This is a genomic window from Mycobacterium sp. ITM-2016-00317 (assembly GCF_002968295.1).
In the GTDB taxonomy this organism is placed as follows: domain Bacteria; phylum Actinomycetota; class Actinomycetes; order Mycobacteriales; family Mycobacteriaceae; genus Mycobacterium.
In genome coordinates, this window is sequence record NZ_CP134399.1 from 743,408 (window position 1) to 854,450 (window position 111,043).

Annotated in this window: 119 protein-coding genes, 1 tRNA gene, 6 pseudogenes and 1 riboswitch (2 of these 127 cut by a window edge); of the genes and pseudogenes, 88 read left to right on the plus strand and 38 right to left on the minus strand. The window is 69.3% G+C overall.

Annotation, left to right across the window (positions count from 1 at the left end):
- Both C6A87_RS03565 and C6A87_RS03570 read left to right on the plus strand, forming a co-directional pair.
- A protein-coding gene (locus C6A87_RS03565; RefSeq protein WP_311116008.1) for a UDP-N-acetylmuramate dehydrogenase crosses the window boundary here: on the plus strand, positions 1-176 show its 3' portion. It extends 874 nt beyond the left edge of the window; only the last 176 of its 1,050 coding nucleotides appear in the window; its start codon lies off the left edge, out of view; the stop codon is at positions 174-176.
- A 15-nt stretch (positions 177-191) separates the two neighbouring features.
- A complete protein-coding gene (locus C6A87_RS03570) occupies positions 192-1,487 on the plus strand; it encodes an Ig-like domain-containing protein (RefSeq protein ID WP_311116009.1) in 1,296 nt (431 codons plus the stop codon).
- A 1-nt stretch (position 1,488) separates the two neighbouring features.
- Here C6A87_RS03570 and C6A87_RS03575 read toward each other — a convergent pair whose 3' ends face one another.
- Positions 1,489-2,247 carry an SDR family oxidoreductase gene (locus C6A87_RS03575; protein WP_311116010.1) on the minus strand — a complete coding sequence of 253 codons (759 nt, stop codon included), beginning with the start codon at positions 2,245-2,247 and terminating at the stop codon, positions 1,489-1,491.
- Between the two features lie 225 nt (positions 2,248-2,472).
- Between C6A87_RS03575 and C6A87_RS03580 the strand changes: the two are divergent.
- From C6A87_RS03580 to C6A87_RS03605, 6 genes and pseudogenes are all read left to right on the plus strand, one after another.
- Positions 2,473-3,797: pseudogene (locus C6A87_RS03580) on the plus strand (ROK family protein).
- Between the two features lie 36 nt (positions 3,798-3,833).
- Complete coding sequence (mshA, locus tag C6A87_RS03585) at positions 3,834-5,156, plus strand: D-inositol-3-phosphate glycosyltransferase (RefSeq protein ID WP_311116011.1); 1,323 nt, start codon at positions 3,834-3,836, stop codon at positions 5,154-5,156.
- A complete protein-coding gene (locus tag C6A87_RS03590; RefSeq protein WP_311116012.1) occupies positions 5,153-5,692 on the plus strand; it encodes a YbjN domain-containing protein in 540 nt (179 codons plus the stop codon). The genes mshA and C6A87_RS03590 overlap by 4 nt, the downstream gene beginning before the upstream one ends.
- Before the next feature lie 24 nt (positions 5,693-5,716).
- Complete coding sequence (locus C6A87_RS03595) at positions 5,717-6,469, plus strand: phosphoglyceromutase (RefSeq protein ID WP_311116013.1); 753 nt, start codon at positions 5,717-5,719, stop codon at positions 6,467-6,469.
- Between the two features lie 139 nt (positions 6,470-6,608).
- Complete coding sequence (locus C6A87_RS03600; RefSeq protein ID WP_311116014.1) at positions 6,609-7,802, plus strand: ATP-binding protein; 1,194 nt, start codon at positions 6,609-6,611, stop codon at positions 7,800-7,802.
- A gap of 7 nt (positions 7,803-7,809) precedes the next feature.
- Positions 7,810-8,499 (plus strand): response regulator transcription factor, encoded by a 690-nt coding sequence (locus C6A87_RS03605; RefSeq protein ID WP_311116015.1) that lies wholly within the window; start codon positions 7,810-7,812, stop codon positions 8,497-8,499.
- Here the strand turns inward: C6A87_RS03605 and C6A87_RS03610 are convergent.
- The gene (locus C6A87_RS03610; RefSeq protein ID WP_311116016.1) at positions 8,481-9,320 is read right to left on the minus strand and encodes a hypothetical protein; all 840 of its coding nucleotides are present in this window, start codon (positions 9,318-9,320) and stop codon (positions 8,481-8,483) included. The genes C6A87_RS03605 and C6A87_RS03610 overlap by 19 nt on opposite strands.
- Positions 9,321-9,332: 12 nt before the next feature.
- Here C6A87_RS03610 and C6A87_RS03615 point away from each other — a divergent pair.
- The 9 genes and pseudogenes from C6A87_RS03615 to C6A87_RS03655 all read left to right on the plus strand — a co-directional run bounded on the left by C6A87_RS03615 (position 9,333) and on the right by C6A87_RS03655 (position 17,078).
- A pseudogene (locus C6A87_RS03615) lies at positions 9,333-10,365 on the plus strand (hypothetical protein).
- Between the two features lie 27 nt (positions 10,366-10,392).
- Entirely contained in the window at positions 10,393-11,559 is a 1,167-nt protein-coding gene (locus C6A87_RS03620) for a hypothetical protein (RefSeq protein WP_311116017.1), read from the plus strand.
- A 15-nt stretch (positions 11,560-11,574) separates the two neighbouring features.
- Complete coding sequence (locus C6A87_RS03625; RefSeq protein WP_311116018.1) at positions 11,575-12,420, plus strand: sugar phosphate isomerase/epimerase; 846 nt, start codon at positions 11,575-11,577, stop codon at positions 12,418-12,420.
- Positions 12,421-12,440: 20 nt separating this feature from the next.
- On the plus strand, positions 12,441-13,253 hold the full coding sequence (locus C6A87_RS03630; protein WP_311116019.1) for a thioesterase family protein: 813 nt from the start codon (positions 12,441-12,443) through the stop codon (positions 13,251-13,253).
- Positions 13,254-13,298: 45 nt separating this feature from the next.
- On the plus strand, positions 13,299-14,171 hold the full coding sequence (gene proC / locus C6A87_RS03635; RefSeq protein ID WP_311116020.1) for a pyrroline-5-carboxylate reductase: 873 nt from the start codon (positions 13,299-13,301) through the stop codon (positions 14,169-14,171).
- A gap of 140 nt (positions 14,172-14,311) precedes the next feature.
- Complete coding sequence (locus C6A87_RS03640) at positions 14,312-14,584, plus strand: helix-turn-helix domain-containing protein (RefSeq protein WP_311116021.1); 273 nt, start codon at positions 14,312-14,314, stop codon at positions 14,582-14,584.
- A 131-nt stretch (positions 14,585-14,715) separates the two neighbouring features.
- Positions 14,716-14,817 (plus strand): 30S ribosomal protein bS22, encoded by a 102-nt coding sequence (locus C6A87_RS03645; RefSeq protein ID WP_003402602.1) that lies wholly within the window; start codon positions 14,716-14,718, stop codon positions 14,815-14,817.
- A gap of 31 nt (positions 14,818-14,848) precedes the next feature.
- Positions 14,849-15,956: pseudogene (locus tag C6A87_RS03650) on the plus strand (SDR family oxidoreductase).
- 51 nt (positions 15,957-16,007) lie between these two features.
- Positions 16,008-17,078 (plus strand): lysophospholipid acyltransferase family protein, encoded by a 1,071-nt coding sequence (locus C6A87_RS03655; RefSeq protein WP_311116022.1) that lies wholly within the window; start codon positions 16,008-16,010, stop codon positions 17,076-17,078.
- A gap of 12 nt (positions 17,079-17,090) precedes the next feature.
- Here the strand turns inward: C6A87_RS03655 and C6A87_RS03660 are convergent, their stop codons facing one another.
- Both C6A87_RS03660 and C6A87_RS03665 read right to left on the minus strand, forming a co-directional pair.
- Complete coding sequence (locus C6A87_RS03660; protein ID WP_311116023.1) at positions 17,091-17,615, minus strand: MaoC family dehydratase N-terminal domain-containing protein; 525 nt, start codon at positions 17,613-17,615, stop codon at positions 17,091-17,093.
- A 107-nt stretch (positions 17,616-17,722) separates the two neighbouring features.
- Positions 17,723-18,628, minus strand: coding sequence for an HAD-IB family hydrolase (locus C6A87_RS03665; protein WP_311116024.1), 906 nt, complete (start codon positions 18,626-18,628; stop codon positions 17,723-17,725).
- A gap of 39 nt (positions 18,629-18,667) precedes the next feature.
- Between C6A87_RS03665 and C6A87_RS03670 the strand changes: the two genes are divergently transcribed.
- The 14 genes and pseudogenes from C6A87_RS03670 to C6A87_RS03735 all read left to right on the plus strand — a co-directional run bounded on the left by C6A87_RS03670 (position 18,668) and on the right by C6A87_RS03735 (position 29,607).
- The gene (locus tag C6A87_RS03670; RefSeq protein ID WP_311116025.1) at positions 18,668-18,922 is read left to right on the plus strand and encodes a glutaredoxin family protein; all 255 of its coding nucleotides are present in this window, start codon (positions 18,668-18,670) and stop codon (positions 18,920-18,922) included.
- Positions 18,923-19,000: 78 nt separating this feature from the next.
- Positions 19,001-20,371 (plus strand): glutamyl-tRNA reductase, encoded by a 1,371-nt coding sequence (locus C6A87_RS03675; RefSeq protein WP_311116026.1) that lies wholly within the window; start codon positions 19,001-19,003, stop codon positions 20,369-20,371.
- Between the two features lie 25 nt (positions 20,372-20,396).
- A complete protein-coding gene (hemC, locus tag C6A87_RS03680; protein WP_311116027.1) occupies positions 20,397-21,335 on the plus strand; it encodes a hydroxymethylbilane synthase in 939 nt (312 codons plus the stop codon).
- Positions 21,332-23,044, plus strand: coding sequence for a bifunctional uroporphyrinogen-III C-methyltransferase/uroporphyrinogen-III synthase (locus tag C6A87_RS03685; RefSeq protein ID WP_311116028.1), 1,713 nt, complete (start codon positions 21,332-21,334; stop codon positions 23,042-23,044). Before hemC ends, C6A87_RS03685 begins: the two co-directional genes overlap by 4 nt.
- Positions 23,045-23,124: 80 nt before the next feature.
- Positions 23,125-24,104: pseudogene (gene hemB, locus C6A87_RS03690) on the plus strand (porphobilinogen synthase).
- Positions 24,101-24,526: a hypothetical protein gene (locus C6A87_RS03695; protein WP_311116029.1), complete on the plus strand. Its 426-nt coding sequence runs from the start codon at positions 24,101-24,103 to the stop codon at positions 24,524-24,526. The pseudogene hemB and the gene C6A87_RS03695 overlap by 4 nt, the downstream one beginning before the upstream one ends.
- Positions 24,527-24,533: 7 nt before the next feature.
- The gene (locus C6A87_RS03700) at positions 24,534-24,980 is read left to right on the plus strand and encodes a hypothetical protein (protein ID WP_311116030.1); all 447 of its coding nucleotides are present in this window, start codon (positions 24,534-24,536) and stop codon (positions 24,978-24,980) included.
- The gene (locus C6A87_RS03705) at positions 24,977-25,489 is read left to right on the plus strand and encodes a DUF3093 domain-containing protein (RefSeq protein WP_311116031.1); all 513 of its coding nucleotides are present in this window, start codon (positions 24,977-24,979) and stop codon (positions 25,487-25,489) included. Before C6A87_RS03700 ends, C6A87_RS03705 begins: the two co-directional genes overlap by 4 nt.
- Positions 25,486-25,743: a hypothetical protein gene (locus C6A87_RS03710; protein ID WP_311116032.1), complete on the plus strand. Its 258-nt coding sequence runs from the start codon at positions 25,486-25,488 to the stop codon at positions 25,741-25,743. The genes C6A87_RS03705 and C6A87_RS03710 overlap by 4 nt, the downstream gene beginning before the upstream one ends.
- A 127-nt stretch (positions 25,744-25,870) precedes the next feature.
- A complete protein-coding gene (locus C6A87_RS03715) occupies positions 25,871-26,755 on the plus strand; it encodes an oxygenase MpaB family protein (RefSeq protein WP_311116033.1) in 885 nt (294 codons plus the stop codon).
- A complete protein-coding gene (locus C6A87_RS03720; protein WP_311116034.1) occupies positions 26,742-27,335 on the plus strand; it encodes a TetR/AcrR family transcriptional regulator in 594 nt (197 codons plus the stop codon). The genes C6A87_RS03715 and C6A87_RS03720 overlap by 14 nt, the downstream gene beginning before the upstream one ends.
- A 43-nt stretch (positions 27,336-27,378) precedes the next feature.
- Positions 27,379-27,714, plus strand: coding sequence for a hypothetical protein (locus tag C6A87_RS03725; RefSeq protein WP_311116035.1), 336 nt, complete (start codon positions 27,379-27,381; stop codon positions 27,712-27,714).
- Between the two features lie 38 nt (positions 27,715-27,752).
- The gene (locus C6A87_RS03730) at positions 27,753-28,259 is read left to right on the plus strand and encodes a pyridoxamine 5'-phosphate oxidase family protein (RefSeq protein WP_396836988.1); all 507 of its coding nucleotides are present in this window, start codon (positions 27,753-27,755) and stop codon (positions 28,257-28,259) included.
- Positions 28,243-29,607: a cytochrome P450 gene (locus tag C6A87_RS03735; RefSeq protein WP_311116036.1), complete on the plus strand. Its 1,365-nt coding sequence runs from the start codon at positions 28,243-28,245 to the stop codon at positions 29,605-29,607. The genes C6A87_RS03730 and C6A87_RS03735 overlap by 17 nt, the downstream gene beginning before the upstream one ends.
- Before the next feature lie 409 nt (positions 29,608-30,016).
- Here the strand turns inward: C6A87_RS03735 and C6A87_RS03740 are convergent, their stop codons facing one another.
- A complete protein-coding gene (locus C6A87_RS03740; RefSeq protein ID WP_311116037.1) occupies positions 30,017-30,397 on the minus strand; it encodes a nitroreductase family deazaflavin-dependent oxidoreductase in 381 nt (126 codons plus the stop codon).
- A gap of 194 nt (positions 30,398-30,591) precedes the next feature.
- Between C6A87_RS03740 and C6A87_RS03745 the strand changes: the two genes are divergently transcribed.
- The 9 genes from C6A87_RS03745 (at position 30,592) to C6A87_RS03785 (ending at position 40,620) form a co-directional block, all read left to right on the plus strand.
- Positions 30,592-32,031, plus strand: coding sequence for a cytosine permease (locus C6A87_RS03745; RefSeq protein WP_311116038.1), 1,440 nt, complete (start codon positions 30,592-30,594; stop codon positions 32,029-32,031).
- Positions 32,028-33,557: an amidohydrolase gene (locus C6A87_RS03750; protein ID WP_311116039.1), complete on the plus strand. Its 1,530-nt coding sequence runs from the start codon at positions 32,028-32,030 to the stop codon at positions 33,555-33,557. The genes C6A87_RS03745 and C6A87_RS03750 overlap by 4 nt, the downstream gene beginning before the upstream one ends.
- A gap of 54 nt (positions 33,558-33,611) precedes the next feature.
- Entirely contained in the window at positions 33,612-34,910 is a 1,299-nt protein-coding gene (hemL, locus tag C6A87_RS03755) for a glutamate-1-semialdehyde 2,1-aminomutase (RefSeq protein ID WP_311116040.1), read from the plus strand.
- Complete coding sequence (locus C6A87_RS03760; RefSeq protein WP_311116041.1) at positions 34,907-35,518, plus strand: histidine phosphatase family protein; 612 nt, start codon at positions 34,907-34,909, stop codon at positions 35,516-35,518. The genes hemL and C6A87_RS03760 overlap by 4 nt, the downstream gene beginning before the upstream one ends.
- Positions 35,515-36,117 carry a TlpA disulfide reductase family protein gene (locus C6A87_RS03765; protein WP_311116042.1) on the plus strand — a complete coding sequence of 201 codons (603 nt, stop codon included), beginning with the start codon at positions 35,515-35,517 and terminating at the stop codon, positions 36,115-36,117. Before C6A87_RS03760 ends, C6A87_RS03765 begins: the two co-directional genes overlap by 4 nt.
- A complete protein-coding gene (locus tag C6A87_RS03770; RefSeq protein ID WP_311116043.1) occupies positions 36,114-36,905 on the plus strand; it encodes a cytochrome c biogenesis CcdA family protein in 792 nt (263 codons plus the stop codon). Before C6A87_RS03765 ends, C6A87_RS03770 begins: the two co-directional genes overlap by 4 nt.
- Entirely contained in the window at positions 36,905-38,524 is a 1,620-nt protein-coding gene (locus C6A87_RS03775; protein ID WP_311116044.1) for a cytochrome c biogenesis protein ResB, read from the plus strand. The genes C6A87_RS03770 and C6A87_RS03775 overlap by 1 nt, the downstream gene beginning before the upstream one ends.
- Positions 38,521-39,519 (plus strand): c-type cytochrome biogenesis protein CcsB, encoded by a 999-nt coding sequence (ccsB, locus tag C6A87_RS03780; protein WP_311116045.1) that lies wholly within the window; start codon positions 38,521-38,523, stop codon positions 39,517-39,519. Before C6A87_RS03775 ends, ccsB begins: the two co-directional genes overlap by 4 nt.
- A 72-nt stretch (positions 39,520-39,591) precedes the next feature.
- Complete coding sequence (locus C6A87_RS03785; RefSeq protein WP_311116046.1) at positions 39,592-40,620, plus strand: MinD/ParA family protein; 1,029 nt, start codon at positions 39,592-39,594, stop codon at positions 40,618-40,620.
- 24 nt (positions 40,621-40,644) lie between these two features.
- Here the strand turns inward: C6A87_RS03785 and C6A87_RS03790 are convergent, their stop codons facing one another.
- Positions 40,645-40,824 (minus strand): hypothetical protein, encoded by a 180-nt coding sequence (locus C6A87_RS03790; RefSeq protein WP_311116047.1) that lies wholly within the window; start codon positions 40,822-40,824, stop codon positions 40,645-40,647.
- Between the two features lie 49 nt (positions 40,825-40,873).
- Here C6A87_RS03790 and C6A87_RS03795 point away from each other — a divergent pair, with 49 nt between their 5' ends.
- Positions 40,874-41,212, plus strand: a complete 339-nt coding sequence (locus C6A87_RS03795; protein ID WP_311116048.1) for a DUF4229 domain-containing protein — start codon at positions 40,874-40,876, stop codon at positions 41,210-41,212.
- A 76-nt stretch (positions 41,213-41,288) separates the two neighbouring features.
- On the plus strand, positions 41,289-41,702 hold the full coding sequence (locus C6A87_RS03800) for a nuclear transport factor 2 family protein (protein WP_396836990.1): 414 nt from the start codon (positions 41,289-41,291) through the stop codon (positions 41,700-41,702).
- Between the two features lie 5 nt (positions 41,703-41,707).
- On the opposite strand, the gene C6A87_RS03805 is transcribed toward C6A87_RS03800, so the two are convergent.
- From C6A87_RS03805 to C6A87_RS03835, 7 genes are all read right to left on the minus strand, one after another.
- Positions 41,708-42,424 (minus strand): hypothetical protein, encoded by a 717-nt coding sequence (locus tag C6A87_RS03805; protein ID WP_311116049.1) that lies wholly within the window; start codon positions 42,422-42,424, stop codon positions 41,708-41,710.
- Positions 42,421-43,341, minus strand: coding sequence for a VWA domain-containing protein (locus C6A87_RS03810; RefSeq protein WP_311116050.1), 921 nt, complete (start codon positions 43,339-43,341; stop codon positions 42,421-42,423). Before C6A87_RS03810 ends, C6A87_RS03805 begins: the two co-directional genes overlap by 4 nt.
- Positions 43,338-44,297 (minus strand): hypothetical protein, encoded by a 960-nt coding sequence (locus C6A87_RS03815; protein WP_311116051.1) that lies wholly within the window; start codon positions 44,295-44,297, stop codon positions 43,338-43,340. The genes C6A87_RS03810 and C6A87_RS03815 overlap by 4 nt, the downstream gene beginning before the upstream one ends.
- Entirely contained in the window at positions 44,288-44,761 is a 474-nt protein-coding gene (locus C6A87_RS03820) for a hypothetical protein (protein WP_311116052.1), read from the minus strand. The genes C6A87_RS03815 and C6A87_RS03820 overlap by 10 nt, the downstream gene beginning before the upstream one ends.
- Entirely contained in the window at positions 44,751-45,611 is an 861-nt protein-coding gene (locus tag C6A87_RS03825; RefSeq protein WP_311116053.1) for a DUF58 domain-containing protein, read from the minus strand. Before C6A87_RS03825 ends, C6A87_RS03820 begins: the two co-directional genes overlap by 11 nt.
- Before the next feature lie 11 nt (positions 45,612-45,622).
- On the minus strand, positions 45,623-46,627 hold the full coding sequence (locus tag C6A87_RS03830) for an AAA family ATPase (protein WP_311116054.1): 1,005 nt from the start codon (positions 46,625-46,627) through the stop codon (positions 45,623-45,625).
- Positions 46,628-46,696: 69 nt separating this feature from the next.
- Entirely contained in the window at positions 46,697-47,566 is an 870-nt protein-coding gene (locus C6A87_RS03835) for a 1,4-dihydroxy-2-naphthoate polyprenyltransferase (protein ID WP_311116055.1), read from the minus strand.
- A gap of 42 nt (positions 47,567-47,608) precedes the next feature.
- On the opposite strand from C6A87_RS03835, the gene C6A87_RS03840 reads away from it, so the two are divergent.
- From C6A87_RS03840 to C6A87_RS03850, 3 genes are read left to right on the plus strand one after another with little or no spacing between them, the layout of a single operon-like run.
- Positions 47,609-47,824: a hypothetical protein gene (locus tag C6A87_RS03840; RefSeq protein WP_311116056.1), complete on the plus strand. Its 216-nt coding sequence runs from the start codon at positions 47,609-47,611 to the stop codon at positions 47,822-47,824.
- 3 nt (positions 47,825-47,827) lie between these two features.
- Positions 47,828-48,604, plus strand: coding sequence for an S-methyl-5'-thioadenosine phosphorylase (locus C6A87_RS03845; protein WP_311116057.1), 777 nt, complete (start codon positions 47,828-47,830; stop codon positions 48,602-48,604).
- 54 nt (positions 48,605-48,658) lie between these two features.
- A complete protein-coding gene (locus tag C6A87_RS03850) occupies positions 48,659-49,792 on the plus strand; it encodes a nitronate monooxygenase (protein WP_311116058.1) in 1,134 nt (377 codons plus the stop codon).
- Positions 49,793-49,861: 69 nt separating this feature from the next.
- On the opposite strand, the gene C6A87_RS03855 is transcribed toward C6A87_RS03850, so the two are convergent.
- The 5 genes from C6A87_RS03855 to C6A87_RS03875 form a co-directional block, all read right to left on the minus strand.
- Positions 49,862-50,860 (minus strand): sensor histidine kinase, encoded by a 999-nt coding sequence (locus C6A87_RS03855; protein ID WP_396837064.1) that lies wholly within the window; start codon positions 50,858-50,860, stop codon positions 49,862-49,864.
- 10 nt (positions 50,861-50,870) lie between these two features.
- Positions 50,871-51,554, minus strand: a complete 684-nt coding sequence (locus C6A87_RS03860) for a response regulator transcription factor (protein WP_311116060.1) — start codon at positions 51,552-51,554, stop codon at positions 50,871-50,873.
- A gap of 80 nt (positions 51,555-51,634) precedes the next feature.
- A complete protein-coding gene (locus C6A87_RS03865) occupies positions 51,635-52,261 on the minus strand; it encodes a pyridoxamine 5'-phosphate oxidase family protein (protein ID WP_311116061.1) in 627 nt (208 codons plus the stop codon).
- A 16-nt stretch (positions 52,262-52,277) separates the two neighbouring features.
- Complete coding sequence (gene menE, locus C6A87_RS03870) at positions 52,278-53,357, minus strand: o-succinylbenzoate--CoA ligase (RefSeq protein WP_311117809.1); 1,080 nt, start codon at positions 53,355-53,357, stop codon at positions 52,278-52,280.
- A gap of 44 nt (positions 53,358-53,401) precedes the next feature.
- The gene (locus C6A87_RS03875) at positions 53,402-53,713 is read right to left on the minus strand and encodes a DUF3349 domain-containing protein (RefSeq protein WP_311116062.1); all 312 of its coding nucleotides are present in this window, start codon (positions 53,711-53,713) and stop codon (positions 53,402-53,404) included.
- A 225-nt stretch (positions 53,714-53,938) separates the two neighbouring features.
- On the opposite strand from C6A87_RS03875, the gene C6A87_RS03880 reads away from it, so the two are divergent.
- The 3 genes from C6A87_RS03880 to C6A87_RS03890 are packed head-to-tail and all read left to right on the plus strand — an operon-like array spanning position 53,939 to position 55,799.
- Positions 53,939-55,204, plus strand: coding sequence for an inorganic phosphate transporter (locus C6A87_RS03880; RefSeq protein WP_311116063.1), 1,266 nt, complete (start codon positions 53,939-53,941; stop codon positions 55,202-55,204).
- Positions 55,201-55,488, plus strand: coding sequence for a hypothetical protein (locus tag C6A87_RS03885; RefSeq protein ID WP_311116064.1), 288 nt, complete (start codon positions 55,201-55,203; stop codon positions 55,486-55,488). Before C6A87_RS03880 ends, C6A87_RS03885 begins: the two co-directional genes overlap by 4 nt.
- Before the next feature lie 11 nt (positions 55,489-55,499).
- On the plus strand, positions 55,500-55,799 hold the full coding sequence (locus C6A87_RS03890; RefSeq protein ID WP_311116065.1) for a DUF3349 domain-containing protein: 300 nt from the start codon (positions 55,500-55,502) through the stop codon (positions 55,797-55,799).
- Between the two features lie 8 nt (positions 55,800-55,807).
- On the opposite strand, the gene C6A87_RS03895 is transcribed toward C6A87_RS03890, so the two are convergent.
- From C6A87_RS03895 to C6A87_RS03910, 4 genes are all read right to left on the minus strand, one after another.
- Complete coding sequence (locus tag C6A87_RS03895; RefSeq protein ID WP_311116066.1) at positions 55,808-56,194, minus strand: VOC family protein; 387 nt, start codon at positions 56,192-56,194, stop codon at positions 55,808-55,810.
- A gap of 21 nt (positions 56,195-56,215) precedes the next feature.
- On the minus strand, positions 56,216-57,760 hold the full coding sequence (locus C6A87_RS03900) for a long-chain-fatty-acid--CoA ligase (RefSeq protein ID WP_311116067.1): 1,545 nt from the start codon (positions 57,758-57,760) through the stop codon (positions 56,216-56,218).
- Positions 57,761-57,765: 5 nt separating this feature from the next.
- Positions 57,766-58,596: an SDR family oxidoreductase gene (locus C6A87_RS03905; RefSeq protein WP_396837065.1), complete on the minus strand. Its 831-nt coding sequence runs from the start codon at positions 58,594-58,596 to the stop codon at positions 57,766-57,768.
- A 143-nt stretch (positions 58,597-58,739) separates the two neighbouring features.
- The gene (locus C6A87_RS03910) at positions 58,740-59,726 is read right to left on the minus strand and encodes an SDR family NAD(P)-dependent oxidoreductase (protein WP_311116069.1); all 987 of its coding nucleotides are present in this window, start codon (positions 59,724-59,726) and stop codon (positions 58,740-58,742) included.
- 74 nt (positions 59,727-59,800) lie between these two features.
- Between C6A87_RS03910 and C6A87_RS03915 the strand changes: the two genes are divergently transcribed.
- Positions 59,801-60,769: an AraC family transcriptional regulator gene (locus C6A87_RS03915; protein ID WP_311116070.1), complete on the plus strand. Its 969-nt coding sequence runs from the start codon at positions 59,801-59,803 to the stop codon at positions 60,767-60,769.
- Here C6A87_RS03915 and C6A87_RS03920 read toward each other — a convergent pair.
- The 5 genes from C6A87_RS03920 to C6A87_RS03940 form a co-directional block, all read right to left on the minus strand.
- Complete coding sequence (locus C6A87_RS03920; RefSeq protein WP_311116071.1) at positions 60,766-61,689, minus strand: 1,4-dihydroxy-2-naphthoyl-CoA synthase; 924 nt, start codon at positions 61,687-61,689, stop codon at positions 60,766-60,768. The genes C6A87_RS03915 and C6A87_RS03920 overlap by 4 nt on opposite strands.
- A gap of 4 nt (positions 61,690-61,693) precedes the next feature.
- Complete coding sequence (locus C6A87_RS03925) at positions 61,694-62,143, minus strand: nitroreductase family deazaflavin-dependent oxidoreductase (protein WP_311116072.1); 450 nt, start codon at positions 62,141-62,143, stop codon at positions 61,694-61,696.
- Positions 62,144-62,153: 10 nt separating this feature from the next.
- A complete protein-coding gene (locus tag C6A87_RS03930; RefSeq protein WP_311116073.1) occupies positions 62,154-62,840 on the minus strand; it encodes an HAD-IA family hydrolase in 687 nt (228 codons plus the stop codon).
- Between the two features lie 177 nt (positions 62,841-63,017).
- Positions 63,018-64,268: a hypothetical protein gene (locus C6A87_RS03935; RefSeq protein ID WP_311116074.1), complete on the minus strand. Its 1,251-nt coding sequence runs from the start codon at positions 64,266-64,268 to the stop codon at positions 63,018-63,020.
- A 20-nt stretch (positions 64,269-64,288) separates the two neighbouring features.
- Positions 64,289-65,512, minus strand: coding sequence for an MFS transporter (locus C6A87_RS03940; protein WP_311116075.1), 1,224 nt, complete (start codon positions 65,510-65,512; stop codon positions 64,289-64,291).
- A 48-nt stretch (positions 65,513-65,560) separates the two neighbouring features.
- Here C6A87_RS03940 and C6A87_RS03945 point away from each other — a divergent pair.
- Positions 65,561-66,237: pseudogene (locus C6A87_RS03945) on the plus strand (FadR/GntR family transcriptional regulator).
- Between the two features lie 86 nt (positions 66,238-66,323).
- Here C6A87_RS03945 and fadD8 read toward each other — a convergent pair.
- Together fadD8 and C6A87_RS03955 are read right to left on the minus strand one after the other, a co-directional pair.
- Entirely contained in the window at positions 66,324-67,931 is a 1,608-nt protein-coding gene (fadD8, locus tag C6A87_RS03950) for a fatty-acid--CoA ligase FadD8 (protein ID WP_311116076.1), read from the minus strand.
- Positions 67,932-68,028: 97 nt separating this feature from the next.
- The gene (locus tag C6A87_RS03955; RefSeq protein WP_311116077.1) at positions 68,029-68,934 is read right to left on the minus strand and encodes an oxygenase MpaB family protein; all 906 of its coding nucleotides are present in this window, start codon (positions 68,932-68,934) and stop codon (positions 68,029-68,031) included.
- A 172-nt stretch (positions 68,935-69,106) separates the two neighbouring features.
- Here C6A87_RS03955 and C6A87_RS03960 point away from each other — a divergent pair, with 172 nt between their 5' ends.
- The 22 genes and pseudogenes from C6A87_RS03960 (at position 69,107) to C6A87_RS04065 (ending at position 90,048) form a co-directional block, all read left to right on the plus strand.
- Positions 69,107-69,751: a TetR/AcrR family transcriptional regulator gene (locus C6A87_RS03960; RefSeq protein WP_311116078.1), complete on the plus strand. Its 645-nt coding sequence runs from the start codon at positions 69,107-69,109 to the stop codon at positions 69,749-69,751.
- Positions 69,752-69,997: 246 nt separating this feature from the next.
- A complete protein-coding gene (locus tag C6A87_RS03965) occupies positions 69,998-70,843 on the plus strand; it encodes an ABC transporter permease (RefSeq protein ID WP_311116079.1) in 846 nt (281 codons plus the stop codon).
- Between the two features lie 2 nt (positions 70,844-70,845).
- A complete protein-coding gene (locus C6A87_RS03970) occupies positions 70,846-71,703 on the plus strand; it encodes an MlaE family ABC transporter permease (RefSeq protein ID WP_396836992.1) in 858 nt (285 codons plus the stop codon).
- Positions 71,704-73,272, plus strand: coding sequence for an MCE family protein (locus C6A87_RS03975; protein WP_311116080.1), 1,569 nt, complete (start codon positions 71,704-71,706; stop codon positions 73,270-73,272).
- A complete protein-coding gene (locus C6A87_RS03980) occupies positions 73,269-74,324 on the plus strand; it encodes an MlaD family protein (RefSeq protein WP_311116081.1) in 1,056 nt (351 codons plus the stop codon). The genes C6A87_RS03975 and C6A87_RS03980 overlap by 4 nt, the downstream gene beginning before the upstream one ends.
- Positions 74,317-75,372: an MlaD family protein gene (locus C6A87_RS03985; RefSeq protein WP_311116082.1), complete on the plus strand. Its 1,056-nt coding sequence runs from the start codon at positions 74,317-74,319 to the stop codon at positions 75,370-75,372. Before C6A87_RS03980 ends, C6A87_RS03985 begins: the two co-directional genes overlap by 8 nt.
- Positions 75,369-76,487 (plus strand): MCE family protein, encoded by a 1,119-nt coding sequence (locus tag C6A87_RS03990; protein WP_311116083.1) that lies wholly within the window; start codon positions 75,369-75,371, stop codon positions 76,485-76,487. Before C6A87_RS03985 ends, C6A87_RS03990 begins: the two co-directional genes overlap by 4 nt.
- Complete coding sequence (locus C6A87_RS03995) at positions 76,487-77,848, plus strand: MlaD family protein (protein ID WP_311116084.1); 1,362 nt, start codon at positions 76,487-76,489, stop codon at positions 77,846-77,848. The genes C6A87_RS03990 and C6A87_RS03995 overlap by 1 nt, the downstream gene beginning before the upstream one ends.
- The gene (locus C6A87_RS04000) at positions 77,845-79,095 is read left to right on the plus strand and encodes an MlaD family protein (RefSeq protein WP_311116085.1); all 1,251 of its coding nucleotides are present in this window, start codon (positions 77,845-77,847) and stop codon (positions 79,093-79,095) included. The genes C6A87_RS03995 and C6A87_RS04000 overlap by 4 nt, the downstream gene beginning before the upstream one ends.
- Positions 79,096-79,121: 26 nt before the next feature.
- Positions 79,122-79,787 carry a DUF3329 domain-containing protein gene (locus C6A87_RS04005; RefSeq protein WP_311116086.1) on the plus strand — a complete coding sequence of 222 codons (666 nt, stop codon included), beginning with the start codon at positions 79,122-79,124 and terminating at the stop codon, positions 79,785-79,787.
- Entirely contained in the window at positions 79,787-80,593 is an 807-nt protein-coding gene (locus C6A87_RS04010) for a mannan-binding family protein (RefSeq protein WP_311116087.1), read from the plus strand. Before C6A87_RS04005 ends, C6A87_RS04010 begins: the two co-directional genes overlap by 1 nt.
- A gap of 2 nt (positions 80,594-80,595) precedes the next feature.
- Positions 80,596-81,192 (plus strand): hypothetical protein, encoded by a 597-nt coding sequence (locus tag C6A87_RS04015; protein ID WP_311116088.1) that lies wholly within the window; start codon positions 80,596-80,598, stop codon positions 81,190-81,192.
- A 79-nt stretch (positions 81,193-81,271) separates the two neighbouring features.
- On the plus strand, positions 81,272-82,294 hold the full coding sequence (locus C6A87_RS04020) for an oxygenase MpaB family protein (protein WP_311116089.1): 1,023 nt from the start codon (positions 81,272-81,274) through the stop codon (positions 82,292-82,294).
- A complete protein-coding gene (locus C6A87_RS04025; RefSeq protein ID WP_003932654.1) occupies positions 82,240-82,833 on the plus strand; it encodes a TetR/AcrR family transcriptional regulator in 594 nt (197 codons plus the stop codon). Before C6A87_RS04020 ends, C6A87_RS04025 begins: the two co-directional genes overlap by 55 nt.
- A 45-nt stretch (positions 82,834-82,878) precedes the next feature.
- On the plus strand, positions 82,879-84,441 hold the full coding sequence (locus C6A87_RS04030) for a long-chain-fatty-acid--CoA ligase (RefSeq protein WP_311116090.1): 1,563 nt from the start codon (positions 82,879-82,881) through the stop codon (positions 84,439-84,441).
- 53 nt (positions 84,442-84,494) lie between these two features.
- Positions 84,495-84,560, plus strand: a riboswitch (guanidine-III (ykkC-III) riboswitch).
- A 12-nt stretch (positions 84,561-84,572) separates the two neighbouring features.
- On the plus strand, positions 84,573-84,887 hold the full coding sequence (locus C6A87_RS04035; protein ID WP_311116091.1) for an SMR family transporter: 315 nt from the start codon (positions 84,573-84,575) through the stop codon (positions 84,885-84,887).
- Between the two features lies 1 nt (position 84,888).
- Positions 84,889-85,266, plus strand: coding sequence for a multidrug efflux SMR transporter (locus C6A87_RS04040; protein ID WP_311116092.1), 378 nt, complete (start codon positions 84,889-84,891; stop codon positions 85,264-85,266).
- Positions 85,267-85,280: 14 nt separating this feature from the next.
- A complete protein-coding gene (locus tag C6A87_RS04045; protein ID WP_311116093.1) occupies positions 85,281-86,237 on the plus strand; it encodes an o-succinylbenzoate synthase in 957 nt (318 codons plus the stop codon).
- 81 nt (positions 86,238-86,318) lie between these two features.
- A pseudogene (locus tag C6A87_RS04050) lies at positions 86,319-87,070 on the plus strand (DJ-1/PfpI family protein).
- 10 nt (positions 87,071-87,080) lie between these two features.
- Positions 87,081-87,863 (plus strand): alpha/beta hydrolase, encoded by a 783-nt coding sequence (locus C6A87_RS04055; protein WP_311116094.1) that lies wholly within the window; start codon positions 87,081-87,083, stop codon positions 87,861-87,863.
- A gap of 2 nt (positions 87,864-87,865) precedes the next feature.
- A complete protein-coding gene (gene menD / locus C6A87_RS04060; RefSeq protein WP_311116095.1) occupies positions 87,866-89,503 on the plus strand; it encodes a 2-succinyl-5-enolpyruvyl-6-hydroxy-3-cyclohexene-1-carboxylic-acid synthase in 1,638 nt (545 codons plus the stop codon).
- Positions 89,500-90,048, plus strand: coding sequence for a DUF3592 domain-containing protein (locus tag C6A87_RS04065; RefSeq protein ID WP_311116096.1), 549 nt, complete (start codon positions 89,500-89,502; stop codon positions 90,046-90,048). The genes menD and C6A87_RS04065 overlap by 4 nt, the downstream gene beginning before the upstream one ends.
- On the opposite strand, the gene C6A87_RS04070 is transcribed toward C6A87_RS04065, so the two are convergent.
- Positions 90,009-90,695: a thioredoxin domain-containing protein gene (locus C6A87_RS04070; RefSeq protein ID WP_311116097.1), complete on the minus strand. Its 687-nt coding sequence runs from the start codon at positions 90,693-90,695 to the stop codon at positions 90,009-90,011. The two genes, C6A87_RS04065 and C6A87_RS04070, sit on opposite strands and share 40 nt — an antisense overlap.
- A gap of 117 nt (positions 90,696-90,812) precedes the next feature.
- Between C6A87_RS04070 and C6A87_RS04075 the strand changes: the two genes are divergently transcribed.
- Entirely contained in the window at positions 90,813-91,940 is a 1,128-nt protein-coding gene (locus C6A87_RS04075; RefSeq protein ID WP_311116098.1) for a glycosyltransferase family 1 protein, read from the plus strand.
- 7 nt (positions 91,941-91,947) lie between these two features.
- Here the strand turns inward: C6A87_RS04075 and C6A87_RS04080 are convergent, their stop codons facing one another.
- A complete protein-coding gene (locus C6A87_RS04080; RefSeq protein WP_311116099.1) occupies positions 91,948-92,550 on the minus strand; it encodes a TetR/AcrR family transcriptional regulator in 603 nt (200 codons plus the stop codon).
- 171 nt (positions 92,551-92,721) lie between these two features.
- Here C6A87_RS04080 and C6A87_RS04085 point away from each other — a divergent pair, with 171 nt between their 5' ends.
- The 5 genes from C6A87_RS04085 (at position 92,722) to C6A87_RS04105 (ending at position 95,963) form a co-directional block, all read left to right on the plus strand.
- Positions 92,722-93,465: a hypothetical protein gene (locus C6A87_RS04085; protein WP_311117811.1), complete on the plus strand. Its 744-nt coding sequence runs from the start codon at positions 92,722-92,724 to the stop codon at positions 93,463-93,465.
- Positions 93,462-94,205, plus strand: a complete 744-nt coding sequence (locus C6A87_RS04090; protein WP_311116100.1) for a hypothetical protein — start codon at positions 93,462-93,464, stop codon at positions 94,203-94,205. The genes C6A87_RS04085 and C6A87_RS04090 overlap by 4 nt, the downstream gene beginning before the upstream one ends.
- A 74-nt stretch (positions 94,206-94,279) precedes the next feature.
- Positions 94,280-94,798, plus strand: a complete 519-nt coding sequence (locus tag C6A87_RS04095) for a cytochrome c oxidase subunit 3 (protein ID WP_396837066.1) — start codon at positions 94,280-94,282, stop codon at positions 94,796-94,798.
- A 2-nt stretch (positions 94,799-94,800) separates the two neighbouring features.
- Positions 94,801-95,094 (plus strand): cytochrome C oxidase subunit IV family protein, encoded by a 294-nt coding sequence (locus C6A87_RS04100; RefSeq protein WP_311116102.1) that lies wholly within the window; start codon positions 94,801-94,803, stop codon positions 95,092-95,094.
- A gap of 26 nt (positions 95,095-95,120) precedes the next feature.
- Entirely contained in the window at positions 95,121-95,963 is an 843-nt protein-coding gene (locus C6A87_RS04105) for a class I SAM-dependent methyltransferase (RefSeq protein ID WP_311116103.1), read from the plus strand.
- Between the two features lie 21 nt (positions 95,964-95,984).
- Here the strand turns inward: C6A87_RS04105 and C6A87_RS04110 are convergent, their stop codons facing one another.
- A complete protein-coding gene (locus tag C6A87_RS04110) occupies positions 95,985-96,170 on the minus strand; it encodes a hypothetical protein (RefSeq protein ID WP_311116104.1) in 186 nt (61 codons plus the stop codon).
- An 8-nt stretch (positions 96,171-96,178) separates the two neighbouring features.
- Positions 96,179-97,003 (minus strand): SDR family oxidoreductase, encoded by an 825-nt coding sequence (locus C6A87_RS04115; protein WP_311116105.1) that lies wholly within the window; start codon positions 97,001-97,003, stop codon positions 96,179-96,181.
- A gap of 92 nt (positions 97,004-97,095) precedes the next feature.
- Between C6A87_RS04115 and C6A87_RS04120 the strand changes: the two genes are divergently transcribed.
- Complete coding sequence (locus C6A87_RS04120; RefSeq protein ID WP_311116106.1) at positions 97,096-97,782, plus strand: demethylmenaquinone methyltransferase; 687 nt, start codon at positions 97,096-97,098, stop codon at positions 97,780-97,782.
- Between the two features lie 129 nt (positions 97,783-97,911).
- Complete coding sequence (locus tag C6A87_RS04125; RefSeq protein ID WP_311116107.1) at positions 97,912-98,970, plus strand: alpha/beta hydrolase fold domain-containing protein; 1,059 nt, start codon at positions 97,912-97,914, stop codon at positions 98,968-98,970.
- Positions 98,971-99,008: 38 nt separating this feature from the next.
- Here C6A87_RS04125 and C6A87_RS04130 read toward each other — a convergent pair whose 3' ends face one another.
- Positions 99,009-99,425 carry a GAF domain-containing protein gene (locus tag C6A87_RS04130; RefSeq protein ID WP_311117812.1) on the minus strand — a complete coding sequence of 139 codons (417 nt, stop codon included), beginning with the start codon at positions 99,423-99,425 and terminating at the stop codon, positions 99,009-99,011.
- An 85-nt stretch (positions 99,426-99,510) separates the two neighbouring features.
- The gene (menJ, locus tag C6A87_RS04135) at positions 99,511-100,737 is read right to left on the minus strand and encodes a menaquinone reductase (RefSeq protein ID WP_311117813.1); all 1,227 of its coding nucleotides are present in this window, start codon (positions 100,735-100,737) and stop codon (positions 99,511-99,513) included.
- A gap of 69 nt (positions 100,738-100,806) precedes the next feature.
- On the opposite strand from menJ, the gene grcC1 reads away from it, so the two are divergent.
- The 3 genes from grcC1 to C6A87_RS04150 all read left to right on the plus strand — a co-directional run bounded on the left by grcC1 (position 100,807) and on the right by C6A87_RS04150 (position 103,354).
- Positions 100,807-101,814, plus strand: a complete 1,008-nt coding sequence (grcC1, locus tag C6A87_RS04140; RefSeq protein WP_311116108.1) for a nonaprenyl/(2E,6E)-farnesyl/geranylgeranyl diphosphat synthase — start codon at positions 100,807-100,809, stop codon at positions 101,812-101,814.
- A 77-nt stretch (positions 101,815-101,891) separates the two neighbouring features.
- Complete coding sequence (gene htpX / locus C6A87_RS04145) at positions 101,892-102,782, plus strand: zinc metalloprotease HtpX (protein ID WP_311116109.1); 891 nt, start codon at positions 101,892-101,894, stop codon at positions 102,780-102,782.
- A gap of 41 nt (positions 102,783-102,823) precedes the next feature.
- On the plus strand, positions 102,824-103,354 hold the full coding sequence (locus C6A87_RS04150) for a hypothetical protein (protein WP_311116110.1): 531 nt from the start codon (positions 102,824-102,826) through the stop codon (positions 103,352-103,354).
- Here C6A87_RS04150 and C6A87_RS04155 read toward each other — a convergent pair.
- Positions 103,351-104,376 (minus strand): NAD(P)H-dependent glycerol-3-phosphate dehydrogenase, encoded by a 1,026-nt coding sequence (locus C6A87_RS04155; RefSeq protein WP_311116111.1) that lies wholly within the window; start codon positions 104,374-104,376, stop codon positions 103,351-103,353. The two genes, C6A87_RS04150 and C6A87_RS04155, sit on opposite strands and share 4 nt — an antisense overlap.
- A 111-nt stretch (positions 104,377-104,487) precedes the next feature.
- On the opposite strand from C6A87_RS04155, the gene C6A87_RS04160 reads away from it, so the two are divergent.
- Positions 104,488-104,964, plus strand: coding sequence for a hypothetical protein (locus C6A87_RS04160; protein ID WP_311116112.1), 477 nt, complete (start codon positions 104,488-104,490; stop codon positions 104,962-104,964).
- A gap of 59 nt (positions 104,965-105,023) precedes the next feature.
- On the opposite strand, the gene C6A87_RS04165 is transcribed toward C6A87_RS04160, so the two are convergent.
- Positions 105,024-105,515: a YajQ family cyclic di-GMP-binding protein gene (locus C6A87_RS04165; protein WP_311116113.1), complete on the minus strand. Its 492-nt coding sequence runs from the start codon at positions 105,513-105,515 to the stop codon at positions 105,024-105,026.
- Positions 105,516-105,666: 151 nt separating this feature from the next.
- Here C6A87_RS04165 and C6A87_RS04170 point away from each other — a divergent pair.
- Both C6A87_RS04170 and C6A87_RS04175 read left to right on the plus strand, forming a co-directional pair.
- Positions 105,667-105,749 (plus strand) — tRNA-Tyr (locus tag C6A87_RS04170).
- Between the two features lie 134 nt (positions 105,750-105,883).
- On the plus strand, positions 105,884-106,306 hold the full coding sequence (locus C6A87_RS04175) for a nitroreductase family deazaflavin-dependent oxidoreductase (protein ID WP_311116114.1): 423 nt from the start codon (positions 105,884-105,886) through the stop codon (positions 106,304-106,306).
- A gap of 195 nt (positions 106,307-106,501) precedes the next feature.
- Here C6A87_RS04175 and C6A87_RS04180 read toward each other — a convergent pair whose 3' ends face one another.
- The gene (locus C6A87_RS04180; protein ID WP_311116115.1) at positions 106,502-108,307 is read right to left on the minus strand and encodes a PQQ-dependent sugar dehydrogenase; all 1,806 of its coding nucleotides are present in this window, start codon (positions 108,305-108,307) and stop codon (positions 106,502-106,504) included.
- Positions 108,308-108,575: 268 nt separating this feature from the next.
- On the opposite strand from C6A87_RS04180, the gene C6A87_RS04185 reads away from it, so the two are divergent.
- Together C6A87_RS04185 and C6A87_RS04190 are read left to right on the plus strand one after the other, a co-directional pair.
- A complete protein-coding gene (locus tag C6A87_RS04185; RefSeq protein ID WP_311116116.1) occupies positions 108,576-109,892 on the plus strand; it encodes a PE-PPE domain-containing protein in 1,317 nt (438 codons plus the stop codon).
- A 625-nt stretch (positions 109,893-110,517) separates the two neighbouring features.
- Positions 110,518-111,043 carry the 5' portion of a response regulator transcription factor gene (locus C6A87_RS04190; protein WP_311116117.1) on the plus strand. Its footprint extends 260 nt past the window's final position, so only the first 526 of its 786 coding nucleotides appear in the window; the start codon lies at positions 110,518-110,520; its stop codon lies beyond the right edge, outside the window.

Consider the following 111,043-nt stretch of genomic DNA (forward strand, 5'->3'; position numbering starts at 1 on the left):
CCGGCGCCGACGCGCCCGCGCGGCTGTCCACCAAGCACGCGCTCGCGCTGACCAACCGCGGCGGAGCCTCCAGCGCCGACGTGATCGCCCTGGCCAGAGCGGTGCGCGACGGGGTGCGCGCCGCATTCGGGATAGACCTCACACCCGAACCCGTGCTGGTCGGCTGCACTGTCTAGGTACGCTGGGTCCACGTGAGCCCTGCCGATCCGCTGTCCTCGATCACGCGGCGGCGCGCCCTCGCCGCCCTCGCGGTCGGCGTCGTCGCACCCGGCACCCTGGCCGCCTGCATGACGACCGGCGACGGCTCCTCCGATGACGCCGCGCAGGACGCGCCGAAGGCGCCGACACTGAAGTTCCAGCCCGCGAACTCCGCCGAGGACGTCAAGCCCAACACCCCGGTCAGTGTCGAGGTCACCGACGGCTGGTTCCAGAAGGTCACGCTCACCAATGCCGCGGGCAAGGTCGTCGCCGGCGCGCTGAACCGCGACCGCACCGTGTTCACCGTCACCGAACCCCTCGGCTACGGCGCCGAGTACACGTGGGCGGGCACGGCCGTCGGCCAGGACGGCAAGTCCGTGCCGGTCGCGGCATCCTTCGCCACCGTCGACCCGGCGGTGCAGGTCAGCGGCCGGTTCCAGCTGTCCGACGGCCAGACCGTCGGGGTGGCCGCACCGATCATCCTGCAGTTCGACGCGTCGATCCCCGAGGAGGCCCGCGCCGAGGTGGAGAAGGCCGTCAAGGTCACCACCACTCCCGAGGTCGAGGGCAGCTGGGCCTGGTTGCCCGACGAGGCCGCCGGGTCGCGCGCGCACTGGCGGACCAAGGAGTACTACCCGGCCGGCACCACCGTGCACGTGGACGCGAACCTCTACGGCGTGCCGTTCGGCGACGGCGCCTACGGCGCCACGGACTCGACGCTGGACTTCACGGTGGGCCGCTATCAGCTGGTCAAGGCCGACGCCCCCAGCCACCGCATCCAGGTGCTCAACGACACGGGCGTGATCATGGACTTCCCGTGCAGCTACGGCGAGGGCGACCTGGACCGCAATGTCACCCGCAGCGGGATCCACGTGGTCACCGAGAAGTACGAGGACTTCTACATGACCAACCCCGCGGCCGGCTACGCCAACAGCCATCAGCGGTTCGCGGTGCGGATCTCCAACAACGGCGAGTTCATCCACGCCAACCCGGCCAGCGCGGGCGCCCAGGGCAACAGCAACGTGACCAACGGGTGCATCAACCTGTCCCCGGCCGACGCCGAGCAGTACTTCAACACCGCGATCTACGGCGATCCGGTCGAGGTGACGGGCACCCGCCTGCAGCTGTCCTACTCCGACGGCGACATCTGGGACTGGACCGTGCCGTGGGACGAGTGGTCGGCGATGTCGGCGTTGTCGTCCGAGGCGAGCCCCGACGGCATCCCCAGCACCGCGCCCGCGACGCCGTCGGACGCGCCGCAGCAGGTCAACGGCCGCCCCGGCGGTTAGGTCAGCTCTGCCGGTGGAAGCGCGAGCCGCTGGCGCCGGACACCTGGTCACGCGGGCGGACCACGATCAGGTCCAGGTCGACGTGCGACGGGCGGCTGGCGACGAACCCGATCACCTCGGCGATGTCCTCGGCGACCAGCGGGGTGACGCCCTGGTACACCTTGTCGGCGCGCTCGGCGTCCCCCTCGAAGCGGTTCAGCGAGAATTCGGTCTTGACCATGCCGGGGGCGACCTCGGTCAGCCGCACCGGTTGTCCGAGCAGCTCGCTGCGCAGGGTCCGGTGCAGCACACCCTGGGCGTGCTTGGCACTCGTGTAGCCGGCGCCGTTGTCGTAGATCTCCACGGCCGCGATCGAGGTGACCGTGACGATCAGACCGTCGCCGGAGTCGATCAGCTTGGGCAGCAACGCGCGGGTCACGTGCAAGGTGCCCAGCACGTTGGCCTCCCACATCCACCGCCAGTGGTCGACGTCGGCGTCGGCGACCGACTCCAGTCCGCGCGCGCCGCCGGCGTTGTTGACCAGGACGTCGACCCGGTCCAGGCGTCCGGCCAGGGCCGCCACGGCCGTCGGGTCAGTGACATCCGCCACAATCGCGGTGCCGTCCAACTCAGCCGCCAGCGCCTGGATGGGGGCTTCTCGGCGGGCCACGCAGATAACGTGAAAGCCTTGTGCGGCAAGGGTTCTCGCTGTTGCTTCGCCGATCCCGGCACTGGCTCCGGTGACCACCGCGACCCGGCGCGCATCTGTTGGTGTCGTCATGAGTCCAACCCTAGGCCCACCGAATTGACCTTCGCGCGCGCCCGCAAAGCCGTGCTAAGTTGACCGCGTGTACCGGAATAGTCAGGCAGTCCTCGCTGCCGCGCGGCGTGCGTGTTGTTGTTGCGCACATCGCCGCGCCTGACTGCGCCCGGACTTCTGATCTAGTCCTGCTGAGTCGCCAGGTGTGGCCCGACCCCACCACCCGACTCGCCAAAGGACCCTTCCGTGAGCACTCCCACCGTCGCCCTCGCTCAGCGCCCCCGCACCGCTTCGGCCAAGCGCGTCAAGCCGGCCGTCAAGCCCGCGACCACCACCCCGGGCAGCCGCTACCCGCAGGCACTGCTGCACCACATCGTCGCGCCGTCGCTGCGCGTGCCTGAGGCCGCCGCCGCGTCGGTGTTCGCCGCCGCCCGCCAGCGTGGGCCGATCGCCCGCGACGTCATCGCGCAGGTCACCGGCCTCAGCATCGCGACGGTGAACCGCCAGGTCACCGCCCTGCTCGACGCCGGACTGCTGCGGGAACGCGCCGACCTGGCGGTGTCCGGGGCGATCGGCCGGCCCCGGGTGCCGGTCGAGATCAACCACGAACCGTTCCTGACGCTGGGCATCCACATCGGTGCCCGGGTCACCAGCATCGTCGCCGCCGACCTGTTCGGCCGCACGCTCGACGTCGTCGAGACCCCCACCCCGCACGGCCCGCAGGCCGCCGCGCTGACCGCGATCGCCGGCAGCGCGCGCCGCTACCTGAGCCGCTGGCACCGCCGCCGCCCGCTGTGGGTCGGGGTGGCCACCGGCGGCGTCGTCGACAGTGCCACCGGCTATCTCGACCATCCCCGGCTCGGCTGGTCGGACGCACCGGTCGGCCCGGTGCTCGCCGAAGCCCTCGGGCTCCCGGTGTCGGTGGCCTCGCATGTGGACGCGATGGCCGGTGCAGAACTGCTGCTCGGGGTGCGCCGCCGGCCACCAAGGCGGCCACCAGCCTGTATGTGTATGCCCGCGAAACCGTCGGCTACGCGCTGTCGATCGGCGGCCAGGTGCACTCCCCGGCCAGTGGACCCGGCACCATCGCGGGTCTGCCCGCGTTCTCCGAACTCCTCGGTGGCACAGGCAAATTGGAATCCACGGTGAGCGACGAGGCGGTGCTCAGCGCGGCGCGCAAGGCGCACATCGTGCCCGCCGACGGCCCGGGATCGACGGTCACCGCGGTGCTGCGCGCGGCGCGGCAGGGCAACGAGCAGGCCGCAGCGCTGGTCGCCGAACGCGCGCGGGTGCTCGGCGAGGCCGTGGCGCTGTTGCGCGACATGCTCAACCCGGACGACCTCGTGGTCGGCGGGCAGGCATTCACCGAGTATCCGGAGGGCATGTCGATCGTCGAGTCGGCGTTCGCCGCCCGGTCGGCGCTGCCGCCCCGCGACATCCGGGTGACGGCGTTCGGCAACCGGATCCAGGAGGCCGGCGCGGGCATCGTGTCCCTGAGCGGGCTGTACGCCGATCCGATCGGCGCGATGCGGCGCGCGCTCGCGTCGCGCAGGCCCGAAGTCAGTGCCTGAGAAAGGTCGCCGAGGGCGCGGTGTAGACATGACGGTGTGCGTCTAGCGTCCGAGCCGGCTGGCTCGCCTTCCGTACTGCCCCAGCCGCGCCGGGTGGCGGTGCTCTCGGTGCACACGTCGCCGCTGGCCCAGCCGGGCACCGGTGATGCCGGCGGGATGAACGTCTACGTGCTGCAGACCGCGCTGGAGCTGGCCGCCCGCGGTGTCGACGTGGAGATCTTCACCAGGGCCACCTCGTCGGCCGACCAGCCGGTGGTTCCGGTGGCGCCAGGGGTGCTGGTGCGCAACGTGGTGGCGGGCCCGTTCGAGGGACTGGACAAGAACGATCTGCCCACCCAGCTGTGCGCGTTCACCGCCGGGGTGCTGCGCGCGGAGGCCACCCACGAACCCGGCTACTACGACGTCGTGCACTCCCATTACTGGTTGTCTGGCCAGGTGGGCTGGTTGGCCGCCGACCGGTGGGCGGTGCCGCTGGTGCACACCGCCCACACCCTGGCCGCGGTCAAGAACGCGTCACTGGCGGCCGGGGACACCCCGGAGCCGCCGATGCGCTCGATCGGCGAGCAGCAGGTGGTCGACGAAGCCGACCGGTTGATCGTCAACACCGAACACGAAGCCCGCCAACTGGTCTCGCTGCACGGAGCGGACCCGGACCGGATCGACGTGGTGCACCCCGGCGTCGATCTCAAGACCTTCACTCCAGGCGACCGCGCGGCCGCCCGCGCGGCCCTCGGCCTGGACGCCGACGCGCAGATCGTCGCGTTCGTCGGCCGGATCCAACCGCTCAAGGCCCCCGACGTGTTGCTGCGCGCGGCGGCCCTGCTGCCCGGTGTGCAGGTCGTCATCGCGGGCGGGCCGTCCGGGTCCGGTCTGGCCACCCCGGACAACCTCGTGCACCTGGCCGCGGAACTGGGTATCACCGACCGGGTGACCTTCCTGCCGCCGCAGGCGCGCGACGACCTGGTCCGGGTCTACCGGGCCGCCGACGTGATCGCGGTGCCCAGCTACTCCGAGTCCTTCGGCCTGGTGGCCGTCGAGGCCCAGGCGTGCGGGACGCCGGTGGTGGCGGCCGCCGTCGGCGGACTCCCGGTCGCGGTGCGCGACGGCGTCACCGGCGCGCTGGTCGACGGGCACGACCCGCAGGCATGGGCGTCGACGCTGGCCCGGGTGCTGGCCGCCGACGCGGAGGCGATGAGCCGCGCCGCGGTCGCCCACGCCGCCACGTTCTCCTGGGCACACACCGTCGACGCGCTGCTGACCGGCTACGGGCGCGCGATCGCCGACTACCGCGCCCAGCACCAGCTGTCGTCCCCACGCAGTGGCCGGCGGTTCTCGATACGCAGAGGAGTCCGGGTATGAGTGGCGATGAGCCGCTTGCGCGAAGAGCAGACAGCACAGCAGCCGTCCGGGACCTCATAGAGCGGACGCTCAAGGAGCACGACCTCGAGTACAGCCACCACGACGGGGCGGCCGGCGGGCTGCCCGGGCTGGTGGTCGCGCTGCCCGGGGAACGCAAGCTCAAGACCAACACCATGCTGTCCGTCGGCGAGCACTCGGTGCGCGTCGAGGCGTTCGTGTGCCGCAGGCCCGACGAGAACCACGAGGGCGTCTACCGGTTCCTGCTCAAACGCAACCGCAGGCTCTACGGCGTCGCCTACACCCTCGACAACGTCGGCGACATCTACCTCGTCGGCCGGATGGCCCTGGCCTCGGTCACCCCCGACGAGATCGACCGCGTGCTGGGGCAGGTGCTCGAGGCGGTGGACTCAGACTTCAACACGTTGCTGGAGTTGGGTTTTCGCACCTCCATCCAGAAGGAGTGGGAGTGGCGGGTCTCGCGCGGCGAGTCGCTGCAGAACCTGGCGGCGTTCGAGCATCTCATCGGCGACGACTGAACCCTTCCGTGAGAGGATCAGGAAATGGCAGATACCGCGACGCTGATCCTGCTCCGCCACGGTGAGAGCGAGTGGAACGCGCTGAACCTGTTCACCGGCTGGGTCGACGTCGACCTCACCGACAAGGGCAGGGCCGAAGCGGCGCGCGCCGGCGAACTCATCAAGGCCCAGGACCGCCTTCCTGACGTGCTGTACACCTCGCTGCTGCGCCGGGCCATCACCACCGCCAACATCGCTCTCGACAAAGCCGACCGGCACTGGATCCCGGTGCACCGCGACTGGCGCCTCAACGAGCGCCACTACGGCGCGCTGCAGGGCCTCAACAAGGCTGAGACGAAAGAGAAGTACGGCGAGGAACAGTTCATGGCGTGGCGCCGCAGCTACGACACCCCGCCGCCACCCATCGAGGCGGGCAGCGAGTTCAGCCAGGACCGCGATCCCCGCTACGCCTTCATCCCCGGCGGCGCTCCGCTCACCGAATGCCTCAAGGACGTGGTCGAGCGGTTCGTCCCGTACTTCACCGAGGTGATCGTTCCTGACCTGAAGGCGGGCAAGACCGTGCTGATCGCCGCGCACGGCAATTCGCTGCGCGCGTTGGTCAAGCACCTCGACGGCATGTCCGACGAGGATGTGGTCGGCCTGAACATCCCGACCGGCATCCCGTTGCGCTACGACCTCGACGAGAACCTCGCGCCGACGGTCAAGGGTGGCAGCTACCTCGACCCGGAGGCCGCGGCCGCCGGGGCTGCGGCGGTGGCCGCGCAGGGCGCCAAGTAGGGCGATCCCGGCAGCCGGGCGAACGCCGGGTGAACAGCGCGGGGCGTGGGACCGAACATCGGTCTCCGACTTTGTGACATGTCCAGTTTTGGCCGTTTGCCGCTGGGATGACGTTCACTGATATGCGTACGATCTGCCCGTGAGTGTCGTATCGGCGCTGCTGCTCGCAGCGGTCGTGGCACTGCTCGCGTTGGCGGTCGGTGTGGCGTTCGGAGTACGGGTGGTGCCCCGACTTCGCGATCGCCGCGAACGGCGGTCGACCGAACAGTCCGGCCTCACGGTGTCGCAGATGCTGAGGTTCATCGTCTCGCAGGCCCCGGCCGGCATCGCCGTCGTCGACACGTTCCGCGACGTCGTCTACACCAACGACCGAGCCCAGGAACTGGGCCTGGTGCGGGACCGGCTGCTCGACGACCAGGCCTGGGAGGCCGCGCAGCGCACGCTGGCCACCGGCGCGCCGACGAACTTCGACCTCGCACCCCGCCGGGTGCCCCGCCCGGGCCGGTCCGGGATGTCGGTCCGCGGGCATGTCCTGTCGCTCACCGAGCGGAATCAGCGGTTCGCCGTCATCTACGTCAGCGACCAGTCCGAGCAGGCCAGGATGGAAGCCACCCGGCGCGATTTCGTGGCCAACGTCAGTCACGAGCTCAAGACCCCGGTCGGTGCGATGAGCGTGCTCGCCGAGGCCGTGCTGGCCTCGGCCGACGACCCGGACACCGTCAAACACTTCGCAGGCAAGATGGTGGCCGAGTCGGCGCGGCTGGCCGACATGATCGGCGAGCTCATCGAGCTGTCCCGGTTGCAGGGCGCCGAACGGCTGCCTGACCTGGAGGCCGTCGACGTCGACACCGTGGTCTCCGAGGCACTGTCACGGCACAAGGTGGCCGCCGACAACGCCGACATCGCGATCACCACCGACGCGCCGACCGGTTTCCAGGTGCTCGGCGACCAGACGCTGCTGGTGACGGCGATCGCGAACCTGGTGTCCAACGCAATCGCGTACTCGCCCAACGGTTCTTCGGTCTCGATCAGCCGCAGGCGGCGCGGCGGGAACATCGAGATCGCGGTGACCGACCGGGGTATCGGTATCGCCCCGGAAGACCAGGAGCGGGTGTTCGAGCGGTTCTTCCGCGTCGACAAGGCGCGGTCCCGGGCCACCGGCGGCACCGGACTCGGGTTGGCGATCGTCAAGCACGTCGCCGCCAATCACAACGGTGACATCCGGCTGTGGAGCCAGCCGGGCACCGGCTCCACATTCACGTTGTCCATTCCTGCCTATCACCGCGGCGACGATGCCGGTGATGCCGACAATCCTGAAGAGCGAGAGGGCTGATTCATCGATGACCAGCGTGCTGATCGTGGAGGACGAGGAGTCCTTGGCCGATCCCCTGGCCTTTCTGTTGCGTAAAGAAGGCTTCGAGACCACCGTGGTGACCGACGGGCCGGCCGCGCTGGCCGAGTTCGACCGCGCCGGTGCCGACATCGTGCTGCTCGACCTGATGCTGCCCGGGATGAGCGGCACCGACGTCTGCAAGCAACTGCGGTCGCGGTCGAGCGTTCCGGTCATCATGGTGACCGCCCGGGACAGCGAGATCGACAAGGTGGTCGGACTCGAACTCGGTGCCGACGACTACGTCACCAAGCCGTACTCGGCACGCGAACTGATCGCCCGGATCCGCGCCGTGCTGCGCCGCGGCGTCGACAACGACGACATCGGGGGCATCGGCGACGCGGTGCTGGAGGCCGGGCCGGTGCGGATGGACGTCGACCGGCACGTGGTCAGCGTGAACGGTCAGCCGATCACGTTGCCGCTCAAGGAATTCGATCTCCTCGAGTATCTGATGCGCAACAGCGGGCGGGTGCTCACCCGCGGGCAGCTCATCGACCGGGTGTGGGGCGCGGACTATGTCGGCGACACCAAAACCCTCGATGTGCACGTCAAGCGATTGCGCAGCAAGATCGAGACGGACCCGGCCAACCCGGTGCACCTGGTGACCGTGCGCGGCCTGGGTTACAAGCTGGAAGGCTGACCTTCGGCAGCCCGGGAAGCCTCGGCGGCACGGGTCGCCGGGTGTACGGCGATCAGCCCTAAACCACTGCGGCGCTTGCACATCGCGGCGAGCTCGGCATAGGTCTTCTCGCCGAGCAGTTCGGTGAGCTCGGGGGCGTAGGCCTGCCACACCGGTTTGGTGCCGACGTGGGTGGCCGGGTCGCCGGTGCAGTACCAGTGCAGATCGAGGCCGCCCTCGCCCCAGCCGCGGCGGTCGTATTCGGTGATGGTGGTCTTGAGGATCTCCGAGCCGTCGGGCCGGGTCACCCATTCCTGGGTGCGGCGGATCGGCAGCTGCCAGCACACCTCGGGCTTGAGTGTCAGCGGCTCCACACCGATCTCCAGTGCCTTCTGGTGCAGCGCACAGCCGATGCCCTTCGGCCAACCCGGGCGGTTCAGGAAGATGCAGGCGCCCTTGTACTTTCGCGTACGCCAGTTCGGCTTGTCGTCGTACTGGTCGAGCTCCAGATAACCCTTGCGGCCCAGGCCCTTGTCGCGGAACTGCCAGTCCTCGTCGGTCAAGAGTTTGACCGCGTCGTCGAGTTGGGCGCGGTCGTCGTCGTCGGACAGAAACGCCCCGTGGGAACAACATCCGTCGTCGGGCCGGTCCTCCACGGTGCCCTTGCAGGCCGGGGTGCCGAACACACAGGTCCACCGGGACAGCAGCCAGGTCAGATCGGCGGCGATCAGATGCTCGGGATTCTCGGGATCGTAGAACTCCACCCACTCACGGGCGAAATCCAATTCGACCTCACCAGGGTGCGATGCCGATGCGCTCACGGTTTTCCACGGTAGACCCATTAGGTTGGTTGGGTGCGACTAGGCGTGCTCGACGTGGGCAGCAACACCGTTCATCTTCTGGTGGTGGACGCTCGACGCGGTGGCCACCCCACTCCGATGAGTTCCACCAAGGCTTCTCTGCGGCTGGCGGAGGCGATCGACACCTCGGGAAAGCTGACCCGCAGGGGTGCCGACAGGCTCGTCGGCACCGTCGACGAGTTCGCGCGGATCGCCACGAGTTCCGGGTGCTCCGAGCTGATGGCGTTCGCCACCTCCGCGGTGCGCGACGCCACCAACTCCGAGGACGTGCTGGCCCGGGTCAAGGGCGAGACCGGCGTGGAGTTGCGGGTGCTCAGCGGTGTCGACGAATCGCGGCTGACCTTCCTGGCGGTGCGTCGGTGGTACGGCTGGAGCGCCGGGCGCATCATCAACATCGACATCGGCGGCGGCTCGCTTGAGCTGTCCAGCGGGGTGGACGAGGAGCCGGAGGTCGCGCTGTCGTTGCCGCTGGGTGCGGCTGACGCGCGAATGGCTGCCCGAGGACCCGCCGGGCCGGCGCCGGGTGGCGATGCTGCGCGACTGGCTGTCCAACGAGCTGTCCGGGGCTGCGTCGGAGATCGCCGACGCGGGCGCTCCCGACCTGGCGGTGGCCACGTCGAAGACCTTCCGTTCGCTGGCCAGGCTCACCGGGGCCGCACCGTCGGGGGCCGGTCCGCGGGTCAAACGCACGCTCACCGCACCGGGTCTTCGGCAACTCATAAATTTCATCTCTAGGATGACCGCGGCTGACCGAGCAGAACTGGAAGGGGTGAGTGCCGATCGGGCACCTCAGATCGTCGCGGGCGCGCTGGTCGCCGAGGCGAGCATGAAAGCACTCGGCATCGAGAGCGTCGATATCTGTCCCTGGGCGTTGCGCGAGGGTCTCATCCTGCGGAAACTCGACAGCGAGGCCGATGGCAGTGCTTTCGTGGGCGGCAGCGGCGACGCGGACGGTTCCGGCAAAGCCGGCAAGGCGAGCGGAGAATCGGCCTCGCGGCCGGTGTCCGTGCGTAATGCTGGACGATGAAGCACCGAGGCTCGAAGGCAGCAGGCGATGACTGGATCTGACGACGACCACACCAACACCCGACCGATCTCGGTCGCGGAGTTGCTGGCCAGGAACGGCACGATCGGTGCACCGCCGGTCGGCGGCCAGCGCCGGCGTCGGCGCGGCAACGCCGATGCGGTCACCGTCGCCGAGCTCACCGGTGAGATCCCGATCATCCGCCCGGATGATCCGCCGCCCGCCGAAGCACCCGCCGAAGCACCCGAAGTAGCGGTCGCCGAACCCGAGCCCGAACCGGAACGCGAACCCGAACCCGAGATTCAGCCCGAACCCGAAGACGAACTCGAAGCAGAAGACGAACTCGAAGCCGAAGACGAGGTCGAGGTCGAACTCGCCGTCGAGCCCGAAGCGGAAGCCGAAGTAGAGTCCGAGCCGGAAGAGCCCCAGCCGGTCGTCATCGAAGAGACCGTCGTCGAAGAGACGGTCGTCGAGAAGCCCAAGGCACCCGAGCCGACCCGGCGCTTCGGCCTGGGCCTGTTCGGCCGCAAGAGCCAGCCCGTCGACGCCGAGCAGTGGACCCCGGACCCGGTCGAGGTCGACGACACCCGTGAGATCGAGGACCTCGACGACGAGATCGCGGTCAGCGCCGCGCCCGACACCGACCGCGACGCCCCTGCCGACCTCGACAAGGACGCCGACGCGGAGCTGCCGTCGTACCTGCGCTCGACCGAGGAGCCGCTGTTCGGCGGCCCGACCGTCACCGACACCGACCGGGACAAGACCCGCGACCGCCGCGACACCGCCGCCGACGTGGCCCCGGAGGACGTGTCGGCCGAGGACATGGCCCCCGGTGAAAGCCTCGTCGAGCGCGCCGACATGGACGATCTCGACGACCTGGACGAGGACGACCGGGACGTCGACCGGCATGAAGACCGCGACGAGCCGCGCCGGATGTCGTCGTTCGTCCAGGGCCTGTGGATCGTCGGGCAGTGCATCGTCGCCGTGGTCTTCGGCGCGGGTCTGTTCGTCGCGTTCGACCAGCTGTGGAAGTGGAACAACATCATCGCGTTGGTGTTGTCGGTGCTGGTCATCCTGGGTCTGGTGGTCGGCGTGCGAGTGGTGCGCAAGACCGAGGACATCGGGAGCACGTTGATCGCCGTGGCCGTCGGTGCGTTGGTCACCCTCGGCCCGCTGGCCCTGCTGCAATCGGGCTGAGACCGCCTGAGCACTGTGCGTCCCGCTATCAAGGTCGGTCTGTCCACGGCCTCGGTCTATCCACTCAAGACCGAGGCGGCTTTCAAGTACGCCGCCAAGCTCGGGTACGACGGCATCGAGCTGATGGTGTGGGCCGAGTCGGTCAGCCAGGATGTCGCGGCCGTCGAGGCGATGTCGAAGCACTACGGGGTGCCCGTGCTGTCCGTGCACGCGCCGTGTCTGCTGATCTCACAGCGCGTCTGGGGCGCCAATCCGATCCCGAAGTTGGAGCGCAGCGTGCGCGCAGCCGAGCAACTCGGCGCCCAGACCGTGGTGGTGCACCCACCGTTCCGGTGGCAGCGGCGCTACGCGGAGGGCTTCAGCGACCAGGTGGCCGAGCTGGAGGCCTCCAGCGACGTGATGGTCGCGGTGGAGAACATGTTCCCGTTCCGCGCGGACCGCTTCTTCGGCGCCGGCCAGACGTCCATCGAGCGGATGCGCAAGCGCGGGGGTAACCCCGGCCCCGGCATCTCGGCGTTCGCGCCGTCCTACGACCCGCTCGACGGCGGGCACGCGCACTACACCCTGGACCTGTCGCACACCGCCACCGCGGGCACCGATGCGCTGGAGATGGCCGACCGGATGGGCGAGGGTCTGGTGCACCTGCATCTGGCCGACGGCAGCGGCGCGTCCACCGACGAGCATCTGGTCCCGGGCCGCGGCACCCAGCCGACCGCCGAGGTCTGCCAGATGCTGGCCGCCGGCGACTTCGCCGGGCACGTGATCCTCGAGATCACCACCTCCGGGGCGCGCACCGCCGCAGAACGCGAAGCGCTGCTGACGGAGTCGCTCCAGTTCGCGCGGCGGCATCTGCTGCGCTGAGCGCGTGCGATGATGCCGCGGTGACGAGTTCGACGCTGTTCACCGATGCGATGGCCCTGACTCCCTCCGGAAACGGGGTCTACCGCGGAGAACTCAACGAGCACTGGACGATCGGGCCCAAGGTGCACGGCGGCGCGATGCTGGCGTTGTGCGCGAACGCGGCCCGCACCGAGTTCGGCGAGCCTGAGGTGGAACCGATCGCGGTGTCGGGCAACTTCCTGTGGGCGCCGGACCCGGGGCCCATGGACGTCGTCACCACGGTGCGCAAACGCGGCAGGCGGGTCAGCCTGATCGACGTCGAACTCAACCAGGGGGACCGGACCGCGCTGCGCGCGTCAATCACCCTGGGCACCCCGGAACACCATGTGCCGCCGCTGTTGTCGGTGAACCCGGTGATTCCGTTGATGACGCCGGAGCCGCCGCCCGGGCTGGAGCCGATCGGCCCGGGCCACTCGATGGCCGACGTCGTGCACCTGGCGCACGGCTGCGACATCAGGCCGTCGTTGACGACGTTCTCGCGCCGCGCTGATGGCGGGATGCCGGTGATCGAGTACTGGGTGCGGCCCAGGGGAGTGGCGCCGGATGTGCTGTTCGCGCTGCTGTGCGGCGACGTGTCGGCTCCGGTGACCTTCGGGGTCAACAGGTTCGGCTGGGCGCCCACCGTTCAGCTCACGGCGTATCTGAGGGCGCGGCCGGCCGACGGCTGGCTGCGGGTGATGTGCACCGCGACCCAGATCGGTGAGGACTGGTTCGACGAGGACCACATCGTGGTCGACTGCGAGGGCCGCATCATCGTGCAGACGCGTCAGCTCGCCATGGTGCCCACCCGCTGACACCGGGAGACCGACGGCGCCCGCCAGCGTGCGATGCTGTCCGGCATGGCCAGAATCGCGATCATCGGCGGCGGCAGCATCGGTGAGGCGCTGCTCGCGGGACTGCTGCGAGCAGGCAGGCAGGTCAAGGACCTCGTCGTCGCCGAGAAGTACCCGGAGCGGGCGAAGTATCTGTCGGACCGGTACTCGGTGCGGGTGACGACGGTCGCCGACGCGGTGGACGCCGCGACGTACGTGATCGTCGCGGTCAAGCCAGGTGACGTCCAGCACGTCATCGGCGACATCGCCGATACCGCGGCCCGCGCGGAAAGCGATGCGGCCGAACAGGTTTTCGTGTCGGTGGCCGCCGGGGTGAGCACCGCGTTCTACGAGAACAAGTTGCCCGTCGGTTCGCCGGTGGTGCGGGTCATGCCCAACGCGCCGATGCTCGTCGGCGGCGGTGTCAGCGCGCTCGCGCGCGGCCGGTTCGCCACCGCCGAGCACCTCAAGGAGGTCTCGAAGCTGTTCGACGCGGTCGGCGGGGTGCTCACCGTCACCGAGGCGCAGATGGATGCGGTCACCGCGGTGTCCGGGTCGGGTCCGGCCTATTTCTTCCTGATGGTCGAGGCGCTCGTCGACGCCGCGGTGGACGCGGGCCTCGCGCGCGCGGTGGCTACCGATCTGGTGGTGCAGACGATGGCCGGTTCGGCGGCGATGCTCCTCGAGCACCTCGACGAGTCGGCGGCCGCCGCGGGGGCTTCGCCCGCCACGACGATCAACACCTCGGCGGCCCAGCTGCGCGCGACGGTGACCTCTCCTGGCGGCACCACTGCCGCTGGGCTGCGCGAATTGGAGCGCGGCGGTCTCCGGGCCGCGGTGGCCAATGCCGTGGAAGCCGCGAAAATGCGCTCTGAGCAGCTGGGAATTACACCCGAGTAGTTCGGGAATTTGAAACTGATTAGCCCACACCCGTCGCAGTAACCACACCTGCCACGCTATTCTCCTGAGGGTAAGCACGGGTTCGGAGCCAGCGGTGGGGAAGCCGCTGGAACTGCCCGCGCCTGATTGATTGGGTTGCGATGACGTCTATGAACGGGCCATCTTCGCGGGATTCGGCCGGCGGCAAGCCGGCCCGCGACGCCGGACAGTCCAGCGCCGGTGACGGGCAGCAGCAGCGTGCCCAGTTCCTCACCGTCGCCGAGGTGGCGAGTTTGATGCGGGTGAGCAAGATGACCGTGTACCGGCTGGTGCACAACGGCGAACTGCCCGCGGTGCGGGTCGGCCGGTCGTTCCGGGTGCACGCCAAAGCAGTCCACGACATGCTGGAGAGCTCGTACTTCAACGCCGGCTAGGTCGCGGCGCGGACGCTCTCCCGGTCGCCCGCCGAAGGGGATTTCGGTGCCGGCATGGTCGCCAGGTAAAGTGACCGGTCGAGACTGACGAGATCCGAAGGATCTACACACACATCTAGGTAGCGGAGTTCATGGGTTCTGTCATCAAGAAGCGGCGCAAGCGCATGTCGAAGAAGAAGCACCGCAAGCTGCTTCGTCGCACCCGGGTGCAGCGCAGAAAACTCGGCAAGTAGGGCTGCGCGGCCCCGCCGCTAGGCTGTCTGGATGGATTCCGAGGCACGCACCGGAGGTCGCTCCGGTGGCGACGGCTCGGATGCCCGGGACGCTCTGAACTATCCCAAGGTCGTGCTGGTCACGGGGGCCTGCCGTTTTCTCGGCGGGTACCTGACCGCGCGCCTCGCCCAGAACCCCTTGATCAACCACGTGATCGCGGTCGACGCGATCGCGCCGAGCAAGGACATGCTGCGCCGGATGGGTCGCGCGGAGTTCGTCCGCGCGGACATCCGGAACCCCTTCATCGCCAAAGTCATCCGCAACGGTGACGTGGACACCGTGGTACACGCCGCGGCGGCCTCGTATGCGCCGAGGGCGGGCGGTCGCGCGACGTTGAAGGAACTCAACGTGATGGGCGCCATCCAGCTGTTCGCGGCGTGCCAGAAGGCGCCCTCGGTGCGGCGGGTCATCCTCAAATCGACCTCCGAGGTCTACGGGTCGAGCTCGCGGGACCCGGTGCTGTTCGACGAGAGCAGCAGCAGGCGACGGCCGCCCGGGGAGGGCTTCGCCCGGGACAGCATCGACATCGAGGGTTACGCCAGGGGGCTGGGCCTGGCGCAGGCCCGACATCGCGGTGACGATTCTGCGGCTGGCCAACATGATCGGTCCGGCGATGGACACCGCGCTGTCGCGCTACCTGGCGAGTCCGGTGGTGCCGACGGTGGTCGGGCACGACGCGCGGCTACAACTGCTGCACGAGCAGGACGCGCTCGGCGCGCTGGAGCGCGCGACGATGGCGGGCAGGTCCGGGGCGTTCAACGTGGGGGCCGCCGGGATCATCATGATGAGCCAGGCCATCCGCCGCGCCGGTCGGCTGCCGCTGCCCATGCCCCGGTCGGCGCTGGTGGCGGTGGATTCGCTGTGGCGGGCCACCCGCAACACGGAACTGGACCGCGAGCAGCTCGACTACCTCAGCTACGGCCGCGTCATGGACACCACCCGGATGCGCACCGAGCTCGGGTACACACCGAAGTGGACCACCGCCGAGGCTTTCGACGACTACGTCCGGGGCCGCGGTCTGACCCCGATCGTGGATCCCCGCTGGATACGGGCTGTGGAGAATCGCGCGGTAGCAGCGGCGCAGCGCTGGGGCCGGTAAACTCACACATCAGTTGTGAAGCCGGGGGGATACGGGGGAGAGGGATACAAGTTGCCGGGCGAGCCCAGAGCTAAAGTGATTCCACTGCACGCGAATTCGAGTCGCGGTGCAGCTTCGCGGCGTGCTGCTGCCCAGCGCGCCGACGCCGCCCGTCGACATCCGTCGCTGCTGGCCGACCCCGATACGCGTGCGTCGGCCGAACAGCTCGCCGCGGTGGTGCGCGAGATCGATCAGCACCGTGGGGCCGCCGCCGGCGGCGCGGCCCAGGACGCCGGACCGAACGAACTCGCCCAGCGCATCAGCGCGGTCGCCGACTTCCTCCGCAAACGGATGACCGGTGACTACACCGTCGACGAGTTCGGCTTCGACCCGCAGATCAACAACGCAATCTTTCTTCCTTTGCTGAGAGTGTTCTTCAACTCCTGGTTCCGGGTCGAGGTCAGCGGTGTCGAGAACCTCCCCGACACCGGCGCGGCACTCGTGGTGGCCAACCACGCGGGCGTGCTTCCGTTCGACGGCCTGATGACCCAGGTGGCGGTCCGGGACCGCCATCCCGCCCACCGCGACCTGCGGATGCTCGCGGCCGACATCGTGTTCGACATGCCCGTCATCGGCGAGGCCGCCCGCAAGGCCGGCCACACCATGGCCTGCGCGGACGACGCCCACCGGCTGCTGGCCGCGGGTGAGCTGACGGCGGTCTTCCCCGAGGGCTACAAGGGTCTCGGCAAGCACTTCAAGGACCGCTACAAGCTGCAGCGCTTCGGCCGGGGCGGTTTCGTCTCCGCCGCGCTGCGCACCAAGGCGCCGATCGTGCCGTGCTCGATCGTCGGGTCCGAGGAGATCTACCCGATGGTGGCGGACGTGAAGCTGCTGGCCCGGCTGCTGGGCCTGCCGTACTTCCCGGTCACGCCGCTGTTCCCGCTCGCCGGGCCGCTGGGCGTGGTGCCGCTGCCGTCCAAGTGGTACATCCAGTTCGGCGAGCCCATCGACACCGCCGACTACGACGAGTCCGCCGCCGAGGATCCGATGATCACCTTCGACCTCACCGACCAGGTGCGCGAGACCATTCAGCAGACCCTTTACCAGCTGCTGGCCAACCGCAGGAACACCTTCTTCGGCTGAGCGCCCCGGTCTTTACCCGGCAACGAACTTCGACAGCGCCGCCGCGTCCCGCTTCGCCGCGATCTTGGAGGTCAGCTCGTCGGCCTCGGTGTCCGATTCGGCCTCGCCCATGACGGTCACGATGCTCGTGATGACCGGCTCGCCGGCGTCGTCGGTGACCTCACCGCGGATCTCGGTCAACACCGCGCCGTGCGACTCGGTCACCGAGTCGAGGTAGGAGTCGAACCACAGTTTGTCGCCCGCCACGATCGGCCGGTGGAAGATCAGCTTCTGGTCGCGGTGCAGCACCCGCTCCATGTTGATGGGGAGGTCGAACTGGTTGAAGATCTCCTCCTGCACGCGCCGTCCCGCGACCGCCATGAAGGTCAGCGACGCGACCAGCGCGTCGTAGCCGACCTCCTTGGCCCCCGCCTCGGTGTGGTGCGCCGGGTGGTCGTCCTTGACGGCGCGGGCGAACTCGCGGATCTTCTCGCGGTCGACCTGGAAGTAGTCGGGGTACCGGTAGTGGGTTCCGATGATGTCTTCAGCGATGCTCATTGCCGGTCTTTCCGTTCTGCCGATAGCGGCGCGAGCCTATCAGCGGTTTCATGAGCGGCTCCGCCGCAGCGGTCTGACCAGCGGCTCCGCCGCAGCGGTCTGACAAGTCACTTGGCCTCGCGGCGCGACACCGCGGCCGCCAGCGCGCCGCCGATGGCGCCCAGCGCCAGCGCCGACGGCACACCGATACGGGCGGCCTTGCGCGCGGTGCGGAAGTCGCGGATCTCCCAGCCCCGTTCCCGGGCCAGGTCGCGCAGGTCGGCATCCGGGTTGATGGCCACCGGGGTGCCGACCAGCGACAGCATCGGGACGTCGTTGAAACTGTCGGAGTAGGCGGTGCACCGGCGCAGGTTCAGGCCCTCGCGGATCGCCAGCGAGCGCACGGCGTGCGCCTTGCCGGTGCCGTGCAGGATGTCCCCGACCAGCCGGCCGGTGAACACCCCGTCGACCGACTCGGCGACGGTGCCCAATGCGCCGGTCAGCCCGAGCCGCCGCGCGATGGTGTCGGCGAGCTCGTACGGCGTGGCGGTGACCAGCCACACCTGCTGTCCGGCGTCGAGGTGCATCTGGGCCAGCGCCCTGGTGCCCGGCCAAATCTTGTCGGCGATGATCTCGTCGTAGATGTCCTCGCCGAGCGCGATCAGCTCGGCCGTCGACCGGCCCTCGATGAACGCCAGCGCCTTGCGGCGGCCCTCGGCGACGTCGTCGCTGTTCTCCCGGCCGGTGAGCTGGAACTTCGCCTGAGCCAGCGCGAAGCGGGCCAGGTCCTGATAGGTGAAGTACTCGCGGGCGGCCAGGCCGCGCGCGAAATGCACCAGCGACGATCCGTGCACCAGGGTGTTGTCGACGTCGAAGAACGCGGCCGCGGTCAGATCGGGCGGGGGCGGCGGCGGGCCGGCGACGGGGTCCAGCGGCTGCGCGAGTCCCTCCGCGGCGACCTCTGCGCTGACCTCACCGGCAAGTTTCTGCGCCCGGCTGCCTGACCCGGCCTCGGATCCTCCGGTAACGGACACGGGTACCAGATTAGGTCACCAGCCCGGGATACTGGCGGGGTGGATCGACAGGTGGAGCTGCTGACGCGGGAGGGCTGCCCGATGTGTGCGGCCGCGGCGGAGCGGCTGGCCGGCCTCGCCGGCGAACTCGGCTTCGTGTTGACCGTCACCGATGTGGACGCCGCGGCGGCCGCCGGTGACAGCCGGCTGCGCGCCGAGTACGGCGACCGGCTCCCGGTGGTGCTGCTCGACGGGGCCGAGCACAGCTACTGGGAGATCGACGAACCCCGGTTGCGCGAGGACCTCACCCACTGAGAACGCCGGAGAGCAAATTTGGTAGGCCAGCTGGTTAACGACTACCTTTGATTGCGTGTTGATCGTGGTGAGGGAGCCATGAGCGTCCTGCTCTTCGGGGTCTCACACCGCAGTGCGCCGGTGTCGGTCCTCGAGCAGTTGAGCACCGACGAACCCGATCAGGCCAAAATCATCGAAGAGGTCTTGCGATCCTCGCTGGTGACCGAGGCGATGGTGCTCTCGACCTGCAACCGGGTGGAGATCTACGCCGTCGTCGAGGCGTTCCACGGTGGCCTGTCCGTGATCGGGCAGGTGCTCTCCGACCACAGCGGAATGTCCCTGCAGGATCTCACCAAATACGCCTACGTGCGCTACGCCGAGGCCGCCGTCGAACATCTCTTCTCCGTGGCCGGTGGCCTGGATTCCGCCGTCATCGGCGAGCAGCAGGTGCTGGGCCAGGTACGGCGCGCCTACGCGTCGGCCGAGGCCAACCAGTCGGTGGGCCGTACGCTCCATGAGCTGTCGCAGCGGGCCCTGGCCGTGGGCAAGCGGGTGCACTCCGAGACGGGCATCGACGCCGCGGGCGCCTCGGTGGTCTCCGTCGCCCTGGACACCGCCGAGAAGAAGGTCGGCTCGCTGGCCGGGCGCAGCGCGGTGGTCGTCGGCGCCGGCTCCATGGGCGCGCTGGCCGCCAAACACCTGGCCCGCGTCGGCGTCGAACGCATCCACGTGGTCAACCGGACCCTGCCGCGCGCCAAGCGCCTGGCCGAGAACATCCGCGCGTACGGCGTCACCGCCGAGGCGTTCCCGTTCGACCACCTACCCCCGCTGCTCACCGACGCCGACATCGTCGTCAGCTGCACCGGGGCGGTGCGGCCGGTGGTCTCGCTGGCCGACGTGCACCGTGGGCTGGCCCACGTCAGAGAACCCAAAGAACTCGTCATCTGCGACCTCGGGATGCCCAGGGACGTCGACCCCGCGGTCGCCGGCCTGCCCGGTGTGTTCGTGGTCGACATGGAACGCATCCTGCGCGAGCCGACGGCCAAGGCCGCGGCCACCGACGCGGATGCGGCCCGCACGATCGTGGCGGCGGAAGTCGCCAACTACCTGGCCGGGCAGCGTATGGCCGAGGTCACCCCGACTGTCACCGCGCTTCGTCAGCGCGCTGCCGATGTCGTCGAGGCCGAACTGCTCAGGCTGGACAACCGGTTGCCCGGACTGGATGCCGGACACCGCGACGAAGTCGCCAACACGGTGCGCCGGGTTGTCGACAAACTGCTGCACGCGCCGACGGTGCGGGTCAAGCAGCTGGCCAGCGCGCCAGGCGGCGACAGCTACGCCGAAGCGCTGCGCGAGCTGTTCGAACTCGACCAGCATGCGGTCGACGCCGTTGCCGGCAGCGAACTGGGACCCATCGCCGGAGGAAATGAAATGGGTTCTCTTGCAATTGATCTCGATAAGACCGAGTGACGCTCGGCCCGCCGAAAGACATCAAGTGATTCGAATCGGCACCCGGGGAAGCCTGCTGGCCACCACCCAAGCCGGAACTGTGCGCGACGCCCTGATCGCCGCCGGACATGACGCCGAACTCGTCATCGTCTCCACCGAAGGCGACCGTCGCGCCGACGACCCCATCGCCGACATCGGGGTCGGGGTCTTCACCGCCGCACTGCGCGAGGCGATCGCCGACGGCGTCGTCGACGCCGCCGTGCACTCGTACAAGGATTTGCCGACAGCGACCGACCCGCGCTTCGTGATCGCCGCGACGCCGGTGCGCGAAGACGCCCGGGACGCGTTGGTGGCCCGCGACGGACTGGTGCTCGGCGAGTTGCCGGCGGGCTCGGTGATCGGCACGTCGTCCCCGCGAAGGGCCGCACAGCTTAGAGCACTGGGTCTCGGTTTGGAAATCCGCCCCCTAAGAGGCAACCTAGATACCAGGTTGAACAGGGTAAGCAGCGGTGAACTCGACGCCATCGTGGTGGCCAGAGCGGGCTTGGCCCGCATCGGACGCCTCGACATGGTGACCGAATCGTTGGAGCCGGTACAGATGCTGTCGGCGCCCGCGCAGGGAGCTTTGGCAGTCGAGTGCCGCGCCGGTGACACGGCGCTCGCAGAAGTGTTGTCGCAACTCGATGATGCTGACACGCGGGCGGCGATCACCGCAGAGCGAACCCTGCTGGCCGAACTGGAGGCGGGTTGCTCCGCACCGGTGGGCGCGATCGCTGAGGTGGTCGAGTCTATCGATGAGGACGGCCGCGTCTTCGAAGAGCTGTCGCTGCGCGGCTGCGTGGCGACGCTGGACGGATCCGACGTGATCCGCGCGTCCGGTATCGGGACACCCGATCGGGCCCGGGAGCTGGGGCTCTCGGTGGCCGAGGAGCTGTTCGAACTGGGAGCGCGCGATTTGTTGGACGAAGGCGGGAGAGACAGATGAGCTTGCGAGGACGCAAGGGCAAGCCCGGCCGGATCACGTTTGTCGGCTCCGGGCCCGGTGACCCGGGTCTGCTGACGACGAGGGCCCGTGCGGTGTTGAACAACGCCGCGCTGGTGTTCACCGACCCCGACGTGCCGGAAGCGGTGCTGGCCCTGGTGGGCTCGGAGCTGCCGCCGCCGTCCGGGCCGTTGCCACCGGTCACCGAGGCGCCGCCGAAATCCGCGGCCGCGGCCAAGCCCGCCGACACCGACGCGGCCGCCACCCCGGCCGAGGGCGCCAAGCCCGTCGAGGAGGCGGTCATCCCCGGCGGACCGGACGTGCGCCCCGCGCTCGGCGACCCGGCCGAGGTCGCCAAGACCCTGGCCACCGAGGCCCGCACCGGAGTCGACGTGGTTCGCCTCGTCGCCGGTGACCCGCTGTCGATCGACGCGGTGATCACCGAGATCAGCGCGCTGGCCAAGACGCAGCTCACCTTCGAGATCGTGCCCGGCCTGCCCGGCACGTCGGCGGTGCCCACCTACGCGGGTCTGCCGCTGGGTTCCTCGCACACCGTCGCCGACGTGCGCGACCCCAACGTCGACTGGGCCGCGCTGGCCGCCGCGCCGGGACCGCTGATCCTGCACGCGACCGCGTCGCACCTGCCGGAGGCGGCACGCACACTGATCGAGTACGGGCTGGCCGACTCCACGCCCGCCGTCGTCACCGCCAATGGCACGACGTGCCAACAGCGTTCGGTGGAGACCACGCTCGGCGGCCTGCTCGACAAGGCCGTGCTGGACAAGCCCGCCGTCACCGAGCCGGCAGGCCCGCTGACCGGGACGCTGGTGGTCACCCTGGGCCGCACCGTGGCCCACCGCGCGAAGCTGAACTGGTGGGAGAGCCGCGCCCTGTACGGCTGGACCGTGCTGGTGCCGCGCACCAAGGACCAGGCCGGTGAGATGAGCGACCGGCTCGTCGGGCACGGCGCACTGCCGATCGAGGTGCCGACCATCGCGGTCGAGCCGCCGCGCAGCCCCGCCCAGATGGAAAGGGCCGTCAAGGGTCTGGTCGACGGCCGGTTCCAGTGGGTGGTCTTCACCTCCACCAACGCGGTGCGCGCGGTGTGGGAGAAGTTCAACGAGTTCGGCCTCGACGCCCGCGCGTTCTCCGGGGTGAAGATCGCCTGTGTCGGACAGGCCACCGCCGAGCGGGTGCGCGAGTTCGGTATCAATCCCGAACTGGTGCCCACCGGCGAGCAGAGCTCGCTGGGTCTGCTCGACGAATTCCCGCCCTACGACGAGATTTTCGATCCGGTGAACCGGGTGCTGTTGCCCCGCGCGGACATCGCGACCGAGACGCTGGCCGAGGGGCTGCGCGAACTCGGTTGGGAGATCGAGGATGTCACCGCCTACCGCACCGTGCGCGCGGCCCCGCCGCCGGCGCAGACCCGCGAGATGATCAAGACCGGCGGCTTCGACGCGGTGTGCTTCACCTCGAGCTCGACGGTGCGCAACCTGGTCGGCATCGCGGGTAAACCGCACGCCCGCACCATCGTTGCCTGCATCGGGCCCAAGACCGCCGAGACCGCAGCGGAGTTCGGGCTGCGGGTGGACGTGCAGCCCGAGGTCGCCGCGGTCGGTCCGCTGGTCGAGGCGCTGGCCGAGCACGCCGCCCGGCTGCGCGCCGAGGGTGCGTTGCCCCCGCCGCGGAAGAAGAGCCGCCGCCGCTAAGGAACTCGCCGAAATCGCATTCCGGCAGGCTCGCACGTGATGCCGTCGTGCTGGAGTGCGATTTCGTGGAAGGTGTAGACATGGCCTTTCCCCGACATCGCCCCAGACGTCTGCGCACCAGCCCGGCGATGCGCGGCTGGTCGCCGAGACCACGCTGGAGCCGCGGCATCTGGTGCTGCCGATGTTCGTCGCCGACGGCCTGCGGGAACCGCGGGACATCGCGTCCATGCCCGGGGTCGTGCAGCACACCCGGGATTCGCTGCGCCGGGCTGCCGCCGACGCGGTCGGAGCCGGTGTGGGCGGTTTGATGTTGTTCGGTGTGCCCACGGAAGAGGACAAGGACGCCACCGGCAGCGCCGGGGTCGACCCGGAGGGCATCCTCAACCGTGCGCTGCGGGATCTGGCCCGCGACCTCGGTCAGGACACCGTGCTGATGGCCGACACCTGCCTCGACGAGTTCACCGACCACGGGCACTGCGGCGTGATCGATGCCATGGGCCGGGTGGACAACGACCTGACCAATCGCCGCTACATCGAAATGGCGCTCGTGCAAGCGAGTTCGGGCGCCCACGTGGTCAGCCCCAGCGGCATGATGGACGGTCAGGTCGCGGCGATCCGGGACGGCTTGGACGCCGCAGGCCACACCGACACCGCGATCCTGGCCTACGCGGCGAAGTTCGCGTCGGCCTTCTACGGCCCGTTCCGCGAAGCCGTCGGCTCCAGCCTTCAGGGCGACCGGCGCACGTACCAGCAGGATCCGGGTAACGCCAGGGAAGCGCTGCACGAGGTCGAACTCGACCTCGACGAGGGCGCCGACATCGTGATGGTCAAGCCGGCGATGTCCTACCTGGACGTGCTGCGCCGGACCGCGGACCTGTCGCCGGTCCCGGTCGCGGCCTATCAGGTGTCGGGTGAGTACTCGATGATCACCGCCGCGGCCCAGAATGGCTGGATCGATCTGCGTCCCGCGGTGCTGGAGTCGGTCTCCGGAATCCGCCGGGCCGGCGCCGACATCGTGCTGACCTACTGGGCCGCCGATGTGGCCCGCTGGCTGTCGTGACGGATCCGACCGAGCAGCCGGCCCGACCCGAGGACGTCGACACCGCGATCTTGCTGTGGCTGGTCGCGCTGCCGCTGATGACCGGCGCCTACGTGCTCGACCTGTTGGTGACTCGGGATCACCCGAACAGCCTGATCCTGGCGCTGTCGCTGGTGTTCGCCGGGATCCTGGTCGCGGTGGTGCTGACCTTCATGTACCTGCTGCGGCTGGGCTACCGCTGGGCGCGCACGCTGTTGACCGGCGGTGGGATCGCGTCGGTGGTGTACTCGCTGTCCAACCTGTCCGACGGCCAGCGGCCCGAGACCGCGGCGATGGCGTACGCCGCCGCGGTCATCGTCGGATCTGTGCTGATCGTCGGCGGGGCGTACCTGCTGCACCGCAAGGACTCCCACGAGTTCTTCACCAGCGGTTCGCTAGGCTGACCCGACCATGACCCCGCCGTCGCCGCCCGCCAGGCCCCGCATCGTCGATCTCGCGTTCTGGTGCTTCGTCGGCGGCGCGGTGATCATGATCGTCGGCGGGCTGATGGCCGCGACCGCGACCTACGACGCCGCGCGGGCAGCGATCCCGTCGGCCGTGTCCGACGATCAGGTCCGTAACTACCTCACCGTCTACCGGTACAGCGGCGTCGGATCGGTGCTGGTGGCGGCGGCGTTGGCGTTTTTGGCGGGCCGGGCCCGACAAGGTGATTCCCGGTTTCGGCTCGCGACGCTGGCCCTGGCCTTCGCCGCGGTGCTGGTGATCGGCCTGCTCGCGCTCGGCGTCGGCGTGGCACAACCGTTGACACTGCTCGGGTTGCTGCCGGTGCTGATCGGGGCGCTGCTGATGGTTCAGCCCGCGGCACGTCTGTGGTTCCAACAGGAAGACAGCCGATGACCGAATCGTCCGAACCCGCCGAGCTCACGGGGGCCCGCCCGGAGGTGCTGTTCTCAGAGCAGGGCGCCAGTTGGCTGTGGGTGCTGGCGGGTCCCGCCGCGGGCGTCGCGATGGCGATGATCCAGCTGACCGCCGGCTACGGCATCCAGTGGGTGGTGCCCGGGCTGTTCTTCGTGCTCGTCACGCTGTTCCTGTCGATCCAGGTCAAGGCCGCACGCATCCACACCTCGGTGGAGCTGACCACCGAGACGTTGCGCCAGGGCACCGAGGTGCTGCGGACCGACGAGATCGTGCGCATCTACCCCGAGGCCAGCGGCTCCGAGACCCCCAAGTGGCAGTACGCGCGGGCGCTCGGCGAGCTGACCGGGGTGCCCCGCGGCCGCACCGGCATCGGTCTGCGCCTGACCAACGACCGCACCGCCCAGGCCTGGGCGCGCAAGCACCAGCAGTTGCGTGCCGAGCTGACCAACCTGGTCGAGGAGCGGATTCCGCCGGAGCCCGCGTCGTGAGCCGCAGTGGCGTCGTGCAGCTGCTGCTCGCCGCCGCGGCCGCGGTGGGCTGCGTGCTGAGCTGGCTCGCCGCGAGCCGAGAGGTCGTCGTCGGTCCGGTGCTCGCCGGGGAGCCGTCGACGACGTCGCTGGTCTACTACCCGCCGCTGCTGACGCTCTCGCTGCTGTTGGCGACGGCTGCGGGCGTCCTCGCCGTGCTCGGCGTCGCCCGGCTGCGCAGCCACCCCGCTTCCGCCACCTCTCCTGCGGAATAGCGTTCCTGGCTGCAGTTGCGGCGCAGTTGACAGCCGTGGGTTCTCACTCGCGAACTATCCGGCACGTGCTGTGGGCCTCGCCACACCGGTATTGGTACAAAGTGCAAATTCTGTAACACTGTCCCTCATGGCCGAGCTGGCGCAGCAGACCGAACATCTCGACGACGCATTGCCGCTGGGGCCGCAGTCGCTCGTATGGCGTTACTTCGGCGACAACCGCATGTATCTGATCGGCCCGCGGCCGGCGGTGCTGCAGAACATGCTCGCCGAGCTGGGCCAGGGCGTCTACGACCACTCGACCTTCTTCGCCGACACCGCCGAGCGGCTCAAGCGCACCATCCCGCCGATCTTCAACACCGTGTACGGCTCCGAGGACCAGAACGCCGGCCTGCAGGTCCGCGACTTCCACCATCACGTCAAGGGTGAGATGCCGGAGGGCGAGGGTTCCGGCGGCGGGCGCTACCACGCGCTCGACCCCGAGACGTACTTCTGGGCGCACGCCACGTTCGTCGAGCAGGTCTACTACTTCGCGGACACGTTCGTGAAGCGCCTGACCCCCGAGGAGCGCGAGCAGATCTGGCTGGAGTCCAAGACGTGGTACCGGCGCTACGGCGTCAGCGACCGCGCGATGCCCGCGACCTACGCCGAGTTCGAGCAGTACTGGGACCGGATGATGAACGACGTGGTGGTCGCGCACCCGACCGCCAAGTACGGCGTCGGCTACGTCACCAAGGGCTTCCCACGGCCCAAGGCGATGCACCCGCTGGTGTGGCGCCTGGCCGCCCCGGTGTTCAACCCGCTGGCCGCGTTCCTGACCACCGGCGGCCTGCCGCCGCGGGCGCGGGACCTGCTCGGGCTGCCCTGGAGCGACAAGCAGGAGCGGCGCTACCAGCGGTTCGCCGCGTTCTGGCGGTCGCGGCCGGTGAACTGGGTCTGGGACCGGCTGCCGATGAGCGTGCGCTACAGCGGCTACGCGGTGAAGGGGTATGCCCGTTCCGATGTCCGGCCCTGATTCGGCGACCCAGCACATCCTCGACGCCGCCGTCGTCGAGTTCGAGCGGCACGGCTTCCGCCGCGTCGCGCTCGACGACGTCGCGCGCCGCGCCGGGGTCAGCCGCACCACCATCTACCGACGTTTCGCGAACAAGGACGAGCTGGTGGGTGCGGTCATCGAGCGGGAGAACGTCAGGCTGTTCGCCGACATCGCCGCCGAGCTCACCCAGGCCGGCCCGCAATCGAACTACTACGTCGAAGCGTTCACGCTGTCGATCCTGAAGTTCCGCAGCCACCGGGTGCTGCACCAGATGATCACCGACGAGCCCGGGCTGGTGCTCGAACTGGCCGGTCGCTATCACCGGGCCGCGATCGACCGGATGGCGGAGGCGTTGCGGATCATCTTCCCGCCCGGGTTCGCCGAACGCATCGGGCCCGCTGCCGTCGACGAGCTGGCCGACTGCATCCTGCGCTACGCGGCGATGGTCTTGCTGCTGCCCAGCGCGCACCCGCTGGACACCGCCGAGGACATCCGCGCGTTCGCCAGACAGCACTTCCTGCCCAGCTTGCCCGCCGCATTGCGCACCGTCACAGCGTGACCCCACGTGTTTCGTGGCTCACACATCCGGGCAGCCCGCAGCCATGACCCCCGACGACCAGAATCAGCAACGTCAGCCCGGCGACAAGCCGGACGTCCAGCTCGACCACGTCACCGAGACGCCCGAGCCCGACAATCAGGACCGCACCGAGAAGCCCGAAGTCACCGACGCGCACCGCGAGACGGCCAAGGAGATGGCCAAGGCCTACGCCGACGACCTCCAGACCACGACCCTGCCCGGAAGTAGCGGCACCGTCTCCGGGACCTCGGTCACCGACTGGGTCGACGACGAGGACAAAGGCAAGATCGAGACGTCGGCAGAGGAAGGAAAAGTCGAGTATCGCAACACCGACGAGTTCAAGCAGAAGCTCGAGGGGTGACGTCCGGGCAGCCGGCGGCCACCGGTTTGCCTAATGTGATGCCTGTGACACCCCTCGATCAGCTAGCGCCCGCATTCGTCGAGATGGCCCACTCGATCGTCTGGGCCTCGGTGGCGACCGTCGACGCCGACGGCAAACCCCGGACCCGGATCCTGCACCCGTTGTGGGAGTGGGACGGCACCGACCTGTTCGGCTGGATCGCGACCGTGCCGACCCCGATCAAGCGCGCGCACCTGGCCGCCCATCCCGATGTGTCGGTGAGCTACTGGACCACCAACCAGGACACCTGCTCGGCGGAGTGCCTCACCGAGTGGTACACCGACGACGACACCTGCACCGCGGTCTGGGAGAAGTTTGCGACGGCCCCGGCGCCGGTCGGGTACGACCCGCACATCATCCCCATGTGGAAAGACGGCCCTACCTCCGAGGAGTTCGCTGTGCTGAGATTGGCCCCGTACCGGTTGCGGGTGATGCCCGGCGTCGTGATGACGCAGGGTGCGGGTTCGCCGCTGACGTGGAGTGACCGCAGTGGTCGCCGGAACTGACACCGGCGTGGCCGGGTTGCCCCTGGTGCCACGCAGCCCGTTGCCGCTGCGACAGTTGCTCACGCTGGTCCGCCGGCTGGACACCGGCCAGGAGGTCATCCGCGACGCCGGCGGCCCGATCACCCGGATCCAGCTGGGCCCCAAGAACCTGGTGCCGCCGATCGTCGCGGTGATGTCACCCGCGGGCATGCGGGACGTGCTGGGACGCAGCGACGCCGCGTCCGACCGGTGCATCATCCACGAGGAGGTGCAGCACGCCGCCGGTGACAGCCTGTTCGTGCTGCCCAACGAGAAGTGGCGGCCGCGCAAGCGGGCGCTGCAGCCGGTGTTCACCAAGCACAACGTCCGCAACTTCGGCGGCCACATGTCCAAGGCCGCACAGGCTTTCGTCGACCGCCACCCGGACGCCGCCGACGTCGACCTGGATGTGGAATGCCGGCGGGTCGCGATGCAGTCGCTGGGACGTTCGGTGCTCGGCGTCGATCTCAACGAACGCGCCGACACGATCGCGCGCTGCATGCACGTCGCGTCCTCGTACACCGCCGACCGCGCGTTGCGGCCGATCCGGGCGCCGCGGTGGCTGCCGACGCCGGCCCGGCGCCGCACCCGCGCGGCGGTGGACGCCATGCGGCAGATCACCGACGAGATGGTGCGCGCCTGCCGGGCCGACCCTGATCGCGACGCTCCACTGGTGCAGGCCCTGATCGCCGCCGCCGACCCGGAAACCGGTGCGCCACTGACTGATTCGGAGATCAGTAACGACCTGCTGATCTTCATGCTGGCCGGGCACGACACCACGGCCACGGCGCTGACGTATTCGCTGTGGGTGCTCGGTCACCACCCCGAGGCGCAGCAGCGGATCGCCGCCGAGGCCGCCGCCATCGGCTCCCGCGAGTTGACCCCCGACGACGTGCCCCGGCTCGAGTACACGGTCCAGGTGCTGCACGAGGCGCTGCGACTCTGTCCGCCTGCCGCCGGCGTCGCCCGGTTGGCCACCCGCGACATCGCGGTCGACGGCTTCCGTGTGGAGGCGGGCAGCCTGGTGGCGCTCGGGCTGTACGGGCTGCACCACGACCCGGAGCTGTGGCCCGACCCGAAGGTGTTCGACCCGGACCGGTTCAGCCCGGAGAACGTGAAGTCCCGCGACCGGTGGCAGTTCCTGCCGTTCCTCGGCGGCGGACGGCCCTGCATCGGCGAGCACTTCGCCCGGCTGGAGACCACGCTGGCGCTGGCCACCATCGTGAAGAGCCTCGAGATCCGGTCGACCGATACCGATTTCGAGGTCGACGTGCCGTTCACCACGGTCGCGCGGGGTCCGATCCGGGCGCGGGTGGCGCCGCGCCGGTAAGCGAGCAGCCAGGCCCGGCGGGCAGGCGCCGGATCGGCGCTCTTTTTCGGGTCTTCCGTGCCGACGCCGTCCGTGGTGAGCTTGACACGACCGTCCAGGCACCGCTGATCCCGGCGTGGTGTCGACCGCGGCGATGCAGGAGGTGTCCAGATGTCTCGAAGCGCCGGTCAGCGATTCGAATGCAAGGAGTGCGGTGCGGTTCTGGTCTACGAAAAGCCGTGTCCTTGTACGAACGAGACGGAGCACCGAGAGGTTTGCTGCGAGAAACCGATGACGTCGGTGCACTAGGCGACCTTCCGGCCGCGATGAGGTCCGTCGATCCGCTCGCCGACACCTACGTGGAGCCGAACCGCCGCGGGATGCGTTGTGCCGGTTCGCCCCAAGGGTTGTCGGCCCCGATGCCGTCGGGCTAGCGACGGTCCAGAAGCACCGCCTGTTCGAACGGCAGCACCGCGAACAGCGGTCGCATCCAACCGGTGACGGCCGGCGCGGCCTCGGCCTTGGGGACCACCCGCGGATCAACGACATCGAACGACTTTCCGTACCGCCGCATGGTGGCGCCGCCTGCGGCGGTGATGTTCTTCAGCCAGTCCCGGTCGGGGCCGTAGGTGAGCAGGATCGCGACCCCGTCGGCGGTCGGGAACACCGTCAGCGGCGTCCGGTAACGCCTGCCGGAGCGGCGGCCGACGTGTTCGAGGATGCCCATCGTCGGGGCCCATCCGCCCCAGACGCGTTGGATCGGGTTGGTGACATAGCGGTTGAAGCGCGCCAGCCACTGGGGCAACTGCATGCCCCATCATGCGCCGGATCGACGCCGGCAGGGCAGGGGCGTGCTTTCTCCGGGCAGGCATCGATTCGACATGCGGACCACGGCGACATGAACGAGACTCTCAGCAACGTGGTGAAGGTTCCTTCGGGGACGACCCGCCAGCGCAACGTCGCGCGAACCCCGTTCTGACCGTTCCAGTGAATCAGGAAATCGCCTTGACCTCTGTCGATACCCAGTCGGCACCGCCGGGCCCGCACGGCCCGCACGATCTCGAAGCCGAACTGGCCGTCATCCCCGAATCCGCGAAGACCACCGATCTGCGCGGGCAGTTCTGGATCTGGGCGGGCGCCAACATCGCCCCCATCAACTGGATCCTCGGCGCGCTCGGCGTGACGATGGGGCTCGGACTCGTCGAGACGATCCTGGTGCTGGCGCTCGGCAACGCGATCGGCATGTCGCTGTTCGGGGTGTTCGTGGTGATCGGGCAGCGCACCGGCGTCACCGGAATGGTGTTGGCCCGCGCGGTGTTCGGGCGCCGCGGCGCCTACGTGCCCGCCGCCGTGCAGGCGGTGGTCTGCATCGGCTGGTGCGCGGTGAACACCTGGATCGTGCTCGACCTGGTGATGGCGCTGCTCGGCCGCATCGGGCTGGTCGACGCCGAGGTGAGCAACAACGCGGCACGGATCATCGTGGCCGGCATCATCATGAGCATCCAGGTGGTCATCGCGTGGTTCGGCTACCGCGTGATCGCGGCGTTCGAGCGCTGGACGGTGCCGCCGACGGTCGCCGTGCTGGTCGCCATGACCGGGGTGGCCTGGTTCGGCCTCGACGTCGACTGGGGCTACGCCGGCGACGCCGCGCTGACCCCGGCCGAACACTTCGCCGCGATCACCGCGGTGATGACCGCCATCGGAATCGGTTGGGGCATCACGTGGTTGGGCTATGCCGCCGACTACTCACGGTTCGTCTCCACCTCGGTGCCCGCGCGCAAATTGTTCGCCGCGAGCGCACTGGGGCAGTTCATCCCGGTGGTGTGGCTCGGCGCGCTGGGCGCCACGCTGGCCACCTTGAGCACGTCGTCGGATCCGGGGGAGATCATCGTCGACGCCTACGGGGTGCTGGCGATCCCGGTGCTGCTGCTGGTCGTGCACGGCCCGCTGGCCACCAACATCCTCAACATCTACACCTGCGCGGTGTCCACCCAGGCGCTCGACATCAAGGTCAACCGCAGGGTGCTCAACGTCATCATCGGCGTGTTCGCGATGGCGTGCGTGGTGTTCTTCGTGCTCAACGGCGACTTCGCGCACACCATCGACGCGTGGCTGGTCGGCATCGTGGGCTGGCTGGCGCCGTGGGCCGCGGTCATGCTGGTGCACTGGTTCGGGGTAGCGCGCGGGCAGGTGGACGCCGAGACGCTGCTCGCCTCGCCGAGCGAGTCCACCTTGCCGATGGTGCGGCCCAGCGCACTGATCGCGTTGGCCGTCGGCATCTTCTTCACCTGGCTGTTCATGTACGGGATGGTGCCGGTGATGCAGGGGCCGATCGCCACCGCGCTGGGCGGCATCGACCTGTCGTGGCTGGCCGGTGGGCTGACCGCCGGGACGATCTACGCCGCGCTGGAGATCCCCAAGGCCCGCCGCCGGGTGCGGGGATGACCGCGGACGGCCACCTGATCGACGGTGCGACCGTCCTGACGATGGATCCGGTGACCGGGGCGACCCCGGTCACCCGCAGCATCCGGATCCACGGCGGTGAGATCACCGCCGTGGAACCGGAACTGACGGCCGAACCGGGCGAGAACGTCATCGACGGACGCGACCGGCTGGTGGTCCCCGGCTACGTCAACGCGCACACCCATTCGTGGGAGGCGCTGTTCCGGGCGCGGCTGGACAACCTGCCGCTGGAGCACTGGATGCTGCTGTCCTATCCGGTGCTCGGCCTGGAGCCGCTGTCGCCGGACCTGATCCGGCTGCGCTCGGCGCTGGTGGCGATCGAATCGCTGCGCAACGGGGTCACCACGCTGGTCGACGACGTGCTGGAGGTCCCGGGGCAGACCGAGGAGCAGCTCGCTGCGGTCTTCGAGACCTACCGCGACATCGGGATCCGGGCCAACGTGTCGGGGCATGTGATGGACCGGCCGTTCGTCGAGCACTTCCCGTTCCTGGCCGATGCGCTGGAGCCCACGCAGCGCCGCGCCCTCGACGCGCTGACGGTGGCCGACCCGGCCGACTTCCTGGCCTACGCGCAGTCCGCCGCGGCCCGCTACGGTCACTACGCCGACGGCCGGCTGCGGTTCATGGTCGGCCCGTCGGCGCCGCAGCGCTGCTCCCCGGAGCTGCTGACCGGCCTGGACGAGGTGGCGCGGCGGCACGACCTGGAGTTCCACATCCACGTGCTGGAGACCCGGACCCAGGCCGTGACCGGCGAGGAGTTCTACGGCAAGACGATGGTCGAGCATCTGCACGCGCTCGGTGTGCTCAGCGAGCACGTGACCATCGCCCACGGGATCTGGCTCACCGACTCCGACATCGACGTGCTGGCCGACAGCGGCGCCTCGGTGTCGCACAACCCGATCTCCAACCTCAAGCTGGGGTCGGGCATCGCGCCGTGGCGCAAGCTGCGCGACGCCGGGGTGAACCTGGGGCTGGGCACCGACGGCATGTCCAGCAGCGACACTGCGCGGATGTCGGAGGTGGTCAAGACCGCCGCGCTGCTGCACAAGGTGACCGGGCCCGATTACCGGCAGTGGCCCACCGCGGCCGAGGTCCTCACCGCGGGCACCCTGGGCGGTGCCCGGTCGGCCCGGCTCGGCGACACCGTCGGCAGCATCGAGGTCGGCAAGCGCGCCGACCTTGTGATTTACGACATGACGTCGCTGGCGTTCACGCCGCGCAACGCCCCGGAGTTGCACTTGGTCTACTCCGAGAACGGGTCGTCGATCGACACCGTGCTGGTCGACGGCCGGGTGGTGATGACCGACAACCGGCTCACCATGATCGACGAGCGCGCCGTGCTCGACGAACTGCAGGCCAGAGGCCTGGAGCTGCGCCGCTGGCAGGATCACCTGGAGAGCCTCAACCGCGCCCTGCTGCCGGCGTTCGACCGGCAGTACCGCGAGGTGATGAGCCGGTCGGTGCCGGTGAACCGCTTCAGCGGGCGCGGCGAGTACTGGCTGAACTGACTCCACTACACCCTGTAGTTGGAGGTTTTCCACCCGGCTGGGACACTGGTCGCCATGAGCAGTACCGAGCTGTCCGCGAAGTTGTTCGCTGACGCAGCCTCCGTGATCCCCGGCGGCGTCAACTCCCCGGTGCGCGCCTTCAACTCCGTCGGCGGCACGCCCCGGTTCATCACCTCGGCCGAGGGCTGCCGGCTCACCGACGCCGACGGCAACCGCTACGTCGACCTGGTGTGCTCGTGGGGCCCGATGATTCTCGGCCACGCCCATCCCGCGGTCGTCGAGGCGGTGCAGCGGGTCGCCGCCGCCGGGCTGTCATTCGGCGCGCCGACCCCGTCGGAGTCCGAACTGGCCCGCGAGATCGTCGACCGGGTGGCCCCGGTGGAACTGATCAGGCTGGTCAACTCCGGCACCGAGGCCACCATGAGCGCGATCCGGCTGGCCCGCGGCTTCACCGGCCGCGCCAAGATCGTGAAGTTCTCCGGCTGCTACCACGGCCACAGCGACGCGCTGCTGGCCGATGCCGGCTCCGGCGTCGCCACGCTCGGCCTGCCGTCGTCGCCGGGAGTCACCGGCGCCGCCGCCGCGGACACGATCGTGCTGCCCTACAACAACGTGGCCGCGGTCGAGGAGATCTTCGCGCAGTTCGGCGCCGAGATCGCGTGCGTGATCACCGAGGCCAGCCCCGGCAACATGGGCGTCGTCCCGCCGCTGCCCGGCTTCAACGCCGAGCTGCGCCGCATCACCGCCGCGCACGGCGCGCTGCTCATCGTCGACGAGGTGATGACCGGCTTCCGGGTCAGCCGCGCCGGGTGGTACGGCCTGGATCCGGTGGACGCCGACCTGTTCACCTTCGGCAAGGTGATGAGTGGCGGGCTGCCCGCGGCGGCATTCGGCGGCAAGACCGAGGTGATGAGCCGGCTGGCCCCGCTGGGACCGGTGTACCAGGCGGGCACGCTCTCGGGTAACCCGGTCGCGATGGCCGCCGGTCTGGCGACGCTGCGCGCGGCCGACGACGCCGCCTACGCCACACTGGACGCCAACGCCGACCGGGTGACCGGGCTGATCGGCGATGCGCTCACCGAAGCCGGTGTGGCGCATCAGATTCCGCGGGCGGGCAACATGTTCAGCGTGTTCTTCGGCGCCGAACCGGTCACCGACTTCGCCGCCGCGCGGGCCACCGAGACGTGGCGGTTCCCGGCGTTCTTCCACGCACTGCTCGACGCGGGCATCTACCCGCCGCCGAGCGCATACGAATCCTGGTTCGTCTCAACCGCTCTCGACGACGACGCGTTCGACCAGCTCGCCGCCGCGCTGCCCGGCGCCGCGCGTGCCGCCGCGCAGGCCACCGCATGACGGCTGAACGCACGGTCGTGCACGTGATGCGCCACGGCGAGGTGCACAACCCGGACAAGATCCTGTACGGCCGGCTGCCCGACTACCACCTGTCGGAGCGCGGCCGGGCGCAGGCGCAGGCCGTCGCGGACTGGCTCGCCGCCCGCGACATCACCTACGTGGTGGCGTCGCCGCTGGAGCGTGCGCAGGAGACCGCCGCGCCGATCGGCGCGCGGCACGGCCTGTCGGTCCACACCGACGACGAGCTGATCGAGTCGACGAACGTCTTTCAGGGACAACGGGTCTCGCCGGGCGACGGGGCGCTGCGCGATCCTCGCAACTGGTGGCACCTGCGCAATCCGCGGCAGCCGTCCTGGGGCGAGCCCTACACCGAGATCGCGGCCCGGATGAAGCGCGCGCTGATGCGCGCCCGGGCGGCCGGGGCCGGCCACGAGGCGGTGTGCGTGAGCCACCAGTTGCCGGTCGAGACGCTGCGCCGTGCGATGACCGACCGTCCGCTGCACCACTTCCCGACGCGGCGGATGTGCAATCTCGCGTCGGTCACGTCGTTCTACTTTCACGACGAGTCCTGTGTCGGCTGGGGGTACGCGGAGTTGGCCGGGCAGTGAACCGAGTGGTGGCGCTGATGCGCACGCTGTTCGCAGCGTGCGCGGCCACCGCCGTGCTCGCAGGCTGCGCCACCGGCAGTGACGCCGTCGCCCAGGGCGGCACGTTCGAGTTCGTCGCGCCGGGCGGCCAGACCGACATCGTCTACGACCCGCCCGCCGACCGCGGCACCCCCGGACCGCTGTCCGGGCCGGATCTGATGGACACCGACAAGACCATCTCGCTGGACGACTTCGCGGACAAGGTGGTCGTGATCAACGTGTGGGGCCAGTGGTGCGGCCCGTGCCGCACCGAGATCAGCCAGCTGCAGCGGGTGTACGACGCGACCCGGGACCAGGGCGTCGCGTTCCTCGGTATCGACGTGCGCGACAACAACATCGACGCACCCCGGGATTTCATCATCGACCGCGGCATCACGTTCCCGTCGATCTACGACCCGCCGATGCGCACGATGATCGCGTTCGGTGGGCGCTATCCGACGACGGTCATCCCGTCGACGGTGGTGCTCGACCGCGAGCACCGGGTCGCCGCGGTGTTCCTGCGCGAACTGCTCGCCGAGGATCTGCAACCCGTCGTCGAGCGGCTGGCGGCGGAACGATGAACCTGGACCAGATCGACCAGTTGACCGCCAGTGGCCCGCTGCTGCTGGCGCTGGGCCTGGCCGCGCTGGCCGGGCTGGTGTCGTTCGCGTCGCCGTGCGTGATCCCGTTGGTGCCCGGATACCTGTCGTACCTGGCCGCGGTGGTCGGGGTCGACGGCGGGCCCGACGGACCCCGCCCGGGCGCCGTCGCGGTCCGGGCGGCGCGGCTGCGGGTCGCCGGTGCGGCGGCGCTGTTCGTCGCCGGGTTCACCGTGGTGTTCCTGCTCGGCACCGTCGCGGTGCTCGGCATGACCACCACGTTGATCACCAATCAACTTCTGCTGCAGCGGCTTGGCGGCGTCGTCACGATCCTGATGGGGCTGGTGTTCATCGGCCTGGTGCCGGTGCTGCAGCGCGACACCCGGTTCACGCCGCGCCAGATCTCGACCGTCGGCGGGGCCCCGCTGCTCGGCGCGGTGTTCGCGCTGGGCTGGACGCCGTGCCTGGGCCCCACCCTGACCGGGGTGATCGCAGTGGCCTCGGCGACCGAGGGCAGCAACGTCGCGCGCGGCGTGGTGCTCGTGATCGCCTACTGCCTGGGGCTCGGCATCCCGTTCGTGCTGCTGGCGTTCGGTTCGGCGCGCGCCGTCGCCGGGCTGGGCTGGCTGCGCAGGCACACCCGCACCCTCCAGATCGCCGGCGGCGTGCTGATGATCCTGGTGGGCGCCGCGCTGGTCACCGGGCTGTGGAACGAGTTCGTGTCGTGGGTGCGCGACGCCTTCGTCAGCGACGTCAGGCTACCGATCTGATGCGAATCGTGGCCCTGATCCGCAACACCTGGCGGACGTTGACGTCGATGGGCACCGCGCTGGTGCTGCTGTTCCTGCTCGCACTCGCGGCGATCCCCGGTGCCCTGTTGCCGCAACGCAGCCTCAACGAGTCCAAGGTCGACGAGTACATCGCCGACCGCCCGACGCTGGGCCCGTTGCTGGACCGAGTGCAGGCGTTCGACGTGTTCTCCAGCTACTGGTTCACCGCGATCTACGTGCTCCTGTTCATCTCGCTGGTGGGTTGCCTCACCCCGCGGATGGTCGAGCACGTCCGCAGCCTGCGCGCGGTCCCGGTGCCCGCGCCGCGCAACCTCGCGCGGCTGCCCAAGCATCACAGCGCCGAGGTCCCGGGCACCGACGTCGGCGCCGCCACCGCGGCCATCGACTCCCGGCTGCGCGGATGGCGACGCACCGTCCGCCGCGACGGCGACACCGCCGAGATCTCGGCCGAGAAGGGGTACCTGCGCGAGTTCGGCAACATCGTCTTCCACTTCTCGCTGCTGGGCCTGCTCGTCGCGATCGCCGCGGGCAAGTTGTTCAGCTACGAGGGCAACGTCATCGTCGTCGCCAACGGCGGCCCCGGATTCTGCTCGGCGTCCCCGGCGGCGTTCGACTCGTTCCGTGCGGGCAACACCGTCGACGGCACCTCGCTGTACCCGATGTGTGTGCGGGTCAACGACTTCAAGGCCACCTATCTGGAGAACGGCCAGGCAGTCGGCTTCCAGGCCGACATCGAGTACCAGGCCGGCGACGACCTGGACACCGGCACCTGGCGGCCGTACCTGCTGAAGGTCAACGAGCCGCTGCGGGTCGGCGGTGACCGGGTGTACCTGCAGGGCCACGGTTACGCGCCGACGTTCACCGTGACCTTCCCGGACGGGCAGACCCGCACCCAGACGCTGCAGTGGCGGCCCGACGACCAGATCACGTTCCTGTCGTCGGGGGCCATGCGTTTCGACCCACCAGGCGGCACCTACACCGACGACCTGGAACGCCGCCGCAACCAGCTCGCGATCCAGGGACTGTTCGCCCCGACCGCACAACTCGACGGCACGCTGCTGTCGTCGCGGTTCCCCGAGATGAACGACCCCGCCGTCGCGATCGACATCTACCGCGGCGACACCGGCCTGGACACCGGCCGGCCGCAGTCGCTGTTCACCCTCGACCCGCGGATGATCGACCAGGGCCGGCTCAGCAAGGCCGCCAGGGTCAACCTGCGGGCCGGCGAGGACACCCGACTCGACGACGGCACCGTCGTCCGCTTCGACGGCGCGGTCCCGTTCGTCAACCTCCAGGTCTCACACGACCCCGCGCAGATCTGGGTGCTGGTGTTCTCGATGACGATGATGGGCGGACTGCTGGTGTCGTTGATCATCCGCCGCCGACGCGTCTGGGTACGGCTCACCCCAGGGCCGGCGGGTACGGTGAACGTCGAGCTGGGTGGCCTGGCCCGCACCGACAACTCGGGGTGGGGCGAGGAGTTCGAACGGCTGACGGCGCGGCTCCTGGACGCCGCACGAGACGGCAGGGAAAGCGGCGAGGCAAGCGCTGAGACCGCGGCGCCGGTGCTGGAAGAGAAGAAAGCGAAGTCCCCATGAGCACGACCATCGACACCGACCTGGCTCGGTACTCCGACTGGGCGTTCACCTCGTCGGTGCTGGTTCTGGTGGCGGCGCTGCTGCTGCTGGCCGTCGAACTGGCCTACAGCCGCAGCCGCAGGGTCGAGGACCGTGAACTGGTCGGCGCCGCTTCGGCGGGGTCGGGGCGGGGCGCGGGTGTGTCCCGCGACAGCGCCGCCCCCGGCGTCGTCGTCGAGACCCCCGGCCGCTCCTTCGACGAGCGGCTCGGCACCTCCGGCGTGGCCCTGGTCTACGTCGGCATCGTGGCGCTGCTGGCCTGCATCGTGCTGCGCGGCCTGTCCACCTCACGGGTGCCGTGGGGCAACATGTACGAGTTCATCAACCTGACCTGTCTCTGCGGTCTGGTGGCCGGGGCCTGGGTGCTGCGCAGGCCGCAGTACCGCTCGCTGTGGGTGTTCGTGCTCGTGCCGGTGCTGATCCTGCTGACCGTGTCGGGCAAGTGGCTGTATTCGCACGCCGCGCCGGTGATGCCCGCGCTGCAGTCCTACTGGCTGCCCATCCACGTGTCGGTGGTCAGCCTGGGCTCCGGGGTGTTCCTGGTGGCCGGGGTGGCCAGCATCCTGTTCCTGCTGAAGATGTCGCGGCTGGGCGAGCCGGGCCGCACCGATGCCGTCGGGCGCATCGTGGCCAAGCTGCCCGACGCCCAGACCCTGGACCGGATCGCCTACCGAACAACGATCTTCGCGTTCCCGATCTTCGGGTTCGGGGTGATCTTCGGCGCCATCTGGGCTGAGGAGGCCTGGGGCCGGTACTGGGGCTGGGACCCCAAGGAGACGGTGTCGTTCATCGCCTGGGTCATCTACGCGGCCTACCTGCACGCCCGCTCGACCGCCGGCTGGCGGGACAAGAAGGCGGCCTGGATCAACATCGCCGGGTTCGTCGCGATGGTGTTCAATCTGTTCTTCATCAATCTGGTGACCGTCGGCCTGCACTCGTACGCCGGCGTCGGTTAAACGCGGAGAGGGTACTGACTGTTGGTGGACGCGCCGGGGAGTTTTCGGGCACAGCAACGGTTCTCTGACCCCATGGCGCCTGTCCCCGCGGAGTGGACGGCGCCGACGCCCCCCGAGGGCGTCCCCCCGGTCACGACCGCCGACCCGGCGCCGTACCTGGATCTGTCGACGGTCGCGCTGCTCGGCCACGCCCACCGCGGCCCGTCGGCGGGCTGGCGCAAGTGGCTCTACCGGGCCTCCGGCCGGCTGATCGACGTCGGGGAGAGCCCGAAGGTGATCCGGCGCGACAGCCTGGTCGCCCAGGTGCAGCAGCCGCTGCGGGGCTGCTATCGCATCGCGATGCTGTCGCAGAAGGGCGGGGTCGGCAAGACCACGATCACTGCGACGCTGGGGGCGACGTTCGCGACGACCCGCGGTGACCGGGTGATCGCGGTGGACGCCAATCCCGACCGCGGCACCCTGAGCCAGAAGGTCCCGGTCGAGACGTCGGCCACCGTGCGTCACCTGCTGCGCGACGCCGAGGGCATCGCGTCCTACAGCGACGTGCGCAACTACACCTCGCAGGGGCCGAGCCGGCTGGAGGTGCTGGCCTCCGAAACCGACCCGGCCGTGTCGGAGGCGTTCAGCGCCGACGACTACTGCCGCGCGATCGACGTACTCGAGCGTTTCTACAGCGTGGTGCTGACCGACTGCGGCACCGGCATGCTGCACTCGGCGATGACGGGGGTGATCGAGAAGGCCGACGTGCTGGTGGTGATCAGCTCGGGGTCGGTCGACGGGGCCCGCAGCGCGTCAGCGACGTTGGACTGGCTGGAGGCGCACGGCCACGAGGACATGGTCCGCAACTCGATCGCGGTGATCAACGGGGTGCGGCGCCGCCGGAAGAGGGGCGGCACGAAGGTCGATCTGAACAAGGTGGTCGACCACTTCGCCCGGCGCTGCCGGGCGGTCTGTCAGGTGCCGTTCGACCCGCATCTGGAAGAGGGCGCCGAGATCAGCCTGGAGCGGTTGCGCGGCGACACCCGGGAATCGTTGCTCGAGCTGGCCGCGGTGGTCGCCGCCGGTTTCCCGGGGGCACAGCGCCACGACCCGCTCGGTTAGCGGACGGGGAGCGCGCGACTCTTGCTAGGGCCGGGGCTGGTCGGGCCGCGGCTGGTCGTCGCGCGGATTGATCCGTCGCAGAAAATCCGGATCGTCGTCCGGTCCGATCACCCGGGTGCGCGGTCGGTTCGCGTTCATCCGGCTCACTCGCCAGCCCACGTAGACCAACGCGGCCACGACGAGAATCAGGAGCAAATACGCCACTCAAAACCTCCTTCCTGTCAATATACGCGCCGTCGGTAGGCTGCCTTTCGTGTCAGAGGACCCCCGGCCGACAACGCGGCTCATTCTCGATGTGCTGGCCTATACCGCCGCACGACTGGTGCTCGTCGTCGTTCTGACGGCGGCGATTCTCGGGATCGGCCACCTGGCCGGGATCCGGGAGTTCCCGGTGGTGATCGCGCTGCTGTTCGCGTTCGTCGTCGGCCTGCCGCTGGGCATCTGGGTGTTCACGCCGCTGCGGCGCCGGGCCAACGCGAGCATCGCGGTGTGGGACGAACGCAGGCGCCAGGACAGGGAGCAGCTGCAGTCGCGACTGCGCGGCGGCGCCGACGGATCCGGCAAGCGCCGGGACGACACCTCCGGTACCTGACAGATATCGGCGCGGACGTAACGCTCCAGCTAATCCGTGAGCTTAGCTGGACGGCATCGCGGGTAACCGCGATGGCATGAACAATTCGCAGGTCATCGCCCGTTCGCGGGCCATGCCGAATTACAGGGGTGGCAGTAACCCGAAGGTGATGCTCGGGCAGCGGCTGTACCAGCGTTGGCTGTACGAGCTGTGGGCAGGGAAGCGGGTCGCCGGCGAACTGGTGGCGCCGGGGTTCGTCGGTCACTGGCCGACCCGCGACGTGCACGGACCCGACGAACTGCAGGCCATGGTCGACCGGACCAGGGCCACGCTGACCGAACTGCTGTTCGCGGTCGAGGTCGGCCCGTTCACCGACGGCGACCTGATCGCAGCGCGGTGGATCGCCACCGGCTCGGGCCCGCGTGGTCCTGCCCGCTTCACGGGCAACGACCTGTTGCGGGTGGCCGACGGCCGGATCGCCGAGTACTGGACGGGCACCGCGCGCGCCTGACCGGGTCAGCCGGCGGCAGCATCGCGCAGCAGCTGCCGCAGCGCCTCAAGCGGGTCACCGCCGCGGTCGAGACGACGCTCACCGGTCGGGTCCGACACGTCCGGGGCCGTGATCGGTGGGGCCGACGGAGCCGCGGGTGCGGCGGCGGGCGGCGGCACCGGCGGCAGGAGGGGCGCCACCGAACCGAGCGCCCGGATCTTGGCCGCGATCCGCTCCTCGGCGTCCGCGCGGACCGCCCGGCGTGCTTCGTCCGGATCGTCGTTGCCGGCGAAGCAGCCCGGCGCAGCGCCCGCGATCACCTCCAGCGCGCTGTCGTACCGCTGCCGCGCGGCGTCCAGCCGCGCCTCCCAGGCGTCGATGTCGCCCCGCCGTTCGCGCACCAGCGCGAGGTTCACCCGCACCGCGCACGACCGGTCCGGTCCCGTGCCGGCCAGCGCTTCGGAGAACCTGGCGTCGGCGTCGTCGAGCCGCTCCTCGCGCACCGCGAGCGTGCCCGCCGCGAAGGCCGTGGTGGCGGGTTCGACGAAGTCGAGCAGCGACAGCATCGCCACGTCGTCGCGCAACGCGCCGACGTCACCGGCGGCGTAGTGCTCCTGTGCCGAACCACCCACCAGCACCACCGAGATCAGCTTGACGGCGAGCACCACGGCGACCAGTGTCACCGGCGCCGACACCAGCAGCAGGCGCCTCCTCAGCCGTATCCGGGCCGGGACGCGTGTCATGACAGCACCTCCCGACGGGTGGCCCGCGCCCGCAACAGGTCCCGCGCGGTCAGGTAGATCTCGACGAGCAGCAGCAGCCCCGCCAGCATCGTGCACAGCCAATAGAACTCGACGCGGGTGGGCGCGTCCGCGGGTTCCCGGGCCGCGTCGGCGGCGTCGGCGGCGGCGGTGTCCACCGGCAGCGGTCCGCCGGTGGCGCGCGACACGAACGGCACGCCCAACTGGTCGGCGATGGCGCGCAAGGTGGCTTCGCCGCGGCCGGACCCGTATCCGAGCACCGCCCCGCCGTCGACCGGGGGAGCCTCGAACTCGCCCTGCGGCACGGTCGACTCCGGTGCGCCGGAACCGAGGTAGTAGACGAGGTTCGGCGCGGACGGATACTGCTGGCCGGCCGCGATCAGCTGGTAGCGCAGCACGTTCGCCGCCGCGGCGGCGTTGACCGTGGTGCTGTCGGCGGTGGGACCGGCGTACGGGGTGAGGGTCTCGACGAGGGGCTGCAGGCTCCAGGCGTCGTCGGACAACGGCCAGTCGATGGCAGGCCGGGACGCGAAGCTGATCAGCGCGAACCGCGCCCCCGGATGTGCGGCGACGAGTTCGCCGATGTCGTCGCGCATCTGCGCCATCCGCTGTCTGCCGTCGGGATCGGTCAGCGCCGAGTCCGCCGACCGGTCGACGACGAAGTAGACGTTGGCGCCGGTCTGCGCGGGGCGACCGGGCTCGGTGTCCTCGGCCGCGCCGCTGACCGGGCGCGCGGCGGCCAGCAGGATCAGGAGCATGGCCGCGGTCGTGGTGGACCAGCGCAGCACAGAGCGCCGACCCGCACCGGCGGCCGCGCGCAACGCCACCAGCCGCAGTGCGATCAGCGCGCCCGCGGCGACAGCCAGCAGCAGCGGGGGCAGCACCGGTTCGAAGGTCATCGCCGCACCGCCAACAGGGCCACGCCCAGCAGCGCCGACAACGCCAGCGCCGCCACCAGGGTGACGGCGGGGGAGTCCTCCCGCGCGTCGGACCCGGCGGTCGGACCGGCCGGCGCCGCCGCGCGGATCGCATCGAGTTGGGCGTCGAGGTCTGCGGCGTCCAAACGCAGGAACTGTCCGCCGGTCGCGGTGGCCGCCGCACTCAGCGCGGCCGTGTCCCGGCCCGGCGTGGCGATCGCGTTGATCTGCACCCCCGCCCGGCGGGCCATGTCGGCGACCTGCGCGTCGGTGAACAGCGACGGCCGGTCGTCGCCGGGGGCCCGCAGGTTGCCCGGGCCGAGATAGATCAGCGAGCGCCGGGTCTGGCCGGGCTGCTCGAAGTCGGGGAACCCGGTCAGGCACAGCGCGAGCAGGTCGGCGACCGTCGGGGCGTAGTCGTCGTACTCCACCGGTGTGCTCAGCGTCGGTGCGGCCGGGCCGGGCCGGGAGAGTTCGGCGAGCCGGCCCGCGGCGAACTGGTAGTCACGGGTCAGCGGCACGAGGCGGCGGTTCACCGACGTCAGGCCGATGCGTTCGGATCCGTACGTGGTGGCCTGGCGGGCGAAGTAGCTCAGAAAAGGCCGGGTGGCCGGGTCGGTGCCGGGTGCGCCGACGCAGAGCATGACGTCGTCGCGGGGCTCGGCAGCACCGGCGTCCCAGAAGGTTCCGGTCGGTCGGGCGGTGGCCAGCGCGGTCGCACCGAACAGCAGCACCAGCAGGGTCAAGGTGATCGTGGCGGCACGGGTCTGGCGCCGCACTACGGCGCGGTACTCGGGCAGCCGGGTCAGCCGCGCGGTGTTGGCCAACGGCAGCTGCTGCTCCCGGCCCCGCCGTACCGGCAGCAGCACCGCGAGGGCGAGGACCAGGATCAGCGCGCCGAGCCCGGACGCGGCCACCGGCCACCACGTCAGCTCCACGAGCGGATCAGCTCTTCGGTCTGCTCGCCGAGGCGGCCGACGTCGGCGGTGGAGGCCCGGTCGAACTGGACGTCGCCGAGCGCTTCCAGCACGGGTGCCGCGGCGGCGACATCGCTCGCGGCCACGGCCCGCAGCTGCATGAACTGTGCGGGGGTCCCGGTGGCCTGGTGCAGGAAACTGCGCAGCGTCCGGCTGAGTTCGGCACCGGCCTGCGCTGCCGACAACTCACCCGCGCGGTGGCGCAGCGTGACCGTGCGCGCGGTGTTGGCGAACCGGCGGCGCAGCACCTTGGCATGCCACGCCCGCAGCCCCGGCAGTCCCCGCAGGCTGCGCGACGGCAGGGTCGCCACGACGACGGCGGTGTACCAGAGCGCGACGATCACGATCAGGGCGAGTCCGAGCCACAGCCACGTCGTCGAGTACGCCAGGGGTCCGCTGACGAACTCCAACAGGTCATCCGGCACGCGACCACACCCTGGTCATCGCGGTGAGGGTGCGCCGGATCTGAGTCGACCGGCCGATCGTCGCATGCGAAACCCCCTGTGCTGCCAGGAATTCCGTGAGGTGCTGGACGCGCCGGTCCTCGGCGCGGCGGTAGGCGGCGACCACGCGCGGGTCCACGGCGGCCGCACCGAGCACCGGCCGCCCGGTGGTGACGTCGTAGCCGCCGTGCTCAGCCTCCACCGCGGGCATGTCGGCGACCATCGCCCACATGACGTCGTGGCGCGCGGTCAGCCTGGCCAGCGCCTCGCCGAGGCGGTCGTCGGGTTCGGGTTCGTCGGACACCGCGACGACCAGCATCGGATGCCGGTAATGCGTTGCCACATAGTCCAACTGGCACACGATGTCACTCGGCCCCGATCGGGTGCTCTGGTCCTGGTAGTGCTGCAGCATGCTCTCGATGTGGTTTTCGCCGCGGCGCTGGCGTACCCGGATGCTGCCCCGAGCGTCGCCGTAGACCATGCCGATCTCGTCGGCGCGGCCGAGGGTGATCAGGCCGAGCGCCCCCATCACGTGAAGTGCCACATCGCGTTTGCGTTCCCGGCTGGGGGCCAGCGCGTGCATGTTCCGGCCTGCGTCGGCGACGAGCAGGATCTTGTGGTGCTTCTCGGACACGAAGCGTTTGATCAGGACGGCGCCGGAGCGGGCCGAGGCCTTCCAGTCGATGTCGCGGACGTCGTCGCCGGGCACGTAGGGCCGCAACTCGTCGAATTCCAGTGTCCGGGTGTGCAGCAGCGCGTGCCGACCGCCTTCGAGCAGGCCGCGCGTGTCGGTGCCGAAGTGCGACCTGGCCCGGTTGAGGTGTTTACCCACTCGGCCGCCGCTCAGGGCACCCGGACCGCGCGCAGCACGGCGTCGATCACCACGTCGGGCGTGACCCCCGCGCTGGCGGCCTCGAAACCGAGGATCAGCCGATGCTGCAGCACCCGGTGGGCGAGGTCGGCGATGTCACCGGGCACGACGTGGTCGCGGCCCGACAGCAGCGCCAGCGCACGGGCCGAGGTGCACAGCGCGATGGTGGCCCGCGGGCTGGCGCCGTACTCGATGAGCCGCGCCACCGTGGCGGGCAGGTAGTTGCCGGGTTCGCGGGTCACCCCGACCAGGCGGCTGGCGTAGAGCATCAGGTCGCGGCTCATGTACACCTCGCGGGTGACCCGCTGAAGCCGGCGGATGTCGTCGAGCGTCGCGACGGGGCGGACAGGGTGCTCCCGGTCGAACAGCCCTGCGTCGAGCCGCATGAGCACCTCGACCTCCTGCTCCGGCGAAGGGTAGCGCACGATCTCCTTGAGCAGGAACCGGTCGGTCTGCGCCTCCGACAGCGCGTAGGTGCCCTCCTGGTCGACGGGGTTCTGCGTCGCGACCACCAGGAACGGCTCCGGGATGGGATACACCACGCCGGCGATCGTGGTCTGGCGTTCCTCCATCGCTTCGAGCATCGCGCTCTGGGTCTTCGCGCTGGAGCGGTTGATCTCGTCGAGCAGCACCACGTTGGCGTGCACCGGGCCCAACTGGGTGACGAACGAGGTGGTGGCCGCGTCGTAGACCTGGGTGCCGATGATGTCGCTGGGCAGCAGGTCGGGCGTGCACTGGATCCGGCGGAACCGGCCGTCGATCGACTCGGCGACGACGCGGGCCGCGGTGGTCTTGGCCAGTCCGGGCACGCTCTCCAGCAGGATGTGCCCGCCGGTCAGCAGCCCGATCAGCAGTGTCTCGCGCAGGTGCTCCTGCCCGACCACCTTGGCCGAGAACGCGTCGGCCAGCGCCGCCAGCACCCGTCTCGCCTCGCGGACGTCGTCACCGGACTGGCGGGGCATCGGGGCGGCATTCATCCCGCTGCATGTACCACGCGAATCCGGCGCGCAAACCGACGCTCAGGGGTGCCCAGCGCGCCCGATTCGCTATCCGAAGGCCAGCGCGGTGCTGACCGCCACCGCCCACACCAGCATCGTCAGCCCGGTGTCCTTGAGTACCGGGATCAGGTCCTTGCCCCCGGATCCGGCGCGCACCGGTTTGGCGGCGCGCACCGCCAGCGGCAGGGCCACCAGCCCGGCCGCGCACCACGGGGTGGCCGCGATCAGTACCAGCGTCAGCGCGAACGCGACCGCCAGCAGCACCTGGAACAGCACCCGGGTCTTCGCGTCCCCGAGCCGCACCGCCAGGGTGATCTTTCCGGACTCCGCGTCGGTCGGGATGTCGCGCAGGTTGTTGGCCACCAGCACCGCCGAGGACAGGCATCCGGTCGCCACGGCGAGCGTGACACCGACCCAGTCGATGCGCAGCGCCTGGGTGTACTGGGTGCCCAGCACCGCGACGAGGCCGAAGAACACGAACACCGCGACCTCGCCGAGGCCGGAGTACCCGTAGGGCTTGGAGCCGCCGGTGTAGAGCCACGCCCCGGCGATGCACACCGCCCCGACCGCGATCAGCCACGGCGCGGAGAACCACGCCAGCACCAGTCCGGCCAGCGCGCCGACGGTCAGGCTGAGCACCGCGGCCGTCAGCACCGACCGCGGCGCCGCGAGCTTGGAGCCCACCAGTCGCAGCGGTCCGGAGCGGACGTCGTCGGTGCCGCGGATACCGTCGGAATAGTCGTTGGCGAAGTTGACCCCGACGATCATGCCGACCGCGACGACCAACGCGAGCAACGCTTTCCACCACGACGCGGCATCCAGCCACGCGGCGGCACCGGTGCCCGCGATCACGGGTGCGACGGCGTTGGGCAGCGTGCGGGGACGCGCCCCCTCTACCCACTGCGCGAAACTGGCCACGACGGTCAGTCTTGCAGGTGCCGACCGTGGCAGACTGAGCGCATGGACGAGCATCTGAGCAACACCGAGATCGGCAAGGACGCGGTCCAGGAGATCGTCGCCGCCGGCGCCTCGGCTGTCGGAGAGGTCGCGTCGATCATCACCACCGCGGTCAAGGACGTCGCGAACACCGTGGGCGGATTCGCCACCGAGGTGTTCGAGATCCGTGACGGGGCGCGCCGGGCCGGCGCGCAGCAGGACGCCGGGGACGACGCGTAGCCGGTGCTGGGGGTCATCGGGGGCAGCGGCTTCTACTCGTTCTTCGGGGCCGATGCCCGGACGGTGGAGATGGACACCCCGTACGGGTCGCCCAGCGCGCCGATCACGATCGGCGCCGTCGGCGCCCACGAGGTCGCCTTCCTGCCCAGACATGGTGTGCACCACGAATTCTCGCCCCACACCGTGCCCTACCGGGCCAACATGTGGGCGCTGCGCGCGCTCGGTGTGCGGCGGGTCTTCGGACCCTGCGCGGTCGGCAGCCTCGACCCGAATCTCGGGCCCGGCGCGGTCGTGGTGCCCGACCAGCTCGTCGACCGCACGTCGGGCCGGCCCGACACGTATTTCGACTCTGGCGGCATCCACGTGGGCTTCGCCGACCCGTACTGCCCGACGCTGCGGTCGGCGGTGACCGACCTGCCCGGCGTGCTCGACGGCGGCGCGATGGTGGTGATCCAGGGTCCGCGGTTCTCCACCCGCGCGGAGAGCAGGTGGTTCGCAGATCAGGGCTTCCGGCTGGTGAACATGACCGGCTACCCCGAGTCTGTGCTGGCTCGTGAACTGGAGATGTGTTACGCCGCAATCGCTCTGGTGACCGATGTGGATGCGGGCGTGGAAGCGGGCCAGGGCGTGCGGGCGGTCGACGTGTTCGCCGAGTTCCAGCGCAACATGGGGCCGTTCAAACAGCTCGTCCACCAGGCGATCGACCGGGTGGACCTCGAGCGCTCGTGTACGCACTGCCTGGCCCACGAGGGTGTGCAGTTGCCGTTCGACCTGCCCTGATCGAAAATCGACCCGGGACTAGCGTGTTGACACCCGTCAAGTAATACTGAGCACATGACGACGTCCACAGCGCTGTGTGAGCAGTTCGGTATCGACTTCCCGCTCTTCGCGTTCAGCCACTGCCGCGACGTGGTCGCCGCGGTGACCAATGCCGGCGGCTTCGGCGTGCTCGGCGCGACCGCCTACAGCCCCGAACAGCTCGACCAGGAGCTGGCGTGGATCGACGACGCCGTCGGCGGCAAGCCCTACGGCGTGGATCTGATCGTGCCCGCCAAGTTCGAGGGCAAGGGCGAGAAGCTGTCCAGCACCGACCTGGCCGGACGAATCCCGCAGGCCTACAAGGACCTCGTCGACGAACTGCTGCGCGCCCACGACATCGAACCCGAACCCGAGCGCCGGCTGGGCAAGCCGATGCTGTCGGGCAACACCGGCCACGAGTTGCTCGACGTCGCGCTGACCCATCCGGTCAAGCTGATCGCCAACGCCCTCGGCGTGCCGCCGGACTACATGATCGAAGCGGGCAAGGAACGGGGCATCCCGGTCGCGGCGCTGGTCGGGGCCAAGGAGCACGCGGTCAAGCAGGCCGCCGCGGGCGTGGATCTGATCGTCGCGCAGGGCACCGAGGCCGGTGGCCACTGCGGCGAGGTGAGCACGCTGGTCGTGGTGCCCGAGGTGCTCGAAGCGCTTGCCGACATCGGCAACTCGACGCCGGTGCTGGCCGCCGGTGGCATCGTGACCGGCCGCCAGATGGCCGGCATGGTCGCGATGGGCGCCGCCGGCGCGTGGACGGGTTCGGTGTGGCTGACCACCGAGGAGGCCGAGACCGCGCCCCATACCGTCAACAAGATGCTGGCCGCCAGCTCACGCGACACCGTGCGTTCCGCGGGCCGCACCGGAAAGCCGTCGCGACAGCTGGTGTCGGACTGGACGAACGCGTGGGCGCCGAACAAGGACGGTCAGCAGCCGCTCCCGCTGCCGCTGCAGTCGATGCTGTGCGAGCCGGTGATCCGCCGGATCGACGTGCTGGCCTCCCAGGGCCACGAGGGCGCGCAGGCGCTCGCGACCTACTTCGTCGGCCAGGGCGTCGGCCTGATGAACAAGGTGAAGCCGGCCCGCGAGGTCGTCCGCGAGTTCATCGAGGACTACGTGGCCGCCGCGGAGCGCCTCAGCAACTCACTTCCCGGCTGAGCTGGCCGCGGAACAGCATTCCCGGCCGTGGTCAGAGCGTGATTCGCAGCCCGGAACGCTATTCCGGGCCTAGTACGCCGGCGGCAGCCGCACCTCGAAGCGCGCGCCGGTCGGCAGGTTGTGCGCGGTCAGCGTGCCGTGGTGGGCCTGCACCAGACCGGCCGCGATCGCCAGGCCCAGCCCCGAACCGCTCGGCAGCGACGGATCCGTGCGCGGCACACGGCTGTTCGACCCGCGATAGGCCACGTCGAACACCCGCGGCAGGTCCGCCTCGTCGATGCCGACCCCGGTGTCGTCGACGCGCGCCCACACACTGTGCGCGTCACTGCCCAGCGCCAGCTCGACCGTCCCGCCCGACGGGGTGTGCGCGATCGCGTTGGCCACCAGATTCGACAACACACGCACCAGCGCCCGGTCGCTGCCGACCACCTGCACCGCCTGTTCGGGGATGCTCGCCACCAGTCGCACCCCGGCGCGTTCGGCCGTGATCCGGTGCGCGGCCACCACATCGTCGACGACCTCGTCGAGGGCCACCCGGTCGAACGACGGCGTCAGCGCGCCTGCGTTGATCTTCGACATCTCGAACAGGTCGTCGACCATCTCCGAGAGCCGAACCGATTCGTGCTCAATGTGTTTGGCGTACACCCGGACCTCGTCGCCGGGGACCACGCCGTCGGCGATCGCCTCGGAGAGCGCGCGGATGCCGGCCAGCGGGGTACGCAGGTCGTGGCTGACGAACGCGATCAACCGCCGCCGCGACTGTTCGGCGGCGTTCTCCGAGTCACGGATCTCGGCCTCCCACACCGTGCGCCGGGCCTGATATCGGCCCAGCATCACCGCGGCCGGGATCGCCACCACCGATACCACGACCAGCACGGCCGCCGTCCGCTCGAAGGTCTCGGTGACCATGAATCCGCTGGCCCCCAGCACGCCCGCCAGGGTGGCCAGCACCGGGATCAGCACCAGGGCGACCATGCTGACCGCGAGCGACCAGGACCGGGCCAGCCGGATCACCGCCGCGCCGATCAGCACCACGGGCACCGAGCAGGCCAGTGCCCAACCAACCATCTCCCAGATTTCAGCCGTCGGCACCGGAGGCCCACATGTAGCCGCGACCCCACACGGTCTGCACGCGATGCCGGTCGCCCAGCTTCGAGCGCAGCCGTTTGACGTGCACCGTGACCGTGGACAGGTCACCGAAGTTCCAGTGCCAGACCTGCTTGAGCAGGTCCTCGCGGGTGAAGACGGTGTCGGTATGGGCCAGGAAGAACAGCAGCAGATCGAACTCGCGGTTGGTCAGGCTGACCGGGTTGCCCGCCACGCTCACGGTGCGCGATGCGGTCGTCACCGTCAGGTCCCCGGAGGTGATGTCGACGGGGGACACCCCGCCGACGGCCGGGGCGCGCCGCAGCACCGACTTGACCCGCAGCGCGAGCTCACGGGGGCTGAACGGCTTGGTCAGGTAGTCGTCGGCGCCGGCTTCCAGCCCGGCGATCCGGTCCGACTCCTCGCCGAGGGCGGTCAGCAGGATCACCGGCACCGAGTAGTCCCCGCGCTGACGCAGGCTGCGGCACAGGGTCATCCCGTCCGGGCCCGGCATCATCACGTCCAGCACCGCGACGTCGATGTGCCGCGAACCGAGCAGGCGCAGCGCTTCGGTGCCGTCGTGGGCGGTGTAGACGTCCAAGCCGTCTCGCTCCAGATAACGACGCACGACATCGCGGACGACGTCGTCGTCATCGGCGATCAGGACCCTGGTCACCACACCGAGAGTAGCGCGGAGACGCCGCGACCTGCGTCGACGTCATGATTTCGTCAGGCTTTGAACGGGCCCGGACCTCGTCAGTACAGGGCTTTGCGCATGTTGTCCTCGTCGAGTCCCCTGCGGATCTCGTCGGCGTCGATGTCGGGGTACCTGTTGGTGTAGATCGCCCTGGCCAGTTCGGCCGCGCTCGGCACCGCGGTCGGGTTCCAGGTCTCCGGCTTCCATGCCTGTGCCCGCAGGAACGCCTTCGCGCAGTGGAAGAAGACCTCTTCGACGCTGATCTCCAGCGCCAGGATGGGCCGCTTGCCCTGCACCGCCATCGCGTCGAAGTAGTCGGCGTCGGCCATGATCCGGGCGCTGCCGTTGATCCGCAGGGTGTCGCCGCGGCCCGGAATCACGAACAGCGTGCCCACCCGCGGGCGCTCCAGCACGTTCAGGAAGCCGTCGACGCGCTTGTTGCCCGGGCGTTCGGGAATCGCGATGGTGCGGTCGTCGAGAATCTGCACGAACCCGGCCGGGTCCCCCTTCGGTGACACGTCGAGGCGACCGTCACCGTCCAGCGTCGCGACGAAACCCAGCGGCGACTGCGACAGCCACTGCTGTTCGGCCGCGGACAACCGGGACCGCACCTTGGCGGCCACCGCCGCGTTGGGGTGTCCGACGATCTCGCGCAGTTCGTCGGCGGAGGTCACTTGACGGCTCATGCCTCCATCATGGGGGTCAGCCGAACCGGCTGGCGAGCGCGCGCCGGTCCACCTTGCCGATGCCACGCAGCGGCAGCTCCCCGACGATGTGCAGCTGACGTGGCGCCGCGGACGACGGCAGCGTCGCGGCGACGTGAGACCGTAACTCTTCCAACGTGATCGACGATCCGGGCGTCGGGACCACCGCGACCGCCACCCGCTGCCCGAGGCGCTCGTCGGCGACGCCGAACACTGCGCAGTCGGCGACCGCGGGGTGGGTTGCCACGGCGGCCTCCACGATGCCGGGCAGCACCTTGAGCCCTCCGGTGCTGATCGCGTCGTCCACCCGGCCCAGCACCTGCAGCCGCCCCGAATCCTGCACCGCACCGAGGTCGTCGGTGCGGAACCAGCCGGGCTCGGCGAACGGGTCGGGGGAGACCGGGTTTCGGTAGCCGGTGGCGACGGTCGGGCCGCCCAGCCAGATCCGGCCGCCGCCGTCGATGCGCACCGCGACCCCGTCGAGGGGGATGCCGTCGTAGACGCAGCCGCCGGCGGTCTCGCTCATCCCGTAGGTGCGGACCACGGAAATACCTGCCGCAGAGGCTCTTTCGGCCACGCCCGCGGGCATCGGACCGCCGCCGATCAGCACCGCGTCCAGGCCGGCCAGTGCCAGGGCCGCGTGCGGGTCGCGCAGTGCCTTGTCCAGTTGCGCGGCGACCAGCGACGTGTAGCGGCGGCCCGGTCCCATCGCGTCGATCCCCGAGACCAGCTGTGGTGCGGTGAACGACGGCGGCACGGTCACCGGCGGGGCGCCGGCGAGCGCGCTGCGAACCAGCACCTGGAATCCGGCGACGTGGTAGGCGGGCAGCGCCAGCAGCCAGCGGCCCGGCCCGCCGAGCCGCGCATGCGTCGCGTCGGCACTCGCGGTCAGCGCACGCACCGTCAGCATCGCGCCCTTGGGGGTACCGGTGGTGCCCGACGTGGACAGCACCACCGCGATGTCGTCGCCGATCGGCTGGCCGGCGCGCAACGCGGTGGTCAGCAGCTCCGCCTGGCCGGGGTCACCGGCGGGCACCGGAAGGATGGCGGCGCGGCCGGCGAGGACGTCGCGGACCACCGCCAGCGCGTCCCCGGCGCCGAACTCCACCGCGCGCAGGACGGCTATCGGTCCTCCTCCGGGTCGTCGCGCGGATCGTCGAGCGGCCAGCCGCAGGTGGCCAGCCTCGCCCGGACCCGCTCGATGTCGTCGGGGGACGGCAATTCGTCGGTGATGTGGGTGATCAGCACCCCGATGTCGACGGGGTCGATGTCCGGCCCTTCGCCGGCGACGAGCTCGGCGACGACGGCTCTGACCTCGTCGTCGGTGAGCCGTCGGCGCAGCAGGGCCAGTAGCGGAACGCGGTCGGGCCCCGGCACGCCCTCCGGATAGCCGGCCGCGATCCACGCCACGATCCTGGCGAGAAATCTGGTCACGAGCTCACTCCCCATTCGGGCGCGAATCCACCCCTTCGGCACCCCGATGTTAGCCGCGGCGGCGCGTCGGGGTTCGCTGTGCACGAGGCCGGGAGAACGGTTGACGCCTAGAAGATGAACATCAGGTGAACACGGCCGCCCGGGAGCGGGAAACGCCACGTCGCGGCCCCCACGCGAGGCGACCGAAATTAGTCAGATCCGCTGGCCGGGCAGCAGAATCAACCCATGAGCGCAGAGCTTGTCATCTTGGTGCTGTTGATAGCCACCGCGCTGGCTTTCGACTTCACCAACGGCTTTCACGACACCGGCAACGCGATGGCGACCTCCATCGCGACCGGCGCGCTCAAGCCCAAGACGGCGGTGATCCTGGCCGGCATCCTGAATCTGGTCGGCGCCTTCCTGTCCGTCGAGGTCGCCGTCACGGTCACCACCTCGGTGCTCAAGATCCAGGACAGCGACACCGGTCAGCTGATCCCGTCGATCGACGCGTCGACCGGATTGACGATCATCTTCGCCGGCCTGATCGGCGGCATCCTGTGGAACCTGCTGACCTGGTTGTTCGGTATCCCGTCGAGTTCCTCGCACGCGCTGTTCGGCGGTCTGATCGGCGCCGGCCTGGCCGCGGTCGGGCTGGCCGGGGTCAACTGGTCCGGGGTCACGGCGAAGGTGCTGATCCCGGCCGTCGCCGCGCCGGTGATCGCGTGCCTGGTCGCCTGCTGCGGCACCTGGCTGGTCTACCGCGTCACCCGCAACGTGGCCAAGAAGCGGCGCGAACAGGGCTTCCGCTGGGGCCAGATCGCGACCGCGTCCCTGGTCGCGCTGTCGCACGGCACCAACGACGCGCAGAAGACGATGGGCGTGATCGCGCTGGCGCTGATCACCACCGGCCACCTGAGCGGGGACGTCAAGGAGCAGGGCCTGCCGTTCTGGATCATCGCGTCGTGCGCGTTGGCGATCGGGCTGGGCACCTACCTGGGCGGGTGGCGGGTCATCCGCACCCTCGGCAAGGGTCTGGTCGAGATCGAGTCGCCGCAGGGCCTGGCGGCCGAGGCGTCGTCGGCGGCCATCATCCTGAGCTCCAGCGCTGCTGGCATGGCGCTGTCGACCACGCACGTGGCCACCGGCTCGATCCTGGGCAGCGGTGTCGGCAAGCCCGGGGCCGAGGTGCGCTGGGCGGTGGCCGGCCGGATGGCGGTGGCGTGGCTGATCACCCTGCCCGCCGCCGGCCTGGTCGGTGCGCTGTCGTTCTGGCTGTCCTACGGCGTCGAGTCGCTCACCGGGTCGTCGCTGGCCGGCGACGGCCTGATCTTCGTGCTGCTGTGCGCGCTGTCGTTCTACCTGTGGTGGCGCGCCCAGCACCAGAAGGTGGACCGGCACAACGTCAACGCTGATTGGGACGACTCGACCAACTCGGTGATTCCGGCCGAACTGCGCGAGCAGCGCGCCGACACCAAGCCCGCCGCGCCGGGGAAGGAACGGACCCTGACATGACCTACCTGGAGAGCATCCTCAAAGTGCTCGGCATCGGGCTGCTGCTCGGCGCCGGACTGCCCGCGGTCTTCGCCGTCGGCCTGGTGGCGTTCTCGCGCGGGGACGGCTCCGACGGGTCCGACGGCACCGCCGCGGCGGCGCCCAATCACGCGCTGAAGTTCCTCGGGGTGACGCTGTTCGTGTTCGTCGGCGCGGTGATCCTGACCGCGGTGCTGTGGATCACCCGGGGCACGATCATCCACCACACCGGCGTGGACCTGTTCCCGTTCCTGTCCGGAAAGTGAGCTGAGAGGTTATGGCCGAGAGCGCGTTCAACAACATCCTGGGCTGGCTGCACCGGGGCTACCCGCAGGGCGTCCCGCAGCAGGACTACTTCGCGCTGCTGGCGCTGCTGGCCCGCACGCTCACCGAGGACGAGGTGGTCAGTGTCGCGCAGCTGGTGCTCAAGGGCACCGACTCCGACACCGTGACGCCCGAGGAGATCCGCGCGGCGATCCATCTGGTCACCGCCAAGGAACCCAACCCCGAAGAGGTGAACCAGGTCGCGGCCCGGCTGGCGTCGGTCGGCTGGCCGCTGGCGGCGCCCGCGGGCTAGGTGGGCTTTCAGTCGCGGGTGTCGCGCCGCAGCGGGTGGTCCTTGGGCACCTCGACGAAGATCAGGCCGACCCCGTCGGGGTCGGTGACGTGCATCTCCAGCAGCCCCCACGGCTCGCGGCGCGCCTCGCGCGCGATCGGCACCCCGCGCTCCCGCAGCTGATCCTGGGCGGCGGCCAGGTCACGCACCTGCAGCCACAGCGCGCCCGGGAACGGCGGCGAGCCGTCGGCCGGGGCGCCGTGGCCGGCGAGTTCGATCAGCGACTGTCCGGCATAGAACACCGTGCCGCCGGCGTACTCCCTGGCGATCGCCAGGCCGATGCCGTCGCGGTAGAACGCCACCGACCGCGCATGGTCGCTGGGGCGGAACAGCATGCGGCTGGCCAGGATCTCCATGCAGCGTGTCTACCACGCCGGTCAGCCGATACGGCGGCCCGTACCTGCCCAGTATGGTTCGCGCAGTGCGCGTTTGAGGAGCTTCCCGCTCGGATTGCGGGGCAGCGCGTCGACGAAGTCCACACTCTTGGGGAGCTTGAACCCGGCGAGCCGGTCCCGTGCGAACGCGATCAACTCGGCCTCGGTGGGCGGGGTGCCCCGGGCGACGACGCGGGCGACGACGACGGCCTTGACCGCCTCGCCCCAGCGACGGTCCGGCACACCGATCACCGCGACGTCGGCCACCGCGGGGTGCGTCATCAGCACGTTCTCCACTTCGGCGGGGTACACGTTCTCCCCGCCGGAGACGATCATGTCCTTGATCCGGTCGTGCAGATAGAGGTAGCCGTCGGCGTCGACGAACCCCGCGTCGCCGGTCTTGAGCCAGCCGTCGGCGGTCAGCGTGGCCGCCGACGCGTCGGGGTTGTTCCAGTAGCCGAGCATGTTCTGCGGCGAGCGGGTCCACACCTCGCCGACCGTGCCGGGTGCGGCGTCGGCGCCGTCGTCGCCGACCACCCGCAGCTGCACCCACGGGTACGGCTTGCCGCACGAGCGCAGCAGCTCCGGCAGGTGGTCGGGCCCGTCGAGCTGGGTGATCGAGCCGGTGGTCTCGGTCATGCCGTACACCTGCGCGAAGATCCCGCCGAACCGGCCGATGCCGCGGGTCAGCACGTCGTCGCTGATCGGTGACGCGCCGTAGACGATCAGCCGGAGGTGGGACAGGTCCACGTCGTCGATGCCGTCGGTGTCGAGCAGGAACTGGATCACCGCGGGCACCAGCAGCATGTTGGTGACGCGGTGGCGGGCCAGCGCGTCGAGGATGGCGCCGGTGTCGACGTCGCGCAGCACGACGGTGGTCGCGCCCTGCCACAGCCCGGCGAACGCCCATCCGGAGCCGGCCATGTGGAACAGCGGCATCACCGCCAGGCTGACGGCGTCGGCGTCGAACTGCCAGTGCCGGGCCACCCCGCCGGTCTTGCAGACGTAGTTGGTGTTGCTCAGCATCACGCCTTTGGGCAGGCCGGTGGTGCCGGAGGTGTACATCAGGAACACCAGGTCGTCGGGTCCGGTGACGACGCCGGGGTCGACGGGCGGATGCGCCGCGGTCCACGCGTCGAACGCGGGCCAGCGCGGATGGCGCCCGAGCACCACGATATCGGCGTCGAGGTCGGCCTCGACGGCTTCCAGATGCTCGACGAACTCCTGGCCGACGATCACCAGCCGGGCCCCGGAGTCGGCGATGACATGGCGCATCTCCGGTGCGGCCAGCCGCCAGTTGACCGGCACCCCGACCGCCCCGATCTTGGCCAGACCGAACGCGGCGTCGAAGAATTCGATGCCGTTCTTCTCGACGAAGGCGACTCGGTCACCGAAGCCGACTCCGGCCGCGGCGAACGCCTGGGCGGCGCGGCTGGACCGGTCGTCGAGCTCGCCGTAGGTGACCGTGGTGCCGCCGGCCACCAGGGCCGGCGCGTCGGGCCGGTCCCTGCCGTGGCTGCGGACGATGTCGGCGAGGTTGTGGAACAAGGCTTTCAATCCTTGGGTTGCATGCGCTGGCGCTTCATCACGGTGTCCACCGCGGCCGGGGCGATGCTGTTGATCGCGTGCGCGGTGACCGCGATGCGGGGCGCGATGCTGACCGGGCGGTGCCGCGCGGCGGTGACGATCCAGCCGGCTGCCTCCTCGGCGGACAGTCCGGGCAGCCCGTCGTAGGCGCGCGTCGGTGCGATCATCGGGGTCTTCACCAGCGGGTAGAACAGTGTGGTCGCATGCACGCCGCGGTCGGACCACTCGGTCTCGATGATGCGGCTGATCGAGCTCAGCGCGGCCTTGGACGCGGTGTACACCCCGAACAGCGGCGGGGATTCGGTCTTCACGCCCCAGGTCGACACGTTGATGACGTGCCCGTCGCCACGCTCGAGCATGCCGGGGGCGAGGCCGCGGATCAGCCGCAGCGGCCCGTAATAGTTGAGCGTCATGGTGCGCTCGACGTCGTGCCAGCGCTCCAGCGACTCCTCCAGCGGCCGCCGGATCGAGCGGCCCGCGTTGTTGACCAGTATGTCGATGCCGCCGAGTTCTCTCTCGACGGTGGCCACGAGCTCGTCGACCGCGTCGAGGTCGGACAGGTCGCACACGTGCGCGCTGGCCCGCCCGCCCGCGTCGGTGATGCGTGCGACGAGATCGTCGAGCAGTTCCTGCCTGCGGGCCACGGCGACTACGACGGCGCCGCGGCGGGCCAACTTCTCGGCGGCGGCCTCGCCGATGCCCGAGGAGGCCCCGGTCAGCAGGATGCGCTTGCCACGCAGCTCGACGGTCTCGCGGGTGGGCCGGTTCAGCAGAGTGGGCAGGATCGGGGGCCGCATACCGGTCAGCACCACCTGCTCGGCCAGCCGCCGGAAGGGATTCCTGCTCGTCACAATTCGCGAGTCTATTTCCCACGCCGAAATTGCATTCCACGCGGTATCCGAGCGGTTTCGGGCGCATGGAATGCAATTTCGGCAGCGGGTCAGGCGAGCAGCTTCTCGCTGAGCTCCCACAGCCGCTCGGCCGATTCCGGATTCACGGCATATCCGGTGACGCCCCGGGTGAGCTGCGAGGTGCCGGCCTGCAGGTCCATGACGGTCGAGGCGGCGTCGGCCTCCAGCGGTGCGATGTCGACGTCGACGAGGTAGACACCGCCGATGTCGGCCAGCAGCGGGCTGGTCGCGGCGAACACCTGGGTGGCGGCGCCCTGCTGCGGGGTCTTCATGTCGCGGCTGGGGTCGATGATCGGCTGGTCGTTGTCGTCGACGAGGCCCATGATGCGCCAGTCATCGAGGGTGAACGACGGGCCGAGGTTGGTCGAGACGATCCCGCCGGGGTGCAGCGAGTAGCCGCGGATGCCGTCCTCGCTGAATCGGCGATCGAGCTCGACGGCGAACAGCACGTTGGCGGTCTTGGACTGGCCGTAGGCGGTCATCCCGTCGTACTCGGTCTCGAAATGTGGATCTTCCCAACGGATGTCGGAGAGGTGGTGGCCCCAGGACGACACCTCGACGACGCGCGCGCCGCCGGCGGCGCGCAGGGCGGGCAACAGCCCGGTGGTCAGCTGGAAGTGGCCGAGATGGTTGGTCGCGAACTGGGCTTCGTAGCCGCGCGCGTCCCGGACCAGATCTCCGCCCATGATGCCCGCGTTGTTGATCAGCGTGTGCAACGGGGTTTCGCCGTAGCCGGCGACGAACCGGTCGATCGAGGCCGGGTCCATCAGGTCGAGCGGCTCGACCCGGACACGGTCGATGCCGGCCAGCGCCGCCGCGGCCGTCGCGGGATTACGGCTGCCCACCACGACGTTGGCACCGGCATTGGCCAGGGCGCGCGTGGTTTCCAGGCCGAGGCCGACGTGGCCGGCGGTGACGATCGCGGTGCGTCCGGTCAGGTCGATGCCGGCGAGGACGTCGTCGGCGGTGGAGGCGGCGGTGAAACCGGAACCGAGGGGATGTTGTTTGTGCGTCATGAGATCCACTCTGCAGCCGGAGGGACGTACGTTGAATGGTTGAAAGTTCAGATTTTCTGCGTGATAGTACGGAGATGATGCGAGATCAGCTGTCGGACGTCTTCGATCTCATCGAGGTCCGCGGGCTCGTCTCCGGCGGGTTGTCAGTGCGCGGCGACTGGTTCTGCTCCTTTGAGCTGACGGACCCGCTGAAGATGATCGCGGTGGTGTGCGGGCAGCTTCGGCTCACCGCCGACGGGTACGGCCCGATCACCCTGGGGCCCGGCGACGTCGCGATCCTCAACCAGCGCAGGCAGATGGACGTCGTGGGTGGGCCCGGTCTCGCGCCGCCCACGAGGCTCGATGTCGACGCGTCGGAACGGGCCTTCGTGCGGGTGGACGACCCGAAATGTGGCGAGGCCGACGTGATCATCGGCGGCCACATCGCCGTGAATCCGATCGGCGAGGCTCTGCTCACGCAGGCACTGCCGCCGGTCAGCCACGTCCGTGCGTCCGCCGACGAGGCCACCCAGTTGCACGCGATCCTCAACCGGGTGCTCGACGAGGTGACCGGCGGCCGGGTGGGCTCGGCCTTCGCCGTTCAGGCGCAGGGCCAACTCCTGCTCCTCGAAGTGATGCGTGCCTATATCGCCCAGGCCGACGAACTGCCCTCGGGCTGGTTGCGTCTGCTGGCCGATGAACGGCTGCGTCCCGCGGTCGCCGCGATGCACGACGATCCCGGAAAGCCTTGGCGTCTGGAGGAACTCGCCCGTGCTGCGGCGATGTCGCGCACCTCGTTCGCCGAACGCTTCCGGTCCGTGTCGGGTATGCCGCCGCTGACCTACCTCAACACCTGGCGCATGCAGCTGGCCCGGAATGCGTTGCGCGACAGCGACGTCCGGGTCGGGCCACTCGCGTTCGAGCTGGGCTACACCTCGGAGAGCGCGTTCAGCAATGCGTTCAAGCGTGAGGTCGGGCTGTCGCCGCTGCGCTACCGCGCCTCCCTGGTGAATCCGGCGCGCAATGCGACGCTGAGTGTCGCAAAGCGCGCCGGATCCGGCTAGAAATAGCGGGGGAACGGCGACCAGTCGGGGTCGCGCTTCTCCAGGAACGCGTCACGTCCCTCGACGGCCTCGTCGGTCATGTAGGCCAGCCTGGTGGCCTCACCGGCGAACAGCTGCTGGCCGACCAGGCCGTCCTCGGGGAGGTTGAACGCGTACTTGAGCATCCGGATCGCCTGCGGCGACTTGCCGTTGATCTCCGAGGCCCACTGCAGCGCAACATTTTCCAGTTCAGCGTGGTCGACGACCTCGTTGACCGCGCCCATCGCGTGCATCTGCTCGGCGGTGTAGGGGCGGCCCAGGAAGAAGATTTCGCGGGCGAACTTCTGCCCGGTCTGACTCGCCAGGTACGCCGATCCGTAGCCGGCGTCGAACGACCCCACGTCGGCGTCGGTCTGCTTGAACCGGGCGTGCTCGCGCGACGCCAACGTGAGGTCGCACACCACGTGCAGCGAGTGCCCGCCGCCGGCGGCCCACCCGTTGACCAGACAGATCACCGGTTTGGGCATGAACCGGATCAGCCGCTGCACCTCCAGGATGTGCAGGCGCCCCGCGCGGGCAGGGTCCACCGTCTCGGCGGTCTCCCCGGAGGCGTACTGGTAGCCGCTGCGGCCACGGATGCGCTGGTCCCCGCCGGAGCAGAACGCCCAGCCGCCGTCCTTGGGCGACGGACCGTTGCCGGTCAGCAGCACCACGCCGACGTCCGAGGACATCCGGGCGTGGTCGAGGACGCGGTAGAGCTCGTCGACGGTGTGCGGACGGAACGCGTTGCGCACCTCCGGGCGGTCGAAGGCGATCCGCACCGTCGGCTTTCGTTCGCCGTCGACGACGTGGCGGTGGTAGGTGATGTCGGTCAGGTCCTCGAAGCCGGCCACCGGCTCCCACAGGCTGGCGTCGAAGGGGTTGCTCGCAGCGTCGGTCACGAGGTCACACGCTATCGAAGCGGAATACCGCGCAGCGCCCGGCCAGCGCCTCGAACTCGTCGGGGTTCGGTCCGGTCACCAGGCCGGCGCTCTTCATGAAATCGACGCCGGTGGGCACCAGGACCGGGAACTGCCGCAGCAGCGGGCGGGCCTGGTCGACGGGAACCTCCACCATCCGCACGCGCTCGCGCCGCTTGCCTTGCAGCAGCACCGCATCAGGATCGGCCTGCAGATTGCGCACCCAGTCCGCGCCGGGCAGGCCGCCGACCACGTAGCGGCGGCCGTCGACCTCGAACGGCGTGACCGGCGTCTTGCGTGGCTTGCCCGACTTGCGGCCGGTCACCTCCAGCACCGCTGGACCGCCCGTGAACAGTCCCGTCCGGTTGACGGCGATCATCACCTTGTTGACGTACTTCAGCCACCACGGCGGCCGGACCCGCTCAGACTCGACCATGCCACCGAAACTACAACTGGATGCCGTGGGCCCACAGTGCGGAGATCAGCCCGTCCCTGCGTTCGCGGGTAGGTAGCGGGTCGACGAGCGCGAAGGCGCATCCCAGCGCGCGGGCGCCGCCGTCGGCCTCGTCGCTGTCCCCGACCATCAATGCCCGCTCGGCAGGCACGCCGACGCGCTCCAGCGCGGTCCGGAAGATCTCCGGATCCGGTTTGACGGCGCCGACCTCGAACGACAGTACGTACTCGTCGACCGTCCCGACGCCGTCGAACGCGGGCCGCACGTCGAACGCGATGTTGGACACCACGGCGGTCTTGATGCCGCGTCGGTGCAGTCCCGCGAGCACCGTCGCGGTGTCGGGGTAGGGCGTCCAGCACGCCGGATCGATCACCCGGCTGTACAGCGACTCGGCGTGGTGGCGGGCCAGCCCGGATTCGCGCAGCACGTGCAGATACGCCTCGCGGTGCAGGTGTGGGGCCAGATCCCGGTTCATCCACGCCTGCAGCGCCTCGGGGGTCATCGACACCGACCGGCCCGTCGGGGCGGTCAGCCGGCGCATCAGTTCGGCCTGCACGTGCCCGTCGACTTCCCGGTTGCCCTCGGTGTCGAGTTCCATCCCCGCGAACCAGCTCTCGTCCTCTTCGAGCCGGAACAGCGTGCCGGAGTAGTCGAACAGCACCGCTTGCAGATCAGCCATCCCACCATCGTGCCAGGTGTGAAGTTTTCGCTCAGTGGCTGAACAGCGGCGTCCAGCACCACCTGGGTGGGGTCCGCGACGCCGACGTGGTGATCGACGTGTTCGACACAGCCGGTGCGGCGTCGGTGGCCGCGCGCACCGCCGTCCCCGGCGCATAGCGTTGCGCCGCAGTGACTGTCAACCCTCGAGCACCGCGCGCATGTCCGACTTCTGCCACAGGTTGAGGAAGTTCGTCATCATCAGCAGCCGGCTGCGCGTCTGCTCGTTGCCGGCGATCGCCGGGTCGAACCGGTCGGCAACCCGCTCGGGCAGCACCTTGAGCAGGTAGCCGGGCACGTCGAGCAGCCAGGTGGTCCCCATGATCGCGACGTAGCCGAGCAGGTGGTCGCCCAGCGCCGCGACGTCGAGTTCCGGGCCGCCCGCCGCGGTGTACTCGGCGGCGAGATGGGTCAGCAGACCCCACGAATGACGTTCCCACAGTGTGGTTTCGGCGCTGCACAGCGAGCCCCAGACGGCCATCGCGAGGTTCATCCGGCCGACGCATCCCCAGTCCAGCAGCCCGCACCGCAGCAGGTCTCTCTCGCGCCAGAACCACGCGTTGTCGACGTTGGCGTTCCAGTGGCACAGCGCGACGTGGTCCGGGTCGGCGGCCAGCCGGTCCCACACCGCGTCCACCCGCTGCGGGACCAGCGCGACGTCATCGGAGAGGCGGGCGAGGAAGTCCGGCGAGACGAGCTCGCCGGGCAGAAGTCCCGGATGCCGGTCGCCCAGGGCACCGAGCAGATCGACGCGGCGCCGCAGCTGCGCCGCGGTGTGCGGCGGCCGATCTCCGACCGAGAGCTGTCGCATGTCGACGGCGAAACCCGCGTCGGCGCCGAGCCGTCCGGCCTTGTCGCTGCCTGCGAGCCGGCCCAGCGCGCTGAACAACGCCAGGTAGTGCTGCAGCGGATCCGGCATCGAATGGTCGGCGCACTTGTCGTACTGTCGCTCGACGCCGTTGTCGCCGAACCGGATTCGCTCCGTGATCAGGATCCCGGTGCCGGAGTCGGCGTGGTAGTCGGCGAACACGCAGCGCGGCACCGCGATCGGGAACCGTGCGGCGCGGGTCAGCAACGCGAAGCGCACCTCCAGCGCCATCTGGCCGCGGCCCAGATCGCGGGCCGGATCATCGAAGTCGCGGGAGAACTTGACGAACAACTCGCGCGGCAGGCCGCCGGGCCTGCGGTAGGACACTGTCAGCAGGGCTTTGCGCCCGGTGCTGCCGCCGCGGAACTCGGTCAGCTCGTCGACGGCCACGACGGCGTCGTCGTCGGCCAGCGCGCCGGACCGATGCAACGCTGCGGTGAGGAAATCGGGCCCGGCCTCATGCAGCGTCGAGGCGTCGGCGGGGAACGGCAGACCGAGATGATCGCCGGGGCAGGTCCGCATGCGGTGATTGTGCCCGGCGTTCACACGTAGCGGTTGCGTCCCGCCAACGCGCCGGAGACCGTCTGCACCACGAAGACGGCCAGGAACATCGCCCACGGCACGGTCCACCCGTGCGTCACGTCGTGCAGCAGACCGAACAGGAACGGACCTGTTCCCGCGATGAGATAGCCGAATCCCTGCGCCATGCCCGAGAGTTGGGCGGTGTCCTCGGCGGTGCGGGCCCGCAGGCCCAGCAGCGCCAATGCCATGGAGAACGCGCTCATACCGATGCCCAGCAGCAGGCTCCACAGCAGCGGTTGCGCCGCCGGGGCGAGCATCAGGCCGACGACGCCGGCGAACCCGAAAACGCTCGTCCCGACGATCCAGATGCTCTGGCTGGGCCTGCGCGCCGCGATCGGCGTGATCACCAGCGAGAGCGGAACCCCGACCAGCGACGTGACCGCGACGAACAGCCCGGCCTGCACCTTGTCGATCCCGTGGTCGATGAAAACCTGTGGCAGCCAGCCCATCATGATGTAGGCCATGAACGCCTGACTGCCGAAGAACAGGGTGACCGTCCAGGCCAGCGGGTTGCGCAGCAGCGAGCGACGGCCCGGGGTCCGCGTGCTGTGCACCGCCCAGGCGCCGCGATGCCGTCCGGTCGCCGGGATCCACACCGCCAGCGCCACCACGGACACCACCGCCCACACCATCAGCGCCGCGCGCCACCCGCCGAGCGGTTCCTCCAGGCCGGGCGTCACCGCCGAGCCGAGCGCCCCGCCACCCTGCAGGGCGGCGGTGTAGATACCGGTCATCAGCCCGATACGGGCCGGGAAGGATCCTTTGATGACGACCGGGATGAGCACGTTGGCCAGCGCGATGCCCGCGCACGCGATCAGCGTGGCGCCGATGACCACGGGCGCCCCGCCGATGCCGCGGAGCACGAGACCGGCGGTCAGCGCGATCATCGCGGTCGAGATCGCCCGGCCCAGGCCGATTCTGGCGGCCAACCGCGGGGCCGCGAGACCGGCGCCCGCGAAGCACAGCGCGGGCAGCGTCGTCAGCAGTCCGGCCCAGGTGGCCGACACCGAAAGATCGGCGCGGATGTCGTCGAGCAGCGTCGCGATGCTGGTGACCGCGGGACGGAGGTTCAGCGCGGCGAGCACGACGGCCACCGCCAGCAACGCGCCTCCGGCGGCCGTCGAGACGCGACCCGGCGCCTCGGGCGCCGGGTCGACGAAGATCTGCTGCCGGTCCGTGGACATCCTGCTACCGTGCCATACATCCCATGATTGGATGAAAGGATTATTCGTGTGCCGTTGAACACAACACGGCGCTCGAGCCTCGTCGATCAGGTCATCGAGCAGCTCCGGCACGCCGTCGTCAGCGGGGAGTGGCCCGTCGGCGAACGGATACCCAACGAGACCGTGCTCGTCGAGTCGCTCGGGCCGGCCGCAACACCGTACGCGAAGCCGTACGGGCGCTCGCGCACGCGGGGATCCTCGAGGTCCGCCAGGGCGACGGCACCTATGTCCGGGCCACCAGCGAGGTGTCCGGCGCGCTACGCCGGCTGGCCGGCGCCGAGCTACGGGAGGTGCTCGAGGTACGCCGCGCGTTGGAAGTTGAGGCCGCCCGGTTGGCCGCCGCCCACCGCACCCCCGAAGACGTGGCCGGGATGCGGGCACTGCTGGCCCGCCGCGCCGAACTCGCCGCCGCCGACGACACCGACGAGTTCGCCCGCGTCGACGCCGAATTCCACCTAGCCGTGGTGCGCAGCGCGCGCAACCGCACCCTCGCCGAGCTGTACCGCGGCCTGATCGAGGTCGTCACCGCCAGCGTCGCGACGACCCGCCACGTGCCGGTCGACCGCTGCGACCACGGTGTGCTGCTCGACCGGATCGCCGCCGGGGAACCCGAAGCGGCCGCCCGCACCGCGGGGGCGTTCCTGGACCGGATCCTCGAAGGCCTCGCCTCAGCCGACCGGGTCTGATCGGCGGCTCAGCCGACCGGACCTGATTGGCGGCTCAGCCGACCGGGTCTGATTGGCGGCTCAGCCGACCGGACCTGATTGGCGGCTCAGCCGACCGAACGCCCCGCGCCTTCCCAGAACTGCGCCCGCACCGCCTTCTTGTCCGGCTTGCCCAGCGCGGTCACCGGCACCGACTCCACGACGATCACCTGCTTGGGCGTGTGCACCGAGCCCTTGCGCTCCTTGACCGACGCCTGGATCTCGGACGTCATCGTGGCCACGGCGGCCTCCGAGCCATCGGCGTCGGGCCGCAGCACCACCACCGCGGTCACTGCCTCGCCCCACTTGTCGTCGGGGGTGCCGATCACGCACACCTGCGCCACCGAAGGATGTTCGGCCACCACGTCTTCCACCTCACGCGGGAACACGTTGAAGCCGCCGGTGACGATCATGTCCTTGGTGCGGTCGACGATGTAATAGAAGCCGTCCTCGTCCTCGCGGGCCAGATCGCCGGTGTGCATCCAGCCGTTGCGGAACGTCTCGGCCGTCGCGTCCGGCAGGTTCCAGTAGCCGCCCGACAGTAGCGGCCCCGCGACGCAGATCTCGCCGACCTCCCCGCGTGGCACCGGCTGGTCGTCCGGACCGAGCAATGCCACCTTGGCGAACAGCGTCGGGCGTCCGCACGACGTCAGCCGCTTCTCGTCGTGATCCTTCTTGGACAGGTAGGTGATCACCATCGGCGCCTCGGACTGGCCGTAGTACTGCGCGAAGATCGGCCCGAACCGGCGGATCGCCTCGGCCAGCCGCACCGGGTTCATCGCCGATGCGCCGTAATAGACGGTCTCCAGCGACGACAGGTCACGGGTGTGCGAATCCGGGTGGTCCATCAGCGCGTAGATCATCGACGGCACCAGCATCGTCGCGGTGATCTTCTGCTCCTCGATCACCCGCAGCACCTCGCCCGGGTCGAACTTGGTCAGCACGATCAACTCGCCGCCCTTGACGATCACCGGGGTGAAGAACGCCGCCCCGGCATGTGACAGCGGCGTGCACATCAGGAAGCGCGGGTTCTCCGGCCACTCCCACTCGGCCAGCTGCACGGTCGTCATCGTGGTGATCGACTGCGTCGTCCCCATGACGCCCTTCGGCTTACCTGTGGTGCCACCGGTGTAGGTCAGGCCGCCGATGTGGTCGGGCGGCAGGTCGGCCGCGACCAGCGGCCGGGGTGCGTACTTGGCGGCCTCGGCGCTCAGATCCACCGCGGTGACGCCACTCTGGGCGAGTTCGGGCGGGACCGGGCCGATGGTCAGCACCTGCTTGAGCGAGGGCACCTTCTCCGCCAGGCCGAGTGCGCGCTCGACGAACATCGGGTTGGGATCGATGATCAGCGACGTGACCTCGGCGTCGGAGAGCACGTAGGCGTGGTCGTCCAGCGAGCCCAACGGGTGCAGCGCGGTGCGGCGGTAGCCCTGCGTCTGGCCGGCGCCGATGATCATCAGCACCTCGGGGCGGTTCAGCGACAGCAGGCCGACGGCCGCCCCGGTACCGGCGCCGAGCGCCTCGAACGCCTGGATGTACTGACTGATGCGGTCGGCGAGTTCACCGCCGGTCAGCGTGGTGTCCCCGAGGAACAGCACGGGACGGTCCTTGTGGCGCTTGAGCGCGCCGACGGTGAGGTGGCCGGAGTGGAGGAAGTGGCGCAGCTGATCACTCATGCCGACCAGATTAGAACGTGTTCCAATTCCAGTCAGCCGGTCCCTGCGAATCGCTGCCCATCAGCACATCTGTCGGCCCGTGCCGCGGGAACGAGGCTCAGAAGCGGGATGGGGCCCGGCCCAGCTCGCGCAGCCAGCCCTTGCGCGCGGCGGGATACCACTTGAACGACGCCGGCACGTAGCCCCATCCGGTGCGGACGGCCGACCGGATCGCCCGGTAGCGCCGCTCGTCGCCCCGCGACCACGGGATGTCGAAGCGTTCCCGCACCACCGCGGGCAGGCCGCCGAAGATCACCAGCCGCATCGGCGGGGCCAGCGCCATCCGCACCGGCAGGGCGGGCAGCAGCGCGTCGGCCAGCGTACGCAGCCGCGGGTGGGTCGGGTAGTCCGGGGAGGCGCTCATGTCGGGGATCGCGGGCCTGCCGATGAACTCGATCAGGTAGTCCGACGCGGGATTGGGCTGCAGCACCTCACGGCAGTACCGGTCGAACTCGCGCTCGAAAGCGGCGCGGTCGGCAGGCACCACGGACTCGGTCATCCCGTAGCGCCGGTACCACTCGCGCCCCTCGGCGTAGAGCTGCTCGCTTTCCCGCGTGTTGAGGCCGTGGCGATCCCAGTGCAGCGCAATGCGATCCACCATCCGCTGGAAGGTCGCGTGCGCCCACCAGAACGTCTCCGGGTTCAGCGCGTGGTAGCGCTGCCCGCCCGCCAGCGTGCCCTTGATGTCGTGGTGGAAGTCGCGCACCCGCAAGCCGGTCGCCTCGGCGCCCGGCCCGTCGTACACCGTGCCCAGAATGCCGGGCAGGGAACGGAACACCCGGCCGACCGGGTCGTCGAAGAAGTCGGAGTGGTCGATCAGACCCTGTCCGATCGCCGGATGCATGGTCTGCAGCAGCCCCGCGGTGCCGCCCTCGAATGCGATGCGCATGTCACCGGCCCACCGCCACAGCAGCGAGGACGGCCCGAGTGCGGTGCCGTCAGCGGGGGAGTTCACCGACGTCATGTTGCTGCCCCCCGAAGTACTTGTCCAGCAGTCTTTCCCGGGACCGGTCCCCCCACCGCTCCAGCTGGGCCCGGCCCGGGCGGTTGCGCCGTTCGCCCTCCCCGGGTGGTGTCGTGTGTCACCATGGCGCCATGCTGACACGAGCGATCATTCGCGTTCAATTCGCATCCGGATGAGCCCCGACGCGTCGTCCCGGCTGCGCCGGGCGCCCAGGCAGGAGCGGTCCAAGGCGATGGTGGACCGCATCCTCGACGCGGGGGAGCAGATGCTGATCGCCCACGGTTTCGACGGTGCGTCGACCAACCGCATCGCGTCGGCGGCCGGGATCAGTCCGGGCTCGCTGTACCAGTACTTCCCGAACAAGGACGCGATCGCCGCGGCCGTCATCGACCGGTTCAGCGACCAGCTGTCGGCGCGGGTGGCGGCCCGGGTGTCCGAGCGGCTGGACCAGCCGGCCCCCGACTACGTACGCGAGTCGATCGGCGCGTTGGTCGACGCGCTCGACGTGCATCCCGAGTTCCTCCGCGCGGTGATGGAGCAGACGCCACGGCTGGGCACGACCAGCAAGCTGGCGGCCTTCGAGCAGCGGATCGGCGAGCTGACGGTGGCCTATCTGACGATCAACAAGCGCCAGGTCAGGCCCGACGCCACCCTGGACACCGCGGCCTGGATGCTGGTGCGGATGGTCGAGCACCTGTGCGTCCGCTTCATCCTCGACCAGCCCGCGATCGACCGCGAGACGTTCATCGACGAGATCACGTCGATGGCGCTGAACTATCTGCGGCCATGGCCCGCGCCGCCCGTGGAGTGCTTCTGATGGGGCAACCGAAACGCGAATTGAAGGCGAGCATCTGCTCGTGTCAGCATTCCGGGCACGGTCGGCCCAGGGATTTTGCTGATTCCTCACCGATCCGTGAAGCTAATGGGCATACTCATCCGACAGGGCAGGATGCGACGGGTGTGCGCGGGCGTCAATTAACGGCCTCAACTGCGAGAAACACGTGGGTAGCCGAGGTGTAGTGGACGAAATCGAAGGCATTAAGTAAATGGCCATTCAGCGCAGATGAGCAACGATGCGAAGGGCGACGGCGTTGCCGTCGTCACCGACTGGGCGGGCGGTTACGTCCGGCGGCACCCGCTGGCGTCGCTGTCGACCGTCGGTGACCAGTTCGTGCTCGGTGTGCGCACCGTCCAGTATTTCCTGCTCGATCTGTTCACCGGGCGCTTTCAGTGGCAGGAGTTCGTCCGCCAGGGCGCGTTCATGGCGGGCACCGCGGTGCTGCCGACCGTGCTGGTGGCCCTCCCGATCGGTGTCACGCTGTCCATTCAATTCGCCCTGTTGGCCGGTCAGGTCGGTGCCACGTCGCTCGCCGGCGCTGCCAGCGGACTGGCGGTGATCCGGCAGGCCGCGTCGCTGACCGCGGCGATCCTGATGGCCGCGGCGGTCGGATCGGCCATCACCGCGGACCTCGGTTCGCGCAAGATGCGCGAGGAGACCGACGCGATGGAGGTCATGGGTGTCTCGGTGATCCGGCGGCTCGTGGTCCCCCGCTTCGCCGCCGCGATCCTGATCGGCGTCGCGCTCACCGGCGTGGTCTGCTTCGTCGGATTCCTGGCCAGCTATCTGTTCAACGTGTACTTCCAGAACGGCGCCCCGGGCAGCTTCGTCGCCACGTTCGCGTCGTTCACGACCACCGGTGACATGGTCGTGGCGCTGGTCAAGGCCGTGATCTTCGGCGCGATCGTGGCGATCGTGTCGTGTCAGAAGGGGCTCTCCACCCAGGGCGGTCCGACGGGCGTCGCGAACTCGGTCAACGCCGCGGTTGTCGAATCCATCCTGGTGCTGATGGTCGTCAACGTCGCGATCAGTCAGCTCTACATCATGCTGTTTCCGAGGGTGGGGCTGTAGACGTGACAGCCTCGACCTATTCGCCCAGATTCCTGAAGCCGGTGCGGCGTCTCTACCACGGGACGACCGCGCCGATCATCCGGCTGGGCCACATGCTCGTCTTCTTCGGCCGCGCGCTGATCGGCATACCCGTCGCGGTGCGTCATTACCGCGCCGAGTTCGTCCGGCTGCTGTCGGACGTCGCCTGGGGCAACGGCTCTTTGGTCGTCGGCGGCGGAACCGCGGGCGTGGCCGTCGTGCTGGGCATCACCGTCGGCGCTCTCGTCGGGATCGAGGGGTACAACTTCCTCGACCTGCTGGGCCTCGGGCCTGCGACCGGCGTCATCTCGTCGTTGGTGAACACCAGAGAACTCGCCCCGATCGCCGCTTCGCTCGCGTTCGCCACCCAGGCCGGCTGCCGGTTCACCGCGCAGCTGGGTTCGATGCGCATCGCCGAGGAGATCGACGCGCTGGAATCCCTTGGCATCCGGCCTATTCCGTACCTGGTGACCACGCGCCTGATGGCCTCGGTGATCGCGGTCATCCCGCTCTACGTCGTCTGTCTGGCGGTCAGCTACCTGACCACCCAGATCGTGGTCCAGGTCATCAGCGGCGGAGCCACGGGCTCATACCTGCACTACTTCACGCTGATGCTGGCCGGGCAGGACATCCTGTACTCGGTGCTCAAGACGGTGATCTTCGTGTGGATCGCCTCGACGGTCCAGTGCTACTACGGGTTCTACGCCAGCGGCGGTCCGGTCGGGGTGGGCGTCGCTGCCGGACACGCCATGCGCGCCAGTATCACCGTCGTGATCATGGTGAACATGCTTCTCACGATGGCGCTGTGGTCCATCGACGCCGGCGCGAGGTTCGGGGGCTGAGTGGCGAATTCCTTTGAGCTGGACGGGCGCGGCCCCACTGATCGGCAGCTGCTGGGCAGTGGCGTCGCACTGCTGATCGTCGTGTCCCTCGTCACCGCCACGCTGTTGATCAAGTCGACCGGACGGCTGGAAACCGTGGTGCGAGTCGTCGCCGCCATGGTCAACGTCGGCGACGGACTGCCGCAGCGCTCCGACGTCAAGTACCACGGCGTGCTGGTCGGCGCGGTCACCGACGTCACACCCGCGGCTTACGGCGAACCCAACTTCGTGCACATCGACCTCAATCAGGAGTATGCGGCGTCGATTCCGGCGGGGGTGACCGCGCGGGTGGTGCCCAGCAACGTGTTCGCCGTGTCGTCGGTGCAACTCGTCGACCGGGCCGGGGGGCCGCCGATTCAGGCGGGCGCCGAGATTCCCGAAGACACCGAGCTGCCGACCGTGTTGTTCCAGACGACCATCAGCAAGCTGCGTGACGTCCTCGCCGCCACCGGCAGGGGCCGCGAGGATCGTACGATCGGCATTCTCGCCGCGGTCCAGGCTGCAACCGAAGGCCGGCGCACCGAGTTGCTCACCGGCGGTGCGCAATTGAACAGAATGGTCGACGAGCTCGACCGCATCGTCGCCACAGATCCGGGACCGACCACCGTCTCCGCGCTGGTCGATGCGACGCGGGGACTTCAGCAGACCGCCCCGGACCTCGTCGACGCGCTGCATCAGGCGGTACAGCCCATGCGCACGCTCGTCGAACAGGACGCGCAACTCACCGCGCTCGTCAACGGCGGCGTGAACACGGTGTCCACCACGCACACCGCACTGAGCAACCACACCGATCGCCTGGTCCGGATCACCTCCGAATTGACCCCTGTGATCGGCAGCCTCGCCGACACGTCGCGTCATTGGGTGCCTGCGTTCCTGAAGATGAACCAACTGTCGGGAAAGTTCTTCGACCAGGTGTGGATTCACGAACACGACATCGGCAACATGCGGGTGAACCTGTCGTTCACGCCGACGTACAGCTACACCCGAGCCGACTGCCCCCAGTACGCCGGGCTGAAGGGGCCGAGCTGCTTCACCGCCCCGCTGGTGCCGACGCGCCCGGAATTGCCGGACGTGCTGCTGCCGCAGAACTATCGGCCGCCACCGGATCTCGCGCCGCCGCCCGGCACCGAGATCGGACCGAACGGGAACCTGGTCGCTGTGGGTCCGCCGCTGGTGAACCCGAATCCCAATCTGGCCGACCCTAATCCGCCGCTGCCGCCGTGGATGCCCCCGTCGCCGCCGGTGCCCGGCACCGCCAGCCCCGGGCTGGTTCCCGTCCCTGCGCCTCCGGTGCCGCTGTCTCCGGCTGCGCCGGTCGCGCCGAAGCCGTGGGATCCGCCGCGGGCGCAGGCAGCCGCCCCTGCGTCCTTCGGAGGGAACGTAGGACCCGTTGGCAGTCAACACGAACGCGCCCAGCTCGGCGTGATCACCGGAGCGCCCGCGACGGTGGCGACCCAGCTGCTGCTCGGACCGGTCGCGCGCGGAACGACGGTGTCGGCGGCGGAAACCGCCAGCGAGGAGCCTCGATGAAGTACCGCGGTGCATTGGCAGGGCTTTCGATCTTCATGGTCGTCGCCATCGCGTTGACCTGGCTGGTGTACGTGACGCTGCGGCGCGACGTCGCGGGACCGACGGTGCCGTACGCGGCGATGTTCACCGACGTGTTCGGCCTACGCGAAGGCGACGACGTGCGGATGGCCGGTGTCCGCGTCGGCCGCGTCGAAAAGATCGAGCTGCACGGCGATCTCGCCAAGGTGTCGTTCGTGGTGCAGAGCCAGCAGCAGCTGTTGGGCACCACCGTCGCATCGGTGACCTACCAGAACATCGTCGGTCAGCGGTATCTCGGTCTGTCGCTGGGCAAGACCGGCGATCCCGGCGCACTGCCCGCAGGCAGCACCATCCCCATCGAACGCTCCGATCCGTCATTCGACGTGACGACGCTGCTCAACGGTTACGAGCCGTTGTTCAGCGTGCTGAATCCCCGCGACGCCGACAACCTGACCAAAGGCGTCATCGAGTCGTTGCAGGGCGACGAGGCGTCGATCACCGCGCTCGTCGACCAGACATCGGTGTTGACGGAGTCGTTCGCCGGTCGCGACCAAGAACTCGGCACGGTGATCACCGATCTGAACACGGTGATGGGCAACCTGGCCCAGCACAACGACAGCTTGGATCAGGTGCTCACCCAGGTGCAGTCGACGGTGGCGACGTTCGACCGCCGCCGCCCGGAACTGGTGGAGGCGACAGGATCGATGGCCCGGGTGGTACGGCAGCTGTCGGATATCACCGATCAGGTGTATCCGTCGCTGAACCAGCTGGTCGAGCGGGAACCCGGGTTCGCCCAGCACCTGGTCAGCATCGAACCGCAGTTGGCGTTCACGGGGGCCAACCTGCCGTTGCTGCTCAAGGGATTCGCCAGGATCACCAGCGAAGGGGCATACGCCAACGCGTACGCGTGTGACCTCAATGCCACCGGCTTCTTCCCCGGACTCAACGACGTCACGCCGATCATCGTCGATGCCGCGACCCCCGGCAACGACGCCAGGTATTCGCCGAAGTGCAGGAACATGGCCAATGGCTAGATCGAGTAGGACGTCGAAGAAGAACCGTTCACGGCGGCGGCCTCTCGAGGACCGCAACAAGGTGTGGCTCGGGACCGTCGCCGTCGGCGTCGTGGTGGTGCTGATCGGGGCCCTTCTGTTGGTGCAGGCCGCCGACGTGGGGTACCGCAAGGTCACCGCGCAGTTCCTGCAGGCCGCGGCGCTACGGCCGGGAAACCCGGTCACCGTCGCCGGGATCCCGGTCGGCGAGGTGCTGAGCATGGAACTGGCCGGCGATCACGTGGAGGCCGAACTCACGGTCCGCAACGACGTCGCTCTCGGCGAGGACTCCCGGGCCGTCATCAAGGTCACGACGATCCTCGGGTCGCGGTACCTGGCCCTTCAGCCTGCCGGTGAGGGCTCGCTGCCCGACGACACGCTCGACCTGTCCCACACGGAGGTCCCCTACGACCTTCAGGAAGCCCTGACCGACGTGACAACCACCTTCGAACAGGTCGATTCCGACAAGTTCGCCGAGACGTTGGACATCCTCGGCAGGCAGCTGCAAGGGCTGCCGCCGGTGGTCCCGCAGGCGATGGCCAATACCCACACACTGGCGACGATCATCGCCGAGCGCCGCGACCAACTGGGGTCACTACTGGAGACCACCGAGGTGGTCAGCAGCACGCTGCGGCGCCAGCAGGCGAACATCGCCAGCATGGTCCGCCAGGGCAACGATCTGGTCGGGGAGTTCGTGATGCGGCGGGCATCCTTCCACGCGTTGATGGATTCGATCACCAATCTCGTTCAGACACTGAGCGATATCATCATCGATGACCGCCCGGAGCTGGAAGCGCTGCTGGTCAATGTCCGCGAACTCTCCGACATGCTGGCCCAGCACGACGATCTGGTCCGGAGCATCCTGCAATCGGGACCGCTGGCCCTGCGCGGGTTGGCCAACGCCACCGGCAACGGTAATGCCGTCGACTTCAACGCCGCCAACGGACTTGCGGTGGATTCATGGATGTGCGCCATCAGCGGCCGCGCCAAACAGTTGGGCATGATCGAGTACTTCCAGGACTGCAAATGACGAGCGCCAGGAAGAAGTTGGCGGTGCTGATCGCGGCGGTCCTTGCTGTTGTCGTGGTGGCGGCCGCCGTCGGGTGGTCCTATCTGGGCGACGAACTCGATACCATCTCGGTCACCGCTCAGTTCGACAGCGCAGCCGGCCTCTACGAGGGCAATACGGTTGCGGTGCTGGGGATGCCGGTGGGCAAGGTCACCAAGATCGTTCCCAAGGGCGGCTATGTGGAGGTCGACTTCACCGTGGACGGCGACGTGCGGGTCCCGGCCGATGTCCAGGCGGTGACGATCTCCAACTCGATCCTGACCGATCGGCAGATCGAGCTGACCCCGCCGTACCGCGACGGGCCGACGTTGCAGAACCACGACACAATCGGGCTGAACCGCACCAGGACCCCGGTGGAGTTCGCCAGAGTGCTCGACGTGCTCGACAAGCTGTCGACCTCACTGCGCGGAGACGGCAAGGGCGCCGGCCCGATCGGCTCCGTCGTCGACGCCAGTGCAGCCATCGCCGACGGCAACGGTCAACAGATCAAGGATGCGCTGGGGGAACTGTCGAATGCCCTGCGACTGAGCTCCGATCGTGGCGCGGTGACCCGCGATCAGCTCACCGCGATCATCAGAAACGTCAGCACGCTGTTCGAGGCGGCCGCCGACAACGACTCCACGTTGCGGGAATTCGGCTCGACCGTCCGGCAACTCAGTCAGGTGCTGGCCGACGAGAACTTCGGCACCGGGACTACGGGGAGCAGGATCAACGACGTGGTCAACCAGTTGGGCGAGGTTCTCGACACCCACCGGGACGCGATCAAGCAGATCGTCGCCAACGGCGACACGGCGCTGACCACGACGGTGGAGCATCGGCGCGATCTCGCCGAGTTCCTCGATCTGGCGCCGTTGACGCTGGACAACATCTACAACGCGATCGACCGGACCAACGGGGCCCTTCGGGTCCATGTCCTCACCGACAAAGTGCTCTTCGAAACACAAGCGGTCAAAGAGGTGTGCAACATGATGGGACTGCGCCAACTAGGGTGCAGTACCGGCACATTGCAGGATTTCGGACCTGACTTCGGATTGAGTTACGTCCTGGACGGACTTGCGGCGATGGGGCAGAAGTGATGGCCGGCCGGGTGAAATCCGTGGTGGCGGCCGCCATGGTCAGCAGCCTGTCGCTGTCCGCCTGCGCCTCAGAGGGTTTGGCGGCCCTGCCGCTGCCCGCTCCCGGTGGCGGTTCCGGTGGCTACACGCTGAATGCAGTGTTCTCCAACGCGCTCAATCTGCCTGCAATGGCGAAGGTCAGACTGGCCGGGGCCGACATCGGCCAGCTGGAGTCGATAGAGGCGCGCAACTACACCGCGGTGACGACGTTGCGGATCAGAGACGGAGTGCAACTGCCGAAGGGCAGTACCGCCGAACTGCGGTCGGCGACGCCGCTGGGGGACGTGTTCGTGTCGATCAGGCCGCCCGGCCCTGCCGGTCCCGGGACCCCGCTGCTCGGCGACGGTGACACCATTCCCATCGACTCCACCACGGCCGCAGCCACCGTCGAGTCGGTGCTGAGCTCCGCGGCGATCCTCGTCAACGGCGGTGCGGTGCGCAACTTCACCAACATCATCAACGGCCTCGGCCGCGCGACCGGCGATCAGGGCCAGGCATTCGGCGATCTCATCCGTAAGACGAACAGCACCCTGGGAAAGCTCAACGCCCGTTCCGACGAGATCTCGACAGCGCTGTCCGAGACGTCACGGCTGGCACAGCAGCTCAACGCCAAGAATGAGGCGCTGGGGGAGGTGATGGACGCCGCGGGCCCTGCGACCGACACGTTGGCCGCCCACACCAACCAGATCGCCGATCTGGTGCTGCAAATCGGGGACACCGGAGACCAGCTGCGGAAGTTCCCGTCGATCGCCGGCACCGACACCAGCGGTCGAAGCGTCATCGCCGACGCGAACACGATCGCCGGTGCGTGGAACGACGTGGTGCTGACCCCCGACGCGACGCTCTTCGCGCTCAACCGGTTGATGCCGCCCTTCATCAAGTCCACGACCAGCAACGCGATCGCGGTGCGTGCCAGCATCGACCGGCTGATCCTCGGATCGATTCCCGATATCGGGTTCACCGGAGACACCGGCCTGCACGGACCCAAGCGCTACAACTGGCACCAGCTCGTCGGGTCGCTGCAGTTCACACTCTTCCGCCTGCAGGAGCGGCTGGTGGGCAAGGGAACCGGAGTGCCGCAGCTGCAAGTCATTCCGAGCCCGACGGAGCCGGGGCAGATCATCACCGTTCCGGGGGGTGCCGCGGCGCCGCCCCCGCCATCTCCGCCGGGCGCGATACCGCAGCCGCCACCGGCATCGGTGTGGACCCCGCCGCCGACCCAGGCGTCACAAGCGCCCCCGGGACCGGGGCTGCCGGCGCCCCCGCCGCCGCGGCCTGCGCCTGCTCCCGGGCCGTTGCTGCCTGCCGAGGTACCACGATGATCGGCGCCGTGGCCGACCGCACCGTCCGGATCGTCCGGGCGGGCCACCGGCGTCGCGCCTGGCTGTCGGCAGGCGCACTGGTCCTCACGTTCGTCGTCGCGGCGGCGTATCTGTTCCTCGGCGCGTTGCAGGTCAACCCGCTCGGGTCGAGCTACCGCGTGACAGTGGCGCTGCCGGCCTCGGCGGGTCTGCTGCCGAATCAGAACGTCACGATGCGCGGTGTGCCGATCGGCAAGGTCGAACGTCTCGACATCACGCCTGCCGGGGTGAACGCCGTGGTGACGGTCGATTCGACGGTGGCGGTGCCGGCGGCGAGCGAGGTCCGGGTGTCTGGGCTGTCGCCGGCCGGCGAGCAGTACATCGACTTCGTCGCCGACAGCGATGCGGGCCCCTATCTCGGCGACGGAAGTGTGGTTTCCCAGGAGAACTCGACCATTCCGGTGAGCCTGGCCGACCTGCTCGCGAACGCCGACGGCGCGCTGAGGCAGGTGGACCCCGCCAAACTCGAGCTGATCAAGAAGGAGCTCAGCATGAGTGAGGCGGGCCCGGAGAAGCTCGCCGACATCATCGACGGCGGCACGTTCCTGCTGTCGACACTGGATTCGGTGCTGCCCGAGACCTCCACGATGCTGCGCACCAGCCGGGTGGTGCTCACCCTTGCGGCTGACAAGAACGCCGGTATCGAGGTCGCCTCGGCGAATCTGGACGGGACGTTCCAGGGCGTGAACCGGATGCGAGAGGGCTTCCGCAGGCTGACCGAGCGGACGCCGGGCACGTTGACGTCGGTCGACAATCTGTTCGCCGACAACTCCGAGACGATGGTCCAATTGCTGGGGAGCCTGACCACCACCTCGCAGCTGCTCTACCTGAGGGTTCCGGCACTGCACGCGTTGTTCCCGGACTACCGCACGTCGGTCCTGGATGCCATCGGCAGCGTGATGCACGACAACGGGCTGTGGGCGACCGGCGACATCTACCCGCGCTACACCTGCGAGTACGGCACGCCTCGGCGGGCACCGTCGTCGGCGGACTATCCGGAGCCGTACATGTACACCTACTGCCGCGACGACCATCCCGGCGTACTCGTCCGTGGGGCGAAGAACGCGCCGCGTCCGGCGGGCGATGACGGCGCCGGTCCGCCCGCGGGAGCGGATCTCGGTCGACAGACCGATCCAACCCCGAAGGGGCGCTACACGATTCCGACGCCCTACGGCGGCCCAACGCTACCCATCGAGCCGCCCCGCTGACCCGAGCACGTCGCTAGGAGATGATGATGTCCGTGAGCACCGACGACGACAAGGCCGCCGCCGAGAAGCCCGACGGCGGAGACGTCCCAGAGGGATCCGACGCTGCTGTTGCCGAGTCGGCGGGTACCGAGGCCGACACGGCCGCTGACACCGCTGACACCGAGGCCGCTGACACCGATGCCGGCGGGGACGACGACCGACCCACCGCACGCAAGTGGCGTCGTCCCGTGCTGCCGGGCGCGCTGGCCGCGGCGTTCGTGGTGCTGCTCGCGGCAGTGGGCTTCCTGGGCTGGAAGCTGTGGCAGGACGATCAGGTGACCCGTGCAGGTGAGCAGGCGCAGGCCACCGCGGTCCAGTATGCGCAGATTCTGACGAGCATCGATTCGGCGAAGGTCGACGAGAACTTCGACGCGGTGCTCGACGGAGCGACCGGTGAGTTCAAGGACATGTACTCCAAATCCAGCGTGGAACTGCGTCAGCTGCTCATCGACAACAAGGCGGCCGCGCACGGCGTCGTCGTCGAGTCGGCCGTGCAATCGGCGTCCAAGGACAAGGTCGTGGTGCTGTTGTTCGTCGACCAGTCGGTGTCCAATTCCGCGGTCCCCGATCCGCGCATCGACCGCAGCCGTATCAAAATGACCATGGAGAACGTCGACGGACGTTGGCGCGCGAGCAAAGTCGAACTCCCGTAATGATGCGCCGGTTCATTCGCAGTAGTGCGGTCGCTGTGGTGGTGGCGGCCGCGTTGGCCACCGCATCGCCCGTGTCGGCGTCAGCACCCTCGTTCTGTGATGAGCTGGGCGGTCAGTGGGACGGGCAATTCTGTACGACATCGGTGGTGTCGGAACGCAAGGCGGTCCGAAACATCAAGATGGCGCTGCCCGGGGATCTCGTGGAGAACCCCGTAATTCGCGAGTATCTCACCAACCTGATGAACAACTGGCGCAATGCGGCGACGAAGATGGTTCAGAACAGCTTCGGAGAGCAGCAGTTCCAGATCTTTCAGCATGGCGAGGCGATGACGGCCGTCTTCCACGAGATGTACTCGGGTACGGTCGGCACCGACGCCCTGGCGCATCCGAATGCGCCCATCGTCAGCGACGCCTACCGCACCTTCACCTTCGCCGGCGGGCGGCAGTTGCAACTGGCCGATCTGTTCAAACCTGGCGTCGACCACCTGGCCGAGATCCCGCGCCTGGGTGCGCCATTCATCGTCGCTGCCCTCGATGCCGCACCGCCGCAGCACCAGCCCGGCGCCTATCCGTTCACCCCGGACCGCTGGACCCCGGACAAGGTGTACTCCGGCGCGTACAAGGCCTGGGCGCTGACACCCGGGGAACTCGTCATCTACATGCCGGATTATCCGGTCGGACGGGATTCCCCGACCAATTTCACCCCGGGGCTCATGCAGTGGTCGATGGACGGTGGGACGGTGCAGGCCCACATACCGCTTTCGGCGTTGGCGCCGGTACTTCGCCCCGAGTTCGGCGGCGGGTAGCCATGTTTCGGCGGCGGCTGATCCAGTGGGGGATGGTGGCGCTGGTGGTGCCGATGCTCGCGCTCGCGCCGGTCAGTGGCGCCCAACCCGCGGGTGCCGCGCCGACGATGCCGGTGTTCACCCCGTATCCGTCGGCCTGGCAACCCAATTACACGGTGTTCCCGTACAACCTCTGGCAGAACCGTGTCACACCGCAGCAGATCACCGCGGAGCGCGAATCGTGTCAATGGCTCAACGCCCAGTACGGCGAGCTGATGAACCAGGTGTACGGATTTCAGAACTTCCTCGCCGACCAGCACGACGTCTGGACCGCGCCGGGGGTGACCGAGGCCGGCGGCCTCGTCGCGGCCAACCTCGACCAGTCCGCGGCGTTCCTCGACCCGCGTGCGCACACGCTGTTCATCATCAACTATCCGGACCAGAGCGAGTATTCGCCGCTGTTCCATGGCGATTCGTTCTACCGGCTCTGGTATCAGTTCACCCAGATCAGCGACAAGATCAAGCAGCGGCTGCCGTCCGGCCAGATCAACGCCAACATCGCGACCGCGAACGTGTACGGCACCGTGATCCGCGACTCGGGGGTCTGCAACGGCGCCTGACGCGCCGCAACAGGAACCGCCATTGACATGTTGACACAGAAAGCTAGTCTTTGTGTCAACGACAATGTCGGGAGGCGCAATGGTCGCGATCGCCGGGGAGTCCGAGACGTCGGGGGACTCCGTCGCCAAGAACGTCCGTCCCAAGGTCATCTACGAATTCCGCAAGCACTCCGGCAGTGTCCTGGGTGGGCTCTTCGGCGCCGCCGCCTTCGACGAAGTAGCCCTGGTGCCGGTGGCAGCCGCCGTCGACCGCACCGGCCGGTTCGCGTCGAACTTCGCCGATCGCGGCGTGCGCAGCGGCTTTTCCGCGCTGCTCGCCATCTGGGGTGACGCGACGGACCGGGCTGCCGAGGGAAACCGGCTCAAGACGATGCATCGCGACGTCCGCGGGCGGGGCACCGGCGAGTTCGCCGACGTGCGCTACAGCGCGCTGGACCCGAAACTGTGGAACTGGATCGCGGTCAGCGGCCTGTTCCTGGTACTCAACTCGTTCACGCCGTGTACGGGCATCACACTGACCGACGACGAACGTGAGGTCGCCTACCAGCAACTCCTGGAAGGCTTCCGGTCGCTGGAACTACCGGGCAAGAGTGCGAAGCTGCCTGCGACTTACGCCGAGGCGGTCGCCTACTACGACGCGATGGTCCGCGACGAACTGGCCACTAATCCGTTTCTGCAGCGGGTCACCGAGGATCTGACCCGGCTCCCGCTGCCGACCTTGGTGCTGCCGCCTCTGGTACGGATGGCGCTGACACCGACGTGGATGGTGTTGCGCCCGTTGGCCGGACGGGTGGTGAAGGTCTGCTCGTTCGGCATCCTGCATCCCGACATCCGGGAGATGACGGGATTCCGGTGGGACGAACGCCACGACCGGGAGTTCGCGCTGTACAGTCGGGTGTTGCAGCTCGCCTGGCGCACGCTGCCGGACAGGCTCCTGCTGATCCCGTTGGCCCGCAATCGAATCGAGTACGAGAAGCTGGTGCGGTTGCACCGCTCCGTCGCGCTGGACTCGTTCGCGCCGCCGGCTGCCCGGCGAGCTGACCTGGGATGCGACGGGCACGCAACACTGACGGCGCGACAGCGCAGGAATCGGCGATCCTGAAGGCGGCCGCCGAAGAGGTCGCGCTGGTCGGCGTGGGCAGGCTGAGCATGGATGTGGTGGCCCGGCAGGCCGGGGTCAGCCGCAGCACGCTCTACCGCCGGTTCCCCACCCGGGATGCCCTGATCACCGAGCTGGGGCGGCAGACGTTCGACTTCGCGATGGCGCGGCTGCAGACCGTACCGATCGATTCCGGGCCGCAGCAGGCGGCGGTGGCCGCGTTCCGCGAAGGAGTCCGGCTGCTCACCGGTGAGCCGGTGATGCGCAGATTCCTCCAACTCGACGGCGAGTTCACCGCCACCAAGGACATGGTGGACGAGGCCCGGCTGTTCCTCGTCAGCGCCGCGACGGCGATGGCGAAGGCGTTGCGGTCGGCCGGCGCCACGATGCCCGATGACGAACTGCTGGCCGTCGCCGAGGTACACATCCGGCTGGCCGCCTCGCTGGTTCAGATCAACACCGCCGTGCTCGACGTCACCGACGACGACGCGGTCGTCAGGTATGCCGAGAAGTACCTCGCCCCGCTCGTGCGCGGAGATTGAGCAAATCCGCTGAACGGCACCCGACGCCATGGCACGCTTCTGGCCATGGCCGATCTGCCCGAACCGCGATTCCTCGACGAGCGCCTCGCGCATTGGGCGAGTACCACACCCGACGCAGAAGCGATGGACTATCTGGACCGGTCGTGGACGTGGTCGCAGTGGAACGACCGGGTACGCAGGCTCGCCGGTGCGCTCACCGAACGCGGCGTCGCGCGCGGCGACGTGGTGGCCTTCCTCGACAAGAACCACCCCGCCTGTGTCGAGCTCACCCTCGCCGCGGCGTCGCTGGGTGCGGCCAACGCGATCATCAACTTCCGGCTGTCCGCCGACGAACTCGACTACGTCCTCAACGATTCCGGCGCCAAGCTGCTTCTCGTCGGCGAGGAGTTCCGCGACGCGATCGACGGCATCCGCGACCGGCTCACCGGCATCGAGCACGTCGTCTCCGTCAAACCCGAGGGCGGCGACGAGTACGAGGCGATGCTGGACGCCGCCACCGCGGTGGAGCGCTCCGGCGACGTCGAACCCGGCGACGTGTGCACCATCATGTACTCGTCCGGGACCACCGGCAGGCCGAAGGGCGTCGAGCTCACCCAGGCCAACCTCATCGCCCACACCGTGAACGCGCACGAGGGCTTCGAGTTCGACGAGGGCGACAAGAACATGGTGTCGATGCCGCTGTTCCACGTCGGCGGATCGTCGTACGTGCAGTTCGGGATTCACGACGGCTTCCCGAGCGTGATGACCCGCGACGTCGACGGCATGACCCTGGCCGGGGCGATCCTCAAGGGCGCCAACCGCACGTTCCTGGTGCCGGCAGTGCTGGCCAAGGTGCTCGACGCCGGCGAGGACGCGGTCAAGCTGTTCGCGTCGCTCAAGACGTTCGCCTACGGCGCGTCCCCGATGCCGCTGCCGCTGCTGCGTCAGGCGCTGCAGGCCTGGCCGGACACCGATTTCATGCAGGCCTACGGGCTGACCGAACTGTGCGGCGTCGTCAGCCACCTGCTGCCCGAGGCCCACCGCGACCCCGGCAAGGAGGAGCGGCTGTCCAGCGCGGGCACACTGGTGCCCAACGCCGAGGTCCGGGTGGTCGACCCGGACACCCTGGAGGACGTCCCGGCCGGCAAGCAGGGCGAATTGTGGTTCCGCTCACCGCAATTGATGAAGGGCTACCACAACAAGCCCGAGGCCACCGCCGAGGCGATCACCGAGGACGGCTGGTTCCGTTCCGGAGACATCGGCCGCGTCGACGAGGGCGGCTACATCTTCGTCGAGGACCGGCTCAAGGACATGATCATCTCGGGCGGGGAGAACATCTACTCCATCGAGGTGGAGCGGGTGCTGGCCGAACACGAGGCCGTCGCCGAGGTCGCGGTGATCGGGGTGCCCGACGACAAGTGGGGCGAGGTGGTCAAGGCGGTCGTGGTGCTCGACGGGGAGGCTTCGGAAGCGGACCTGATCGCCTACGCGCGCGAACGGCTGGCCGCCTACAAGTGTCCGAAGTCCGTCGAGATCGCCGACGACCTGCCCCGCAACCCGACCGGCAAGATCCTGAAGAAGGAGCTGCGCAAGCCGCACTGGGAGGGCCGCGACCGCGCCACCGTGTAGGCGGTTGTTTCCGGGACATGACCGGGGCGAAACACTTGGGTAACCTGGCTGGTGCAGCGCCCGATCCTGGGTGCTGGCGGACGAGGGAGCAGTACCCGCAGCGACAAGACTGACTCACCGAGGAGTGTCTTGTGGCCTGGCTGATTCTGGTGATCAGTGGATTCCTCGAGGCCGTCTGGGCGACGGCACTCGGCATGTCGAACGGTTTCCGGCGCTGGCGAACGCTGCTGGTCATCCTCGTCACGATGCCCGCGAGCCTGGTCGGCCTCGCGTACGCGATGACGTCGTTGCCGACGGGCACGGCGTATGCGGTCTGGGTCGGTATCGGCGCCACGCTGACGGTGCTGTGGGCGATCGCGACCAAGCGGGAGACGGCCTCCACCGCCCGGATGGTGTTGCTTCTCGTGCTGGTCGGAAGCGTCGTCGGACTCAAGGCGGTGAGCTGACATGCCGTGGGCGGTCCTGATTCTCAGCGCAGTGCTGGAAGCCGTGTGGGCGACCGCACTCGGTGCGAGCGACGGTCTGCGCGAACCGGTGCCCACCGCGGTGTTCGCGGTGGCGACGCTGGCCAGCATCATCGGCCTCGGCTGGGCAGCCAAGCACATCCCGATCGGCACGGCCTACGCGGTGTGGACGGGCCTGGGTGCCGCGCTGACCGTCGGCTACGCGATGGTCACCGGCATCGAGGCCGTCTCGCTGGGCAAGGTGGTGTTCCTGGGCGGGATCATCGTCGCGGTCGTCGGCCTCCAGATGCTGCCGTCGGGCGCCGGCAGGAAGGCCGGTGCCGACCCCCGGCCGCCGGTGGTGGAGCGCTCCGGCCGCTGAGGCACGATGAGGCGGTGGTGGACCTCGCCGACATCCTGGACCGGCTGCACGTGGTGGCGTTGCCGATGCGGGTGCGCTTCCGCGGCATCACGACGCGGGAACTCGCGCTGATCGACGGCCCCGCCGGCTGGGGCGAGTTCGGGGCGTTCGTCGAGTACGGCCCCGCGGAGGCCGCTCACTGGCTGGCTGCCGGGGTGGAGGCTGCTTACCGCCCGTTGCCCGAGGTGGTGCGTCCGAGCATCCCGATCAACGCGACGGTGCCCGCGGTCGCCCCGGAGGAGGTTCCCGCGGTGCTCGCGCGGTTCCCCGGCGCCCGCACCGCGAAGGTGAAGGTGGCCGAACCCGGCCAGACCCTCGCCGACGACGTCGCCCGCGTCGAGGCCGTGCGCGCCGCGGTGGCCACGGTGCGGGTGGACGCCAACGGCGGGTGGACGGTCGAGGAGGCCGTCGACGCGGCGCGGGCGCTGACCGCCGGCGGCCCGCTCGAATACCTGGAGCAGCCGTGCCGCACCGTGGCCGAACTGGCCGAGGTGCGGCGCCGGGTCGAGGTGCCGGTCGCCGCCGACGAGAGCATCCGCAAGGCCGACGACCCCCTGCACGTGGTGCGCAGCGGAGCCGCCGACATCGCGGTGCTGAAGGTCGCTCCGCTGGGCGGAGTGCACGCGATGTTGCGGATCGCCGCGCAGATCGACGTCCCGGTCGTGGTCTCCAGCGCGCTGGACTCCGCGGTCGGCATCGGTGCCGGGCTGGTCGCCGCGGGCTGCCTGCCGGCGCTCGGGCATGCCTGCGGCCTGGGCACCGGCGGGCTGTTCGTCGATGATGTCGCCGCACCGGTCGTCCCCGTCGACGGCACGCTGCCCGCCGCGCCGGTCCCGCCCGATCCCGACCGGATCGCCGCGCTGGCCGCACCGGCCGAGCGCAGGCAGTGGTGGATCGACCGGGTGCGCGAGTGCTACCCGCTGTTGCCCTGAGCTGCCGGATGTATGCCCTGGACGGCACGGCCGGGGCCGCCCAGACTGAGGGCATCCGCCCGAGCGTCGAGGGAGCCCACCGTGCAGGTCGCCATCATGCTGTATCCGGGGTTCACCGCGCTGGACTTCATCGGCCCCTACGAAAGCCTGCGCTGGCTGCCCGACGCCGAGGTGCGGTTCGTGTGGCACCAGCCGGGCCCGATCGCCGCCGATTCGCACGTGCTGCTGATCGGCGCCACCCACGGCTTCGACGAGACGCCGGCCCCGGACATCGTCCTGGTCCCCGGTGGGTTCTCGACGATGGAACACGCCCGCGACGAGAAGGTGCTCGACTGGGTGCGCCGCGCGCACGAGACGTCGACGTGGAAACGTCGGTGTGCTCGGGATCGGTGATCCTGGCCGCGGCCGGGGTGCTCGACGGCAAACGGGCCACCTCGCACTGGGCGGCGCTGCCGGTGCTCAAGACCCTGGGCGCGCAGCCGGTCGGCGATCAGCGCATCGTGGTCGCCGACGACAGGACCGTGACCGCGGCCGGGGTGTCGGCCGGTATCGACCTCGGCCTCTGGCTGGCCGGTCGCATCGCCGGGGAGGCCCGGGCCAGGGCCATCCAGCTGGCGATCGAGTACGACCCGCAGCCGCCGTTCGACTCCGGGCACATGTCGAAGGCCTCGGCGTCGACCAAGGCGCTGGCCACCGCGCTGATGGGCAGGGAGATGGCCACGCCCGCCGCGCTGGCCGCCTCCACCGGGCTGCTCTGGGACGCCGCCCTCAAGCGAATCCGGCGCGCAAGGCGACACTCAGGGCGCGTCAGCGCGCCCGATTCGCTCCAGTAGCGTCGGGCGGGTGAATTTAGCTTTCGACGAACGCGGCTCGGGGGAGCCCGTGCTGTTCATCGCCGGTCGTGGCGGGGCCGGGCGGACCTGGCACCTGCACCAGGTGCCCGTCTTCACCCGCGCCGGTTACCGCTGTGTGACGTTCGACAACCGTGGCGTCGGCGCCACCGAGAACGCGTCGGGGTTCACCACCGAGACGATGGTCGGCGACACGGCCGCGCTGATCGAGCAGCTGGGCATCGGGCCGGTCCGCATCGTCGGGGTCTCGATGGGCTCCTACATCGCCCAGGAACTGATGGTGGCCCGCCCCGAGCTGGTCCGCTCCGCGGTGCTGATGGCGACCCGTGGACGCCACGACCGCACCCGCGACTTCTTCTGGCAGGGCGAACGCGCACTGGCCGAATCCGGCGTCCAGCTCCCGGTCGAGTTCGAGGCGAAAGTGCGTCTGCTGGAGAGCTTCTCACCGAAGACCCTGAACGACGACAGCGCCGTGCGGGACTGGATCGACATGTTCACCATGTGGCCGCAGAAGCCGACGCCGGGCATCCGCACCCAGCTCGACATCGCCCCTCAGGGCAGCCGGCTGGCGGCCTACCAGAACGTGACCACCCCTGCCCTGGTGATCGGGTTCGCCGACGACGTGGTGCTGCCGTCCCATCTGGGCCGGGAGGTCGCCAACGCGCTGCCCAACGGCCGATTCCTGGAGATCCCCGGCACCGGCCACCTTGGCTTCATCGAGAAGCCGCAGGTCGTCAACACCGCGATCCTCAATTTCTTCGCCGATACGCTGTAGGGATGAATCCCTCGACGGCGCAGGCCCGGGTGGTCGTCGACGAACTGATCCGCGGCGGCGTCCGCGACGTCGTGCTGTGCCCTGGATCACGCAACGCGCCGCTGGCGTTCGCGCTGCACGATGCCGACCGGGCCGGCCGGCTGCGGCTGCACGTGCGCATCGACGAGCGCACGGCCGGCTTCCTGGCGATCGGGCTCGCGGTGGCCGAGCGCTCGCCGGTGTGCGTGGCGATGACGTCGGGTACCGCGGTCGCCAACCTCGGCCCGGCGGTGGTGGAGGCGAACTACGCTCGGGTCCCGCTGGTCGTCCTGTCGGCCAACCGGCCCTACGAACTGCTCGGCACCGGGGCCAACCAGACCTTCGAGCAACTCGGCTACTTCGGCACCCAGGTGCGCGCCAACATCAGCCTCGGACTGGCCGAGGACTCCGCGGACATGGATTCGCTCAACGCGCAGTGGCGCTCGGCGACGTGCCGGGTTTTGGTGGCCGCCAAGGGTTCCCGGTCGGCGAACGCGGGTCCGGTGCAGTTCGACATCCCGCTGCGCGAGCCGCTGGTGCCCGGCACGCAGGATCCGGCGGTGCCCTACGCCCCGGCCGGGCGTCCCGACGGCATGCCGTGGACCTACACCCCGCCGGTGACGTTCGACCAGCCGCTGGACATCGATCTCACCCCGGACACCGTGGTCATCGCCGGGCACGGCGCGGGCGTGCACCCGAACCTCGCGCATCTGCCGACGGTGGCCGAGCCGACGGCGCCGTACGCGCACACTCCGCTGCATCCGTTGGCGCTCAAGCTCATCCGGCCCAAACAGGTGATCATGCTGGGCCGGCCCACGTTGCACCGCCCGGTCTCGGCGCTGCTCGCAGACTCGGCGGTCCCGGTCTTCGCGCTCACCACGGGGCCGCGCTGGCCCGACGTCTCGGGCAACTCGCAGGCCACCGGCACCCGCGCGGTCACCTCCGGCGAGCCGTCGCCGGACTGGCTGCAGCGGTGCGCCGAAGCACACCGGCACGCGATGGACGCGGTACGCGGTCAGCTCGCCGCGCACCCGTTGACGACGGGTCTGCACGTGGCCGCCGCGGTCGCCGACGCGCTGCGCCCCGGTGACCAGCTGGTGCTCGGGGCCTCGAACCCGGTGCGCGACATCGCACTGGTCGGTTTCAACACCGCCGAGGTCAAGGTGCGGTCGAACCGCGGGGTGGCGGGCATCGACGGCACGGTGTCCACCGCGATCGGCGCCGCGCTCGCCCACGAACGCGGGGGCGGCCGCACGGTGGCGCTGATCGGCGATCTGACGTTCGTGCACGACAGTTCCGGTCTGCTGGTCGGGCCGACGGAACCCACGCCGCGCAACCTGACCATCGTGGTGTCCAACGACAACGGCGGCGGCATCTTCGAACTGCTCGAGCAGGGCGACCCGCGGTTCACCGACGTGTCCTCGCGCATCTTCGGGACCCCGCACGACGTCGACGTTGGCGCGCTGTGCCGCGCCTATCACGTCGAGAGCCGGCAGATCGAGACCGGTGAGCTCGCCGCGGCGCTGGACGAGGATTTCGACGGCATGCGGGTGCTCGAGGTCAAGGCGGACAGGTCCTCACTGCGGGCGTTGCACGCCTCGATCAGGGCCGCCCTGCTGTGAGTGCGTTCCGGCAACGCCTGCACGCGGTGTGGCAGTTCGTGTTCCCTTACCTGAACGGCGATCCGGGGGAGACGCGTGGGGCGCGGGTGCTGCGCCGCGTCAGGATCGGCATCGTGGTCGTGGCGTGCCTGGTGACCCTGCAGTCGGTGCTGCTGGTGCTCGGCGCGTGGCGCAACGACCGCCAGATCGAACGCAATCTCGGGGTCGCCGAGGCCACCGTGCTCGACGCCGGCGATCGCCGCTCGACGATCGAGTTCGTCACCCCGGACCGGATCACCTACCGGCCGGAGCTCGGCGTGCTGTATCCGTCGAAGCTGGAGAACGGGATGCGGATCTACGTCGAATACGACGTGAACGACCCGGAACTGGTGCGGGTGCAGCACCGCAACGCCGGGTTGGCGATCATTCCGGCGGGGTCGATCGCGGTGGTCGGCTGGCTGATCGCGGGCGCCGCGCTGGGCGGCACCGTGCTCATCGAGCGCCGCGGCAGACGCCGCGAGGCCGACTACGACGCGACCAGTTCGGTCAGCCAGTCGACGTCGTAGATATCCAGCTTCTGCTCGGCGTTGAGGTCGAACACCGTCGGGGTGCCGGTGTCCACGGGGTCGATGTCGAAGAGCAGATCGAAGTTGGTGTCGTCCATCTCGACGACGTCGACGGCCTCGCCGCCGGCGACGATGTGGTCGGTGACCGCGTCGGGGATGCCTGCGGCGGCGGCCATGTCACGCCGTTCGTCGCCGCTGAACGACGGCCCTCCGGGCTGCTGGTTGACCCACAGTTCGTGCACGAAGCGCTGCAACTGGGTGCCGGTGGCCGCGGAGTTGTCGACGGCGTCGGTGGCCAGGAACATCGCATTGGCCACGTCGGCGGAGTAGCCGTCGTAGTCCTCGTCGAGGAAGGTCAGCGGCCGGTAGGTGACCTGCAGTGCCCCGACCGTGATGTGGTAGGCCAGCTGGTCGCCGTAGTCGTACTGCAGGTCCCCGCAATGCATGCACTGCGGTTCGGTGAAGATCTCGATCTTGGCGGGCGCGTCGTCGAAGCCGGCGACGATGCCGAAACCGTCCTCGGTGAGCGCGAGCGGCGCCGCGACCGGGTCGATCCGGGCCTGGCCGCTGACCTCGGTGGTGCATCCGAGCGCGGTCGTCAGCAGCCCGAACGTGCCGAGCAGAGCCAGGGGGCGAATCCAGTGCATGGGTCCATCCTCGTCGCGATCCCGGCGCGGGGCCGTCTTTTGCCCGCGCACCGGCAATTCGTGTGACATCTTCCTGTCCGCAACCCCGCCGTCAGCCGGCGATGTCACGGTCTGGGGGTGCGCGTTGCCATCGTCGCCGAATCGTTCCTACCGAATGTCAACGGGGTCACCAACTCGGTGCTCCGGGTGATCGAGCACCTGCGTCGCACGGGGCACGAGGTCCTGGTGATCGCCCCGGACACGCCGCGCGGTCAGCCTTCCGCCGACAAGGTGCACGACGGGGTGCGGGTGCACCGGGTGCCGTCGCTGATGTTGCCCAAGGTCACCTCGCTACCGCTGGGGGTGCCGCGGCCGCGGATGGTCGGGGTGCTGCGCGGCTTCGACCCGGACGTCGTGCACCTGGCCTCACCGGCGCTGCTCGGCTGGGGCGGTGTGCACGCGGCGCGCCGGCTCGGCATCCCGACGGTGGCCGTGTTCCAGACCGACGTCGCAGGGTTCGCGCAGAGCTACGGTGTCGGTGTGCTCGCGCAGGCGTCCTGGGCCTGGACCCGGCGGCTGCACACCAAAGCCGACCGCACCCTGGCTCCATCGACTGCGGCAATGGAAAGTCTTGCTGTGCAAGATATTCCGCGGGTCCACCGGTGGGCGCGGGGAGTGGACGTGACGGGGTTCGCGCCGTCGGCACGCGACGAGCGGCTGCGCCGGGCCTGGTCGCCCGACGGCAGGCCCATCGTCGGGTTCGTCGGTCGGCTCGCACCGGAGAAGCATGTCGAGCGGCTGGCCCGGTTGCACGCCCGCGACGACCTTCAGCTGGTGGTGGTCGGCGACGGCGTCGACCGTGCGAAGCTCGAATCAGTACTGCCCCGAGCTGTTTTCACCGGAGCGCTGTACGGGCGGGAGCTGGCGGCGGCCTACGCCTCCATGGACGTGTTCGTCCATCCCGGTGAGCACGAGACGTTCTGTCAGGCGGTCCAGGAGGCGATGGCCTCGGGTCTGCCGGTCGTCGCGCCCGACGCCGGGGGTCCGCGGGATCTGGTGGCCCCGTACCGGACCGGGTTGCTGCTGCCCGTCGCCGAGTTCGAACACCGGCTCTCGGAGTCGGTCGACCACCTGACCGCCGAACGCCGCCGCTACTCGGTGGCCGCTCGCAGGAGCGTGCTTGGCCGCACCTGGCCGGTGATCTGCGAGGAGCTGGTCGGGCACTACGAGGCGGTCGTGGGCGCCCGCAGCCTGCGCGCCGCGTGACGGCGGGTCACCGCGCGCGCAGCCCCAACGTATAGGTGGTCAGGTACTCGTCGAGGACGGGCCGGCGGATGTCGGGGGACTCGGGGAGCGTGATCATCAGCGCGTAGAGCCCGGCCAGGAACGACACCCCGTTGAGCATCATGTCGACCTCCGCGGGGATCTCACCGCGATGCTGGGCGCGCTGCAGGTCCTCGACCACCGCGGCGATCGCGGGGTGGGTGGTCCACGTCTCGGACGGGGGTCGGCTGGTGGAGAAGTGCAGCGCGAGAAAGTCTTTGAACAGACGATTGCCCAGCCGGGCTTCGAGGCGTTCCAGCGCACCGACCGCCTCGGCGAAGGTGTCCCGCACGTCGTGCGGGCGTCGGTAGCGCCGGGTCAACTCTGCGGCGATCCGGTCCTGCTCGCGGTCCTCCAGTTCGATCAGGGCGTGCTCTTTGGTCGGGAAGTGGAAGAAGAAGGTCCCGTGGGCCACCCCGGCCGCCGACACGATGGCGCCGATGTCGGCCGCGGCGATGCCGCCCCGCTTGAACTCCGCGATCGCCGCGCCGAGCAGCCGTTCACGCGTCTGCAGGCCCTTCCTGCCGCGCCCGGGCCTGTCCGTCCTCAGCACGCCCACACGGTACCTGCGGCGACGCGTATAACTGACTCAAATCAGAAATAATGCTTCCCTTCCGCTCCGGTGACCGCTAGCGTCCACCCAAGACAACGCCGGGCTTTCGCGGTCGGGCCGAGCGTAGCCGGGCTGAGGTTCGTCTGACTGTGGTCACTTACGGAGGTAATGGTGCAGATCCTGGAGCAGGTGCAAGACCTGCCGAAGGCGGGCAACATCAAGGCACAGTGGGTCAGCCTGTGGACCGGCCCCGTGGTCGGGGTGGTCCTGCTGATCGCGTTCCTGGCCTTCCCCGGGTTCCGCCCGCCGATGTCGCCGCTGTGGTCGGCCGAGCAGGTGGCCGAGTTCTACGCCGACCACACCGCGTGGATCCGGTTCAGCCAGGTGACGTTCAACCTGTGCGGCATCATGATCCTGCCGTTCTTCATGGTCATCGTCGCGCAGATGAAACGCATGAAGACCCAGAGTCATGTCTTCGCCTACTGTTACTTGACCGCGGTCGTCAGCGGCGCAACCACTTTCGCGCTGTCGAACATCTTCTTCCTGGTCGCGGCGTTCCGGCCCACCCGTAGTCCCGAGCTGATCATGGTGCTCAACGACCTGGCATGGATCGTGTTCATCGCGCCGGTCGGCATGGTCCTGACCCAGTTCGTGCTGCTCGCCGTCGCGGTCTACTTCGACGGCGGGCCCGATCCCGTCTTCCCGCGCTGGGTGGGCCACTACTCGTTGGCAACCGGGATCGCGATGGTGCCGGCGGCCGGGGCCGCGGTGATGACGAGCGGGCCGTTGGCCTGGGACGGTCTGCTGTCGTTCTGGTTGCGCAACGGCGCATTCGCGATGTTCGTCGTCGTGATGTTCTTCGTGCTGCGCCGCGCGGTGCTGGCCCAGGCGCGCGCGGAGGGTGTCACGCAGTGAGCCTGCTGGCGCCGACGCGCACCACCGGGGACGCCACACCCGGAGGCAAACCCGATGTGCGACTGGTGTGCTGGTTCTTCCCGGCCTGGTATGCGGTCTTCGGCGTCATCATCTGCGTGCTGGCCCGGGTCACCCCGCCGCCGCGCCCCGACGTCACCGACGCCGGCAAGGTCGCGTTCTTCGTCGACAACGGGCTGACGATCCAGATCGGGTTCACCCTGCTGCTGGTGTTGCTCGGCGGCGCCGCGGTGACCAACGGCCTTGTCGCGTACCACATGATGCGGATGTCGGTCGGCAAGGTGTTCGCCTACGGCTACCTCGGCGGCATGGGGGTGGGCGCGCTGCCGGGCTTCCTGCTGGTCGCGGTGTGCTTCCTGACGGCCACGCTACGCGCCGACCGCGATCCCGAGGTGGTCGGCATGCTCTACGACCTCGGCATGCTGTCCTACAACGGATCGCTGGGCTGCTTCTCGGTGGCCTACCTGGTGTTCGCGATCGCGATCCTGTACGACAAGAACGAGATCTTCCCGAAATGGTTTGCCTACGTGAGTGTCTGGCAGATCGTCACGGAGGTCATCGCGACGCAGATGTTCCTGACCGACTCGGGGCCGTTCGCCTGGAACGGTTCGGTGGCGTTCTGGTTGGCGGTCGTGGTGTTCAGCGTCTGGCTCGGCGCGCTGATCGTGCTGCTGCGCAAGGCCACCGCGAGCGAACCCGTCGATTCGCCGGGACTGGACTGAGAACAGCTGTGACACAATCAAAATCACTGCCGGCCACGAAGTCCCCAGACGGGCGGCTGCCCGGCGACGTGCACATGTGGGTGATGGTCCTCGGCGACCTCGTCATCTTCGCCGGCTACTTCGTGGTCTTCATGGTCTACCGCACCATGAACGCCGACGAATTCCTGGCCGCGCAGCAGCATCTGAACATCGACATCGGCGTGCTGAACACCGTGATCCTGCTCTCCAGTTCGTGGTTCATCGCGCGCGGCGTGTTCGCGGCCCGCGGCGGACGACACGACCAGTCCGTGCGATTCATCTACGGCGCCGGGTTCCTCGGAGTGCTGTTCGTCGTGCTCAAAGGCTACGAGTGGTACAGCAAGATCGCTGCGGGCCACACCAACGCGGAGATGTTCTTCGCGTTCTATTACGTGCTGACCGGCGTGCACCTGTTGCACGTGGTGATCGGGCTGATCGTGCTCGGGGTGCTGGTGCGGGAACTGCGTAACCCGTTCCGTCGCAGGACATCGATGGTCGAGTCCGGCGCGGTGTACTGGCACATGGTCGACCTGCTCTGGGTGATCATCTTCGGCCTGTTCTACGTGATGAGGTGACCATGACCGACGCCACCGGCACCCGGCACAACGCCACCCGGGTGATCACCTGGACGTGGGCGGTGCTCACCGCGATCACCGTCGGATCGTGGTGGCTGGCACCGGCCCATTTCGCCGGCACCGTGCACGCGAGCACGGCGATCACCGCGCTGGTCCTCGTGCTGACGTTCGTCAAGGTGCGGCTGATCCTGTGGAACTTCATGGAGGTGCGCACCGGCCCGCGCTGGCTCAAGACGTCCGCCGACGTGTGGCTGGGGACGCTGTTTGTCACGGTTTTCGCGCTCTACCTGGTCTGACACCGGTCGCGGGTAAGTTCGGCGGTGTGAATCCCGACGGCAGGACCGGCAAGATCGACGCCAGCGCACTGGCCGGAGTGTCGGAGACGGCGCTGCTGACCCTGAACGGCCGGGCCTATCAGGCGGGGCACCCGCAGGCCATCATCGACGACCCGATGGCGATCAAGCTGGCCGACGCGATCGACTTCGATTTCGACAAGTTCGGCCGCCGCAAAGGCCAGGAGATGGCGCTGCGGTCGCTGGCGTTCGACCGGGCCGCCACCAGGTACCTGACCGCGCATCCGGAGGCCACCGTCGTCGCGCTGGCCGAAGGCCTGCAGACCAGCTTCTGGCGCCTCGACGCCGCGATCCCCAATGCCAAGTTCCGGTGGCTGAGCGTGGATCTGCCGCCGATCATCGAGCTGCGCAAGCGGTTGCTGCCCGCGTCGCCGCGCATCACCACCCTCGCCCAGTCGGCACTGGACTACAGCTGGATGGACGCGGTCGACACCAGCCACGGCGTGTTCATCACCGCCGAGGGCCTGCTGATGTACCTGCAGCCCGACGAGTCGATGGATCTCATCCGAGCGTGCGCGCGCCGATTCCCCGGTGGCCAGATGATCTTCGACCTGCCGCCGGTGCTGGTGAAGAAGTTCGCGCCGAAGGGGGTGCGCTCGTCGTCGCGCTACCGCGTGCCGCCGATGCCGTTCAGCCTGTCGGCGGGCGAACTGGCCGATCTCGCGCGCACGGTGCCGGGCATCCGCGCGGTGCACGACCTGCCGATGCCCCAGGGCCGCGGCTTCGTGTTCGAGCGGCTGTTCCCCGCGTTCTGGCAGCTCAAGCTCACCAAGAACTTCCGCGGGGCCTACACGCTGCTCGAGTTCGGCTGAGACCGCCGACGTTGACCGACGCTAGGACGACGACTCGCGCATCGTGATGCCGACGCCGATCCCGGCCGCGATCGCTGCGGCGACGTACACCGACGCCGCCACCCACGTCACCGTGATCAACGTGGCCGCCCCGCAGGACAGCAGCGCGGCGCCCGACAGCGCCGCCCCGTAGAACGGGGTGCGCGCGGAGGACAGACGACGGCTCATCGCCGCCCTCAGCCCTGGGCTTCGATCGACACCGGCTGCCACTGCTCCCAGGTGGCGAGCCGATTCTCGTAGTCGGCTTTGGCCAGCTGCAGAGGGGCCTTGCCGAAGAACACCCGCAGCGGCGGCGGCGACGCGTCGACGACCTTCAGGATCGCGGAGGCGGACGCGTGCGGGTCGCCGGGCTCGGCGGTGCGGGAGGCGCGCTGTTCCTGCGCCCTGCGGTGGACTTCGGCGTAGTCGGGCAGTTCGGCGGCGTGTTTGGCCGACGAACCCGCCCAGTCGGTGTCGAAACCGCCCGGTTCGATGAGGGTCACGTACACGCCGAAATCGGCGACCTCCTGGGCCAGCGACTGGGAGAAGCCTTCCAGCGCCCACTTCGACGCGTGATAGATCCCGACGTTCGGGAACGCGGTGATGCCGCCGATGGAGGACACCTGGATGAGGTGGCCGCTGCGTTGGGCCCGCAGATAGGGCAGCGCGGCCTGGGTGATCCACAGCGCGCCGAAGACGTTGGTCTCGAACTGGTCGCGCGCCTCCTGCTCGGACAGTTCCTCGATGAAGCCGAACTGGCCGTAGCCGGCGTTGTTGACGACGATGTCGAGGCGGCCGAAGTGGTCGTGGGCCTGCCGGACGGCGGCGAAGTCCGCGTCGCGGTCGGTGACGTCGAGTTGCAGCGGCAGCAGCGCGTCCCCGTATTTGGTGGTGAGGTCGGCGAGGGTGGACAGGTCCCGGGCGGTGGCCGCCACCTTGTCGCCGCGTTCGAGCGCAGCGATGGCCCATTCCCGGCCGAAGCCGCGGGAGGTGCCGGTGATGAACCAGACTTTCTCGGTCATGCCGTGATCAATGCCCTCTCGGGGGCAAAGCATTCCCTTGGGCGGCGAGCGCACAGGTCATTGCCAGCGGCCTGCCTGATACGTTCGGCTGCGTGAACCGCGCGTCGCTGGAGAAGAATCCCCATGAGGTGGCGTCGATGTTCGACGGGGTCGCGCGCCGGTACGACCTGACCAACACGGTGCTCTCGCTGGGCCAGGACCGGTTCTGGCGGCGGGCCACCCGGGATGCGTTGCGGCTGGGCAGGTCGGACAAGGTGCTGGACCTGGCCGCCGGGACGGCGGTGTCCACCGTCGAGCTGGCCACCTCGGGTGCGTGGTGTGTGGCCGCCGACTTCTCGGTCGGCATGCTGGCCGCGGGGGCCTCGCGCGACGTGCCGAAGGTGGCCGGGGACGCGACGCGGCTGCCGTTCGCCGACGCGGTGTTCGACGCGGTGACGATCAGCTTCGGCCTGCGCAACGTGGTCGACCACTCGGCGGGCCTGCGGGAGATGGCGCGGGTGACCCGCCCCGGCGGGCGGCTGGTGGTGTGCGAGTTCTCCACGCCGACGAACCCGATCTTCTCGACCGTGTACAAGGAGTACCTGATGCGGGCGCTGCCGGCGATGGCCACGGCGGTGTCGTCCAACCCCGATGCGTACGTGTATCTGGCGGAGTCGATCCGGGCCTGGCCGGATCAGCGCGAGCTCGCCGAGCGTATCGAGGCGGCCGGCTGGTCGAATGTGCGCTGGCGCAACCTGACCGGCGGGATCGTCGCACTGCACGCCGCCACCAAAGCCTGACGCCCCCACCCCCTTCTCCCGCGAGCGTGCGCGTCTGCGGGCGACACACCGCGAAAAGCGACGACATCACGCACGCTCGCCGACGACGAATCGCACCCCCGGTCCGCGCGGCAGCGTTAGCGTCAAGGCATGCTCCTCGGCCGCCACGCTGATCCCGATTCCACCCTCGGCACCGACCCGCGCTCGGATCCGCGGATGGTCGCGGCCTTCGCACGCTTCGGCCTCGACGGACGGCTGCCGTCGAGCGGGCTGTCCGTGGATTCGCCGCTTGAGGAGCGCCATGCCTACGCCACCATGAGCGAGCAGGGCATGGGTGCGGTGTTCAACGTCCTCGCCGCCGAAGTTCCTGCTCCCGCCGGAGTGACGACCACGACCTCGAAGATCACCGGGGCGGACGGCAACGACATCACCCTGCACATCAGCCGACCGGCAGACGTCACCGGACCCTTGCCCGGCGTCGTGCATCTGCACGGTGGCGGCATGGCGATCGCCAGCGCGGCCGATCTTGCCTACATCCGGCTCCGCGAGCACCTCGCCGCGACCGGTGTGGTGGTGGTCGGCGTCGAATTCCGCAACTCCAGCGGCAGACTGGGGCCGCACCCGTACCCGGCGGGTCTCAACGACTGCGCGAGTGCGGCACGGTGGGCCAGCAGCCACCGCGCGGAACTCGGCATCAGCCACCTGGTGGTGTCGGGGGAGTCCGGTGGCGGCAACCTGACACTGACGTTGGCGCACAAGGCGAAACGCGACGGATGGCTCGGCGAGATCTCGGGTTTCTACGCTCAGTGCCCGTTCATCTCGAACCGGTGGCTGCAGGACTGCGAGGACCTGCCCTCGCTCACCGAGAACGACGGCTATTTCGTCAGCTGTGAGCAGCTGGCGTTGCTCGGGTCCGTGTACGACCCGGACGGACGACATGCACAGGACGCGACATGCTGGGCGTCGATGGCGACCGACGAGGAACTCAGAGGCCTGCCGCCGCATGTGATCTCGGTGAACGAACTGGACCCGCTGCGCGACGAGGGGCTGCAGTACTATCGCCGGTTGCTGCGGGCCGGGGTGCCGGCCGTCGGCCGGGTGGTGGCAGGCACCTGCCACGGGGGCGATCTGCTGTTCGGTGGCGCGATGCCCGACGTGTTCGCTGCCAGTCTGCGCGATGTCAGCGGTTTCGCCGCATCGCTGGGCTGACCGTCAGCTCAGGGTGTCGATCAGTTCCCGGTCGGCGGTCAGCCGCCCCACAGCTGCGACGACTCGTCCCCGACGCGGTCGTCGTGGATCTCCTGGAAGTTGCGCCCGCCCCGCCCGAAGGTCGCGACAACTGCTGCCGGGCACCGGGATTCGGCGAACGGCGTGTCGAGCCACGTGCACGGGCGGACGTGGACGAGGTCGACGTCCTCGCCGTCGGGGTCGTAGAAGTACGGACCATCGATGCGGCCCAGCCAGTACCAACCGTCGCCGTCGCGGGTCCACACGAACGACCCGTCGGCGACGTCGGCGAAACGCCCGACGCGGCGTGCCAACCTCTCAGGATCGCCGAACCGGCCGAACCCGCACAGCCCCAACGACAGTGCGCGCTCGAACGTCAGCGCAGGATCGATGTCGTCCCGGCGCGATCGCATCGGTGCGCGATAGACGGACGTCACCGCGGTCGCCCGACGAGCGTGCACAAAGTCAGCCATGAGGACGGCGTGTCGCCTGCAGACCCGCACGCTCGCGCAACCGGGGGTGTCAACTGAACGGCTTACGGGCGTCCATCCGCTGTGACAGCCTGCCCGCGCCGCGCCAGACCCGCGCGACCAGATCCTCATCCTCGTCGGTGACGAAGTTGCCCATCACCCGGACCGCGATCTTCATCAACGCCGACGACCGCATCGCCGGCGGCCCGGCCGCGGGCAGAAACCGCGGGAACGTCAGCAGCAGCGCCAGCCGCCGCGCGATCGAGAAACCCTGCGCGTAGTGCTGGTGCAGCAGCGCCGGCCAGGCCGCCGAGTACGGCCCCGAACCGAGCAGCTCGGCCGCCAGCCGGCCGGTTTCCAGGCCGTAGTCGATGCCCTCGCCGTTGAGCGGGTTCACGCACGCCGCCGCGTCACCGATCAGCATCCAGTTCGGCCCGGCCACCCCGGACACGGCGCCACCCATCGGCAGCAGCGCCGACAGCCCGGCCCGCGGGTCGCCCTCGAAGCCCCACTCGTCGCGGCGCAACCCTGTGTAGTAGTTCATCAGCGGCCGCAGCCCGGCGTCTGCTGGCCGCTTCGAGGTAGCCAGCGCGCCGACGCCGATGTTCACCTCGCCGTTGCCGAGCGGGAAGATCCACCCGTACCCGGGCAGCACCTCACCGGCGGGCGAGCGCAGCTCCAGATGCGAGGTGATCCACGGCTCGTCACTGCGCGCGGTGGCGATGTATCCGCGGATGGCCACGCCGTAGACCGTCTCCTTGTGCCACTCGCGGCCCAGCGCGCGCCCGAGCGTGGAGCGCGCCCCGTCGGCGACGATCAGGTCCGCGCAGCGCACCACCTCGCCGGAATCGAGCACCACGCCGGTGACCCGGCCCGCGGAGTCCTTCTCCACCGAGACGGCCTTGACGCCGAGTTTCATCTTCGCGCCCTCGTCGACGGCGACCAGCCGGATCCGCTCGTCGAGTTCGGTGCGCGGCACCGCGCTGCTGAACGGCGGGAACGACGGGCCGGGCCAGGGCACCTCGACGTCGGCGCCGAAGCCGGACATCCGCAGCCCGCGGTGCGCGATCCGCCCGTCCAGCCACGACTGCAGCCCCAAGCGGCGCAGCTCGGCAATGGCACGCGGGGTCAGCCCGTCACCGCATGCCTTGTCCCGAGGGAACTGTGCGGAGTCGATCACCAGCACGTCCCGGCCCGCGCGGGCGGCCCAGGCCGCCGCCGACGAGCCCGCCGGCCCCGCTCCGACCACCACGACATCGGCGCTCGAGGATCCTCGCATCATCCCCTGCGCTTCGGGCGTGGGCCCACCGTCCTCCGCCGAGTCCATAGCTCCCAGTATGTTGGCTGTGTGAGGACACCGGCGAACGTGGTGGCGGGAGTGGACTTCGGCGACGCCGAATTCGCTCAGGATGTCCGCGACGGAGTTGCCCGCATCGAGGCTCTGATGTCGGAGGAACTCGGCAAGGCCGACGTTCTGATGTCGGAGGCCGTGCAGCACCTGTTCCAGGCCGGCGGCAAACGGTTCCGCCCGCTGTTCACCGTGCTGTCCGCGCATCTGGGCCCTGAGCCGGACGCTTGGCAGGTCACGGTCGCCGGCGCGGTGATCGAACTGGTGCACCTGGCCACGCTGTACCACGACGACGTGATGGACGAGGCGCAGGTGCGCCGCGGCGCGCCCAGCGCCAACGCCCGCTGGGGCAACAACATCGCGATCCTGGCCGGGGACTACCTGTTCGCGACGGCGTCGCGCCTGGTCAGCAGGCTGGGACCGGACGCCGTGCGGATCATCGCCGACACGTTCGCACTGCTGGTCACCGGCCAGATGCGGGAGACGCGCGGCGCCGCCGACCAGGTCGATTCGGTGGACCACTACCTGAAGGTGGTCTACGAGAAGACCGCGTGCCTGATCTCGGCGTCGGGTCGTTTCGGTGCGACGTTCTCGGGCGCCGACGACGAGCAGATCGAGCGGTTGAGCCGGCTGGGCGGCATCGTGGGCACCGCGTTCCAGATCTCCGACGACATCATCGACATCGACAGCGACCCCGACGAGTCCGGCAAGGTTCCCGGCACGGATCTGCGGGAGGGCGTGCACACGCTGCCGGTGCTCTACGCGCTGCGCGAGACCGGCCCCGACGCCGACCGGCTGCGCGAACTACTCGCCGACCCGATCACCGACGACGCCGAACTCGCCGAGGCGCTGCGCCTGCTGCGCGCCTCCGGCGGCATGGCCAAGGCCAAGGAGACCGTCGCCGACTACGCCCGCCAGGCCGAGCAGGAGCTGGCCTCCCTTCCGGACCTGCCCGGCCGCCAGGCGCTGGCGACGCTCGTGCAGTACACCGTCAACCGGCACGGCTGACGTCCGCGGAACCGGGCGGGGGCCTCGGTCGTTGTCTCGACGAAGACTCGTGATGGTGTGGTGAGGAGGACTCCGCAATGACTTGGCATCCGCACGCCAACAGGGCCAAGACGTTCCTGTTGCTGGTGCTGTTCTCAGGTCTGATCGTCGGTGTCGGCGCGCTGTTCGGCCGCAACATCATGTTCCTGGCCGTGCTCTTCGCCATCGGCATGAACGCCTACGTGTACTTCAACAGCGACAAGCTGGCCCTGCGGGCGATGCACGCCCAGCCCGTCAACGAGATGCAGGCGCCGGTGATGTACAAGATCGTGCGCGAGCTCGCCACGACGGCGCGCCAGCCGATGCCGCGGCTCTACATCAGTGACACCGCCGCCCCGAACGCGTTCGCCACCGGTCGCAACCCGCGCAACGCCGCGGTGTGCTGCACCACCGGCATCCTGCAGATCCTCAACGAGCGGGAACTGCGCGCCGTCCTCGGCCACGAACTGTCCCACGTGTACAACCGCGACATCCTGATCTCGTGTGTGGCAGGCGCGATGGCCTCGGTGATCACCGCGTTGGCCAACCTGGCTTTCTTCGCGAGCATGTTCGGCGGGAACCGCGACGGCGGCACGAATCCCTTTGCGATCCTTCTGGTTTCGCTGCTGGGCCCGATCGCCGCGACGGTGATCCGGCTGGCGGTGTCGCGTTCGCGGGAGTATCAGGCCGACCAGTCCGGCGCCGAGCTGACGGGTGATCCGCTGGCGTTGGCCAGCGCGCTGCGCAAGATCAGCGCCGGCGTCGAGCGCGCGCCGCTGCCGCCGGAGCCGCAGCTGGCCGACCAGGCCCACCTGATGATCGCCAACCCGTTCCGGGCCGGGGAGAAGATCGGCAAGATGTTCGCCACCCACCCGCCGGTCGCCGACCGGATCGCCCGGCTGGAGGCGATGGCGGGCCCCGACCACTACCGGGGTCCCGGGCGGTACTGACCGTCGTTAACGCTGCCGCCCCGCCCGGCGACATCTAGGGTGTGAAGGTGCGCAGCAGAATCGTCGGTGCCGGGTGTGTCGCCGCGGCCGCAGTCCTCAACGCGTCCGGCCTGGCCGCCGCGCAGCCCGAGCCCCCGCCGCCCCCGCCCGCGCCGAACATCAACGCGTTCCCGCCGGCCAGCCCGAAGGACTACGCAGTGCTCGAAGGCACCGCGTACGCGTTCAGCTCCAACGGGCTCACCTGCATGCTGCAACGTTCGGGCGGCTACGGCTGCAACGGGGCGCTGCCGGGCGCGCCGCAAGGGGCGAACGTGGTCAGCGGCGTCACCGGCGGGGTCCCAGGCTGGGCCGCGTCGCCCGCGCCGATCTTCACCGGGCCGGTCAACGAACTGCCGCCGAACACCCGGCTGTCGTTCGGCACCGTCAGCTGTGGCGGTGACGGCACCCTGACCTCCTGCGTCGACAGCCGCAACCAGGCCGGCTTCGTCGTCAGCCCCGGCGGCTCGTGGATCGTCAACGCGGTCAACCCGCTGCTCGCGCGGCCCGAGGGCACCAACCCGTACTTCAACTAGAACCCCGAACCGTGCACCTCGTGGCCGGGTTTCTCGGCCACGAGGCCGCGGTAGGCCTGCTCCACGGTCGAGCCGTGGTTGACCACACCGTCGACCTCCCGGGCGATCGGCATCGGGATGCCGCACTTGTCGGCGAACTCCATCACCACGCTGGCGGCCTTGACGCCCTCGGCGACCTGGTTCATCGACGCGATGATCTCGTCGACGGTCTTGCCCTGACCGAGTTGTTCGCCGACGTGCCGGTTGCGGCTGCGCTGGGAGGTGCAGGTCACGATCAGGTCTCCCATGCCGGCCAGCCCCGCGAACGTGTCGCGGTTACCGCCCATCGCGACGCCGAGTTTGGACATCTCGGCGACGGCGCGCGCCATCACCATGGCGCGGGTGTTCTCGCCGATGCCCAGCGAGTAGCCCATGCCGACCGCGATCGCGTACACGTTCTTGAGCGCTCCGGCCATCTCGACCCCGACCACGTCGTCGGTGGTGTAGGTGCGGAAGCGCTTGGTGCGGAACAACTGTGCGAGGTTGGCGGCCAGGTGCTGGTCGGGCATCGCGAGCACCGCGGCCGCGGCGTAGCCTTCGGCGACCTCGCGGGCGATGTTGGGCCCGGCCAGGATTCCGGCGGGATGGCCGGGCAGCACCTCGGCGACGATCTCGCTCATCCGGTAGTTGGTGCCCTGTTCCAGGCCCTTCACCAGCGAGATCACCGGAACCCACGGCCTCAGCTGGGTCGCCAGTTCGGTCAGCACGCCGCGGAAACCGTGTGACGGCACGCCCATCACGATGACGTCCGCGCATTCGGCGGCTTCGGAGAAATCCGTCGTGGCGCGCAGCGTGGGCGTCAATTCCACTTCTTCGCCAAGGTATTTGGAGTTCCGCTGGTTGTCGTTGATGTCGTCTGCGGTCTCCTGCGAACGCACCCACTGCAGCGTCGGCCCGCGTCTGGCGCAGATGGACGCGACGGTGGTTCCCCACGATCCGCCCCCGAGGACGACGACTCTGGGTTCTCGCTGCGGTGCTGCCATGGGAGATCACATTAGGGCGGGAAGTCCGGGGCGAGGGTGGATTTCGAACAGGTGCGCCGACCCCTGTCCGGCGGCAGCGATAATGGGAGCCGACTGCTGAGGGGGTGGCTGGTGCCGTTCACGGTATCGACGGTGGAGGCTTCGGATCTGCGGAGCCTGATGGCCGCGGCGAACGAACTGGGTGCCAAGATCGGCGAACTCGACGAACTGATCGCCGAGCAGCGCCGTTCGGTGCAGCAGCTGCGGAACGCATGGCAGGGCGACGCGGGTGAGGCGACGATCGCTCAGGCCGAACACCACCTCGCCGCCCAGCTGCGGCTGCGGGACCGGCTCGCCGGGGTGCGCGGCGCGCTGGCGGGTGGGGGAGAGCACCTCGCCGCGACGCGCGACGGGCTGACCGACCTGGTGGCCGCGTTACGCGCGTCCGGGTGGACGGTGACCGACGCCGGCCACGCCATCGCCCCGCCGTCCCCGGCGCTGCTGAAACGGTTCGAGCCGGGCTTCACGACGCTGATCAGACGACTGCTGCGGCTGTTCGACGAGATCAACGCCGGCACCGCCGCCGGTATCAGCGGCGTACTGCGCTGACTTGCGTGACCACACGGCGACATCCGACCCGGAAATCGCCGTGCGGTAACGCAGCAGCGTCAGCGGTAGTTGACGAACTGCAGCGCGACGTCGAGGTCTGCGCCGCGCAGCAGGGCCTGCACGGCCTGCAGGTCGTCGCGCTTCTTGGAGCTGACGCGGATCTCTTCCCCCTGAATCTGGGCCTTCACGCCCTTGGGGCCCTCGTCCCGGATGATCTTGGTGATCTTCTTGGCGTCCTCGCTGGAGATGCCCTGCTTCAGGGTGCCGCTGACCTTGTAGGTCTTACCGCTGGCCTGGGGCTCGTCGGCGTCGAACGCCTTCATCGAGATGTCGCGCCGGACCAGCTTCTCCTTGAACACGTCGACGGCGGCCTTCACGCGCTCCTCGGTGGAGGACACGATCTCGATGGCCTCCTCGCCCTTCCAGGCGATGGTGGTGTCGGTGCCGCGGAAGTCGAATCGGGTCGACAACTCCTTGGCGGCCTGGTTCAGCGCATTGTCGACTTCCTGGCGATCGACCTTGCTGACGACGTCGAACGATGAATCCGCCATTGGGCTCGTCCCTCCCTCGTGGTTCGGTATCTGGGTCCATCTTCGCCGCCCGCCGGGACCGGCCGGACACCGCCCCCCACCCCGCGATTTGTAGTCGGGCACTGTCCTCGTTGTATCCTGCTGAACGCGCTCTGCAGCGCACGAATACCCCGGCAGGTTGCCCGAGCGGCCAATGGGAGCGGACTGTAAATCCGTCGGCTAACGCCTACACAGGTTCGAATCCTGTACCTGCCACACTGATCAGGCCCCCTTTCGAGGGGGCCTGATTTCGTTCTCCCGGTTGCCGGGCCGGCCGCCACGGCGGGAATAGGGCCGGGTGCCCGCGCGGTAGTTAACGGTTGGTGCCCGAAGCGACCGGAGGAGACGTCATGGACAAGGCAGCGTTCGACGAGATGAACCGTCAGGTGGTCGACGATTTCCGCAGGACCGGCGGCAAGCCCGGCGGGATGTTCGAGGGTAAGCCGATCGTGCTGGTCCACCACGTCGGTGCGAAGTCCGGGACGGAGCGCATCGCCCCGCTCGTTGCGTTGCTCGACGACGGGCACGTCTACGTCTTCGCCAGCAAGGGCGGTGCGGACAACCACCCGGATTGGTATCGCAACCTGATCGCCAACCCCGACGTCACCGTCGAGCTGGGCAGCGAGACCTACCCGGCGACGGCCCGCGTCGTCGAGGGGCCCGAGCGCGACGAGATCTACGCCAGGCATGTCGAGCGCGAGCCGCAGTTCGGCGATTACCAGCGCAAGACGACGCGCGTCATCCCTGTCGTCGAGCTGGTGCGGGCGGGCTGAGCGAAGTCTCCGGCTGCCGCGCGCACAGCGCCAGCAGCGGAACGTGGCCGAGGGCCGGGACGCCGGCGGTCGGGTAGCCGGCGCGGCAGAAGTCGAGCACCCTGGTCAAGGCTTTCGGCCCGGACATCTCCACCTCCTACGGGTCGTGCGTGGCGCCAAGGTTCCCGCGGCGGCGCGACGTCAAACCCGTCGTGGTCAGACTGACACCGACTCGTTGTCCTCGCCCGCCCTGAGGACCGAGAGGCGGCCGGGTGAGTACGTCAGCTGGTAGAGGTCGCCGTCGGGTCCGACAGCCAGCACCACGGTCGCGCCCGCGGCCGGATCGAAGGTCTGCACATCGCTGCACGACGTGTAGTCCGGCGTGCACGCCAGCGTCCGAATCCAGCCCTGGACGGTGTCGGCGATGAACACCCGGCCCTGGTACACCGCCACCGACGTGATCGCCGCGCCGCCGCCGCGCGGATAGGCGAAGATCGGATCGGTTTTACCCGCGCAACCGCTGGTGCACGGACCTTCGGAGCTCGGCCACCCGTAGTTCCCGCCTGCGGTGACGCGGTTGACCTCCTCGAAGGCCGAGGCGCCGACGTCGGCGACCAGAAGTTCGCCGGTCGGGGTGAACGTGAGCCGGAACGGGTTGCGTAACCCGTAGGCGTAGACGAGGGTGCGGGATCCGTTGATCACCGGGTTGTCGGCGGGGACGCCGCCGTCGGTGGTCAGCCGCAGGATCTTGCCGTGGATGTTGCCGGGGTTCTGCGCGTTCGCGCCGGTGGCGTTGTCGCCGACGCCCCAGTACAGCGCACCGTCGGGCCCGAAGCCGAGCGCGCCGCCGTGATGGTTGGGGGCCGCGGTCAGCGAGGACTCCACCAGTACCTTGTCCACGGCGGCGGTGTTGCCGGTGACGACCAACCGGGACAACGTGTTCTTGGTGGTGCCGGCAGCGACGTAGGCGACGTACAGACGTCCGTTGGTCGCGAACGCCGGGTCGACGGCCAGCCCGCCGATGCCGCGCTCGGTTTCTGTGCGCACCGCCAGCGTGATCAGCGGGTCGGGACGCAGCACACCGTTCTCGACCACCCGGATCGCGCCGGCCTTCTCGGCGACCAGGATGCGACCGTCGGGCAGGAACCGGAAGTCCACAGGTGAGGACAGCCCGTCGACCACGGTGGCCCGCTCGTAGCCGATGAACACAGTCTGGCTGCTGCGGTGGCCGCTGCTGCCCAGCAGGCCGAACGTGAACAGGTTCAAAAGCCCCGCCGCGCCGTGGACGTGGAAGCCGCTGCGTGCATCGCTGACGGTGACCCGGAAGCTGTCCTGGCCCGCGTAGTCGGCGCCGGGCGTGTACAGGAACGTGCCGTCGGCGTTCAGGGCCACCGACCCGTACTGGGGCCGGGTCGCGGTGTAGGTCAGCCGGGTCGAGTCGGGATCGTCGGGGTGCAGGTCGCCGACCACCCGGCCCTCGATGACGGTGTTCTCGGCCGGGCGGTGGCCCAGCGTCGGCGTCTTGTTGTCGAAGAGCGTCTCGAAGAAGCCGGGGTCCTCGGCCTCGGCGGACGCCGCAGGCGCCGGCGTCGGTTCCGGGTCCGGCTGCTCGACCACGCGGGACGCGCCGGCACCGTCGTGGGTGGTGGTGACATCCTCCGGTTCGGTCACCTCGTCCTCGGCCTCGTCATCGGGATCCGGCTCGCTCACCTCTTCTGTTGTGTCCGAGACGGTTTCGGTAACCGCCTCGCCATCGGTGTCGGCCTCGGCGGCTTCGGCCGAGTCTTCGTCGCCGTCCTGGTCGTCGCGAGCCTCAGCGCCGTCGGCCGTCTGAGGTTCGCTCGCCGGCTCGGCGCGATCCGACGTGGACACCGCCGAACTCGTCGCCGGCTTCGTGGCCGCGTCGCCCGTCTCCGCGGACGCGACCGCGGTACCGGTCAGCAGCGCAGCGCCCACCCCCAGGGCAAACGCCAAGCCGCCGACCCGGCCCACGTACCGCGCGTACCCGCCTGATTCCCCCATGTCGCCTCCTCGCGAAAGTCACCGCGAACTCGGTTGCGCCCGATGTCCATGCCGGGTCGGACTGTATGCACCGGATTTCTTGATCACCGTGTTTCGGCCGCAACGTCATTCTTCGGATGCCCGGAGCCGGCCTCGCCGGCTCGTACCGCGGGGGGATCGACTACCACTTCCGTCTGAAACAGTGCCTTCAGCAAATCTTCTGTCTTACACTCGACGCTCGGGGAATCGGTCGACGCAGGGGGACGATGTGGCCAGGAAACTCGTAGGGGTGGCGAAGTCGGCGCTGGGGACCGCGGGGGTCGCTCTGGCCGCTGCGCTGCTGGGGTCGGCGCCCAGCGTGTCGGTGGCCCCGCAGCTGGCTGCGTCGCTGCACTATCTGCCGGGCACCAGGATCGGTTACCTGCCTGGGGACGCGATGTTCGGCGATTTCATCGGCAGAGTCGTCGACGGCGTGGAGATGACGCCGCCGGACCTGCCGTACGAGAAGGTCGGCTACAGCGCCGACTTCTGGCCGATCTCCCACGGCGGCTTCCGGGATCAGACGTTCAACCGGTCGGTCCGGCAGGGCGTCGCGCTGCTGGAAGCCCAGGCGCCGGCCGCAGGCGACGTGATCTTCGGTTTCTCCCAGGGCGCGGTCGTCGCGTCGCGGTACAAGCAGACCCACGCGGGCCACACCTATCTTCTGGTCGCCAACCCGAACCGGCCGAACGGCGGCATACTGTCACGCTTCAAGGGCATCACGATCCCGATCCTCGACTTCACCTTCGACGGTCCGACACCGGCCAACGGGGACCCGACCTACGACATCGTGCGCCAGTACGACGGCTGGGCGGATTTCCCCACCTACCTGTGGAATCCGATCGCGCTGGCCAATGCGATCATGGGAATAGTGTTGGTGCACGGCAATACTCAGATGGACTTGACCGCAGCCGACCTGGAAGCCACGAAGCAGTCCGGCGATCCGGATCACTACCAGTTCCACGCGGGCTCCAACACCCACTACTACGTGGTCAAGACCTACCCGGTGCCGCTGCTCATGCCGCTGACCGCACTTCTGCCCGCTTCGGTCATTGCGGCGCTGGACGCACCGTTGCGCAAGTTCATCGAATTGGCATATGACAGAAGCGATTACAGCGAGCCGGCGCGGGCCAGGTTCTTCGCGCCGCTGAAGCCGTTCGGCAGGGTCGAGGCGGTCGCCGCCGAACCGGACGTGATCGAGGGATCGCCGCCGGTTTCCCACGACGAATCGGGGGACCGGCGTGGCGTCGATGTCTCCGTTGAAAAGGGCGGCGGCACCGTCGAAATGCTCGACGCCGATCGCGTCGGTGAGCCGGACATCGAGACGTCGGACGCCATCGACGACGGGGCGGCGTCGGTAGCTGAAGAGGAAGTCCGCGAAGCCGAGGATGCGGTGGACGCGCAGGAAACCGGCGAGGCCGACCAGGAAGAGGGCGAGGCCGAGCCGTCTGAGGGTGAGGACGACCAGGGTTCTGACGAAACCGAGCATGCGCGCGACGAGTCCGCGGTGCCGCAGTCCGGTAGCGCCGACGAACCCGCGAACAGAGACGCCACCGCCACGCCGTAGGCGACGAGCTATCCAGAAGTCTGGAGGGCTGCAGAGCGTGGGTCCCCGCGTCCTGTGGGACGTCTCTGCTTGCTGGGGTCTGGTGGCCAACCCCGCTGGGCGAATTGTCGACACGGCGGATGCGATACGAGTTTGTGAGGATACTTGCAAAACCAGCAAACGATTTTTGGGAGCTAGATCGGAGCTGGTACCTAAGAGCGAGACCCTCGGCGTGGATCAGGGCAGGCCGAACGACTGATATAACCGCTGATAGAGCCACAGGTGTAACGACAAATCCGGTTACAACCCGATCGGTAGGCGCAGCGGGTGGCGAGATGTACATACGCTAATGGGATCCTCAGGCAACTGTCCGCATGTGCAACTACCTGCACGCACCCGAGGGCAAAAGGCGCGACAGCCACCACTGACGTGCGCCACAATTACGTTGCGTCCGAGGATCTTGGGACGTTGAAAGAGCCTATGGGGGGTAGGAATGTCAATCGAACTTCGGGAAGCCGAACGGACATCAGCTAAGTCGCCTGACGCCGGGACAGGGTTGCGCTCTACGGTGGCGGTAGTCCGCAGGCGTCCGGGACGCGACGGGCACAGCACGGCGACCGAGCGTGTGTACCAGCGTCCGACCGAGTTGAGCCCGCTCCGTGACGCGGTGCGTGGCGGTCCGGTCTGGCAGCCCCAGCCGCTTCCGGTGGCCATCCCGCAGATCGCCGAGGCCGCGCCGAGCGTCGGCGTGGCCGGCGCGGGTAGCCCCGCATTGCACGACACCGATGTTCTGATCATCGACGATTGCACCCTGAACAGGGAAAACCTGGCCGCGGTGTTCGGCAGGAACGGCGCGGGGACCGTCGGTGTGGCCTGGGATCTTCCCTCCTTGTTCACGGCCCTCAGCTCGGCGCCTGGCGGACTCGTCCTGCTCAACATCAACACCCGCGACAGTGTCGTGCTGCTGCACGCGGTCTTCGAGATGAACCCGCATACCCGGGTGATCGCGTTGGGGATGGCCGAAGACGACGACGACGGGATCATCGCCTGCGCGGAAGCCGGAGTCGCCGGGTACCACCTCCGCACCGAATCGCTCGACGATCTGCTCACGGTGATGACCAGGGTTGCCCGGGGTGAGATGTTGTGTTCGCCGAAAGTTTCGGCGGTGCTGC

Bases quoted from the DNA above. Each gene is read 5' to 3' on its own strand.
- C6A87_RS03590 (WP_311116012.1), top strand. From the start codon at position 5,153: ATGAGTGGCGATGAGCCGCTTGCGCGAAGAGCAGACAGCACAGCAGCC.
- C6A87_RS03675 (WP_311116026.1), top strand. From the start codon at position 19,001: ATGAGCGTCCTGCTCTTCGGGGTCTCACACCGCAGTGCGCCGGTGTCG.
- C6A87_RS04175 (WP_311116114.1), top strand. From the start codon at position 105,884: ATGGACAAGGCAGCGTTCGACGAGATGAACCGTCAGGTGGTCGACGAT.
- C6A87_RS03960 (WP_311116078.1), top strand. From the start codon at position 69,107: ATGAGCCCCGACGCGTCGTCCCGGCTGCGCCGGGCGCCCAGGCAGGAG.
- C6A87_RS04070 (WP_311116097.1), bottom strand. From the start codon at position 90,695: ATGCACTGGATTCGCCCCCTGGCTCTGCTCGGCACGTTCGGGCTGCTG.
- C6A87_RS03880 (WP_311116063.1), top strand. From the start codon at position 53,939: ATGAGCGCAGAGCTTGTCATCTTGGTGCTGTTGATAGCCACCGCGCTG.
- C6A87_RS03620 (WP_311116017.1), top strand. From the start codon at position 10,393: ATGACTGGATCTGACGACGACCACACCAACACCCGACCGATCTCGGTC.
- C6A87_RS03575 (WP_311116010.1), bottom strand. From the start codon at position 2,247: ATGACGACACCAACAGATGCGCGCCGGGTCGCGGTGGTCACCGGAGCC.
- C6A87_RS03785 (WP_311116046.1), top strand. From the start codon at position 39,592: ATGGCGCCTGTCCCCGCGGAGTGGACGGCGCCGACGCCCCCCGAGGGC.
- C6A87_RS03805 (WP_311116049.1), bottom strand. From the start codon at position 42,424: ATGACACGCGTCCCGGCCCGGATACGGCTGAGGAGGCGCCTGCTGCTG.
- menD (WP_311116095.1), top strand. From the start codon at position 87,866: ATGAATCCCTCGACGGCGCAGGCCCGGGTGGTCGTCGACGAACTGATC.
- hemL (WP_311116040.1), top strand. From the start codon at position 33,612: ATGAGCAGTACCGAGCTGTCCGCGAAGTTGTTCGCTGACGCAGCCTCC.
- C6A87_RS03935 (WP_311116074.1), bottom strand. From the start codon at position 64,268: ATGCGGACCTGCCCCGGCGATCATCTCGGTCTGCCGTTCCCCGCCGAC.
- C6A87_RS03895 (WP_311116066.1), bottom strand. From the start codon at position 56,194: ATGGAGATCCTGGCCAGCCGCATGCTGTTCCGCCCCAGCGACCATGCG.
- C6A87_RS03890 (WP_311116065.1), top strand. From the start codon at position 55,500: ATGGCCGAGAGCGCGTTCAACAACATCCTGGGCTGGCTGCACCGGGGC.
- C6A87_RS03640 (WP_311116021.1), top strand. From the start codon at position 14,312: ATGACGTCTATGAACGGGCCATCTTCGCGGGATTCGGCCGGCGGCAAG.
- fadD8 (WP_311116076.1), bottom strand. From the start codon at position 67,931: ATGAGTGATCAGCTGCGCCACTTCCTCCACTCCGGCCACCTCACCGTC.
- C6A87_RS04000 (WP_311116085.1), top strand. From the start codon at position 77,845: ATGATCGGCGCCGTGGCCGACCGCACCGTCCGGATCGTCCGGGCGGGC.
- C6A87_RS03610 (WP_311116016.1), bottom strand. From the start codon at position 9,320: ATGGGTCTACCGTGGAAAACCGTGAGCGCATCGGCATCGCACCCTGGT.
- C6A87_RS03660 (WP_311116023.1), bottom strand. From the start codon at position 17,615: ATGAGCATCGCTGAAGACATCATCGGAACCCACTACCGGTACCCCGAC.
- C6A87_RS03840 (WP_311116056.1), top strand. From the start codon at position 47,609: ATGGACGAGCATCTGAGCAACACCGAGATCGGCAAGGACGCGGTCCAG.
- C6A87_RS03725 (WP_311116035.1), top strand. From the start codon at position 27,379: ATGACCCCCGACGACCAGAATCAGCAACGTCAGCCCGGCGACAAGCCG.
- C6A87_RS04025 (WP_003932654.1), top strand. From the start codon at position 82,240: ATGCGACGGGCACGCAACACTGACGGCGCGACAGCGCAGGAATCGGCG.
- C6A87_RS03940 (WP_311116075.1), bottom strand. From the start codon at position 65,512: ATGTCCACGGACCGGCAGCAGATCTTCGTCGACCCGGCGCCCGAGGCG.
- C6A87_RS04030 (WP_311116090.1), top strand. From the start codon at position 82,879: ATGGCCGATCTGCCCGAACCGCGATTCCTCGACGAGCGCCTCGCGCAT.
- C6A87_RS03855 (WP_396837064.1), bottom strand. From the start codon at position 50,860: ATGGTTGGTTGGGCACTGGCCTGCTCGGTGCCCGTGGTGCTGATCGGC.
- C6A87_RS03700 (WP_311116030.1), top strand. From the start codon at position 24,534: ATGACCCCGCCGTCGCCGCCCGCCAGGCCCCGCATCGTCGATCTCGCG.
- C6A87_RS03810 (WP_311116050.1), bottom strand. From the start codon at position 43,341: ATGACCTTCGAACCGGTGCTGCCCCCGCTGCTGCTGGCTGTCGCCGCG.
- C6A87_RS04010 (WP_311116087.1), top strand. From the start codon at position 79,787: ATGATGCGCCGGTTCATTCGCAGTAGTGCGGTCGCTGTGGTGGTGGCG.
- C6A87_RS03720 (WP_311116034.1), top strand. From the start codon at position 26,742: ATGTCCGGCCCTGATTCGGCGACCCAGCACATCCTCGACGCCGCCGTC.
- C6A87_RS03775 (WP_311116044.1), top strand. From the start codon at position 36,905: ATGCGAATCGTGGCCCTGATCCGCAACACCTGGCGGACGTTGACGTCG.
- C6A87_RS04095 (WP_396837066.1), top strand. From the start codon at position 94,280: ATGTGGGTGATGGTCCTCGGCGACCTCGTCATCTTCGCCGGCTACTTC.
- C6A87_RS03955 (WP_311116077.1), bottom strand. From the start codon at position 68,934: ATGACGTCGGTGAACTCCCCCGCTGACGGCACCGCACTCGGGCCGTCC.
- C6A87_RS03930 (WP_311116073.1), bottom strand. From the start codon at position 62,840: ATGGCTGATCTGCAAGCGGTGCTGTTCGACTACTCCGGCACGCTGTTC.
- C6A87_RS04155 (WP_311116111.1), bottom strand. From the start codon at position 104,376: ATGGCAGCACCGCAGCGAGAACCCAGAGTCGTCGTCCTCGGGGGCGGA.
- C6A87_RS03740 (WP_311116037.1), bottom strand. From the start codon at position 30,397: ATGCAGTTGCCCCAGTGGCTGGCGCGCTTCAACCGCTATGTCACCAAC.
- C6A87_RS04110 (WP_311116104.1), bottom strand. From the start codon at position 96,170: ATGAGCCGTCGTCTGTCCTCCGCGCGCACCCCGTTCTACGGGGCGGCG.
- C6A87_RS03905 (WP_396837065.1), bottom strand. From the start codon at position 58,596: ATGCGGCCCCCGATCCTGCCCACTCTGCTGAACCGGCCCACCCGCGAG.
- C6A87_RS04165 (WP_311116113.1), bottom strand. From the start codon at position 105,515: ATGGCGGATTCATCGTTCGACGTCGTCAGCAAGGTCGATCGCCAGGAA.
- C6A87_RS03750 (WP_311116039.1), top strand. From the start codon at position 32,028: ATGACCGCGGACGGCCACCTGATCGACGGTGCGACCGTCCTGACGATG.
- C6A87_RS03715 (WP_311116033.1), top strand. From the start codon at position 25,871: ATGGCCGAGCTGGCGCAGCAGACCGAACATCTCGACGACGCATTGCCG.
- C6A87_RS03830 (WP_311116054.1), bottom strand. From the start codon at position 46,627: ATGAATGCCGCCCCGATGCCCCGCCAGTCCGGTGACGACGTCCGCGAG.
- C6A87_RS03865 (WP_311116061.1), bottom strand. From the start codon at position 52,261: ATGAGCCGTCAAGTGACCTCCGCCGACGAACTGCGCGAGATCGTCGGA.
- C6A87_RS03605 (WP_311116015.1), top strand. From the start codon at position 7,810: ATGACCAGCGTGCTGATCGTGGAGGACGAGGAGTCCTTGGCCGATCCC.
- C6A87_RS04180 (WP_311116115.1), bottom strand. From the start codon at position 108,307: ATGGGGGAATCAGGCGGGTACGCGCGGTACGTGGGCCGGGTCGGCGGC.
- C6A87_RS04020 (WP_311116089.1), top strand. From the start codon at position 81,272: ATGGTCGCGATCGCCGGGGAGTCCGAGACGTCGGGGGACTCCGTCGCC.
- C6A87_RS03800 (WP_396836990.1), top strand. From the start codon at position 41,289: ATGAACAATTCGCAGGTCATCGCCCGTTCGCGGGCCATGCCGAATTAC.
- C6A87_RS03915 (WP_311116070.1), top strand. From the start codon at position 59,801: ATGATGCGAGATCAGCTGTCGGACGTCTTCGATCTCATCGAGGTCCGC.
- C6A87_RS04100 (WP_311116102.1), top strand. From the start codon at position 94,801: ATGACCGACGCCACCGGCACCCGGCACAACGCCACCCGGGTGATCACC.
- C6A87_RS04115 (WP_311116105.1), bottom strand. From the start codon at position 97,003: ATGACCGAGAAAGTCTGGTTCATCACCGGCACCTCCCGCGGCTTCGGC.
- menJ (WP_311117813.1), bottom strand. From the start codon at position 100,737: ATGCGAGGATCCTCGAGCGCCGATGTCGTGGTGGTCGGAGCGGGGCCG.
- C6A87_RS03925 (WP_311116072.1), bottom strand. From the start codon at position 62,143: ATGGTCGAGTCTGAGCGGGTCCGGCCGCCGTGGTGGCTGAAGTACGTC.
- C6A87_RS03730 (WP_396836988.1), top strand. From the start codon at position 27,753: ATGCCTGTGACACCCCTCGATCAGCTAGCGCCCGCATTCGTCGAGATG.
- C6A87_RS03705 (WP_311116031.1), top strand. From the start codon at position 24,977: ATGACCGAATCGTCCGAACCCGCCGAGCTCACGGGGGCCCGCCCGGAG.
- ccsB (WP_311116045.1), top strand. From the start codon at position 38,521: ATGAGCACGACCATCGACACCGACCTGGCTCGGTACTCCGACTGGGCG.
- C6A87_RS03850 (WP_311116058.1), top strand. From the start codon at position 48,659: ATGACGACGTCCACAGCGCTGTGTGAGCAGTTCGGTATCGACTTCCCG.
- C6A87_RS03770 (WP_311116043.1), top strand. From the start codon at position 36,114: ATGAACCTGGACCAGATCGACCAGTTGACCGCCAGTGGCCCGCTGCTG.
- C6A87_RS03885 (WP_311116064.1), top strand. From the start codon at position 55,201: ATGACCTACCTGGAGAGCATCCTCAAAGTGCTCGGCATCGGGCTGCTG.
- C6A87_RS03990 (WP_311116083.1), top strand. From the start codon at position 75,369: ATGACGAGCGCCAGGAAGAAGTTGGCGGTGCTGATCGCGGCGGTCCTT.
- proC (WP_311116020.1), top strand. From the start codon at position 13,299: ATGGCCAGAATCGCGATCATCGGCGGCGGCAGCATCGGTGAGGCGCTG.
- C6A87_RS04005 (WP_311116086.1), top strand. From the start codon at position 79,122: ATGTCCGTGAGCACCGACGACGACAAGGCCGCCGCCGAGAAGCCCGAC.
- C6A87_RS03980 (WP_311116081.1), top strand. From the start codon at position 73,269: ATGAAGTACCGCGGTGCATTGGCAGGGCTTTCGATCTTCATGGTCGTC.
- C6A87_RS04015 (WP_311116088.1), top strand. From the start codon at position 80,596: ATGTTTCGGCGGCGGCTGATCCAGTGGGGGATGGTGGCGCTGGTGGTG.
- htpX (WP_311116109.1), top strand. From the start codon at position 101,892: ATGACTTGGCATCCGCACGCCAACAGGGCCAAGACGTTCCTGTTGCTG.
- C6A87_RS03595 (WP_311116013.1), top strand. From the start codon at position 5,717: ATGGCAGATACCGCGACGCTGATCCTGCTCCGCCACGGTGAGAGCGAG.
- C6A87_RS03965 (WP_311116079.1), top strand. From the start codon at position 69,998: ATGAGCAACGATGCGAAGGGCGACGGCGTTGCCGTCGTCACCGACTGG.
- C6A87_RS03685 (WP_311116028.1), top strand. From the start codon at position 21,332: ATGAGCTTGCGAGGACGCAAGGGCAAGCCCGGCCGGATCACGTTTGTC.
- C6A87_RS03985 (WP_311116082.1), top strand. From the start codon at position 74,317: ATGGCTAGATCGAGTAGGACGTCGAAGAAGAACCGTTCACGGCGGCGG.
- C6A87_RS04125 (WP_311116107.1), top strand. From the start codon at position 97,912: ATGCTCCTCGGCCGCCACGCTGATCCCGATTCCACCCTCGGCACCGAC.
- C6A87_RS03645 (WP_003402602.1), top strand. From the start codon at position 14,716: ATGGGTTCTGTCATCAAGAAGCGGCGCAAGCGCATGTCGAAGAAGAAG.
- C6A87_RS04040 (WP_311116092.1), top strand. From the start codon at position 84,889: ATGCCGTGGGCGGTCCTGATTCTCAGCGCAGTGCTGGAAGCCGTGTGG.
- C6A87_RS03995 (WP_311116084.1), top strand. From the start codon at position 76,487: ATGGCCGGCCGGGTGAAATCCGTGGTGGCGGCCGCCATGGTCAGCAGC.
- C6A87_RS03760 (WP_311116041.1), top strand. From the start codon at position 34,907: ATGACGGCTGAACGCACGGTCGTGCACGTGATGCGCCACGGCGAGGTG.
- C6A87_RS03910 (WP_311116069.1), bottom strand. From the start codon at position 59,726: ATGACGCACAAACAACATCCCCTCGGTTCCGGTTTCACCGCCGCCTCC.